Source organism: Kosakonia sp. N21 (assembly GCF_050587465.1).
Classification (GTDB): Bacteria; Pseudomonadota; Gammaproteobacteria; order Enterobacterales; family Enterobacteriaceae.
Map to the genome: position 1 here is coordinate 399,692 of NZ_JBOBHR010000004.1, position 115,343 is coordinate 515,034.

97 protein-coding genes and 3 pseudogenes (2 of these 100 running past the window's edge) are annotated in these 115,343 nt (G+C 55.1%); 59 read left to right on the plus strand and 41 right to left on the minus strand.

Annotation, left to right across the window (positions count from 1 at the left end; translation table 11 throughout):
• A protein-coding gene (gene nifJ / locus ACQ3G7_RS12140; RefSeq protein ID WP_430889970.1) for a pyruvate:ferredoxin (flavodoxin) oxidoreductase crosses the window boundary here: on the minus strand, positions 1-1,452 show its start. 2,073 nt of this gene lie to the left of the window's left edge; the window shows 1,452 of its 3,525 coding nt (coding positions 1-1,452); the start codon lies at positions 1,450-1,452; its stop codon lies off the left edge, out of view.
• 296 nt (positions 1,453-1,748) lie between these two features.
• Between nifJ and ACQ3G7_RS12145 the strand changes: the two genes are divergently transcribed.
• Positions 1,749-2,018: a putative hemolysin gene (locus tag ACQ3G7_RS12145; RefSeq protein WP_061496120.1), complete on the plus strand. Its 270-nt coding sequence runs from the start codon at positions 1,749-1,751 to the stop codon at positions 2,016-2,018.
• Here ACQ3G7_RS12145 and hslJ read toward each other — a convergent pair.
• From hslJ to ACQ3G7_RS12160, 3 genes are all read right to left on the minus strand, one after another.
• On the minus strand, positions 2,015-2,434 hold the full coding sequence (gene hslJ, locus ACQ3G7_RS12150) for a heat shock protein HslJ (RefSeq protein ID WP_430889971.1): 420 nt from the start codon (positions 2,432-2,434) through the stop codon (positions 2,015-2,017). The genes ACQ3G7_RS12145 and hslJ overlap by 4 nt on opposite strands.
• Before the next feature lie 109 nt (positions 2,435-2,543).
• Complete coding sequence (locus tag ACQ3G7_RS12155) at positions 2,544-3,533, minus strand: 2-hydroxyacid dehydrogenase (protein ID WP_061496118.1); 990 nt, start codon at positions 3,531-3,533, stop codon at positions 2,544-2,546.
• 136 nt (positions 3,534-3,669) lie between these two features.
• Complete coding sequence (locus tag ACQ3G7_RS12160; RefSeq protein WP_263100721.1) at positions 3,670-3,855, minus strand: hypothetical protein; 186 nt, start codon at positions 3,853-3,855, stop codon at positions 3,670-3,672.
• Positions 3,856-4,026: 171 nt separating this feature from the next.
• Between ACQ3G7_RS12160 and ACQ3G7_RS12165 the strand changes: the two genes are divergently transcribed.
• The 3 genes from ACQ3G7_RS12165 to ACQ3G7_RS12175 are packed head-to-tail and all read left to right on the plus strand — an operon-like array spanning position 4,027 to position 7,197.
• Positions 4,027-6,663 carry a YdbH family protein gene (locus ACQ3G7_RS12165; RefSeq protein ID WP_430889972.1) on the plus strand — a complete coding sequence of 879 codons (2,637 nt, stop codon included), beginning with the start codon at positions 4,027-4,029 and terminating at the stop codon, positions 6,661-6,663.
• Positions 6,660-6,851, plus strand: coding sequence for a YnbE family lipoprotein (locus ACQ3G7_RS12170; RefSeq protein WP_263100723.1), 192 nt, complete (start codon positions 6,660-6,662; stop codon positions 6,849-6,851). Before ACQ3G7_RS12165 ends, ACQ3G7_RS12170 begins: the two co-directional genes overlap by 4 nt.
• Before the next feature lie 7 nt (positions 6,852-6,858).
• Positions 6,859-7,197: a YdbL family probable chaperone protein gene (locus ACQ3G7_RS12175; RefSeq protein ID WP_263100893.1), complete on the plus strand. Its 339-nt coding sequence runs from the start codon at positions 6,859-6,861 to the stop codon at positions 7,195-7,197.
• Here ACQ3G7_RS12175 and ACQ3G7_RS12180 read toward each other — a convergent pair.
• Positions 7,157-8,071: a LysR family transcriptional regulator gene (locus ACQ3G7_RS12180; RefSeq protein WP_430889973.1), complete on the minus strand. Its 915-nt coding sequence runs from the start codon at positions 8,069-8,071 to the stop codon at positions 7,157-7,159. The genes ACQ3G7_RS12175 and ACQ3G7_RS12180 overlap by 41 nt on opposite strands.
• Before the next feature lie 260 nt (positions 8,072-8,331).
• Here ACQ3G7_RS12180 and ACQ3G7_RS12185 point away from each other — a divergent pair, with 260 nt between their 5' ends.
• Complete coding sequence (locus ACQ3G7_RS12185) at positions 8,332-8,808, plus strand: MarR family winged helix-turn-helix transcriptional regulator (protein ID WP_430889974.1); 477 nt, start codon at positions 8,332-8,334, stop codon at positions 8,806-8,808.
• Positions 8,809-8,820: 12 nt separating this feature from the next.
• On the opposite strand, the gene azoR is transcribed toward ACQ3G7_RS12185, so the two are convergent.
• Positions 8,821-9,426 carry an FMN-dependent NADH-azoreductase gene (gene azoR, locus ACQ3G7_RS12190; RefSeq protein WP_430889975.1) on the minus strand — a complete coding sequence of 202 codons (606 nt, stop codon included), beginning with the start codon at positions 9,424-9,426 and terminating at the stop codon, positions 8,821-8,823.
• Positions 9,427-9,626: 200 nt separating this feature from the next.
• On the opposite strand from azoR, the gene hrpA reads away from it, so the two are divergent.
• Positions 9,627-13,529 (plus strand): ATP-dependent RNA helicase HrpA, encoded by a 3,903-nt coding sequence (hrpA, locus tag ACQ3G7_RS12195; RefSeq protein ID WP_430890136.1) that lies wholly within the window; start codon positions 9,627-9,629, stop codon positions 13,527-13,529.
• A gap of 58 nt (positions 13,530-13,587) precedes the next feature.
• On the opposite strand, the gene ACQ3G7_RS12200 is transcribed toward hrpA, so the two are convergent.
• Genes ACQ3G7_RS12200 through ACQ3G7_RS12215 form a run of 4 tightly spaced genes read right to left on the minus strand, consistent with a single transcriptional unit; the run spans position 13,588 to position 18,406 of the window.
• Positions 13,588-14,247, minus strand: a complete 660-nt coding sequence (locus tag ACQ3G7_RS12200; RefSeq protein ID WP_430889976.1) for an O-methyltransferase — start codon at positions 14,245-14,247, stop codon at positions 13,588-13,590.
• A 25-nt stretch (positions 14,248-14,272) separates the two neighbouring features.
• The gene (locus ACQ3G7_RS12205; protein WP_430889977.1) at positions 14,273-15,649 is read right to left on the minus strand and encodes an efflux transporter outer membrane subunit; all 1,377 of its coding nucleotides are present in this window, start codon (positions 15,647-15,649) and stop codon (positions 14,273-14,275) included.
• On the minus strand, positions 15,646-16,728 hold the full coding sequence (locus ACQ3G7_RS12210) for an HlyD family secretion protein (protein ID WP_430889978.1): 1,083 nt from the start codon (positions 16,726-16,728) through the stop codon (positions 15,646-15,648). The genes ACQ3G7_RS12205 and ACQ3G7_RS12210 overlap by 4 nt, the downstream gene beginning before the upstream one ends.
• A 25-nt stretch (positions 16,729-16,753) precedes the next feature.
• Positions 16,754-18,406 (minus strand): MFS transporter, encoded by a 1,653-nt coding sequence (locus tag ACQ3G7_RS12215; protein WP_430889979.1) that lies wholly within the window; start codon positions 18,404-18,406, stop codon positions 16,754-16,756.
• A gap of 180 nt (positions 18,407-18,586) precedes the next feature.
• On the opposite strand from ACQ3G7_RS12215, the gene ACQ3G7_RS12220 reads away from it, so the two are divergent.
• The 3 genes from ACQ3G7_RS12220 (at position 18,587) to aldA (ending at position 21,693) form a co-directional block, all read left to right on the plus strand.
• Entirely contained in the window at positions 18,587-19,066 is a 480-nt protein-coding gene (locus tag ACQ3G7_RS12220) for a GNAT family N-acetyltransferase (RefSeq protein ID WP_430889980.1), read from the plus strand.
• 189 nt (positions 19,067-19,255) lie between these two features.
• Entirely contained in the window at positions 19,256-20,053 is a 798-nt protein-coding gene (locus ACQ3G7_RS12225) for a YdcF family protein (protein WP_430889981.1), read from the plus strand.
• A 200-nt stretch (positions 20,054-20,253) separates the two neighbouring features.
• A complete protein-coding gene (gene aldA, locus ACQ3G7_RS12230) occupies positions 20,254-21,693 on the plus strand; it encodes an aldehyde dehydrogenase (RefSeq protein WP_430889982.1) in 1,440 nt (479 codons plus the stop codon).
• A 34-nt stretch (positions 21,694-21,727) separates the two neighbouring features.
• Here the strand turns inward: aldA and ACQ3G7_RS12235 are convergent, their stop codons facing one another.
• Both ACQ3G7_RS12235 and gap read right to left on the minus strand, forming a co-directional pair.
• Positions 21,728-22,654, minus strand: coding sequence for an alpha/beta hydrolase (locus ACQ3G7_RS12235; RefSeq protein WP_430889983.1), 927 nt, complete (start codon positions 22,652-22,654; stop codon positions 21,728-21,730).
• Positions 22,655-22,773: 119 nt separating this feature from the next.
• The gene (gap, locus tag ACQ3G7_RS12240; RefSeq protein WP_430889984.1) at positions 22,774-23,775 is read right to left on the minus strand and encodes a type I glyceraldehyde-3-phosphate dehydrogenase; all 1,002 of its coding nucleotides are present in this window, start codon (positions 23,773-23,775) and stop codon (positions 22,774-22,776) included.
• A 197-nt stretch (positions 23,776-23,972) separates the two neighbouring features.
• Here gap and cybB point away from each other — a divergent pair, with 197 nt between their 5' ends.
• Complete coding sequence (gene cybB, locus ACQ3G7_RS12245; RefSeq protein WP_430889985.1) at positions 23,973-24,503, plus strand: cytochrome b561; 531 nt, start codon at positions 23,973-23,975, stop codon at positions 24,501-24,503.
• 210 nt (positions 24,504-24,713) lie between these two features.
• On the plus strand, positions 24,714-26,039 hold the full coding sequence (locus tag ACQ3G7_RS12250; RefSeq protein ID WP_430889986.1) for an MFS transporter: 1,326 nt from the start codon (positions 24,714-24,716) through the stop codon (positions 26,037-26,039).
• Between the two features lie 171 nt (positions 26,040-26,210).
• Here ACQ3G7_RS12250 and ACQ3G7_RS12255 read toward each other — a convergent pair whose 3' ends face one another.
• A complete protein-coding gene (locus ACQ3G7_RS12255; RefSeq protein WP_263100738.1) occupies positions 26,211-26,552 on the minus strand; it encodes an anti-adapter protein iraM in 342 nt (113 codons plus the stop codon).
• 556 nt (positions 26,553-27,108) lie between these two features.
• Between ACQ3G7_RS12255 and ACQ3G7_RS12260 the strand changes: the two genes are divergently transcribed.
• From ACQ3G7_RS12260 to ACQ3G7_RS12275, 4 genes are all read left to right on the plus strand, one after another.
• Entirely contained in the window at positions 27,109-31,614 is a 4,506-nt protein-coding gene (locus tag ACQ3G7_RS12260; protein ID WP_430889987.1) for a PAS domain S-box protein, read from the plus strand.
• On the plus strand, positions 31,595-32,542 hold the full coding sequence (locus tag ACQ3G7_RS12265; protein ID WP_430889988.1) for a diguanylate cyclase domain-containing protein: 948 nt from the start codon (positions 31,595-31,597) through the stop codon (positions 32,540-32,542). The genes ACQ3G7_RS12260 and ACQ3G7_RS12265 overlap by 20 nt, the downstream gene beginning before the upstream one ends.
• A gap of 57 nt (positions 32,543-32,599) precedes the next feature.
• Complete coding sequence (locus tag ACQ3G7_RS12270) at positions 32,600-32,860, plus strand: hypothetical protein (protein WP_430889989.1); 261 nt, start codon at positions 32,600-32,602, stop codon at positions 32,858-32,860.
• 284 nt (positions 32,861-33,144) lie between these two features.
• Positions 33,145-33,603, plus strand: a complete 459-nt coding sequence (locus ACQ3G7_RS12275) for a hypothetical protein (protein WP_430889990.1) — start codon at positions 33,145-33,147, stop codon at positions 33,601-33,603.
• Positions 33,604-33,784: 181 nt separating this feature from the next.
• Here the strand turns inward: ACQ3G7_RS12275 and ACQ3G7_RS12280 are convergent, their stop codons facing one another.
• The 4 genes and pseudogenes from ACQ3G7_RS12280 to ACQ3G7_RS12295 all read right to left on the minus strand — a co-directional run.
• Complete coding sequence (locus ACQ3G7_RS12280; protein WP_430889991.1) at positions 33,785-34,222, minus strand: DUF3828 domain-containing protein; 438 nt, start codon at positions 34,220-34,222, stop codon at positions 33,785-33,787.
• A gap of 1 nt (position 34,223) precedes the next feature.
• Complete coding sequence (locus tag ACQ3G7_RS12285) at positions 34,224-34,583, minus strand: CHAP domain-containing protein (protein ID WP_430889992.1); 360 nt, start codon at positions 34,581-34,583, stop codon at positions 34,224-34,226.
• Between the two features lie 428 nt (positions 34,584-35,011).
• The gene (locus ACQ3G7_RS12290) at positions 35,012-35,473 is read right to left on the minus strand and encodes a DUF3828 domain-containing protein (protein WP_430889993.1); all 462 of its coding nucleotides are present in this window, start codon (positions 35,471-35,473) and stop codon (positions 35,012-35,014) included.
• A pseudogene (locus ACQ3G7_RS12295) lies at positions 35,470-35,643 on the minus strand (hypothetical protein); the annotation flags it as partial. The gene ACQ3G7_RS12290 and the pseudogene ACQ3G7_RS12295, both read right to left, overlap by 4 nt.
• 158 nt (positions 35,644-35,801) lie before the next feature.
• Here ACQ3G7_RS12295 and ACQ3G7_RS12300 point away from each other — a divergent pair.
• From ACQ3G7_RS12300 to ACQ3G7_RS12310, 3 genes are all read left to right on the plus strand, one after another.
• Complete coding sequence (locus ACQ3G7_RS12300) at positions 35,802-36,077, plus strand: metal/formaldehyde-sensitive transcriptional repressor (protein ID WP_061496064.1); 276 nt, start codon at positions 35,802-35,804, stop codon at positions 36,075-36,077.
• Between the two features lie 32 nt (positions 36,078-36,109).
• Positions 36,110-37,228: an S-(hydroxymethyl)glutathione dehydrogenase/class III alcohol dehydrogenase gene (locus ACQ3G7_RS12305; protein ID WP_430889994.1), complete on the plus strand. Its 1,119-nt coding sequence runs from the start codon at positions 36,110-36,112 to the stop codon at positions 37,226-37,228.
• A gap of 154 nt (positions 37,229-37,382) precedes the next feature.
• On the plus strand, positions 37,383-39,074 hold the full coding sequence (locus tag ACQ3G7_RS12310; protein WP_430889995.1) for a methyl-accepting chemotaxis protein: 1,692 nt from the start codon (positions 37,383-37,385) through the stop codon (positions 39,072-39,074).
• 148 nt (positions 39,075-39,222) lie between these two features.
• On the opposite strand, the gene ACQ3G7_RS12315 is transcribed toward ACQ3G7_RS12310, so the two are convergent.
• From ACQ3G7_RS12315 to ACQ3G7_RS12330, 4 genes are all read right to left on the minus strand, one after another.
• Entirely contained in the window at positions 39,223-39,903 is a 681-nt protein-coding gene (locus ACQ3G7_RS12315) for a DUF2076 domain-containing protein (RefSeq protein WP_430889996.1), read from the minus strand.
• Positions 39,904-40,046: 143 nt separating this feature from the next.
• Entirely contained in the window at positions 40,047-42,428 is a 2,382-nt protein-coding gene (locus ACQ3G7_RS12320; protein WP_430889997.1) for a glucose/quinate/shikimate family membrane-bound PQQ-dependent dehydrogenase, read from the minus strand.
• Between the two features lie 256 nt (positions 42,429-42,684).
• Complete coding sequence (locus tag ACQ3G7_RS12325; RefSeq protein ID WP_430889998.1) at positions 42,685-44,982, minus strand: FdhF/YdeP family oxidoreductase; 2,298 nt, start codon at positions 44,980-44,982, stop codon at positions 42,685-42,687.
• A 139-nt stretch (positions 44,983-45,121) separates the two neighbouring features.
• Positions 45,122-46,045 carry a LysR substrate-binding domain-containing protein gene (locus ACQ3G7_RS12330; protein WP_430889999.1) on the minus strand — a complete coding sequence of 308 codons (924 nt, stop codon included), beginning with the start codon at positions 46,043-46,045 and terminating at the stop codon, positions 45,122-45,124.
• A 300-nt stretch (positions 46,046-46,345) separates the two neighbouring features.
• Here ACQ3G7_RS12330 and hglS point away from each other — a divergent pair, with 300 nt between their 5' ends.
• Together hglS and ACQ3G7_RS12340 are read left to right on the plus strand one after the other, a co-directional pair.
• Positions 46,346-47,689, plus strand: coding sequence for a 2-oxoadipate dioxygenase/decarboxylase HglS (hglS, locus tag ACQ3G7_RS12335; RefSeq protein WP_430890000.1), 1,344 nt, complete (start codon positions 46,346-46,348; stop codon positions 47,687-47,689).
• Between the two features lie 42 nt (positions 47,690-47,731).
• A complete protein-coding gene (locus ACQ3G7_RS12340) occupies positions 47,732-49,246 on the plus strand; it encodes a carboxylesterase/lipase family protein (protein WP_430890001.1) in 1,515 nt (504 codons plus the stop codon).
• Here the strand turns inward: ACQ3G7_RS12340 and ACQ3G7_RS12345 are convergent.
• Positions 49,233-50,084, minus strand: a complete 852-nt coding sequence (locus ACQ3G7_RS12345) for a LysR substrate-binding domain-containing protein (RefSeq protein ID WP_430890002.1) — start codon at positions 50,082-50,084, stop codon at positions 49,233-49,235. The genes ACQ3G7_RS12340 and ACQ3G7_RS12345 overlap by 14 nt on opposite strands.
• Before the next feature lie 112 nt (positions 50,085-50,196).
• Here ACQ3G7_RS12345 and ACQ3G7_RS12350 point away from each other — a divergent pair, with 112 nt between their 5' ends.
• The 4 genes from ACQ3G7_RS12350 (at position 50,197) to rimL (ending at position 54,679) form a co-directional block, all read left to right on the plus strand.
• On the plus strand, positions 50,197-51,366 hold the full coding sequence (locus ACQ3G7_RS12350) for a pyridoxal phosphate-dependent aminotransferase (RefSeq protein WP_430890003.1): 1,170 nt from the start codon (positions 50,197-50,199) through the stop codon (positions 51,364-51,366).
• 13 nt (positions 51,367-51,379) lie between these two features.
• Entirely contained in the window at positions 51,380-52,159 is a 780-nt protein-coding gene (locus tag ACQ3G7_RS12355) for an ABC transporter substrate-binding protein (protein ID WP_430890004.1), read from the plus strand.
• Between the two features lie 271 nt (positions 52,160-52,430).
• The gene (locus tag ACQ3G7_RS12360; protein WP_430890005.1) at positions 52,431-54,086 is read left to right on the plus strand and encodes a glucan biosynthesis protein D; all 1,656 of its coding nucleotides are present in this window, start codon (positions 52,431-52,433) and stop codon (positions 54,084-54,086) included.
• A gap of 47 nt (positions 54,087-54,133) precedes the next feature.
• A complete protein-coding gene (rimL, locus tag ACQ3G7_RS12365; protein WP_430890006.1) occupies positions 54,134-54,679 on the plus strand; it encodes a 50S ribosomal protein L7/L12-serine acetyltransferase in 546 nt (181 codons plus the stop codon).
• Here the strand turns inward: rimL and ydcK are convergent.
• Complete coding sequence (ydcK, locus tag ACQ3G7_RS12370) at positions 54,671-55,651, minus strand: YdcK family protein (RefSeq protein WP_430890007.1); 981 nt, start codon at positions 55,649-55,651, stop codon at positions 54,671-54,673. The genes rimL and ydcK overlap by 9 nt on opposite strands.
• 114 nt (positions 55,652-55,765) lie before the next feature.
• On the opposite strand from ydcK, the gene tehB reads away from it, so the two are divergent.
• The 3 genes from tehB (at position 55,766) to ACQ3G7_RS12385 (ending at position 59,108) form a co-directional block, all read left to right on the plus strand.
• Positions 55,766-56,362 carry a tellurite resistance methyltransferase TehB gene (gene tehB / locus ACQ3G7_RS12375; RefSeq protein ID WP_430890008.1) on the plus strand — a complete coding sequence of 199 codons (597 nt, stop codon included), beginning with the start codon at positions 55,766-55,768 and terminating at the stop codon, positions 56,360-56,362.
• A 142-nt stretch (positions 56,363-56,504) separates the two neighbouring features.
• Positions 56,505-58,034 carry a DUF1593 domain-containing protein gene (locus tag ACQ3G7_RS12380; protein ID WP_430890009.1) on the plus strand — a complete coding sequence of 510 codons (1,530 nt, stop codon included), beginning with the start codon at positions 56,505-56,507 and terminating at the stop codon, positions 58,032-58,034.
• 57 nt (positions 58,035-58,091) lie between these two features.
• The gene (locus ACQ3G7_RS12385) at positions 58,092-59,108 is read left to right on the plus strand and encodes a NagC family transcriptional regulator (RefSeq protein ID WP_430890010.1); all 1,017 of its coding nucleotides are present in this window, start codon (positions 58,092-58,094) and stop codon (positions 59,106-59,108) included.
• Between the two features lies 1 nt (position 59,109).
• On the opposite strand, the gene pepT is transcribed toward ACQ3G7_RS12385, so the two are convergent.
• A complete protein-coding gene (pepT, locus tag ACQ3G7_RS12390; protein WP_430890011.1) occupies positions 59,110-60,339 on the minus strand; it encodes a peptidase T in 1,230 nt (409 codons plus the stop codon).
• A 106-nt stretch (positions 60,340-60,445) separates the two neighbouring features.
• On the opposite strand from pepT, the gene ACQ3G7_RS12395 reads away from it, so the two are divergent.
• Together ACQ3G7_RS12395 and ACQ3G7_RS12400 are read left to right on the plus strand one after the other, a co-directional pair.
• Complete coding sequence (locus ACQ3G7_RS12395) at positions 60,446-62,041, plus strand: ABC transporter substrate-binding protein (RefSeq protein WP_430890012.1); 1,596 nt, start codon at positions 60,446-60,448, stop codon at positions 62,039-62,041.
• A gap of 101 nt (positions 62,042-62,142) precedes the next feature.
• The gene (locus ACQ3G7_RS12400) at positions 62,143-62,811 is read left to right on the plus strand and encodes a DUF3313 domain-containing protein (RefSeq protein ID WP_430890013.1); all 669 of its coding nucleotides are present in this window, start codon (positions 62,143-62,145) and stop codon (positions 62,809-62,811) included.
• On the opposite strand, the gene ACQ3G7_RS12405 is transcribed toward ACQ3G7_RS12400, so the two are convergent.
• Positions 62,798-63,712, minus strand: a complete 915-nt coding sequence (locus ACQ3G7_RS12405) for a DMT family transporter (RefSeq protein WP_430890014.1) — start codon at positions 63,710-63,712, stop codon at positions 62,798-62,800. The genes ACQ3G7_RS12400 and ACQ3G7_RS12405 overlap by 14 nt on opposite strands.
• 173 nt (positions 63,713-63,885) lie before the next feature.
• Between ACQ3G7_RS12405 and ACQ3G7_RS12410 the strand changes: the two genes are divergently transcribed.
• Positions 63,886-64,761 carry a helix-turn-helix domain-containing protein gene (locus ACQ3G7_RS12410; protein WP_430890015.1) on the plus strand — a complete coding sequence of 292 codons (876 nt, stop codon included), beginning with the start codon at positions 63,886-63,888 and terminating at the stop codon, positions 64,759-64,761.
• Here ACQ3G7_RS12410 and ACQ3G7_RS12415 read toward each other — a convergent pair.
• Positions 64,738-65,922, minus strand: a complete 1,185-nt coding sequence (locus ACQ3G7_RS12415) for a benzoate/H(+) symporter BenE family transporter (protein ID WP_430890016.1) — start codon at positions 65,920-65,922, stop codon at positions 64,738-64,740. The genes ACQ3G7_RS12410 and ACQ3G7_RS12415 overlap by 24 nt on opposite strands.
• Before the next feature lie 76 nt (positions 65,923-65,998).
• Here ACQ3G7_RS12415 and ACQ3G7_RS12420 point away from each other — a divergent pair, with 76 nt between their 5' ends.
• A complete protein-coding gene (locus ACQ3G7_RS12420) occupies positions 65,999-66,571 on the plus strand; it encodes a helix-turn-helix domain-containing protein (protein ID WP_430890017.1) in 573 nt (190 codons plus the stop codon).
• Between the two features lie 251 nt (positions 66,572-66,822).
• The gene (locus tag ACQ3G7_RS12425; protein ID WP_430890137.1) at positions 66,823-68,781 is read left to right on the plus strand and encodes a peptidase U32 family protein; all 1,959 of its coding nucleotides are present in this window, start codon (positions 66,823-66,825) and stop codon (positions 68,779-68,781) included.
• A gap of 30 nt (positions 68,782-68,811) precedes the next feature.
• On the opposite strand, the gene ACQ3G7_RS12430 is transcribed toward ACQ3G7_RS12425, so the two are convergent.
• The 5 genes and pseudogenes from ACQ3G7_RS12430 to ACQ3G7_RS12450 form a co-directional block, all read right to left on the minus strand.
• Positions 68,812-69,021: a hypothetical protein gene (locus ACQ3G7_RS12430; protein ID WP_430890018.1), complete on the minus strand. Its 210-nt coding sequence runs from the start codon at positions 69,019-69,021 to the stop codon at positions 68,812-68,814.
• A gap of 149 nt (positions 69,022-69,170) precedes the next feature.
• Complete coding sequence (locus tag ACQ3G7_RS12435) at positions 69,171-69,506, minus strand: hypothetical protein (RefSeq protein WP_430890019.1); 336 nt, start codon at positions 69,504-69,506, stop codon at positions 69,171-69,173.
• A gap of 165 nt (positions 69,507-69,671) precedes the next feature.
• Complete coding sequence (locus ACQ3G7_RS12440; protein ID WP_263100776.1) at positions 69,672-69,800, minus strand: DUF2474 domain-containing protein; 129 nt, start codon at positions 69,798-69,800, stop codon at positions 69,672-69,674.
• On the minus strand, positions 69,800-70,810 hold the full coding sequence (gene cydB / locus ACQ3G7_RS12445; protein WP_430890020.1) for a cytochrome d ubiquinol oxidase subunit II: 1,011 nt from the start codon (positions 70,808-70,810) through the stop codon (positions 69,800-69,802). Before cydB ends, ACQ3G7_RS12440 begins: the two co-directional genes overlap by 1 nt.
• A 23-nt stretch (positions 70,811-70,833) precedes the next feature.
• Positions 70,834-72,147 (minus strand): annotated as a pseudogene (locus tag ACQ3G7_RS12450) (cytochrome ubiquinol oxidase subunit I); the annotation flags it as partial.
• A 276-nt stretch (positions 72,148-72,423) separates the two neighbouring features.
• On the opposite strand from ACQ3G7_RS12450, the gene ACQ3G7_RS12455 reads away from it, so the two are divergent.
• From ACQ3G7_RS12455 to ACQ3G7_RS12495, 9 genes are all read left to right on the plus strand, one after another.
• Entirely contained in the window at positions 72,424-74,133 is a 1,710-nt protein-coding gene (locus ACQ3G7_RS12455; protein WP_430890021.1) for an AAA family ATPase, read from the plus strand.
• Positions 74,099-75,052 carry an HNH endonuclease gene (locus tag ACQ3G7_RS12460; protein WP_430890022.1) on the plus strand — a complete coding sequence of 318 codons (954 nt, stop codon included), beginning with the start codon at positions 74,099-74,101 and terminating at the stop codon, positions 75,050-75,052. Before ACQ3G7_RS12455 ends, ACQ3G7_RS12460 begins: the two co-directional genes overlap by 35 nt.
• Before the next feature lie 84 nt (positions 75,053-75,136).
• On the plus strand, positions 75,137-76,543 hold the full coding sequence (locus ACQ3G7_RS12465; protein ID WP_430890023.1) for an aminotransferase-like domain-containing protein: 1,407 nt from the start codon (positions 75,137-75,139) through the stop codon (positions 76,541-76,543).
• 347 nt (positions 76,544-76,890) lie between these two features.
• Positions 76,891-78,033: a putative ABC transporter substrate-binding protein YdcS gene (ydcS, locus tag ACQ3G7_RS12470; protein ID WP_430890024.1), complete on the plus strand. Its 1,143-nt coding sequence runs from the start codon at positions 76,891-76,893 to the stop codon at positions 78,031-78,033.
• A 17-nt stretch (positions 78,034-78,050) separates the two neighbouring features.
• Entirely contained in the window at positions 78,051-79,064 is a 1,014-nt protein-coding gene (locus ACQ3G7_RS12475; RefSeq protein WP_430890025.1) for an ABC transporter ATP-binding protein, read from the plus strand.
• Between the two features lies 1 nt (position 79,065).
• Positions 79,066-80,001 (plus strand): ABC transporter permease, encoded by a 936-nt coding sequence (locus ACQ3G7_RS12480; RefSeq protein ID WP_263100783.1) that lies wholly within the window; start codon positions 79,066-79,068, stop codon positions 79,999-80,001.
• Positions 79,991-80,785 (plus strand): ABC transporter permease, encoded by a 795-nt coding sequence (locus tag ACQ3G7_RS12485; protein ID WP_263100784.1) that lies wholly within the window; start codon positions 79,991-79,993, stop codon positions 80,783-80,785. Before ACQ3G7_RS12480 ends, ACQ3G7_RS12485 begins: the two co-directional genes overlap by 11 nt.
• Before the next feature lie 25 nt (positions 80,786-80,810).
• Positions 80,811-82,235, plus strand: coding sequence for an aminobutyraldehyde dehydrogenase (gene patD, locus ACQ3G7_RS12490; RefSeq protein WP_430890026.1), 1,425 nt, complete (start codon positions 80,811-80,813; stop codon positions 82,233-82,235).
• 272 nt (positions 82,236-82,507) lie between these two features.
• Positions 82,508-82,729 carry a hypothetical protein gene (locus ACQ3G7_RS12495; protein WP_430890027.1) on the plus strand — a complete coding sequence of 74 codons (222 nt, stop codon included), beginning with the start codon at positions 82,508-82,510 and terminating at the stop codon, positions 82,727-82,729.
• A gap of 47 nt (positions 82,730-82,776) precedes the next feature.
• Here the strand turns inward: ACQ3G7_RS12495 and ACQ3G7_RS12500 are convergent, their stop codons facing one another.
• Entirely contained in the window at positions 82,777-83,214 is a 438-nt protein-coding gene (locus ACQ3G7_RS12500; RefSeq protein WP_430890028.1) for an ECs1072 family phage-associated protein, read from the minus strand.
• Between the two features lie 263 nt (positions 83,215-83,477).
• Between ACQ3G7_RS12500 and ACQ3G7_RS12505 the strand changes: the two genes are divergently transcribed.
• From ACQ3G7_RS12505 to ACQ3G7_RS12520, 4 genes are all read left to right on the plus strand, one after another.
• The gene (locus ACQ3G7_RS12505) at positions 83,478-83,771 is read left to right on the plus strand and encodes a hypothetical protein (RefSeq protein WP_430890029.1); all 294 of its coding nucleotides are present in this window, start codon (positions 83,478-83,480) and stop codon (positions 83,769-83,771) included.
• Positions 83,772-83,945: 174 nt separating this feature from the next.
• Positions 83,946-84,119 carry a GhoT/OrtT family toxin gene (locus tag ACQ3G7_RS12510; RefSeq protein ID WP_071890708.1) on the plus strand — a complete coding sequence of 58 codons (174 nt, stop codon included), beginning with the start codon at positions 83,946-83,948 and terminating at the stop codon, positions 84,117-84,119.
• Positions 84,120-84,205: 86 nt separating this feature from the next.
• Positions 84,206-84,379: a GhoT/OrtT family toxin gene (locus ACQ3G7_RS12515; RefSeq protein ID WP_430890030.1), complete on the plus strand. Its 174-nt coding sequence runs from the start codon at positions 84,206-84,208 to the stop codon at positions 84,377-84,379.
• A gap of 61 nt (positions 84,380-84,440) precedes the next feature.
• Positions 84,441-85,202: an alpha/beta fold hydrolase gene (locus tag ACQ3G7_RS12520; RefSeq protein ID WP_430890031.1), complete on the plus strand. Its 762-nt coding sequence runs from the start codon at positions 84,441-84,443 to the stop codon at positions 85,200-85,202.
• Between the two features lie 36 nt (positions 85,203-85,238).
• On the opposite strand, the gene ACQ3G7_RS12525 is transcribed toward ACQ3G7_RS12520, so the two are convergent.
• Genes ACQ3G7_RS12525 through ACQ3G7_RS12535 form a run of 3 tightly spaced genes read right to left on the minus strand, consistent with a single transcriptional unit; the run spans position 85,239 to position 91,766 of the window.
• Positions 85,239-87,413, minus strand: a complete 2,175-nt coding sequence (locus ACQ3G7_RS12525; protein WP_430890032.1) for a virulence factor SrfC family protein — start codon at positions 87,411-87,413, stop codon at positions 85,239-85,241.
• Positions 87,410-90,388 carry a virulence factor SrfB gene (locus ACQ3G7_RS12530; protein ID WP_430890033.1) on the minus strand — a complete coding sequence of 993 codons (2,979 nt, stop codon included), beginning with the start codon at positions 90,386-90,388 and terminating at the stop codon, positions 87,410-87,412. Before ACQ3G7_RS12530 ends, ACQ3G7_RS12525 begins: the two co-directional genes overlap by 4 nt.
• A gap of 4 nt (positions 90,389-90,392) precedes the next feature.
• Complete coding sequence (locus ACQ3G7_RS12535; RefSeq protein ID WP_430890034.1) at positions 90,393-91,766, minus strand: SrfA family protein; 1,374 nt, start codon at positions 91,764-91,766, stop codon at positions 90,393-90,395.
• 279 nt (positions 91,767-92,045) lie between these two features.
• Between ACQ3G7_RS12535 and ACQ3G7_RS12540 the strand changes: the two genes are divergently transcribed.
• Positions 92,046-93,644 (plus strand): ABC transporter substrate-binding protein, encoded by a 1,599-nt coding sequence (locus ACQ3G7_RS12540; protein ID WP_430890035.1) that lies wholly within the window; start codon positions 92,046-92,048, stop codon positions 93,642-93,644.
• 10 nt (positions 93,645-93,654) lie between these two features.
• Complete coding sequence (locus tag ACQ3G7_RS12545; RefSeq protein WP_430890036.1) at positions 93,655-93,888, plus strand: YdcY family protein; 234 nt, start codon at positions 93,655-93,657, stop codon at positions 93,886-93,888.
• Here the strand turns inward: ACQ3G7_RS12545 and ACQ3G7_RS12550 are convergent, their stop codons facing one another.
• Positions 93,889-94,338 carry a DMT family transporter gene (locus ACQ3G7_RS12550; protein ID WP_430890037.1) on the minus strand — a complete coding sequence of 150 codons (450 nt, stop codon included), beginning with the start codon at positions 94,336-94,338 and terminating at the stop codon, positions 93,889-93,891.
• On the minus strand, positions 94,335-94,853 hold the full coding sequence (locus tag ACQ3G7_RS12555; protein ID WP_430890038.1) for a GNAT family N-acetyltransferase: 519 nt from the start codon (positions 94,851-94,853) through the stop codon (positions 94,335-94,337). The genes ACQ3G7_RS12550 and ACQ3G7_RS12555 overlap by 4 nt, the downstream gene beginning before the upstream one ends.
• 37 nt (positions 94,854-94,890) lie before the next feature.
• Here ACQ3G7_RS12555 and ACQ3G7_RS12560 point away from each other — a divergent pair, with 37 nt between their 5' ends.
• The 4 genes from ACQ3G7_RS12560 (at position 94,891) to ACQ3G7_RS12575 (ending at position 99,610) form a co-directional block, all read left to right on the plus strand.
• Positions 94,891-95,466: a helix-turn-helix domain-containing protein gene (locus ACQ3G7_RS12560; RefSeq protein WP_263100798.1), complete on the plus strand. Its 576-nt coding sequence runs from the start codon at positions 94,891-94,893 to the stop codon at positions 95,464-95,466.
• A gap of 67 nt (positions 95,467-95,533) precedes the next feature.
• Positions 95,534-96,571, plus strand: coding sequence for an NADPH-dependent curcumin/dihydrocurcumin reductase (gene curA / locus ACQ3G7_RS12565; RefSeq protein WP_430890039.1), 1,038 nt, complete (start codon positions 95,534-95,536; stop codon positions 96,569-96,571).
• A 254-nt stretch (positions 96,572-96,825) separates the two neighbouring features.
• A complete protein-coding gene (locus tag ACQ3G7_RS12570) occupies positions 96,826-97,482 on the plus strand; it encodes a GntR family transcriptional regulator (RefSeq protein ID WP_263100800.1) in 657 nt (218 codons plus the stop codon).
• Between the two features lie 193 nt (positions 97,483-97,675).
• Complete coding sequence (locus ACQ3G7_RS12575) at positions 97,676-99,610, plus strand: methyl-accepting chemotaxis protein (protein WP_430890040.1); 1,935 nt, start codon at positions 97,676-97,678, stop codon at positions 99,608-99,610.
• 83 nt (positions 99,611-99,693) lie between these two features.
• Here the strand turns inward: ACQ3G7_RS12575 and ACQ3G7_RS12580 are convergent, their stop codons facing one another.
• Positions 99,694-100,695 (minus strand): S1/P1 nuclease, encoded by a 1,002-nt coding sequence (locus ACQ3G7_RS12580; RefSeq protein ID WP_430890041.1) that lies wholly within the window; start codon positions 100,693-100,695, stop codon positions 99,694-99,696.
• Between the two features lie 311 nt (positions 100,696-101,006).
• A complete protein-coding gene (gene pqqU / locus ACQ3G7_RS12585) occupies positions 101,007-103,115 on the minus strand; it encodes a TonB-dependent receptor PqqU (RefSeq protein WP_430890042.1) in 2,109 nt (702 codons plus the stop codon).
• A gap of 252 nt (positions 103,116-103,367) precedes the next feature.
• Between pqqU and yncE the strand changes: the two genes are divergently transcribed.
• Positions 103,368-104,429: a 7-bladed beta-propeller protein YncE gene (gene yncE / locus ACQ3G7_RS12590; RefSeq protein WP_430890043.1), complete on the plus strand. Its 1,062-nt coding sequence runs from the start codon at positions 103,368-103,370 to the stop codon at positions 104,427-104,429.
• Between the two features lie 120 nt (positions 104,430-104,549).
• Here yncE and ansP read toward each other — a convergent pair whose 3' ends face one another.
• On the minus strand, positions 104,550-106,046 hold the full coding sequence (gene ansP / locus ACQ3G7_RS12595) for an L-asparagine permease (RefSeq protein ID WP_263100804.1): 1,497 nt from the start codon (positions 106,044-106,046) through the stop codon (positions 104,550-104,552).
• Positions 106,047-106,507: 461 nt separating this feature from the next.
• Between ansP and ACQ3G7_RS12600 the strand changes: the two genes are divergently transcribed.
• The 7 genes and pseudogenes from ACQ3G7_RS12600 (at position 106,508) to ACQ3G7_RS12630 (ending at position 114,094) form a co-directional block, all read left to right on the plus strand.
• A complete protein-coding gene (locus ACQ3G7_RS12600; RefSeq protein WP_430890044.1) occupies positions 106,508-107,524 on the plus strand; it encodes an MsnO8 family LLM class oxidoreductase in 1,017 nt (338 codons plus the stop codon).
• Complete coding sequence (locus tag ACQ3G7_RS12605) at positions 107,521-108,642, plus strand: amidohydrolase (RefSeq protein ID WP_430890045.1); 1,122 nt, start codon at positions 107,521-107,523, stop codon at positions 108,640-108,642. Before ACQ3G7_RS12600 ends, ACQ3G7_RS12605 begins: the two co-directional genes overlap by 4 nt.
• A gap of 64 nt (positions 108,643-108,706) precedes the next feature.
• Positions 108,707-110,972: pseudogene (locus ACQ3G7_RS12610) on the plus strand (NtaA/DmoA family FMN-dependent monooxygenase).
• Between the two features lie 10 nt (positions 110,973-110,982).
• Positions 110,983-111,492: a GNAT family N-acetyltransferase gene (locus ACQ3G7_RS12615; protein WP_430890046.1), complete on the plus strand. Its 510-nt coding sequence runs from the start codon at positions 110,983-110,985 to the stop codon at positions 111,490-111,492.
• A gap of 9 nt (positions 111,493-111,501) precedes the next feature.
• The gene (locus ACQ3G7_RS12620) at positions 111,502-112,431 is read left to right on the plus strand and encodes an amino acid ABC transporter permease (RefSeq protein WP_430890047.1); all 930 of its coding nucleotides are present in this window, start codon (positions 111,502-111,504) and stop codon (positions 112,429-112,431) included.
• The gene (locus ACQ3G7_RS12625; protein ID WP_430890048.1) at positions 112,415-113,188 is read left to right on the plus strand and encodes an amino acid ABC transporter ATP-binding protein; all 774 of its coding nucleotides are present in this window, start codon (positions 112,415-112,417) and stop codon (positions 113,186-113,188) included. Before ACQ3G7_RS12620 ends, ACQ3G7_RS12625 begins: the two co-directional genes overlap by 17 nt.
• Positions 113,189-113,197: 9 nt before the next feature.
• Positions 113,198-114,094, plus strand: coding sequence for a transporter substrate-binding domain-containing protein (locus tag ACQ3G7_RS12630; RefSeq protein ID WP_430890049.1), 897 nt, complete (start codon positions 113,198-113,200; stop codon positions 114,092-114,094).
• Between the two features lie 76 nt (positions 114,095-114,170).
• Here the strand turns inward: ACQ3G7_RS12630 and ACQ3G7_RS12635 are convergent, their stop codons facing one another.
• Positions 114,171-115,343: the 3' portion of an MFS transporter gene (locus tag ACQ3G7_RS12635; RefSeq protein ID WP_430890050.1), read on the minus strand. 138 nt of this gene lie beyond the right edge of the window; only the last 1,173 of its 1,311 coding nucleotides appear in the window; the start codon falls outside the window, past its right edge; it ends in the stop codon at positions 114,171-114,173.

Below are 115,343 nucleotides of genomic sequence, written 5' to 3' on the forward strand. Positions count from 1 at the left end.
CGCCTGCGACACCAGGTATGCGGAATTGATGGGTTGCTCGCTAACGCGCAAATGCGAGACCGTCAGTCCGCCCGCCTTTTTCGAATCGTAGACAAAGTAACCCTGGGCGTACCACGGTGTGGCGTTGCCAATAATTTTAATATTGTTTTTGGTGGCCGAGACGCTGCCATCGCTACCCAATCCGTAAAACAGGGCTTCCAGTTTGGCGTGTGAGGGAAGGGTGTTCTCCGGTAGCGGCAGCGACAGGTTCGTCACGTCATCATAAATACCGACGGTGAAGCGGGCTTTGGGTTTCGCAGCGCGCAGTTCGTTGAACACGGCCAGCACGCAGTCCGGGCCAAACTCTTTCGACGACAGACCATAGCGGCCGCCAATCACGCGCGGCAGCATTTCGCGCTCGCCATTATTAAAGGCTTCCGCCAGCGCGGTCATCACGTCGAGGTACAGCGGCTCCGCCTGGGCACCGGGTTCTTTGGTGCGATCGAGCACGGCAATGGTACGCGCGCTTTCCGGCAGGACAGAGAGCAAATGCGCGGCGCTGAACGGGCGATACAGGCGCACTTTCAGTACGCCGACTTTTTCGCCGCGCGTCAGCAGTTCATCCACCACTTCTTCGCAGGTGCCAATGGCGGAACCCATCAGCACCATCACGCGATCGGCCTGCGGATGGCCGTAATATTCAAACGGCTGGTACTGGCGGCCTGTTGCGGCGGCGAAATCGTTCATCGCCTGTTCCACATGCTCATAAACCGCGTTGTACCATGGGTTGGTGGCTTCCCGGGACTGGAAGTACGTGTCCGGGTTTGCCGATGTCCCGCGGATCACCGGATGCTCCGGGTTCAGCGCCCGGGCGCGGTGCGCATCGATTTCCTGCTGCGGCAGCAAACTGCGTATCGTGTCATCCGCCAGCGGCATGATTTTGTTGATTTCGTGTGAAGTACGGAAACCATCAAAGAAATGAATAAAAGGGACGCGGCTTTTGAGCGTCGCCATGTGCGATATCAGCGCGAAATCCTGCGCTTCTTGTACGCTACTTGCCGCGAGCATGGCGCAGCCGGTCTGGCGTACGGCCATGACATCCGAATGATCGCCAAAAATAGACAATGCATGTGTAGCGACGGTGCGGGCGGCGACATGCAACACAAACGGCGTCAGTTGCCCGGCCAGTTTGTACAATGTAGGGATCATCAGCAGTAAACCCTGCGATGACGTAAACGAGGTGGAGAGCGCACCGGTCTGCAATGCCCCGTGCACTGCGGCAATAGCGCCCGCTTCAGACTGCATCTCCACAACACGGGGCGTGTCGCCCCAGACGTTTTTCAGACCGTTACCCGCCCAGGCATCTGCCTGTTCAGCCATGGTTGAGCTGGGGGTAATCGGGTAGATGGCGATAACTTCACTGGTGCGAAACGCAACGGAGGCGACCGCGCCATTACCGTCAATCGTGATCATAGACGATCCTTACATTGCTAAAATAAAAGGGACGCGTATAACAGCGACGAGTCCTGTAATTATCCCTCTATTTTAGCAAACCGCCCGCCGCGCAATTTTCGCTTTTGTGTCCTCAGACATAACTCTAATCAATGAATTGTTCTATTTACCGACGCTGCGGTATGAATAAATCGCAAAAAATGTAATCAGGTCGCATAAATACGCATTTCAGCTCTCGACGTATTGCGCTGCGCTGCCTATCATGCATGGGTTTCGCGTTAATAAGAGCCAATTCCATTTGGGCAAGGGGAAGAGAAATGCGTGCTGCGTTTTGGGTAGGATGTGCCGCGTTATTATTGTCGGCGTGCAGTAGTAATGAACCTGTTCAGCAAGCCACCGCCGCGCATGTTGCGCCGGGACTTAAAGCCGCGATGTCGAGCGGTGGGCAGGCGAACTGCGCAATGGTTGGCGGTGCATTATCTGCGGCGCGTCAGCTCGACGGCACAATGGTTGGCATGTGCGCATTACCCAATGGCAAACGCTGTAGCGAACAGGCGCTTGCCACCGGGAGCTGCGGCAGCTACTAAGCTTTGTTCGCGCGCTTGTAGACCAACGACTGACTGGCGGTTGCCAGCGTCAGTTGATTGTTGGTGATATCCACCTGCACACCGTTGCTGAGAAGCGTATTAATGGTGTGATCCAGTTCGTTGCGTTGCGGCTCCGCACACAACATCATGGTCATACCCATATGCTTGACGGTCAGCTCGCCGCCGGAGAGTTTCCCCTGGCCGGTAAAGCCGTTGCACATTTTGCCGGAAACGCGCAAATCCTGATCAAAACTGATTTCCGGCAGTTGCCCGGTTAACTGCACCGGTTGGCCGTTAACGGATTCCAGTACAAAACGCTGGTTCGCCAGTTGCTCCGGCTTCAGGGTATCGCTGCGTGAACTGACGCAGCCAGAAAGTACTGCGCTCAGCGCCAGTAAGGCCATAATTTTTTTCATCTCGTCCTCTAAGGGCTTTTCCATCAAAACGCGGCAGTGTATCAGGCCGCGTTGATGTGTCATCGGGGGATTTTCTTAAAGCCGCCCCCCGCAGTGAGGGGAACGGCAATCAGACCAGCGCGTTCGGGCAGGTTTCGCCGTCACGTAACTGGCGCAGGTTTTCCAGCGTCGTTTCGGAGATGCTGATCAGCGCTTCGGCGGTAAGGAACGCCTGATGACCGGTAAACAGCACGTTATGACACGCTGACAGGCGGCGGAAGACGTCGTCCTGAATCACATCATTAGACTTATCTTCAAAGAACAGATCGCGCTCATTTTCATACACGTCCATTCCCAGCGCGCCGATTTTTTGCGTTTTCAGCGCATCAATCGCCGCCTGCGAGTCAATCAAGCCGCCGCGGCTGGTGTTGATGATCATCACGCCGTCTTTCATCTGGGCAAAAGCGGCGCGGTTAAGCAGATGGAAGTTTTCCGGCGTCAGCGGGCAGTGCAGGGAGATCACGTCAGCCTGGGAGAACAGGGTTTCCAGGTCGACATATTCGACGCCAAGCTCCAGCGCGGCTTCGCTCGGGTACGGATCAAACGCCAGCAGGCGCATACCAAACCCTTTCAGAATGCGTAATGCGGCAACGCCGATCTTGCCGGTGCCGATCACGCCAGCGGTTTTGCCATACATGGTAAAACCGGTCAGCCCTTCAAGAGAGAAGTTGGCATCGCGTGTGCGCTGATAGGCACGGTGGATACGGCGGTTTAGCGCCATCATCATGCCGATCGCATGTTCTGCAACCGCTTCCGGCGAGTAGGCGGGAACACGCACCACCCGGAGGCCCAGTTCTTTGGCTGCCTCTAAATCGACATTATTAAAACCGGCGCAGCGCAGAGCGATAAACTTCACGCCGTGTTTTTTCAACTCCTCCAACACCGGGCGGCTACCGTCATCGTTAACGAAAATACAGACGCCATCGCTGCCGTTGGCCGTTTTCGCCGTTCGTTCAGTTAACAGAAAGTCGAAAAATTCAAGCTCGTAGCCATAATCTTTGTTAACATGCTGCAAATACTTTTTATCGTATTGCTTTGTGCTATATACCGCGAGTTTCATAAGACTTTCTCCAGTGGTTTTCTCCCCATATTATCACGCTTTAAAATTATTATGTAAACATTCAAATTTTATTGATAATCATGGGTATGGTTAATGTATGCCTGGATTCAGTATAACGGCTGAACCGGGGTCATCCTTAACGGAGATGTCTGAGTGAACTGCGTGCACCCCAACAGATGAAAAATGCGATAAACACGCTGATAAGCCAGGGAATTTTCGAACCGTGGAAGTACTGTTCACCGACATAGCTGCCCAGACTGAAACAGGTAAAAACCGTGGCTCCGGCAAACCAGCCGCGGATCAGTGACGCTTTGGTAAACATAATCAACATCCATAAATAAATGAAACTTCGGCACTATCTGCTTGCGCTACTGAAAATGCAACAGCCAGACTATGATTAAAGCAGACCGCTGCTTCAAAGGCCTGGCCAGACGTGCCACAATAACGGGCAAAATCGGCTAAATCACAGACAACATCAGGATATTCCCTGCCCATGAAGGGTAAATACAAAGCCGCCATCGCACTGGTTTTATTGTTCATTCTACTGCCGTTAACGCTGCTGCTGACCCTTGCATACTGGGTGCCGACGCTTGCCGGCATCTGGCTGCCAGCAGGGACGCGCATCGCGATGGAAGCCAGCCCGCGACTGACCCGTCACGCCCTGAAAATCCCCGATTTGCGCTATCTGGTTGGTGACTGCCAGCTTGCACATGTGCAAAACGCCGAGCTTACGCGCCCCAGTCGCTGGCAACTCCGTGTCGCCTCGCTGGACATTGACAGCGCCTGTCTGAACGCACTCCCGCCATCTGCATCGTCTTCCGCACCGCGCACGCTCGCGCAGTGGCAATCGATGCTGCCTTACACCTGGCTGTCCGTTGACCGCGTAACGCTGAGTCCGTGGCAGGCATGGCAAGGTAAGCTACAGCTCGCGCTGACGCCCGCGACCCAGACGCTGAGCTACACCGGAGAGCGGGTGGAGGTCAGCGCGCACTTGCGTGGTCAGGCACTGACGGTGAAACGGCTGGCAGTGCGCTTGTTTGACGATCAGCCCCCGGTAACACTCGGCGGCGAGTTTACGCTGCCTGAGATCCCACAGGGCGTGCCGGTCAACGGGCATATACAGAGCACGTTAACGTTGCCGCAGCAGCCAGGGCTGGTGGATACCGATCTGGAGTGGCGGAATAATGAAGGGCAACTGGTGGTGATGGCGCGCGACAGCGGCGATCCGCTGCTGGATCTGCCCTGGCAATTGACCCGCCAGCAACTCACCATCAGCGATGGGCGATGGAGCTGGCCCTATCAAGGGTTCCCGCTCAGCGGTCGCGTCGGTCTGAAGATCGAAAACTGGCAACAGGGGCTGGAGAATGCCCTGTTCAGCGGCAGACTGAACGTGCTGACGCAGGGGGATGCGGGCAAAGGCAACGCGGTGCTGACCATCGGGCCGGGTCGCTTAAGCATGGACAACAGCGAAATGCCGTTGCAATTAACCGGGGAAGCCAAGCAGGGCGATCTGGTGTTTTATGCGGTACTGCCCGCCCGGTTGAGCGGCGCGCTTGACGATCCACAACTGGCGTTCACCCCGGGCGCACTGCTGCGCTCGCGCGGGCGCGTCATTGACTCACTGAATATTGATGAAGTGCGCTGGCCGCTGGCGGGCGTAAAGCTGACACAGCGGGGCATCGACGGGCGTTTACAGGCCATTTTGCACGCTCACGAAAATGCGATGGGCGACTTCCGGTTGCATCTGGATGGACAAGCGCGGGATTTCTTGCCGGATGACGGTCTCTGGCGCTGGCGCTACTGGGGGGACGGGCATTTCACGCCAATGAATGCGCGCTGGGACGTTACCGGGCGCGGCGAGTGGAAGGATAACGCCATTACCCTGACCGATCTGTCGACCGGTTTTGATCAGTTGCAATATGGCGCCATGCGCATGACCACGCCAAGACTGGCGCTGGACGCGCCTGTCCGCTGGATCCGTGATGCCGAAAACCCACAATTCAATGGCGCACTGACGCTGGATGCCGGGCAAACCACCTTTAGCGGTGGCAGCGTGTTACCGCCTTCAACGCTGAAGTTCCGCGTTGAGGGTACCGAGCCGACGCTGTTCCAGTTCAAAGGCGATCTGCGTGCCGACACCATCGGTCCGGTACAGGTTAACGGGCGCTGGGATGGAGAACGTCTGCGCGGGCAGGCATGGTGGCCTCGTCAGTCATTAACGGTATTTCAACCGTTGATCCCCCCGGACTGGAAAATGAAATTGCTCGATGGCGCTTTGAATGCGCAGGTGGCGTTCTCCGCGGCGGCCGGTCAGGGATTTGCTGCGGGCGGTCATGGCGTACTGAAAAGCGGCAGTGTATGGACACCGGATAACCAGATACGCGGCGTCGATTTTGTGTTGCCATTTCGCTATCGCGACGCGACCTGGCAATTAGGAACACGCCGCCCGGTGTCGCTGCGTATCGGCGAAATTGTTAACCAGGTGACGGCGAAAAATTTCACTGCGGATTTACAGGGCGCCTGGCCGTGGAGCGAAGAAAACCCGCTGATCTTAAGTGACGTGAGCGTCGATGCTCTCGGTGGCAAAATCACCATGCAGCAGTTGCGGATGCCGCAGCACGATCCGGCGCTGTTGCGTCTTAACCATATCTCCTCCAGTGAACTGATAAGCGCGGTGAATCCGAAACAGTTTGCCCTCTCCGGGCCGTTCGACGGCGCGCTGCCGTTGTGGCTTGATAATCCGCAGTGGATTATCAAAGATGGCTGGCTGCATAATCCCGGTCCGATGACGCTGCGTATTGATAAAGACACGGCGGATGCGGTGGTCAATGACAATATGACTGCGGGCGCGGCCATTAACTGGCTGCGTTATATGGAAATTTCCCGGTCGTGGACCAGGATAAATCTGGATAATCTGGGCGTGTTAACCATGCAGGCCGCCATCAGCGGCACCAGTTTTGTCGAAGGCAAGAGCAGTACGGTAAATTTGAACTATACCCATGAAGAGAACGTCTTCACCTTATGGCGTAGTTTACGTTTTGGCGACAATTTGCAGTCATGGCTTGAGCAAAATGCGGTGCTGCCTGAAGCCCGCTGTGCGAAGGGCGAAGCGTGTGAGGAAAGAAAATGAAAACCCTGATAGCCGTGCCGGGCGTCCTGCTGGTGATGCTGCTTTCCGGCTGTACGCCGCGCATAGAAGTGGCGGCGCCGAAAGAGCCGATCACCATCAATATGAATGTGAAGATCGAACATGAAATCCACATCAAAGTGGATAAAGACGTTGAAACCCTGCTGAAATCACGCAGCGATCTGTTCTGAGGCCATGATGAAAAAAAGAGTCGTAATGGCATTGCTGGCGATGAGCTTGCTCAGCACAACCGCACAGGCGCTGACCCTCGATGAAGCCCGCGCACAGGGGCGGGTGGGTGAAACGCTTACCGGCTACGTGGCGGCCATCAGCAAAGATAAAGAGACGCTGGCGCTGGTCGACCGGATTAACAAAGCGCGTACGGAAAGCTACCAGCAACTGGCGGATAGCAACAACATTCCGGTAGATGATGTGGCAAAAATGGCCGGGCAGAAACTGGTTGAACGTGCCAAACCCGGCGACTATGTCCAGGGCATTAACGGTAAATGGCTGAAGAAGTCGCCAGCGAAGGATTGACCTCATCCTCCAGGTGCTGACGCAACCAGGTCAGCGCCCGCTCGGCCCGGTGCGTTAACGGCCACTCGGCGCGGTGCACCAACCAGAGGGTATCGACCACATTCACGCTACCGCTGCTGACCTGCAATAAGTGCTGACGGGGGAAGGCGAGCCTGGCGTAGCGGGGCAGTACGGTAAAGCCGAGCCCGCGAGACACCGGTTCGGGGATAAGCCCGATATGATTGATAAAACCGCTGACCGGCAATGACTGAATGCCCGGGTTGCCAGGAAAACAACGGCTCAGCAGGCGCGTTGCCATCGCGTTACCATCCGGGTGGTTGATAAACCCCAGCGATTGCAGATCCTGCCAGCAGGACAAAACAAAACCGGCGGGCAGCAGCAGTTCCAGCGGCTCTTCGGTAAATTTATGCGCCATCAAACGCGCGTCATCCGGTTTCTGCGTCACCAGACCTATTTCGAAGCGGTTATTCAGCAACGCCGCAATCACATCCACATCGGGCGCGAAACTGTGGCGAATGGTCAATTCCGGTTGCGTTTGTTGCAGCGCAAGCAGCAACGGGTAAATGCGTAGGCCAATGCTGCCGGGAGTGATGAGGCTAATTTCTCCGCCTTCGTTCACTTTATCATTCAGTCGGTGCTGCAAGCGCTTGTTTGCCTGTTCCAGTTCAAGACAATACTCCCGCAACGCCTGACCTTCAGGCGTCAGTTCTAACGGGCGCTTCGCCCGCAAAATCAACGTGCCGGTCTGCTGTTCCAACTGGCGTAAATGCTGGCTCACTGCTGCCTGAGTAATACCCAGCATATCGGCCGCGCGGGTGAAGGAGCCTGCCTGTATCAACGCCGAAAAGGAACGTAAAAGATGCGGATTGAACATAATGAAACTTTATAGAAATGATAAGTGAACGGCTATTTTCATTATAATTAGCCGGGTATAGGCTTGTCCACACGGCGATCGCTATCCCTGCGGGTGTGAATGCTCAAGTAAACGTGGTGAATCCCCCTCTGCGGCGGGGCGCTTTTGATCGGTCAGGACATTGCTGCGCAAGCTATGCGATCAAACATAGCTTACCGGGAGGCACCCGGCGCCACTTCTCCTCTTTGCTGTGCTCAAACGTTTTTGCTCAGGATGAACGTATGGACAACCACGCGTGCTTATCGCGGGCGCATTTGCTCTATTTAGCTTCCCATAACCTGCAACTCCTGATCGAACAGAAAATCAAAGCGCACAACATCGGATTTAACAGCTGGTTGATCCTGGTGTGCATCCACAACGAAGCGGAAAAACTGACGCAGCGACAACTGGCGCAGCGCCTGGGATTAAAAGATCCCAGTGTGGGGGAGTTAGTAAAACACCTGATGAAGTTGAAGTTTCTGGCCCGCGCGATTGATACTCACGATCGGCGAAAATATGCGATAAAAATCACTGAGCAGGGGATCGTCATCTGCAACGAGATACACGCTATGCTGGCACCGCTGTTTAGCCATGTGTTCGATTTGCCAGCCGCGGAGTTGCAGCAGTTTGATGCCATACTGGAAAACATTCGTGCGGTGACGAAAGCGTCGACTGCACAGGAAGGGGATGTCGGAGAGATCCCTCCCACCGGGTGGTGAGAGGGAGAAATATCAGGCGGTGACCAGGCTGTCGATCGCGGCTTTCGCATCGTTCTGCGCTTTGGTCGCCACTTCCGGACCGTAAGCGATGCCTTCGGCGAAGACAAAGTTCACGTCGGTGATGCCGATAAAGCCAAGGAACAGTTTCAGGTACGGCGCGACCAGGTCAGACGGGGTATCTTTGTGAATGCCGCCGCGGCTGGAGACCACCACCACGCGTTTGCCTTTCACCAGACCTTCCGGACCCTGTTCGGTGTAGCGGAATGTCACGCCAGCACGTGCAACCAGGTCAAAATAGTTTTTCAACTGCGTCGGGATGTTGAAGTTATACATCGGCGCGTTGATAACGATCACGTCATGAGCTTGCAGTTCAGCGATCAGCTCGTCGGACAGCGCCAGCGCTTCCTGCTGACGCGGAGTCAGCGGCGCATCGCTCGGGCGCAGCGCGCCAACCAGTTCGCCATCCAGCACCGGGATTGGGTTCGCGGCCAGGTCGCGAACGGTAATCTGATCGGCAGCGTGTTTTTCGCGCCACTGTTCAACGAAATAATCTGCCAACTGACCTGACTGTGAGTACCCTGCCAGAATACTGGATTTGAGAACTAATACTTTGCTCATTGGGTGTTTCCTTTGTTGTATTGATGTGGGTTGCCCCGTTTCTTCGTGACACTGTATGCACAATTCGCCAGCGTGAATAGCGCAATATATCGATTCCTATATTCAAATTTCTTGAACAAGAAAAGGTGCGTCGCGATGTGGTATTCTATCGCGACTAAAAATTAAAGATGTTTACCGGCAGTGCTCTGCCCAATAACGCCATGACAGAACAAAATAAAGTAACGATTACCGATCTCCACCATCAACTCGATACGCTGATGCTGCGCGACAAGCAGCGCTTCGCCCGTCGGCTCCAGGGCAGTAAGAAAGTTAAAAATCCTGAATCTCAACAAGCGCTGTTTCGCGAGATAGCCCAGGAGATGGCTGAGGCGGCAGGGAAAGTCCTGCTGCGCGAAGCGGCGCGCCCGGCTATCGACTATCCGGACAATTTACCGGTCAGCCAGAAGAAACAGACCATCCTTGAGGCGGTGCGTGACCACCAGGTGGTGATTGTCGCCGGGGAAACCGGTTCCGGTAAAACCACGCAGTTGCCGAAAATTTGTATGGAGTTGGGGCGTGGTATTAAGGGCCTGATTGGCCATACGCAACCGCGCCGTCTGGCGGCGCGCACCGTCGCAAATCGTATTGCCGAAGAGCTGAAAACCGAACCGGGCGGTTGCATCGGCTATAAAGTCCGCTTTAGCGATCACGTCAGCGATAACACCATGGTCAAGCTGATGACGGACGGGATTCTGCTGGCGGAAATCCAGCAGGATCGCCTGCTAATGCAGTACGACACCATCATTATCGATGAAGCGCACGAACGTAGCCTGAATATCGACTTCCTGCTGGGTTACCTGCGTGAACTGTTGCCACGCCGCCCCGATCTGAAAGTTATCATCACGTCGGCAACCATCGATCCGGAGCGCTTTTCACGCCATTTCAATAATGCGCCCATCATTGAAGTGTCCGGTCGCACCTATCCGGTCGAAGTGCGTTATCGCCCGATTGTCGAAGAAGCGGACGACACGGAACGCGATCAGTTACAGGCGATTTTTGACGCGGTTGATGAATTGGGGCGTGAAAGCGCGGGCGACATTCTGATTTTCATGAGCGGTGAGCGTGAAATCCGCGATACCGCCGATGCACTCAGTAAGCGTGATTTGCGCCATACCGAGATCCTCCCGCTCTACGCGCGGTTGTCCAACAGCGAACAGAACCGGGTCTTCCAGCCGCACAGCGGTCGACGCATTGTGCTGGCGACCAACGTGGCGGAAACATCGCTCACCGTGCCGGGGATTAAATATGTGATCGATCCCGGAACGGCGCGTATCAGCCGTTACAGCTACCGCACCAAAGTGCAGCGCCTGCCCATCGAGCCGGTGTCGCAGGCCTCTGCCAATCAGCGTAAAGGCCGTTGCGGTCGTGTATCGGAAGGGATCTGTATTCGCCTCTATTCCGAAGACGATTTCCTGTCGCGCCCGGCGTTCACCGACCCGGAAATTCTGCGCACCAACCTGGCTTCAGTCATTTTACAGATGACCGCGCTGGGGCTGGGCGACATCGCCGCGTTCCCGTTTGTGGAAGCGCCGGACAAACGCAATATCCAGGACGGGGTTCGCCTGCTGGAAGAGCTGGGTGCCATTACCACAGATGAGCAGCAAGTGGCCTATAAACTGACGCCGATGGGGCGTCAGTTGTCGCAGTTGCCGGTGGATCCGCGGCTGGCGCGCATGGTGCTGGAGGCGCAAAAACACGGTTGCGTGCGCGAGGCCATGATCATTACCTCTGCGCTGTCGATTCAGGATCCGCGTGAGCGTCCGCTGGACAAAAAGCAGGCATCGGATGAGAAACACCAGCGCTTCCACGATAAAGAGTCCGATTTCCTCGCGTTTGTGAATTTGTGGAACTATCTCGGCGAGCAGCAAAAAGCGCTCTCCTCGAATCAGTTCCGCCGCCAGTGCCGGGTTGATTACCTTAACTACCTGCGCGTGCGCGAATGGCAGGATATCTATACCCAACTGCGCCAGGTGGTGAAAGAGCTGGGAATACCGGTGAACAGCGAACCGGCGGAGTACCGTGAAATCCATATCGCCTTGTTGACCGGTTTGCTGTCGCACATTGGTATGAAAGATGCCGACAAGCAGGAGTTCACCGGTGCGCGTAATGCGCGTTTTTCTATCTTCCCCGGCTCCGGATTATTTAAAAAACCGCCAAAATGGACGATGGTCGCCGAGCTGGTGGAAACCAGCCGTCTGTGGGGGCGCATTGCCGCGCGTATCGACCCTGAGTGGGTTGAACCGCTGGCGCAGCATTTGATCAAGCGCTCCTACAGTGAACCGCACTGGGAACGGGCGCAGGGCGCGGTGATGGCCACAGAGAAAGTGACGGTCTACGGTTTGCCCATTGTCGCTGCGCGCAAGGTTAACTACAGCCAGATCGATGCGGCGCTGTGCCGCGAGTTGTTCATCCGCCACGCGCTGGTTGAAGGCGACTGGCAAACCCGCCATGCGTTCTTCCGCGACAACCTGAAACTGCGAGCAGAAGTGGAAGAGCTGGAGCACAAATCCCGCCGCCGCGACATTCTGGTGGACGACGAAACGCTGTTTGAGTTTTACGATCAGCGCATCAGCCATGAGGTAATTTCCGCCCGTCATTTTGACAGTTGGTGGAAAAAGGCCAGCCGCGAGACGCCGGACCTGCTCAACTTTGAGAAGAGCATGCTGATCAAAGAGGGGGCGGAGAGCGTCAGCAAGCTGGATTACCCCAACTTCTGGCATCAGGGTAACCTGAAACTGCGCCTCAGCTACCAGTTTGAACCGGGTACGGACGCCGACGGCGTGACGGTGCATATTCCCTTGCCGCTGCTTAACCAGGTGGAAGAGAGCGGGTTTGAATGGCAGATCCCCGGTTTGCGTCGTGAACTGGTGATTGCCCTGATCAAATCGTTACCGAAGCCGACGCGACGCAATTTTGTCCCGGCGCCAAACTACGCCGAGGCGTTTCTGGGGCGGGTCACACCGCTGGAACTGCCGTTGCTGGATGCGCTGGAACGTGAACTGCGCCGTATGACCGGTGTGACCATTGATCGCGACGACTGGCACTGGGATCAGGTGCCTGAGCACCTGAAAATCGCATTCCGCGTGGTGGATGACAAAAACAAAAAGCTGCTTGAAGGGCGTTCGCTGGCTGAACTGAAAGAGAGCCTGAAAGGCAAAGTGCAGGAGACGCTCTCCGCCGTTGCCGATGACGGCATCGAACAGAGCGGGTTACATATCTGGAGTTTTGGCACGCTGGCGGAAAGCTACGAGCAGAAGCGCGGCAACTATAAGGTCAAAGCCTGGCCCGCACTGGTGGATGAACGCGACAGTGTGGCGATCAAGCTGTTTGATAACCCGCAGGAGCAGCAACAGGCGATGTGGCGCGGTATCCGCCGTTTGCTGCTGCTGAACATTCCTTCGCCGATTAAGTACCTGCACGAAAAACTGCCTAACAAAGCCAAACTGGGGCTCTACTTTAACCCGTACGGCAAAGTGCTGGATCTGATTGATGACTGTATCTCCTGCGGCGTGGATAAGCTGATTGACGACGCGGGCGGCCCGGTGTGGACGGAGGAGAACTTCGCTGCGCTGCATGAGAAGGTTCGTGCAGAGCTGAATGACACGGTGGTGGAGATAGCCAAACAGGTCGAGCAGATCCTGACGACGGTCTTTAACATCAATAAGCGGCTGAAAGGGCGCGTGGACATGACCATGGCGCTGGGGCTGTCCGACATCAAAGCGCAGATGAGCGGTCTGGTATACCGCGGATTTGTCACCGGGAATGGTTTCCGCCGCCTGGGCGATACGCTGCGTTATTTGCAGGCGATTGAGAAACGGCTGGAGAAACTGGCGATTGATCCGCACCGCGATCGCGCGCAGATGCTGAAAGTCGAACAGACGCAGCAGGCATGGCAGCAGTGGCTGAATAAGCTCCCGCCAGCGCGTCGCGAAGAGGAGGACGTCAAAGCGATCCGTTGGATGATCGAAGAGCTGCGCGTCAGCTACTTTGCGCAGCAACTCGGTACGCCGTACCCCATCTCCGATAAGCGTATTTTGCAGGCGATGGAGCAAATCAGCGGGTAACTGCTCTCTGCTTTTCCTGGCCGGATACGGGTGTCTGCCGCTATCCGGCATTGTCCTTTCAGGCGTTTACCCACGCCAGGGTAAAGCCATCCCAGCCTTTGACGCCCACCGTTTGCATGGCGGTGGCCGTCAGCCGCGGCTCTGCGCCCATCATCTCGATAAAGGTACGTACGCCCTGTACGCTGGCATCGGTGGTCATCGGGTTGGTGACTTCACCGTTGCGCACCACATTATCGCCAATAATCAGCGTACCCGGGCGCGCATAGTGCAGCGCCCATTTCAGGTAATTCGGGTTATTGGGTTTATCCGCATCGATAAACACCAGATCGAATGGCGGGCGGTCGCCGAGATTTTCCAGCGTGTGCAATGCCGGGCCTTCCGCGACGGTGACCCGGTCTGCCACACCGGCAAAATGCAGGTTTTCCCGTGCGATGGCGGCATGTAACGGATCGGCTTCCAGCGTTAACAGTTCGCCGCCAACGGGCAATTCTCGCGCCATCCACAACGTGCTGTAACCGCCCAGCGTGCCAATTTCCAGGATGCGTTTTGCCCGCACCATGCGCACAAACAACGCCAGTAGCTGCCCCTGCACAGGAGAAACATCGATGCCGGGGAGCCCGGCGCGCTGGTTGTTCGCCAGCACCTGCGCCAGAACCTCATCTTCAGCAATCAACTGTTTTTCTAAGTACTCATCAACCATGGACCACTTTTGCTGCATAGCATTACCTCTGGTGTTTGATCACTTAATGTAGCCCGGACCACCCTCCGCCCAGCGCGCGGTAGAGATCCACCTGCGCCAGCAACAGATTATTTTTCACCTGCACGGCGTTAAGCTGGGTGGAAAACAGCGTACGCTGCGCGTCCAGTACATCCAGATAGGAGGAATAACCGTTGCGATAACGGTTTTGTGCAATCCGCAGTGTCTCCTGCGCGACCTGCTCCTGCCCGGTCAGCTCACCCAGTTGCTCGCCAAGACGGGTGATGGCATCCAGGCTGTCGTTCACCTCTTTGAACGCGCTGCGCACGGTTTTTTCATAGGCGTAAAGCGCCTGATTCCGCTGGGACATCGACACATCCACCTGCGCATTTAACGCCTGCCGGTTAAGCAATGGCGCCAGAATACTGCCGCCCAGACTCCATAACCGCAGTGGGTTATCGAGCAGACCGGGCAGCGTATCGTCCTGCATACTGCCGGACGCGGTCAGATTGATCGAGGGCAGTAATTTCGCCTGCGATGACGCCAGCGTTGCATCGGCGGCAACCAACTGGCGCTGTGCCTGGACGATGTCCGGTCGTCGGTTCAGCAAGGTTGACGGTAGCTGCGAAGGCAGGGTGAGCGGGGTGAGTCCGGCAAACGCGCTGCGTGTAATCGCCGCTGGATTACGGCCCAACAGCAGGCTCAGCGCGTTTTCTTGCTGATGGATTTGATGCTGTAGCACCGGCACCTGCGCCCGCGTTGCCCGCAGTTCTGAATCGGATTGCATCAACTCCAGTCGTGAAGTATAGCCTGTTTCATACTGGCGACGGGCGAGCAGCAAGGCTTCTTCCCGGGCTTTTAGCGTCGCGCGGGTGACGCGGAGTTGTTCATCCAGCGACAGTAAGGTCAGATAACCCGTTGCCACGTTTGTGGCGACCGTCAGATCCGCCGCTGCCGCCGCCGCTTTTTGTGCTTCCAGCGACGCATCCGCTGCGCGCGCCGCGCTGCGATTCGCCCCCCACAGATCCACCGTGTAATTGGCGGTCAGGTTGCCTTTATACACCGTACTGTGGACAGGTAACCCCGTGGCGGCAGACTGCGAACGGGCGCGCGTCGCGGAAAGCCCTGCATCCAGCTCCGGGAACAGCGCGCTGTCGGCCGCATAAACCCGCGCCTGATACTCGTTAACCCGTTCGCGGGCAATCAACACATCGCTGTTATAGCGCAGCGCCTGATCGACGAACTGATTAAGCTGATTGTCGTGAAACTGACGCCACCAGACGCGGTCTGTTTTGCTGAGCGGGCCAGCGTCGCTGCGCCATGCCGCAGGAATGTGCAGCGTCGGCTGCGCCTGTTCGACCTGTGCGGACTGGCAGCCGCTAAGCGTCACGGTCAGCGCAACAAGGGCGCTGCGCAGCTTCATTTCTGCGTCTCCTGGGTATCAATATGCACCTGTACCGACATGCCCGGGCGCAGGCGCGCCAACGTCTCTGGTTTTGCGTCAACGGCAATGCGTACCGGAATGCGCTGGGTGATCTTGACGAAATTGCCGGTGGCGTTGTCCGGGCTGACCGCGCTGAATTCGACGCCGGTTGCCGGAGAGATGCTTTCCACGTGCCCCTGCCAGGTCTCGTCATCCAGCGCATCGACGGTGAAATGCACGGGCTGACCGATCTGTACGTTCGCCAACTGTGTCTCTTTCAGATTGGCAATCACCCAGCGCTGCGCCGGAACCAACGACGTTAAATGCGTCCCCGCGCTGACATAAGCGCCTAAACGGACACTGATCTGCCCGAGTTGCCCGTCACGCGGGGCAACAATGCGCGTGTTTTGCAAATCTATTTGCGCCAGCTCCAGCGCCGCATTGGCATTTTCGACGTCTGCCTGCAATGAGGCGCGGTTAATAATGGTGGTTTGCAAATCCTGGCGGGACATCTCCAGCGTCGCCTGCGCCTGAGCGATAGTGGCGGTGTTTTGTGCGGCGGTCGCCAGCGCCGCATCGCGTTCGCGAATCGACAGCGAACCGTCTGCCGTGAGCTCTTTCACGCGTTTCAGGTCCGCCTGCGATTTTAAATCCTGCGCTTTCGCGCTGGCTAACGCCGCTTCATTCCGTGCGATCACCGCCTGGGCACTTTTGCGTTGCTGGAGATTATTTTCCAGCGCCGCGGTTTTCATCGCCAGCGTCGCCTGCGCCTGGTGCACGCGCTGGCGGTAGATGCGATCATCGATCTGCATAATCAGATCGCCTTTTTTCACCCCGGCAAAATCCTGAACCGGGACTTCCGTGATATAGCCGTTTACCTGTGGGCTGATAAAGGTGGTCTGCCCGCGCACATAGGCGTTATCCGTAAACTGTGAATGGCGGGTAAAAGGGGGCAGTTGCCATGCGTAGAGGATCACCAGTACGCCGACCAGGCCTATCGCGGCGGCGGCAAAAATGGAGACCACGCGCAAATTACTGCGGGTATTTGCCTGCGCTTTGGCGGCATCCTGCTGACTCATAAACACTCCGGGAATAATAACGACATTATTTGGTTCCTGTTGCCCGTCTCAGTGCCAGACGGGCCGTTATACGCAGGCGCAACAAGCGCCACAAAATCCAGATCAGCGTGGCAGCGGCCACCGAAGCCGTTAACAGATAAGTATCGTTGTACGCGAGGATATTCGCTTCCAGCGTTGAGACGTTTTGCAACTGCGTTACCGCCTGCGTACTTAACAGCGTGCTATCGCCGATCATGCTCTGGTAAAGCTGGCTGTAGAGTTGCAGCCGCTCATTGACGACCGGGTTTAATGTGGTGAGCTGATCCGCCAGTAAGCTGGAGTGATATTTTTCCCGCCAGGTTTGAAAGGTGCCTAAAATCGCCGAGCCCAGCAGACCGCCGATATTCTGGCTCATACCGAACAGCACCGAGAAGCTGACCAGATTGCGCGGCTCCGCAACAACGCCGCCAATGCCTGCCAGCATGGCCGGGGCAATAAAAAACGCACTGGCGAAGCCGAGCAAAAACTGGCTGATCAAAAGCTGATCGGGGCGCGTCAGGCTGGTGGACTGGCTGTCCATCAGCGAGGCGATGATCATCAGCGCCAGTGAGGTGACAATCGGCCAGGCCAGACGCTGCGGTTTGATGGTTAAGCAACTGGCGACAATACCGCAAACGATCCCGGCGAGAATCGACCAGGCAAGGTGAGTCATTTGATCGTTTTGCAAACCGACATACTGCAACCAGCCAAAAACACCGGTGTTCTGTTCCGCCAAAACAATACGGATCAGCAGCATAATCAGGCCGAGGCGAACAATACTGCCGCTGGAAAGCCAGCGGGTATTGAGCAAGGGGTTGCTGCGGTTATGTTCGAACACCATAGCGCAGACGATCAGGACAACGGCCCCGGCGAGCGACCAGCCAATCCACGGCGCTTCAAACCACCAGTCCAGACGCCCCAGCGACAGCACTGCGCAGAGGAGTGCGATACCCGGCGCCAGCAGGAAAAAAGTAATAAAGTCTTTCTTCTCAAACACTTTTCTGCGGTCGCCTGGCGGCAGTTTCAGCGCGATCACGCAACCGAGTGAAATCAGCGCCAGCCCCAGTTCAAAAAAGTAGAGGCCGCGCCACTCGTCGAGTTGCAACAGTTCGGTGGAGAAGAGACGCGCGACCGGGATCGCCAGTGTGGAACCGGTGATGCCGATAGTCAGCGCTTTTAACCGGTGTTTCGCGGGCCAGGCCTGGATCTGGTAATAGATGCCTAATGAGCTGAGCGCCGCCGCCACCATGCCATGTGCGGCGCGAACAATCAGCGCAGAACTCAGATCGTTAACGAACAGATGGAAAAACGTCACCAGTACGTACAGCACCAGAAACCCTTCGGTAAAGGCGCGCAACCCGTACTGCTGGCGGAACTTTACCAACAGCAGGTTAATGGAGACGTTGGTCATGACGTACACGGCGGGTAACCATGCAATCTCGGTAGACCAGGCGGCAAAGGTGCCTTGCAGGTTTTGCAGGTTCGCCGTAACCATGGCATTGCCCAGTGCGCCGGTCATGCAGACCAGCAGGCCCACAATGCCGTAGGCGATACGCCGTGGCGTACTGTGAAACGGTGTGGAGGGCGAACCCAGCAGCACCGGTTTTTCATGGGGCGCCCATTCACGCGGTGCGTACGGATCGCGTTTCGGTAAACGCATCAGGTCTCCTCAACCTTGCGTAACAGCAATAGATGTTGTCAGTGTAAATAGTTAGGACGCTAATGATTCTACGTGCGCTGGTAAACAGAATGCAAGTGCATAAGAACATGATAGATTACGCACAGTAAGCAATCTGCTTAAGTGATAAGAAATAAGCTCACATAAGGTGACAGTGTCACAATGAACCGTATCACTATTACTGTAACGACACCTTCCGACCCGGCGTGCCTGCAACTGCAGGATGCGCTTTCCGACACGCTTCAGGCGCTGACCGGCAGTAGCGGCAGGGCATCTTTTGATCTCCAGGCGTGGGGGGAAAATGACTTTTTTCTGCTGGCGCAAGACGAAAACCAGCACGCTGTAGGTTGTGTGGCGGTGCGTAGCGTGTCCGACACGGTTGGCGAAATAAAGCGCATGTATGCCCGACCGGGTACGCGCGGGGTTGGCGCACAACTGCTGCATGCGCTGGAAGCCAAAGCGCTGGCGCAGGGATATTGCAGCCTGTGGCTGGAAACCCGCAGAATTAATCAACGGGCGCTCGACTTTTATCTGCGTAATGGTTACCGCATTCGCGAAAATTACGGGCGTTATGTCGGTAATCCGCAAGCCGTCTGCTTTGAAAAAACGCTGGTGCCGCCAGCCGAAGCGGACGGCAAGTAAATCACACAGGGATGTTCGAACAATCAGATAGCCCCAACGGCAACCTCGGTGATTGGGGTTGTTTGTGCTTATTTTAATTTTGTTACAGAAACTTACGTGAACGACCACGAACAGGATTCGGAGTGATCCGCTATTCAGCTCGCGCCAGCGCGTTAGGCTGTAAAAAGATTTGCGAAGGAGGTTTAGCTCATGTTGACAACGTTTCCCGCTTTGCCTGAACAGACGCTGGCGGCTGCCAATGCGTTGGGCGCGTGGCTGGCGCAGAATGATTTTGTCGGCAAACCGACGCCGGTGCGGGCGGATGTGGTGATCCTCGCGGGCAACGCCGTGATTCCAACCATCGATGCCGCCTGTGCACTGGCGGCGGCGCAGGGGACACCACTGCTCATCAGCGGCGGCATTGGTCACTCAACGACGTTTCTCTATTCCGCCATTGCCCGCCACCCACGCTATAACGTACTGCGTACGACCGGGCGCAGCGAGGCGGCGATTCTTGCGGACATCGCCCGGCAGTTTTGGCAACTGGATAACAAACAGATCCTGGTGGAAGAAAAATCCGCCAACTGTGGTGAAAACGCGCGGTTCAGCGTGGATATGCTGATCAGCCGGGGGATGACGCCGAAGACGGCGATGGTGGTGCAAGATCCGACCATGCAGCGTCGCACCATGGCGACTTTTGCCCGCGTCAGCCAGCAGTGCGCCGACGCGCCACACTGGCTGAGCTGGCCCGGTTTTACACCGCTGCTGGTCAACACGGCTGACGGTCTGACTTTCCAGCCGCACCAGAGAGGCTTATGGTCGGTGGAACGTTATCTGTCCCTGATTCTCGGTGAAGTTCCGCGTCTGCGTGATGATGCTAATGGCTACGGGCCAACCGGGCGTGATTTCCTGGTGCATGTTGATTTTCCTCAACATATTGAAGATGCATGGCAGGTTCTGTTGGCCGATCGTACGCTGGCTGATACCTTATCGAACCGTTCGCTCTAAGCCTGATGCCCGTTTGCGCAGCCCTTGTCGCAAACGGGCATTCCCGTCCTTGCTAATGTAATTTTTTTGTTTCTTTTTCGTTGTTCTTTTATGAGTTCTCTCACAAAAGTCCGCTTCCTGTCTGGGAAATGCCGTGTACGGATATAGATTTTTAACAGCGAGTTCACTTGTTAAAAACAATGTCATTACAGGAGCGAGTCATGACAGCACCGGTACAACACCCTATGTTTATCGATGGTCAATTTGTAAGCTGGCAGGGCGACAAATGGCTGGATGTCGTTAACCCGGCGACGGAAGAGATCCTGGCGCGCATTCCCGATGGCAGGGCGGAAGACGCCCGCAGGGCGATAGACGCGGCTGAACGCGCACAGCCCGCCTGGGAAGCGCTTCCCGCCATCGAACGTGCAGGCTGGTTGCGCAAGATTGCCGCCGGCATTCGCGAAAAAGTCAGTGAAATCAGCGCGCTTATCGTTGCGGAAGGCGGAAAAATTCAGCAACTTGCGGAAGTGGAAGTCTCATTCACCGCCGATTACATCGACTATATGGCCGAGTGGGCGCGGCGCTACGAAGGTGAGATCCTGCAAAGCGATCGTCCTGGTGAGAATATCTTTGTTTTCAAACGCCCGCTGGGCGTCACGACCGGCATTCTGCCGTGGAACTTCCCGTTCTTTCTGATTGCCCGCAAAATGGCCCCCGCACTGATCACCGGCAATACCATCGTCATTAAACCCAGCGAATTCACGCCGAATAACGCTATTGCCTTCGCGAAAATCGTTCACGATGTCGGGCTGCCGAAAGGCGTTTTTAACCTGGTGCTTGGCCGCGGGGAAACCGTCGGCCAGGAGCTGGCGGGCAACCCGAAAGTGGCGATGGTCAGTATGACCGGCAGTGTCGGGGCGGGTGAGAAGATCATGGCTGCGGCGGCGAAAAACATCACCAAAGTGTGCCTGGAACTGGGCGGTAAAGCCCCGGCGATTGTGATGGATGATGCCGACCTGGAACTGGCGGTCAAAGCCATTGTCGATTCCCGCGTTATTAATAGCGGACAAGTGTGTAACTGCGCCGAGCGTGTTTATGTCCAGCGCGGCATTTATGACCGCTTTGTCAATCGCCTTGGCGAAGCCATGAAGGCCGTGCAGTTTGGCGACCCGTCTCAGCGCAACGACATTGCGATGGGGCCGCTTATCAACGCGGCTGCGCTGGAACGCGTGGAACAGAAAGTGGCGCGCGCGGTGTCCGAAGGCGCGCGGGTTGCGCTCGGCGGCAAACCTGTCGTCGGGAAAGGCTATTTCTACCCGCCAACGCTGCTGCTGGATGTGCGCCAGGAGATGGCGATCATGCACGAAGAGACATTTGGCCCGGTGCTGCCGGTCGTGGCGTTTAACACGCTGGATGAAGCACTGGCGATGGCCAATGACAGTGATTATGGTCTGACATCATCGGTCTATACCCGGGATCTCAATACGGCAATGAAAGCGGTGCGCGGGCTGAAATTCGGGGAGACCTATATCAACCGCGAAAACTTCGAAGCGATGCAAGGCTTCCATGCCGGCTGGCGCAAGTCCGGGATCGGCGGAGCGGACGGCCGCCACGGCCTGAACGAATACCTGCAAACCCAGATGGTCTATCTGCAATCCTGATAAACGCCGCCCCTGACGCGTGCGGGGGCGCGTTTCACACTTTGGTAGCGATCCACCCCATCATCAGCTCTGGCCAAATGGCGACCGGCAACCCCAGCGCGTCGCGAATACCGAAACCGTGCGCACCCTGTTCGAACAGGTGCATCTCCACCGGCACGCCGAGGCGGCGCAGGGCGGTAAACATCACCACACTGTTTTCCACTTTCACCGCGGGATCATCAACCGCATGCAGTAAAAACGTCGGCGGTGTGTTTTCATCCGCCATTTGTTCTGCGGAGTAGTGACGGATTTGATCGGCCGTTGGCGTCTCGCCGATAAGTTGCTGGCGGGACTGCGGGTGATCAATCGCCTCTTGCATGGTGATCACCGGGTAGACCAGTGCCATAAACGCCGGGCGGGCGCTTTGCTGATCAATCGCGTCAAGCGGTGTGTAAACGGATTCGTTATAACGCGTGCCCAGGCTTGCGGCGGCGTGGCCCCCGGCAGAAAACCCCATCACGCCAATGCGCTCAGGATCAATATGCCAGGTGCTGGCATTGGCGCGAAGCGTGCGCATGGCTCGCTGGACATCCGCCAACGGCGCATCGGCGCCTTCCGCGTGCCCGTCTCCCGGCAGGCGATACGTCATCACAAACAGGGTATAGCCTTTGGCGTTAAAACAGGATGCCAGTGCGCTGCCTTCTTTATCCAGCACCACCCGGCGGTAGGAGCCGCCTGGCGTCACCAGAATTCCCACGCCATTCGGGTTTTGTGGGGCATAAACGGTGATCTCCGGGGCGCGTACGCCGGTCACTGAACGATCAAATCGGGACGGGCCGGTGTGATGTTCTTCCAGTTGAAAACGCACCGTACTTACCTGCGCGCCGGGGGCTTCTCCCTGCGGCCAGACGGGGAAGGTATTGGCATGCTGAACGGCGACATCCATCAGCGTTAGCAGATCTTCCCGACTCATATTTCTCACACCTGTGCTCCTTTTACATCGCATCTGCTGTATAGCATAGGCGGATTGTGAGCGGGTTGGGGGACGGCGAGATCAAAGAGAAGCCGGGTAGCGGTAAACTTACCCGGCGGTGTTGCGGATCAAAGCGTACGGTATTTTTCCAGTACCCGCACAAGCTGGGTAACGAAGCCGTATTCGTTATCGTACCAGGAGACGGTTTTCACCAGTTGCAGGTCGCCCACTTCGGTAATTTCCGTCTGCGTGGCGTCAAAAACCGAACCGAAATGGCTGCCAATCACATCGGACGACACGATCTCTTCATCGGTGTAGCCAAATGATTCGTTACCGGCAGTGGCGTTTTTCAGCGCGGCGTGGATCTCATCCACGGTCACTTTCTTCTCAAGTACCGACACCAGCTCTGTGACCGAGCCGGTTTTCACCGGGACGCGCTGAGCATGGCCTTTCAGTTTGCCACTGAGCGCCGGGATCACCAGCCCAATCGCTTTGGCCGCGCCGGTAGTGTGCGGAATAATATTTTCCGCCGCCGCCCGCGATGCGCGCAAATCTTTGCCGCGTGGCCCATCAACCAGCGCCTGTGTACCGGTATAGGCGTGAATAGTGGTCATGGTGCCGGCTTTAATGCCGAAATTGTCATGCAGGGCTTTTGCCATTGGCGCCAGGCAGTTAGTGGTGCAGGAGGCGACGGAAATAATGGTGTCCTGAGCGTTGATCGTGTCGTCGTTGACGTTATAGACCACGGTTTTCATGTCGCCTGCCGGGGCCGAAATCAGCACTTTTTGGGCGCCAGCATCGAGGTGTGCTTGTGATTTTTCGGCGGAGGTATAGAAGCCGGTACATTCAACAATGATCTCTGCGCCCGCGCTACGCCACGGAATATGTTGCGCCTCTTTTTCGGCGTAAACGGTGATGGTTTTGCCGTTGACGATCAGCGCATCTTCGCTGAAGTCCACGCTCCAGTTAAACGGACCGTAATTGGAGTCATGCTTTAACAGATAGGCGAGCACTTTCGGTGAGGTCAGATCGTTGATCGCGACCACCTCTGCGCTGCTGTTGGTTTCCAGCAGGCGACGTAAAACCAGACGACCGATACGACCAAACCCATTGATGCCAATTTTACTCATGATTTTCTCCCTCAGGATTGAATGAATCACAGCATTGCACTCGTCCAGTGATAGCCTGGGGAGGGGGTTTGGGCAACTGAATCACATTCATGTAATGATAAGTGATTGAAAATTGATACAGTAAAGTTAATGAATTTTTAAGAAAAGCCCGGTATGTTGAACGCCGATCCGTTCTCCGTTCGTTGTGGGGTGTCGTTATGCGTAGCAACTATTCCGGCTTACAAATCGCTATTCACTGGCTGGTATTTCTGCTGGTGGTGGCCGCTTATTGCGCCATGGAGTTTCGCGGTTTTGCGCCGCGCAGTTATCGCCCGGTGTTTAATATGGTGCATGTCTCCTGCGGCATCTCTATTCTGGTATTGATGGTTGCGCGGCTGCTGGTGCGGCTGAAAAAACCGGCACCGCCAATTGTGCCAAAACCGTCCGGGATGATGACCGGACTGGCGCACCTTGGCCATCTGGTGATTTATCTGCTGTTTATCGCCTTACCGGTGATTGGCCTGCTGATGATGTACAACCGCGGGGGGCCGTGGATGGCGTTCGGTTTAGCAATGCCGTATGCGGCTGAAGCCAATTTCGATCTGGTGGATACGCTAAAAGAGCTCCATGAATTGCTGGCGAATCTGGGCTATTTTGTAATTGGCCTGCACGCGGCGGCTGCGCTGGCGCACCATTACATTTTTAAAGACAACACGCTGCTGCGAATGATGCCGAAAAAACAGGCGTAACGCGTCGCGGCACGACAAACCCGATCTCTGAGCCCCGTGATACTGCGGGGCTTTTTATTTTCCCGACGGCAAAAATGTGATCCTCTCTGGTTTTTACGGCGGAAAAGCCGGGGGGAATCACATTTTACGCCATCTGTGCTGTGCTGAATTCGTACAAGCGGTGTAGATAGTATATCTATTATAGAAACACTATCGTGAGTGGAGGGGGATATGACACAGCCAGTACAGGAGTCTCTCGATCGGATGGCGTCGCAGGAACAGGCCTCCGGTAGCCGTAAATTGCGTAAAGTGCTGCTTGCCACCGGCATTGGTCATTTTGTTGAGTGGTTCGACTTCGGTTTGTACGGCACGCTGGCCGCGATTATCGGTCTGCAATTCTTTCAGGCGGGTAACCCGAGTGTGGCGTTGCTCTCTTCCTTTGCGGTCTTTGGCGCCGGTTTTGTGATGCGCCCGCTGGGCGGGCTGTTCTTCGGGTCTCTGGGCGATCGCAAAGGGCGGCAAAAAGTGCTGGCGACCGTGATTCTGCTTACCTCCGGCGCAACGTTCGTAATGGGGTTATTGCCAACGTATCATCAGATTGGCATCACGGCGACGGTGCTGCTGGTGATCACCCGTCTGGTTCAGGGGTTTGCTGCCGGTGGCGAAAGTTCGGGGGCGACAACCTACCTGGCGGAATACGCTCCGATGGCGCGCCGCGGCTATTTTACCTGCTGGATCGATAACTTCGGTTTTATGGCCTTTGTTGCCGGTTCTGGGTTGGTGTTTCTGCTGACCGCAACGCTGGGTGAAAGCATCATGAATGACTGGGGCTGGCGCATTCCCTTTTTGATCGCCGGGCCGCTGGGCTGGGTTGGGCTCTATTTACGAAAACACCTCGAAGATTCGCCGGAATTTATTGATGCCATGAAAAACGGGCAAACGGAGAGCGCGCCGCTGCGCAAAGCCGTTACCACGGCATGGGCGGCATTGCTGTTTTGCGTCGGTTTTGTGGTCATCAAGGCGGTCGGTCACTGGACGCTGCAAACCTTTATGCCGAGTTATCTCTCCACCGAGTTGCACTTCTCCAGACTGAACGCCTACGCCATTACCACCATCGGGCTGTTTTCCGTTGCGGTACTGGTGCCGTTTATGGGCTATCTGTCGGATAAATACGGGCGTAAGCCGCTGATGCTGACCGGCTGCGCCGGGTTCATTTTGCTGAGTTACCCGGCGATGATGGTGATGGCGAACGGCGATGTGCTCTCGGCGGTGCTGGCAATGGTGATGCTGGGCGCTTTTATTGCGGCGTTTGACGGCGCTTGCACAGCGGCGATGGCCGAACTGTTCCCGACCAGCATTCGCTATGGCGGGCTGTCGATTGCCTATAACTTTGCGGTGGCGTTTTTTGGCGGCATCACGCCGTGGTTCTCCGTGTGGCTGATCACCCGCACGGGCGACAAATTCTCACCCGCCTACTATGTGATGGGCGCGGCATTGATCACCTTCCTGACGGTCCTGCGCGCGCGTGAAACCGCCGGTAAACCGCTCAAACGCTAACCTGAATGCCAGCCCGGTGGGGGATTACCGGGCTATAACACACAGCGTGGGATTATGCGTCGCCGGTAATGCCATGCCGGTGTATAACCGCTGATATATCTGTTCGTAAGTATCCATCTTATTGCGCTATTTAATGGAAACGGAGTTGATAAATATACGCGCAATATTAACTCAGGAAATCATTTTTATTCCGTAAGGGCAGAGTTCAAATAAACATTGCTGTTGTTGGTCACAATTTCTTAAAGAAATATTATCATTGCCCGGGCAGTTGCAACTGTTTCTTATCGTTCGCCAGACAGAAGGAAAAAAGGGCATAGTATGGACAATGTTAAAGTTTTGCGGTTTCCCATCGACAATAACGCCTCGGGTATCTGTTTGTAACTTGTTGTTTGGCCGTAAGAAATACCCACCCTTGTACCATATAATAACAGACAGCTCCGGCGTATTTCGCGCCAGCGCAAAGGCCGTGCCGGTGGTGGGGGATACCAACATATCCGTAATATTCCAGTGCATAAATCCTCCTTGTTCTGAACATATTTCCTGTGAGAAAAATCCTAACAAATAAGAAGGAGTACGCCTATGGGTAATAACTATATTTAATATCTCTGTGTAAAACATAAAGAAATTTTCAAAAGTTTACTGAGCGATTTTTTATATCAATCGGTGTCGGGTTCAGGCTCGTCAACCTGACCAGGGAAACGTCTTACCATTTTGAGTGCTTTGGTGGGGGGAGGTAGGGTGCGACTAAAGGTTTGAAAAATTACTGGCAATCCAAAGAGTGTTGCTATTATTAATTTTGTTACCACTCACAAAACCCCAAAAAGGCTGGTGCTACAGTCCGTTCCGTACACGGTCAGTTTTTTATGTAGAGCGCTGAAACAACTAATTAGTTTTCGATGAAATAGCGCTTAAGTAAAATCTGAAGCGATGAGAATGGTTGCGGCATGGCAGCAGAAGGGTTGTTCGGTTCTGGCGATAAATGATTTAAGTAATGGTAAACGACGTTAACGTTACCATCGGTATTTCTAGTGTGCAAAGACTCACCAGAGAATATATTCCGGGACACGGTATGCAGCCATCGGGAAATAACTATCAGATTCAAGAAAAGCTCCGCCCGCAACTGGCAACGATAATCACCCTGGTGGCAGGGTTGCTGCTTACGCTGGTGGCTGTTGTTGTGGTTCACCGACTGAATGAACAGCATATCCGGCAGGCCGTTATCAAAAATGCAGAGCCGCAATTCAACGAGCTGATAGAAAGAGTCAACCGATACCGGTATGGCCTTTACGAAGCCCGCACGGCAGTACTCAGCAGCGGTGGCCGCGAAGTAACAGATCAGGGTTTTGTTGGTTTTGCCCAATCGCTGAATCTGAGTAAAGACTTCCCGGGGGCAAGAGGCTTTGGGTTTATTCGCCGGGTACCTCACCAGAAACTGGCTGATTATCTTGCTGAAGAACGCGTAGAAGGCCGCCCCGATTTTCGGATCTCCTACATCGGGCTGAACCAGCACGAACACTACATTATTGAATATATGGAGCCTGCTGCCGTCAGCAGTAACGCCAATATCATTGGCCTGGATATTGCGTCGGAATATATGCGCAAGCTGGCGGCGGATAACGCCATGCTGAGCGGCGACGCCGTTATCACCTCACCCTTGACCCTGAAATATTCTTCCCCCCAGGAGCCGGATGCTTTCTTTATTCTGCTGCCCATTTATGACGGGGCAAAAACGCCTGCCACTGCCATGGAAAAAATGCAACTCGGCTTCGGCTGGGCTTTTGCGCCATTGAATGTGCATGAAATTCTCGCGGGCTCCGGCATCCGTAATGACCAGCTCATTTTGTCGCTGCAGGATGCGACCAATCCGCAGGACGTTGAGGAGTTCTACCGCAACAGCAGTGAGCAGGGACTCTATCCCTACAGCAAAGATATTCCGGTTCTGGGCAGGATCTGGCGTTTTACATTGACCGTTACACCCGCCTGGGTCGCCGGGCTTAACCTGGTTTCCCCGGTGTGGATCGCGCTACTGGGCGGCGGTATGGCGGTGATCCTCGCCATGCTGGTCAATATTGCCGTCTCGCGCAATGCCGATCGTAAACGGCTGCTCATTGAGCAAAACAAACTTACGCTGATTGTGGAAAGCTCTGTTGATGCGATTATCGGGAAGGACACCACCGGAACGGTGATCAGCTGGAATAAGGGAGCCGAACGCATGTTTGGCTATACCCGCCAGGAAGCCATCGGGCAGAAGATGGTGGACTTGATCATCCCCGCGCGGCTGAAAGAGGAAGAGAACCAGATCCTGCAACGGGTGATGTCCGGGCAGGCTATCGAAAGTCTGGAGACGGTGCGCCATCGCAAAGATGGCTCAGAGCTGACTGTCGCCACAACTATCGCGCCGATCTGTTCTGTGGACGGTAAAGTCATTGGTGCATCGAAAAGTGTGCGCGACATTTCACTGCAGAAGGAAGCCGAGCAGCGCATCCGCGACCTTAATCTCCATCTGGAGCAGCAGGTCAGGCAGCGTACGGAAGAGCTGGCCACCGTCAACGCGATGCTCAGCACGGTGTTATCCGCCACCTATGAATTTATGATCATCGCCACCGATCTGGATGGCACCATCCGTCTGTTTAACCGTGGCGCGGAGCGGATGCTGGGTTACCGCGAGGCGGATCTGGTGGGGAAAGCCACGCCGGAAATGCTGCATGTGCCGGAAGAAACCCTCGCGCGGGGTAAACAACTCAGCGAGCAATATAATGAAGACATTCAAGGGTTTGATGTCTTTATTTACCATGCGCGCAATGGTCGCCCGGAACATTTTGAGTGGACCTATCAGCACAAGGATGGCACGCGTTTCCCTGTCAATCTGGTGGTCACGGCGATGCGCGATGCCAACGGCGCAATTATTGGTTATCTCGGTATTGCGGCGGATATTACGCAACAGCGCCAGGCCCAGCAGGCGCTGGAGGCCGCGCGCGATCAGTTATTGTCGACCACGCAAACCCTGCTGATTGCTTCGAAAACGGCGGAGCTGGGCATCTGGAGCTGGAATATCGCCACCGATGCGCTGGAGTGGAACGACAAGATGTATGAGCTCTATGACCTGCCGCCTTCGCTGGCGGAAACCGGGCTGACGTTCCAGCACTGGGTTTCGCGTATCCATCCGGAAGATGTCGACATTGCGGTCAATGACCTGCGCCGTTCCATCGTCACGCATGATGAGTATCTTCCGACATTTCGCATTCTGCGCAGTGATAACTCGCAGCACTTTATTCAGGCTGCCGCCAACATTGAATACGACAGCAACGGCCAGCCGATTCGCGTCACCGGGATAAATCAGGACATTACCGAAGATCGCTTACTGAAATTGCATTTGATTGAAGCCAAAGAACAGGCCGATGCGGCGAATGCCGCGAAATCCCTGTTCCTTGCCAATATGAGTCATGAAATCCGTACGCCGATGAATGCCGTGTTAGGAATGCTGCAACTGCTGCTGAAAACCGGGCTCACGCAAAAACAGCATGATTTCGCCTTCAAGGCGCATGTCGCTGCAACGTCGCTCCTCAGCTTGCTGAATGATGTCCTGGATTACTCAAAAATTGATGCCGGTAAACTGGAACTGGATCTGAATCCGCTGGATCTGCACAGTCTGATGCAGCAACTGGCAATCATTCTTTCCGGTAATTTGCGTAACAAATCTGTGGAGTTGTTGTTCGATCTCGATAATTCACTGCCGCCGAACATCATTGGCGATGCACAGCGGTTGCAGCAAATCCTGATCAACCTGGTCAGTAATGCGATTAAATTTACCGAGAAAGGGGAAGTGGTTGTACAAACCCGCCTGCTGGCGCTATCTGAGCAAAGCGTTGATGTGCGCATCAGCGTGTCGGACACCGGCATTGGCATCAGCGGAGCGCAGCAGAAACGGATATTTGACGTGTTTACGCAGGCCGAAACCTCGACTTCACGGCGCTATGGCGGCACCGGGCTGGGGCTCGTCATTAGCCGTCGTCTGGTTGAGCAAATGGGCGGTGTACTCACCGTAGACAGTGAGCTGGGGCGTGGCAGTACCTTTGCCTTTGAACTGCATTTCCCGCGTGATACCCGTGTGAGCTGGCAACCTCTGCACGTTAGCGGCGACACGCCGCGCGTACTGGTGGTGGATGATAACCTGATTGCCAGAACGCTGATTGAGGACACGCTGCGCGCAATGCATGTTCAGGTCGACAGCACGCCCAGCGCTGCCGAGGCGATTCGAAAAGTGAAAGCCGCCTCCGATGCCGGTACGCCTTACGATACCGTGCTGCTGGACTGGATCATGCCGGAGATGGACGGCATTGTGCTGGCGGAACATATTCGCCATGACATGCAATTGCCGCACAGACCGTCACTGATTTTACTTAGTGCTGCGCACCATGAAGATCTGCCGGATACCGGCGCGCACTCACCGCTGGATAAAGTCCTGTCGAAACCCATTACCCCTCAGCAATTGCTGGAAGCGATAAGTACCGCCTCTGCCGGCGATAAATCACACACGAGCTCTGACCCGGTCGCGAGTCGTATGCTGGCCGGTTTGTCTTTGCTGGTGGTGGAGGATAACGCGTTTAACCAGACGGTGGTCAGAGAGCTGCTGCTTAACGAAGGGGCGCACGTGACGATTGCTTCCGGGGGGGAAGAGGGGGTCAATACGGTGATCCAGAGTCAACAGAGCTTCGATATGGTGCTGATGGATCTGCAAATGCCGGACATCGATGGCTTTGAGGCCACCCGCAGGATACGCGCCAATCCGGCTTTTGCAACGCTGCCGATTGTGGCGATGACGGCGAACGTGAGCGAATCAGATAAACAGAATTGCCTGGCCGCTGGCATGAACGGGCATATCAGTAAGCCGCTGGTGTTCCAGGATGTGATTGCTGTGATCCTGCAAATCAGCGGGCGACAGGCCCACGTCGTCGAGGCTCCCGCCGATACAAAACCACCGTCGGATCAACTGTTACAGCGTTTTGGCGGAAACCTGATCATTTATCAAAAATTACTGCGCGCATTTATGCCATCGTTTTCGGAGCTGGTGAACGCCTTACGAGAGGCGCGTCGCAAGGAAGACTGGCCTGCCGCGATGATGGCGCTGCACACGCTGAAGGGAACCACCGGCTCTGTCGGGCTGGATAATCTCTATCACTATATTGTTAACAGCGAGTCTGCATTAAAAACCGCCAGTGAGCAGGATAAAGCCCGACAACTGGATGAGGTACTGGCGAAGATTGAGGCCCTGGCGCAGGAAGAGCATCGCAACATCAGTGAGTTATTGGCGAGCATGGCGCCGACCCCGGATGTATCGGAGCCTGCTCAGATTGAACTCGGTGGGCTGATAGATGAACTGGCGCAGAGTCTTAACAGCAGCAATATGAAGGCTGTCGATCAGGCCGAACAACTCGCCTGGCAACTGAGTCAGAACCCGGCATGGCAGCCATTCGCAGAGGCGCTTGTTCAGGCCACCGAAAATCTCGACTTTAACAGGGCGAAGCAGGTGCTGGAGCAGATTAAGGAGGTGCGGGATGTGGAAAAAAATGCTTGAGGAGCTAAACCAGCAAGGCATTAAACCTCGTGTGCTGATCGTGGATGACCAGCCTATCAACATTCGCCTGTTAAACGACGTCTTTACCGAACAGTTTGATGTGCTGATGGCGACAAACGGTGAGAAGGCGCTGGAGCTGGCAAAAGAGCAGCAACCCGATCTGATCCTGCTGGATATTATTATGCCGGTGATGGACGGTTACGAAGTCTGCCGTCGCCTGAAGGCCGATCCCCTGACTGAGTTTATCCCGGTGATTTTTGTGACCGCAGAGACCGAAGCCGACGTTGAAGCGTATGGCTTCGAAATTGGCGCCGTGGATTTTATCTCTAAACCAATTAACCCGGCGGTGGTGCAGGCCAGAGCCATTACCCATCTGACGCTCAAGCTGTATATGGACAATATGCGCAATATTGCCTGGCTTGATGGTCTGACGGGCTTGCTCAATCGCCGCCGGTTCGATGAGTTGCTCACCAAAAACTGGCTGCTCTGCCGCCGGGAACAGCGCCCCATTGCGCTGCTGATGATGGATGTCGATTTTTTCAAACGCTATAACGATCATTACGGGCATCTGGCCGGGGATGACTGCCTGCGAACCATTGCGTCCACACTCAAAGCCACGCTTCACCGCCCGGCTGATTTGGCATTTCGCTATGGTGGCGAGGAGTTTGCCTGCCTGCTGCCGTTCACGGATGAAAATGGCGCGATCTTCTGCGCAAACGCCATACTGGAGGCGTTAAAAGCGCTGGAACTGCCTCATGCCACGTCTGATATTGGCCCGTTTGTCACCCTGAGCATCGGTATTGCATGGACTGTCCCCACACAAGCCGGTAGCTGGACCCAATTGTTGCACGACGCCGACACGGCGCTTTATCAAAGCAAATCCGCCGGGCGTAACCGGGTATCGAGCGTACATACAACGGATGGGTGACCTGCTGAAAGGCGCAGACAGCACCACCCAATGATAACGATGGAATAAGAGACAAAAATGAATAAATACGTTTTTTATGCAAATGATATCGCGATTAACGTTTACGCCAGGGACAGCGTGACGCCTGAAATTAAAAGCAAACTGAAAGCCGACGGGTTTTATAAACTGCCTTTTGACACCACGGCGGAAAATGAATCCGTCGCGACGGATAAGATGATCGCGCACTTTAAGGAAAACCTGATCGCTCTTGAGGAGTTCGCAAAGGATTACGCCATATCGTCGACGGTGTTTGCCACGATTTATGCGTTGTCCTCGTAAAAAGGCATATTTATGTTTAGAACGGAAAATAGCGGGTGGCTACTGATCGTATGATTCAACGAAAGAGAAAATCGCCGCTGAGGCTACGGAGAACCGTGCGTTTTCGGAGAATGGGGTGAATATCGGGAGAGTATGAGTGCCAGGAGCGGAAGTAACCAATTGCGCCGAATGGCAATGGCTAATAGCGGTTCAGAACAGAAAAATGGCAGACTAAACAGGCACAAGGATGTCATCGACACTAAAGTTGCTCATGATGAGCATGGAAACCAATTAGGGAATAGTCAATGGCTCGTCGACGTGAACTTCAAGGTATAGCTAACGCTCTTACAGGGAGCTTTGTTAGCCGAAATAACGACTTTAAAGGATACTGGTCTATTGGTCAGTTAAAATCATTAGCTATCAATAACGGTCTCACATCAATAACGTTTTCTCTTAGCACTCTTAAGATCAGTACCGTCTGTGATCTGCTCAGTTTTATTACGCATTACTACGCAGGTATGCTCGAAAGCTTACTGATTAAACAGCAAGTACCTGAACTCTGGGTAAAAGAGGCTAACATTACGATCGACTTTAACGCTGATGCCGAGCATATCCAGTTGCATGAACGCTCAACCTCTGGGGAGCTTTTCCAGTGCAGTTGTCAGATAATAGATGATAACTTCCGTAACTACTCTTCGGTCATTTATGGTATATGTACGCCTCATTCCGCTACGAAAGAGTTAAAATCGACGCGGAAATCATAATATTAACTTCCACTCCTCGCTGCCTGTGGCGTATTACAGATGGCTGCTATGTGCAAAGAGCAATCAGGTGTCACCGGCGGTATACGAAACCCAATATTAGTAATGGCTCGAAAGTGTTTGATTATCCGTGGCGATTTAATAGCCAGAACGATCAAATAACGTGCTGGCTATAGATCTGTCATTACTCAGGCATAATATCGAGGTTTGTTACTGATTGAATTTTCCATGCTCCAGATTCCTTAATCATACAATCCACAACAACGTGTTTTTTGGCTTTGCCAAAGGCGACATAGACATTTGTACATACCGGGTCATAGTCGGATTGAATGACATTCACATTATCTGGCCAGTCGTTGTCATAATCCTGGGCACGTAAAAAAAAGTCTGAGCCATAATCTTCTTCACTGTCGACATTGGGGTGGCGCAGTTTCTTTAGTGTATCTGTAGCGACATATTTGTCTATTTCGTGACCATCCGTAATCGGGTATTTGCTTTGGCTGATTTGCTTTATATACCATTTATTAAATATCAATGCCTGATGACGGGCTTGATCGACCGGATACGAATCCGCCAACACAGATGAAGAAACTAATAGCAAAACGAGGCTTAAGGCTTTCATATTAATCATGCCTGTAGATTTTAAAGGAAGGATGACGCCTTCTGTATGCGATTCCTGGGTACATTCCATGGAGTTGAACAAAATCACTGATCCAAACTTTTCCATCAAAAATGCAGGTATGTCCTGCGGAGCTTTCCGGGATAGCCTGAATAACGGCTACATCCCCAAGCTGCGGGTCGCCATATACTTCGTGGAATCCTGATAACTGAAGGCTTTCACCGAGATCTTTTGCATAGTGTGCACGGACAGAATGTATACCACCCGCTTCTATAGCGAGCCTGACATAGGTTGCGCATAAATGATGTGTGCCAGCAAACGCATGCTTACGGGCATACTCAATTGCTGCATTTTTATCCCACATTAATTAATCCCTTAATACAATTACCTGTTAAATAAGCAATACATTCTTATCCTGTAAGGATCGACTTCATGTCGGATTATTCTTAAATATTTCATTGCTGCAGATACTTTGGAGCATAGGATATGACTGCCTGAACTGATCTTCTCTCTGTAACCTAACGCACAAGGGGATGTAAACATCACAGAACCAGTCCAGCCATTTTTATGTCTTCCTGCAATCAGGCTATGCCAACTTCCGGTCCTCGCCCAAAGCGGGCCAGATGACCATTCTCTCTGTCTGTGCAGAGGATAAATATGCAGCAAAAAAGTTGTCGAGAAGACTTTTCAGGACATCCGGGAATCTGCCGATGACGAGTTCTATCAGTAAAACCATGAACAGTAATAAAGTCCGCGCCGGCACGGACTTTATTAACCGAATCATGTAAGAACTCAATAGAGCTTCTGCTCAATATGGTTCCCGGCATCAATTACCCGCGAGATTTTCCATTCTCCATCTTCCTTACGGGTCCAGACCTGTAAATGCTTCAATTTATTGTCCTGTATGCCCAACCAGACATCCAGCTTCATACTGTCACCATCACGATAAGCAGGGGATACTTTCATACGCGGTATCCATGCAGGATCATAATCCTGAACATAGATAAAATAATCCGCCTCAAGCAATTCCTGCTCAGGCATTTCATAAATAGCGGCCATACGTGCCAGTAACTTTTTTGAAACCCACTGATGCATTTTATCCATTTTGATAATGTCATCTGATGGTGTCTTATCATATTCATGTAAATAGAATGAGTAAAAATCAGTCACACTTTTCTGAATATCCGTCTCAGTATTTGCGCTGGCAAAAGGAATATAAATAGCCAGTAACAAGGTAAGCAGGTAACGCATCATTTTTTCCTGTCAATAACATAGGGCGGACGAAATTGCCGGTACGTAACTCCCGGATACATATCCCGTTGTTTGAAATCAGAATACCATGTTTTACCCTCAAACATCGTCATATGGCCGATTCCGTTCCCGCCTTTGTAAGGCTGAATAATCGCAACATCACCTTTCTCTGGCGTTGCTGACTGTGGCAATGCAAGGCGCAGAAGTGTAAGCCCTTATGAGGTCACCGATAAAGACCTGGTGACATTCAACAATACCCACATAAAACCTGACGTTTACAGCAAAACCATCCTTCCTGTAGTATACCCCCCTATAGTATGCAGGAGGTTTTATGCCACATTCACCTGAAGATAAAAAACGGGCGCTGACGCGTGTGCGTCGTATCCGAGGGCAGGTTGATGCACTGGAACGCGCGCTGGAAAGCGGCGAGCCTTGCATCGCGATTTTGCAACAAATCGCCGCCATTCGCGGCGCAGCCAACGGCCTGATGGGCGAAATGGTTGAAATTCACCTCAAAGATGAACTGGTCGCTGGCGACACCACTGCCGATCAACGGGCAGTGCGCATGGCGGAAGTCGGTCATCTTTTGCGCTCTTATCTAAAATAAGCATCAAGGTACTCACAAAAAGGAACAGACTTATGAAATCACGTGCAGCTGTAGCGTTCGGACCGGGTCAACCGCTGAAAATCGTTGAAATCGATGTTGCACCGCCGAAAAAGGGCGAAGTGCTGGTGCGTATTACCCATACCGGCGTCTGCCACACGGATGCATTTACCCTCTCTGGCGACGATCCGGAAGGCGTATTCCCGGCAGTGTTGGGCCATGAAGGTGGTGGTATCGTTGTGGAAATTGGTGAAGGGGTCACCAGCCTGAAACCGGGCGATCATGTTATTCCGCTCTACACGGCGGAATGCGGCGAGTGTAAGTTCTGTAAATCCGGCAAAACTAACCTCTGTCAGGCCGTACGTGCGACCCAGGGCAAAGGCCTGATGCCGGATGGCACGACCCGTTTCTCTTATAACGGCAAGCCGATTTTCCACTATATGGGCACCAGCACCTTTAGCGAATACACCGTTTGCGCGGAGATCTCGCTGGCGAAAGTCAACGAACACGCGCCGCTGGATAAAGTCTGCCTGCTCGGTTGCGGCGTAACCACCGGTATCGGCGCAGTGCACAACACGGCGAAAGTGAAAGAGGGCGACACCGTAGCGATTTTTGGCCTCGGCGGTATCGGTCTGGCGGCGATCCAGGGCGCAGTGCAGGCGAAAGCCGGGCGCATTCTGGCTATCGATACCAACCCGGATAAGTTCCCGCTGGCGAAAGAGATGGGTGCCACCGACTTTATCAACCCCAAAGAGCACGCGCGTCCGATTCAGGATGTGATCGTGGAAATGACCGACGGCGGCGTGGACTTTAGCTTTGAGTGTATTGGTAACGTCAACGTGATGCGTTCGGCGCTGGAGTGCTGCCATAAAGGCTGGGGCGAAAGCGTGATTATTGGCGTTGCGGGCGCCGGTCAGGAGATCAGCACCCGTCCATTCCAGTTGGTAACAGGCCGCGTATGGCGTGGCTCCGCTTTCGGCGGTGTGAAAGGCCGTAGCCAGTTGCCGGGCATGGTGGAAGACGCGATGGCGGGCAAAATTCGCCTCGATCCGTTTATCACACACCGCATGCCGCTGGAACAGATCAACGACGCGTTTGATCTGATGCACGAAGGGAAATCCATCCGCACCGTTATCCATTTCGGCGATAACTGATCCCGCCTCACGCCAGTGGTGAAACCGCTGGCGTCATCAATCTCCAAATCTGTGACCGCTGTATCGCTTTTCGCCATAAGAATAATCCAATTATTGCCGATGCCTATATATCATTCCTGTTGTACGTATCAGATCAATATGAGAGTCGATAGCCATGGATAACAAAGCAGCAATGCAAAAAACACAAGGCATTGGTTTTATGCACAATATTCGCCTGGTTCCCCTGTTTTCAGCCATTCTTAGCGGCATCTTAGTGCTGTTTGCATTAAGTTCCGGTCTGGCGGGCTATTTCCTGATGCAAGCCGATCGCGACCAGCAGGATGTGACGCAGGAAATTCAGGTACGCATGGGATTATCTAACAGTTCTAACAATTTACGCATCGCACGTCTCAACCTGATCCACGCAGGTGCGGCCAGCCGCATCGCCGAAATGGATGATATGAAAAAAAACGTGGCTGACGCAGAAAAGCGTATTAAACAGTCGCAGGATGGTTTTAAACAGTATATGGAACGTTCGGTAAAAACCCCGGCGGACCAGGCGCTGGATGATGACCTGACCACCCGGTTTAATGCCTACATCGCGGGCATGCAACCGATGCTGAAATATGCCAAAAACGGCATGTTCGAAGCCATTATTAACCACGAAAGTGAACAAGCTCGCGTGCTGGACAACACCTATAACGAGGTGTTGCTGAAAGCTATTCAAATTCGTACTGAACGTGCACAGCATTTAACTGAAGAAGCGCACAGCCGCACACAGCTTGGTCTGATGTTTATGGCGGCGGCGTTTGCTTTTGCGCTGGTGCTGACCGTGATCACCTTCACCGTTCTGCGTCGCGTGGTCATTAACCCGCTGCAACGTGCTGCGCAGCGCATCGCGCGTATTGCCTCCGGCGATTTGACCGTCGCGGACGAAGCTGCCGGTCGCAGCGAAATCGGTCGTCTCAGCAGTGACCTGCAGGCAATGCAGCATTCACTGGTGACGACCGTCTCCACGGTTCGCCAGGGCGCTGAAGAGATCTATCGTGGTACCAGCGAAATCTCCGCCGGTAATACCGATCTTTCCTCCCGTACCGAACAGCAGGCGGCGGCAATTGAAGAGACGGCAGCCAGCATGGAGCAACTGACCGCAACGGTGAAACAGAACGCCGACAACGCCCACCATGCCAGCAGCCTGGCGCGCGATGCCTCCGGCAAAGCGACCAAAGGCGGGCAGATTGTTTCTGGCGTCGTGCAGACCATGGGCAATATCACCTCCAGCTCCCGTAAAATCTCTGAAATCACCGCAGTGATTAACAGTATCGCTTTCCAGACCAATATCCTGGCGCTGAACGCCGCCGTGGAAGCCGCACGTGCGGGTGAGCAGGGGCGTGGGTTCGCCGTGGTAGCGAGTGAAGTGCGTACGCTGGCCAGCCGCAGTGCGCAGGCCGCCAAAGAGATCGAAGCGCTGATCAGCGACTCCGTTAGCCTGATTGAACAAGGCTCGGGTGAAGTGGTGGCCGCAGGCGAAACCATGGGTGAAATCGTCACGGCGGTCAAACGCGTGACCGATATCATGCTGGAGATTGCCGCCGCTTCTGACGAACAGAGCAAAGGCATTACGCAGGTCAGCCAGGCGATCACTGAAATGGATAATGTGACGCAACAGAACTCCTCCCTGGTGGAAGAGGCTTCTGCTGCTGCTGCATCGCTGGAAGAGCAGGCCGCGCGCCTGACTGAAGCGGTGGGGGCATTCCGTCTGAGTGGTGCAGCGCCGCAGCGTAGTGCATCATCGTCGTCAACGCCGAAAGCGTTTAAATCGCAGCGTCCTGCGCTGGCGAACGGCGATAACTGGGAAACGTTCTGATTGCCTGACCCGAAACATGAAAGAGGCCGCAAGGCCTCTTTTTTTTCGTCGAATCATTCAGGCAAACACCGACGGTTTCCGGCTCCGGAAAGAAAAATGCCACCGGGCATTACTGCCAGTGGCATTTTATCCTCAACGACACGGATGATTAAATAAAGCTGTCATCATCGTTGCTGTAGTCGTTGTCATCGAAATCATCATCCTGATAGTTGTCGTTATCCGTTTGGTACGGATCGTTACTGTCGAGGAAACGCGTGTCGGAAACATCGTTAAAACGGTCGTTCTGTCCTGCATCAAAAGGCGTACCGCCTGTGGCCGTCGCGGGCTCTTCAATGATGTTGACGATCTCTTCCGGACGGGATTGATGGAACATACTGGTCAGCATCTCGGCAAGCACCACGCCGCCCGCAACGCCCGCTGCCGTTTGCAATGCGCCCGCCATAAAACCGCCGCCGCGTGGCGTGGAAGCCGCCGGGCGCGCATAGTCAGGCGCGGGTTGCGGCGGTGGGGTCCAGTTATTTTCCGGTTGTGCGCTCTGGCTCTTACCGCCGCCGAACAACCCGCCGAGGAAGCTACCACCCGTTGATGACGCTTTGCTTTTTTGCGCTGCCAGCTCGCTTTCCAGCTCCTGAACTCTGGCTTGCAGACGTTTCAACGCCGCTTCCTGAATCAAAATGGATTGCGCCATATAGTAGGGCGCTGCAGGCTGCTGCTTAACAAACTCCGCAATTTGCCGATCTGCGTCAGCATCCCGTTGGCTGTTCTGCTGCTCAGTCTGTTTCAGGCGCTGAAAAAGGCCGTTGATAAGCTGCTGTTCTTCATATTGCATGGCAATAACCTTCCGGTCGCTGTGATGGATATGATTGAGTTTATCAGTGCCACGAATACGTGTCTGGCGAGTGAAATGTTTGTTTAAGATTGGTTGCAGCGATGACGTAAAAAAGGCCCGAACCGTCGGGCCTTTTACACCCTTTACGACTTATCGGGTAACGCATAGGCAATGATGTAATCACCGCGATCCGGCGACTGTCGCGCACCGCCCGCATTGATAATCACATATTGCTTGCCGCTCTTCGGCGATATATAGGTCATCGGGCCGGACTGGCTGCCCACCGGCAGACGGTCTTTCCAGATCTCTTTCCCGGTGGCGGTATCAAACGCGCGCAGGTAGAAATCTTGCGTACCGGCAAAGAATAGCAGGCCGGATTGCGTGGAGAGCGATGCGCCCAGCGTTGGCATCCCGATGGGGATCGGCATATGCATGCGGATGCCTAACGGCCCGGTATCCTGCACGGTGCCAACCGGCACCTGCCACACCAACTTGCCGGTGGAGAGATCCACTGCCGACATCGTACCGAATGGCGGTTTCTGGCACGGAATACCCAATGGCGACAGGAAACGTTCGCGCATTGCGCCAAACGGCGTACCGTCCATTGGCACAATCCCCATCTCGATGCCGCTGGCGTTTTTCGCCACATTGGCGCGCGGCACCATGTAGTTCGCCAGTCCCAGACGCATGTCGTTCACAAACATCAGATGATTGTTCGGATCGACCGACACGCTGCCCCAGTTCATCCCACCCAGCGAGCCAGGGAATTGCAGGGCGCGATCGAGCCCCGGCGGCGTGTAAACGCCCTGATGGCGCATGGCTTTAAACGCAATGCGGCACATCAGCAGGTCAATCGGGGTTGCGCCCCACATGTCGGACTCTTTCAGGGTCTGGTTACCAATCATTGGCATCCCCACAGAGTACGGCTGCGTAGGAGAGTAGCGTTCCCCCTGCACATGGCCTGCCGGAACCGGGCGCTCTTCCACTTTTGCTACCGGCTCACCCGTTTCGCGGTTGAGCATAAAGATCATGCCCTGTTTGCTGGTCTGCACCAGCACCGGGGTGGTATGGCCTTTACCGTCCGGCAGATCGTAAAGCAGCGGCTGCGAAGGCAGGTCGAAGTCCCACAGATCATGGTGCGTGGTCTGGTAGTGCCAGCGCACTTTGCCGGTGGTCGCATCAACAGCAACCACCGATGAGCTGTATTTATCGTCCAGCGCCGTACGTTCGCCAGCCCAGAAATCCGGTGTGGCGTTGCCGGTCGGCAGATAGATAAGGTTCAGTTTGGCGTCATAAGACATCGCCGACCAGACGTTCGGCGTACCGCGCGTATAGGTCTGGCCCTCCGGCGGTAAACCGGTTATGTCCGGGTTGCCCGGATCCCACGCCCACGCCAGTTTCCCGGTGTGCACGTCATAGGCGCGTACCACGCCCGGAGGTTCGCCGGTGGAGAAGTTATCCGCCACGCGACCGCCGACCACCACCACATTTCCGGCCACCAGTGGTGTGGAGGTTTGCTGGTAGTAACCCGGTTTGATGTCACCCATGCCAACGCTGAGATCGACAATGCCATGCTCGCCAAAGTCATCACAGGCGCGGCCATTGTCGGCGTTAATGGCGATCAGGCGCGCATCGGTGGTTGGCAGGAACAGACGGCGAGGGCAGGCGGCGGGTGCATTGTTCTGTGCCGGGGAAGCCAGCGCACCGCTATCTTCGTAGTAGCCCAGACCCCGGCAACGCTGCCAGTTTGGTGCGGTGGCTTTTGCGTCGTAACGCCATTTTTCCTTGCCGGAGTCGACATCCAGCGCCAGCACTTTGCTGTACGGAGTACAGACATACAGCGTGTCACCAATTTGCAGCGGGGTGTTCTGATCTTCCGCCCCGGAGCCGTTGCTTTGCGGAATATCGCCGGTATGCGCAACCCATGCCACCTGCAACTGGTTGATGTTCTGCTTGTTGATCTGATCCAGCGCCGCGAAGCGATCGCCGTGGGTGGTATTGCCCCAGTGTTTCCAGTCCTGCTGCGCGGTGGCTTGCGTAACCGGTTTGACCGGAACCTGCTCCGTTGATGCCACCACGTTCCAGGTCTTAAACATCCCGCCCGCGCTCACCAGCAGCAGAATTGCCAGTACGCCCGCCAGGCTGAACGATGATTTACGCAGCGGTGTTGCGCTGTGTTGCGCCCGCATCAGCGGCCACAGAAGAGCGGCGAGGAATGCCAGCACGCCAAAGGTGAACAGGCGCGAAAACAGCGGCCAGAATGACCAGCCGGCGTCGTTAATCGCCCAGATAATGGAGACGATAAACGCCAGGGCATATAACACGATGCCGCTGCCGCGGTTTTTAATGATCAATCCTGCGGCGATAAGCATCACGATGCCCATCACCAGAAAGTAAAGACTGCCGCCGACGGCGACCAGCTTGTAACCGAGGATGCCGATAGCCAGACCGATAACCATCATCAGTATGACCAGTAACCACTTCAGGATACTGACGATCCCGCGTGGCGTGCTGCCAGATGCCATGACGTTCTCCTTAAAACACACCCGTCCTTCAGCCGTCGGGGTTAACCCATGCGAACCAAATGGATAATTCTCAAATGGGTATTGTTCTGAATGAAAGTGTAATTACCTTCTTTTTCGTAATGTGAAGCACAAATATGGATGCGTATGAACCATATGGTGAATCACAGGTATGATAAAACTGTTAAATTGTTTTACGCAAATGTTAAGAACTAAGATCGCATTAATTGAGAACGCCCGCAGAACGCGGGCGTGAAGGTCAGGCAATTCGCAGGGTATCGCGGGGCTGTGCCGGGGTTATGACAACCGGAATAGATTTGGACGTCGGGGTGCCGGTACCGTCGCCAAAACGGGTCAGAGGAACCAGTGGGTTCGTTTCCGGGTAGTAAGCCGCCAGATTCCCGCGCGGGATGTTATAGGCAACGAGGCGGAAATCTTCTACCCGGCGCACAATCCCGTCAGTGGAGCGGGTTTCGATATTTACCCGATCGCCGTCCGCTAACCCCAGCGACTGAATGTCGTCCGGGTGCATAAACAGCACATCGCGCTGTCCGTAAACGCCACGGTAGCGATCATCAAGACCATAAATAGTGGTGTTGTACTGATCGTGAGAGCGCAGGGTTTGCAGAATAAATGGCGCGTCCGTTTCCGGGCAAACCGACTGCGGCAGCGGTGCGGCGCTGAATTCCGCTTTACCGGAGGGCGTGTTAAAGCGCAGATCGGCTGCGGCGTTCCCCAGCCAGAACCCGCCAGGCTCTTCGCAGCGGGCGTTGAAGTCCTGAAAACCAGGCAGCGTGGCGGCAATGTGATCGCGGATCAGGTTGTAATCGTCTGCCAGCGCCAGCCAGTCCAGCTTGTCTGTACCGAGAGTGGCGTGCGCGATCCCGGCGACAATGGCCGTTTCAGAGCGCTGTGTTGCCGCCAGCGGTTTACCGATCCCTTCCGAGGCATGCACCATGCTGAACGAGTCCTCCACCGTCACAAACTGGCGGCCCGTTGCTTGCCTATCCTCTTCGGTGCGCCCCAGCGTTGGCAGGATCAACGACTGTTTGCCTGGCATCAGGTGGCTGCGGTTCAATTTGGTGCTGATGTACACCGTCAGCCCGCAGCGGCGCAGTGCTTCGCAGGTGAGCGGCGTGTCCGGCGCGGCGGCGGCAAGGTTACCGCCTAAGGCGATCAACACTTTCACCTCGTCACGCAGCATCGCCTGAATGGCATCCACCGTGTGGTGGCCGTGCGCGCGCGGGGGCTCAAAATTGAAATGGCGGGCGAGGCTGTCCAGCAGTGCTGCCGGGGGCTTCTCATCAATGCCCATCGTGCGGTTGCCCTGCACATTACTGTGGCCGCGTACCGGGCAGAGTCCCGCGCCAGGTTTACCCAGATGACCGCCCAGCAGTTGCAGGTTGGTGATTTCACGCACCGTGTCCAGCGAGTGTTTATGCTGGGTAATGCCCATTGCCCAGGTGCAGATCACCTTTTCGGCCTGCTGCCAGACGGCCGCGGCATCGCGCAGTTGTTGTTGGTCTAAACCGGATTGCTGTTCAATGGTGCGCCAGTCGGTGGCGTCGATTTGCGCAAACCATGCCTCAATACCCTGGGTGTGCTGTGCAATAAAGGCGTCGTCGAAGATCTCCGGTTCACCGGCCGCAAGGCGCTGGCGCTGAGTCTCCAGCAACGCTTTGGCGATCCCGCGTACGGCGGCCATATCACCGCCCAGATTCGGCTGGTAGTAAGAGGAGCTGATCACGCCTGCCATCGGGGTCACTACTTCCAGCGGTTTTTGCGGGTCGGCAAAACGCTCGAGGCCGCGTTCACGCAGGGTATTAAAGGTGACGATCCGTGCGCCGCGATCGGCGGCATGGCGCAGGCTGTGCAGCATGCGCGGGTGGTTGGTTCCGGGGTTTTGCCCGAACACAAAAATGGCGTCCGCTTTGTCAAAGTCGGCCAGATGAATCGTGCCTTTACCGACGCCAATGCTGCGTTTTAACCCCGCGCCGCTTGCTTCGTGGCACATATTTGAACAGTCAGGAAAGTTATTGGTGCCGACCATACGGCCAAATAACTGGTAAAGATACGACGCTTCGTTACTGGCGCGACCGGAGGTGTACAGCTCCATCTGGTCCGGGTTATCCATCGCCCGAATATGCTCAGCAATCATCGTCAGGGCATCATCCCAACTCACCGGCTCATAGTGATCGGTTTGAGGGTTGTAACGCAGCGGTTCGGTCAGTCGCCCCTGGTACTCAAGGAAGTAATCACTTTGACGGGTGAGGGCGCTCGCGCTGTGTTGCGCAAAGAAGGCGGCGTCAATCTGCCGACGGGTGGCTTCCCAGGTCACGGCCTTGGCGCCGTTTTCACAAAAACTGAAGGTGCTTTTATTGTCATCGCCCCAGGCGCAGCCAGGGCAGTCAAAGCCGCGGGCTTTATTCATGCGCAGCAGGTTGCGCATATTTTTGAGGGCATTTTTGCTGTCAATAACGAAGCGTGTGGTTGCTTCAAGCGAACCCAGACCACCGGCAGCAGCGTGGTAAGGTTTGATAGCCGTTTTGAATTTCATCTGTTCTTCCGGAGACGGATTGTTACAGCGTTAGTCTAATTTGCGTAACAACAACCCTTAATCAACAACTCCTTTTATCACACAAGTAACGTAATGTTTACCTTTTGCGCAACAAGAAGCACAGATCGCCATGCCAGGATTACCCCGGCATGATTTTCCGAATGGCGCTAATCAGCGTATGGGCTGCCGGGGGAAGCGGCGTATCGACACGCGTGATAATGCCGATCGGATCGCCCACGCCCGGTGGCGCAATGGGCAGCGCCACCAGGGTACCGACACGCAGATCGTCTTTTACTGCACCGGAGGGCACAAACCAGACATAGTCATGATCGACCGTCAACTGGCGCGAAAGTGACGCCGAAAGCGTCTCAATACAGCCAGATGGCAACCGGCAGTTTTGACTGCTGAGCAGATCTTCCGCGTTTTGTCGCGGTACCGTGCCTTCCGGCAAGACCACGACTGGCCATTCAAGCACGCGGCTGAGCGTCACGGTGGTTTGCAACAACGGGTGACGAGGGCGCACCACCAGTTTCAGCGACTCCAGAAACAGCAGTTCATAATTCAGCCCGGTCATCAGTTCCGGATCGGACATGCGCCCAATGCCGAGATCCAGTTCGCCGGACTTCAACCCGGCCAGCAGCATCGGGTTATTGGCGGTGGCGACCTGAATGGTGAGGTCCGGTTGCTGTTTATGTAGCTGACCAATCACACCGGGCAAAATGCCCAGTGCGGCGGTCGGTAACGCGCCGATGCGGATCACATCGGTTTTTTGCTCATATTTGTAGTTCAGTGATTGCCCGGCGATATTCACCGCGTCCAGTACGCGGACCGCATGGGTGAGAAACTGCTCGCCCACCACCGTCAGTTGCGCCCCCATGCGTCCCCGTTCAAATAGCCGTTTCCCGGTCAGTTGTTCCAGTTCGTTAAGGGTTTTCGACAGTGCAGGTTGGCTCAGGTTAAGGGTTTCAGCCGCGCGCCCCAGCGTTCCCTGTTGAGCGACGGCAACGAAAGTATGTAAATGGCGCAGACGTATGCGCTGTGAAAACAGGCCGTTTTTTTCCATAAGATGATGTTAAAAACTGAGCGGAGCCGGTGACAAGTAAGTTTGTTTAATTTTGATAACTTGATAGCAAACTATTATTAACATTTAATCTCTTTGAGTTACAAACGGATTTTCTCCGCAATGTGACGTAACCAGCAGGTTGGTGTGGTTTTGTCCGAATTGTTTTTCATAAGCGGAGGTTATGCACCGGGGGCGCAAAGCGTGCGCGTTTTCAGCCACGATCACACTTTGTAAATTTCCCGACACGGTGGCGAAAGGCCTTTCTACACTCCAGAGAGAGACCTCTGGAGGACGAATAATATGACGTACAGCATCACGGCTGATGATATTCGCGAACAATTTTCACAGGCCATGTCAGCAATGTATCAGCAGGAGGTTCCACAGTACGGCACATTGCAGGAACTGGTTGCCGATGTGAACCTGGCTGTGCTGGAGCACAACCCCCGTTTACACGAACAACTGGCCAATGCCGATGAGCTGTCCCGACTGAATGTTGAGCGTCACGGTGCGATCCGTGTGGGCACAGCGCAGGAGCTTTCCATGCTGCGGCGGATGTTTGCCATCATGGGCATGTATCCGGTCAGCTATTACGATCTCTCGCAGGCGGGCGTGCCGGTGCATTCCACGGCGTTTCGCCCGGTTGACGACGCGGCGCTGGCGCGCAATCCGTTTCGCATTTTTACCTCGCTGCTGCGTCTGGAGCTGATTGAAGACCCGGCGTTGCGCAATAAAGCTGCCACCATTCTGGCAAAGCGCGACATTTTTACCCCGGCCTGTCGGCAACTGATTGAACTGCATGAGTTGAATGGCGGGTTTACCCCGCAACAGGCGCAGGCATTTGTGCAGGAAGCGCTGGAAACCTTCCGCTGGCATCGCCACGCCACCGTGGATGAGCAAACCTACCTGGCGTTGCACCGCGAACATCGGTTGATTGCCGATGTGGTCTGTTTTCCCGGTTGCCATATTAACCACTTAACCCCGCGTACGCTGGATATCGACCGCGTACAGGCGCTGATGCCGGAATACGGTATTGAACCGAAGATCCTTATCGAAGGGCCACCGCGGCGTGATGTGCCGATCCTGCTGCGCCAGACCAGTTTTAAAGCGCTGGATGAACCGGTGCTGTTCAGCGGCGAGCACCAGGGAACGCATACCGCGCGTTTTGGTGAAATCGAACAGCGCGGTGTGGCGCTGACGGAAAAAGGCCGGGCGCTGTATGACCAGTTATTACTGCAAGCCGGAACGGGGAAAGACAACCTGACGCACCAGCTTCATTTACAAGAGGTGTTTAAAGCGTTTCCGGATAGCGAAATGTTGCTGCGCAAGCAAGAACTGGCATGGTTTCGCTATCGCCTGACGCCGACCGGCGAAGCCCATCGCAAGGCGATCCGTCCCGGAGATGATCCGCAGCCGCTGATCGAGCGCGGGTGGGTGGTCGCCCAGCCGATCACGTATGAGGATTTTCTGCCGGTGAGCGCCGCCGGGATCTTCCAGTCTAATCTGGGAAATGAAACGCAAGCGCGCAACCACGGCAACGCCAGTCAGACGCAGTTTGAGGACGCCCTGGGGTGCCCGGTGCTTGATGAGTTCACGCTCTACCGCGAGGCTTCCGAACGGAGCAAACGACGTTGCGGACTTCTGTAAAACAGGTACTCTGCCAGAAATCAGTTCTTTCTGGATGTTGTTATGGAAAATCCTTCAGCCCCACTGGCCCAGACCCGTCAGGGCCTGGTGATGGGGTGCAGTGAAAACGCCTGTCATGTCTGGCGCGGTATTCCCTTTGCCGCACCGCCTGTCGACGCCCTGCGCTGGCGTGCGCCGCAACCTGTTGAACCCTGGCAGGGGGTGCGCCTGGCGGACCGTTTTTCTGCCGCCAGCTGGCAGAACAGTGAATACTGCCAGCAGATTGGCGGCGGCGATCCGGGGCAGTTCTCTGAAGATTGCCTCTATCTGAATGTCTGGTCTCCCGCCCGCCGCGACAAACGGTTGCCGGTCATGGTCTGGCTGCATGGCGGTGGTTTTACTATCGGTTCCGGCGGGCTGCCGCCTTACGACGGTCAGCAACTGGCCGCGCGCGGTGTGGTGCTGGTCACCGTCAACTACCGGTTGGGGCATCTTGGCTTTTTCGCGCATCCGGCGCTGGAGCAGGAGCAAGCGCCGGACGCGCGCATCTGCAACTTCGGTCTGCTCGATCAAATTGCCGCGCTGCGATGGGTCCAGGAGAACATTGCGGCCTTTGGCGGTGATGCCAGCAATGTCACGCTGTTTGGCGAATCCGCCGGGGGGCGTAGCGTCATGGCGCTTATGGCCTCGCCGCTGGCGGAAGGGCTGTTTCACAAAGGCATCATTCAGAGTAGCTATACACTGCCGGATACGCCGCGAGCGAGTGCGCTGGCAAAAGGCGAGGCGATCGCCGCCCATTTCGGGCTGGAAAATGCCAGCGCGGAACAGTTGCGGGCAATCCCGGCACAGGCGTTCTGGCCGCTGGTGGCCCCGCTGAAAATTGCCCCGGCGCCCATCGCGGGGGATGCCGTCTTACCGGACTCTACCCTGGAGGTCTTCTTTGCCGGTCGCCAGCACCCGCTGCCGGTGATTATCGGTTCCAACAGTGACGAAGCCAGCGTGATGGCGGAGTTTGGCGTTGATCTTGCCGGGCAAATCGAGAAGATGCGTCGCGAACAACGGCTTGGTCTTGGGCTGATCCGTTTACTCTATCCGGGCGTGAGAGGCGATGCCGAACTCGGCAGGCAGGTGTGCCGCGATATGGCGTTTACCACGCTGGGCCTGGTGGTGATGCAAGCGCAGCAGCGGGTCAGACAGCCATGCTGGCGTTACTGGTTTGATTATGTTGCTGAAGCCGCACACGATACCTATGCCAATGGCGCGTGGCATGGCAATGAAGTGCCGTATGTCTTCGATAATTTGCACTTGTCAGAGCCATCGTGCACCTATGTGAACGATCGCGACAATGCGTTTGCCGCACAGATCGCTGACTACTGGGCGCAGTTTGCGCACGTCGCCAGCCATAAGACGGAGGTATTACAGGGGCCGGTTCGCTGGCTGGCCTGCGTGCGCGGACGCGACCGTTTGTTACGCATTGGATTGAATAAACATGCAGGATTTCGCCTGGTTAATCGCTTTATGCGCGCCCGTTTGAGCTTCTTTCGCCGGGTGATGCGCCACCACGTTAAGCTGGATTGATCCCCAACAACCCCTGTCGGAAGGCCGCCAGCCCGGCGGCTTTATTGTGTGATTCGCGCAGCACCAGCCGGTAACTGGCTCCGGTCTTTACACTGCGGGCAAACGGGCGCAGCAGCCGCCCGGCGCGAATATCTTCCTCGACCAGCGTTTCGTCGGCAATGGCCACGCCAAGCCCCTGAATGGCGGCGGTGATCGCCAGATCCATGGTGTCGAAGTGTTGATTTTTTCTCATGGCGGGCTGAAACAGCTGTTGCTTCGCCAGCCACAATGACCAGTCGGTTTTGTCCCGTGTCGGGTGCAGCAGCGTCGCTTTTTCCAGTGCATCATGATGTGAATAGTCCGCGCTCATAACCGGGGTCAGCGCCTCTTCAAACAGCAGATCGCCCGCGCTCAATTGCGTCCCGAATACGATGGCGGCGTCATAAGGTTCTGTTTTGAAGTTAATGGTGTGATCGGTGGTGGTGGTCAGCGCGATCTGCAATTCCGGATAACGGTGTTCCAGCTGCACCAGGCGCGGTACCAGCCAGCGCATGGCGCAGGTGGGGGACTTCAGCCGCACCACCGTTTGTTGGGCCCGCGCCTGATCGGCCGCCATTAGCAGATGATCAAACGCGCTGCGCAACTCCGGTAATAGCGCGCTGCCCTGTGGCGACAGGTGCAGCCCGCGGGCATGGCGCTCAAACAGCGGAAAGCCAAACCAGGCTTCCAGCGTGGCGATTTTGCGGCTGACTGCGCCTTGCGTCAGGCAGAGCTCTTTGGCGGCATGGGTCAGATTCAGATGGCGTGCGGTGACCAGAAACGCGTCAATGGCGTTGAGCGGCAGGGTACGGTGCGACATGGCGGCTCCAGCTATGCAATTTAGTCATGGCTATTATGACAACAATTCGCTTGTCGGCTCAATGCTGTTTTGGTTTGAATGGTTATGCACTTTTAATGAGAAAGGATTAAGCATGACTTTGCGTACCCCGGTGAAATTTCGTTCCAAATTACCCGATGTCGGCACCACCATTTTTACCGTGATTGGCCAGCTTTCCGCGCAGCATAATGCCATTAACCTTTCTCAGGGCGCGCCCAACTTCCCGTGCGATCCGCAACTGGTGGCCGGTGTTACCCGTGCGATGGAGGATAGCCATAACCAGTATGCGCCGATGACCGGCTTGCGCCCGCTGAAAGCACGTATCGCGCAGAAGATAAATGACCTGTACCACACTGACTATGATGTCGATAACGAAATCCTGATCACCGCCAGCGCAAGCGAAGGGCTCTACTCCGCCATCAGTGGGCTGGTGCACCCTGGCGATGAGGTTATCTATTTTGAACCGTCGTTTGATAGCTATGCGCCGATTGTCCGTTTGCAGGGGGCAACACCGGTGGCGATTAAACTGACAGTGCCGGATTTTGCCGTCAACTGGGATGAGGTGCGCGCCGCCATCACGCCGCGTACCCGGATGATCATCATCAACACCCCGCACAATCCCAGCGGGCAGGTGTTCTCCCGCGCGGACCTGGAGCAACTGGCTGCGATCACCCGCAATACGGATATCGTGATCCTCTCCGACGAAGTGTATGAGCACGTTGTCTTTGACGGTGAACCGCATCATGGCATGGCAACGCACCCGCAACTGGCGGAGCGTAGCGTGATTATCTCCTCGTTCGGTAAAACCTACCATGTGACCGGCTGGCGCGTAGGGTACTGCGTTGCGCCTGCTGAACTGATGGAGGAGATCTGTAAAGTGCATCAGTTTCTGATGTTCTCTGCCGACACGCCGATGCAATATGCCTTTGCCGATCATATGCGCGACCCACAAAGCTGGTTATCGCTGTCGGCCTTTTACCAACGCAAACGCGACCTGCTGCAAACGCTGCTGGCGGAGTCGCCATTCCGGTTATTGCCCAGCGCAGGATCATTTTTTATGCTGGCGGATTACAGCCATTTCAGCGAAGAGAGCGACAGCGAAATGGTGAAACGACTGATTACCGATTGCGGCGTCGCCACGATCCCGTTGTCGGCTTTTTACACTGATGGTACTGATAACAAGTTGATTCGCCTCTCTTTTGCGAAAGATGAAGCGACGTTAAGGGCAGGTGCGCAGGCCCTGTGCCGTGTTAAACCACGCTAAAGGAGCGTTAATCATGAAATTAAAAGCACTCTGTCTGGGCATGGGGTTGCTCTGCTCACTCTCTTCGTTTGCCGCCACTGAACTGCGTTATGGCGTGGAAGCGGAATATCCGCCGTTCGAAAGCCGCAATGCGGCCGGCGAGCTCGAAGGGTTTGATATCGAACTGGGGAATGCGATCTGCAAAGCCGCGCAATTGAAATGTAGCTGGGTGGAAACGTCGTTTGACGCGTTGATCCCGGGGCTGGTGGCGAAGAAGTTTGATGCCATCAACTCGGCAATGAATATCACCGACCAGCGTAAAAAGAGCATCGACTTTACTCAGCCTATCTATCGTATTCCATCGCAACTGGTCGGCAAGAGCGGCGCCGGAATGGAAGCCACCGCTGAAGGTCTGAAAGGCAAAACCATTGGCGTGTTGCAGGGTTCCATTCAGGAAACTTACGCCAAAGAACACTGGGAAAAACACGGTGTCACGGTGGTGTCTTACAAAGATCAGAATATGGCGTGGGGTGACTTGCTGAACGGCCGCATCGACGCCACGCTGGTGATGTCCGCAGCCGGTCAGGCTGGTTTTCTGAGCAAACCGCAGGGCAAAGGGTTTGGCTTTATTGGCAAACCGGTCTCGGACGACACGATCCTCGGTAGCGGTATTGGCTATGGGTTGCGCCAAGGCGATGAGGCCACCAAAAAACAACTCGACGCCGCGATTGATAAAGTGCGTGCCGACGGCACCATCAAAACGCTGGCAGCAAAATACTTCCCGGGCATTGACGTCAGCGTCAGCGCACAATAACGCCTCACGATTCTGGCCCCTGCCATTTGATGTCCGGCAGGGGCTTTTTTTATTCCGCCGCATTTACCCGCCATTATCCTTATCTTTACGTTGTTTTCGGGCTGATCCGATCGACAGGAAATATTTCACGGTTTGCGCAGATAATCAGCGCCCAACAATTGGATTCTCAATGAATTTTGTCTAGAGTGTGCGTTCATCAACAATCGCTTTTGCCGCTGTTTCGCGACACCGCGAAATGTCCATTTACGACCAGAAGGACGTGTTACCAGGCATGAACCGCAGACGATTTATTCAGGCATCCATGGCGCTCGCAGCAACGTACGGTACGACCGGCGTGGCTTCACTTTTCTCCCGCGCGGCATTCGCGGCAGACTCCGATATCGCCGATGGCCAAAGCCGTCGTTTTGATTTCTCCGTGTTGCAGTCCATGGCGCACGATCTGTCGGCGCAACCGTGGGGTGGCGCGCCGAAAGCGCTGCCGAATACGCTGGCAACGCTCACGCCGCAGGCTTACAACAGCATCCAGTACGATGCGAAGCACTCGCTGTGGAATAACATCGACGGTCGCCAGCTTGATGTGCAGTTCTTCCATGTCGGCATGGGGTTCCGCCGCCGCGTACGCATGTTCTCGCTGGATCAGCAAAGCCATCAGGCGCGCGAAATCCACTTCCGTCCGGAGCTGTTTAACTACCACGATGCCGGCGTGGACACCAAACAACTGGAAGGGCAAAGCGATCTCGGCTTCGCCGGTTTTCGCGCATTCAAAGCGCCGGAACTGGCGCGCCGCGATATTGTCTCCTTCCTTGGCGCCAGCTATTTCCGCGCGGTAGACAGCACCTTCCAGTACGGGCTTTCCGCGCGCGGCGTGGCGATTGATACCTTTACCGATACGCCGGAAGAGTTCCCGGACTTTACCGCCTTCTGGTTTGAAACCGCAAAACCGTCGGATACCTCATTCACCGTCTATGCGCTGCTCGACAGCCCGAGCATTACCGGCGCGTTTAAATTCACCATCCACTGTGAAGCCAGCCAGGTGATCATGGATGTGGAAAACCGCCTGTTTGCCCGTAAAGAGATCAAGCAACTGGGCATTTCGCCAATGACCAGTATGTTTAGCTGCGGCAATAACGAGCGCCGCGTGTGCGACACCATTCACCCGCAAATCCACGACTCCGATCGCCTGGCAATGTGGCGCGGTAACGGTGAGTGGATTTGCCGCCCGCTGAACAACCCGCAGAAACTGCAGTTCAACGCATTCCAGGATAACAACCCGAAAGGCTTTGGCCTGCTGCAACTGGACCGGGATTTTTCCCACTATCAGGATGTGATGGGTTGGTACAACAAGCGTCCGAGCCTGTGGGTAGAGCCGCGTAACAAGTGGGGCAAAGGATCCGTCTGCCTGATGGAGATCCCGACCACCGGTGAAACGCTGGATAACATTGTCTGCTTCTGGCAGCCGGAAAAACCAGTGAAAGCAGGGGACGAATTCACCTTTGAATATCGTCTTTACTGGAGTGCGATGCCGCCGGTGCGTTCACCGCTTGCGCGCGTGTACGCCACCCGCACCGGCATGGGCGGTTTCCCGGAAGGCTGGGCGCCAGGGGAACACTATCCGGATAAATGGGCGCGTCGTTTCGCCATTGATTTCGTGGGCGGGGACCTGAAAGCCGCCGCGCCAAAAGGGATTGAACCGGTGATCACCCTGTCTAACGGTGAAGCGAAACAGGTGGAAATCCTCTATGTTGAGCCGTTCGACGGTTACCGCATTCTGTTTGACTGGTATCCGACCAACGATTCCACCGACCCGGTTGAAATGCGTCTGTTCCTGCGCTGTCAGGGCGACGCCATCAGCGAAACCTGGCTGTATCAGTATTTCCCGCCCGCGCCGGATAAACGTAATTACGTTGACGACAGAGTGATGCGCTAAGCTTAAATTCTCCCCCGTAAGGGGGAGAATGCGTTGGGGAGATCGAAATGGAAGATGCCCGGATTACCGTAAACGAACGCATCACCCTGCATGCGGTGAATGACCGTTTTGTTGACGATCTCTACCAGTTGGTGGTGAAAAACCGCGACTGGCTTCAGCAGTTTCTCGACTGGCCGCAGCATGTGCATTCAGTGGAAGACACCCGAAAAACCGTGCAAAGCAACGTGATCCTGCATCAGCGCGGTTACGCCAAAATGTTTATGATCCTTTGCGAGGAGAAACTGGTGGGGGTGCTGGCGTTCAACGCCATTGAACCGTTAAATAAGACGGCCTACATCGGATACTGGATGGATGAAAATGCCTGCGGGCAGGGTATTTTGTCGCAATCGATGCAGGCGATGATCGACTTTTACGCCCGCCGCGGCACGGTTCGCCGCTTTGTCATCAAATGCCGCGTGGCAAACAGGGCCAGCAACCAGGTGGCCAGCCGCAATGGTTTCACGCTGGAAGGCTGCCTGAAGCAGGCGGAATTTCTGAACGGTCACTATGATGATCAACACATCTGGGCGCGTATCGTCGACGGGTTACAGTAAACCCACCAACGGCGTGCGGGTGATCACTTGCCCGTCATTGATGACTTTCGGCCCGCGCAGTAAAATGCGCTCCCCATCTCGCGCGTCTACCACGGCGTTATCGGTAATTTCAATCTGATGCTCGATCAGCACATCTCCCTGAATGCGCGCATGTCCCTGAATCACCACTTTTTCATCCAGTTGGATCGGCCCGCCGCGCAGCCAGGCATGACCGCCGACCAGCACATGGTGCTTCAGGATGCAGTTTCCTTCCACCACGGCGTGTTCCGCCACCTGCGAGCCGTAGCGCAACGTGGGGATCTCATCGTCCTGCGTTCCGGCCACAATACGGGCATTACCGTAGACTTTGGCGCAATCACAAACCCAGACATCATTCAGTTCGTTGCCGTCGAGCAGGGCAAAATCGAACACTTCTGCCCGGTGTTCAACAAACGCGTAATTGGCGATGGCATCGCCGTAGATTTGCGCCTGGTGTACCACACGGGAGTGGCTGACCGTTGCACGATCGTAGATTTGCAATAGCTGCTCGTTATCCGGCGTGAGCCCGCGTGCGGCAATAATGTCGCAACCGCTGAGAATACGCGCATCGCCGCGCAGATGGCACACACCGCGCACCGTTGAGGATTGTACGGTGACGTTGTCACTTAATTCGGCGCCGTGGCTGATTTCACAGCCATCCACCCAGGCATTACCGTGGATTTTCACCTCATGGCAGATCACGCACGGCTGGGTAATGCGCGCGTTATCCCGCACGGTACTGCCATAAAACACCATGCTGTTTTCATCGTAAATCCAGCAATTTCCTTGCTGATCGAGTACATTTTCGCTATCGACCCAGCCACCGGCAGTGCCTGCGGTGACATCGTTAAAATCGCGCACGGCAATCAGCTGGCGCAGCGCGACCGTTTTTTTCTCGCCGCCCATCTGGTAACTCAACACCCGTTGCTCATCACTGAGTCGATACTTATTCATGTTACAGTTCTCCCATCAGCCTGAGTTAACCGTAGCAAATTTTACGACGCTGGCGATCCGGCGACGAAAACAATAAAATGCATTTAAAATACATGTTAAGGATTGAGGACCATAATGACGACCCGCACCGACACCTGGTTTACTGAAAAATACAACATGACCCCGACGCACTCTGAAGTGCTGAACGCCATGAACTACATTGCGCCGGGTAAAGCGCTGGATCTCGGCTGTGGCAATGGTCGCAACAGTCTGTATCTGGCGAACAAAGGCTTCGACGTTACCGCGTGGGATAAAAATCCCAACAGCCTGAGCAATCTGCAAAGCATCCGCGAAGCGGAAGGGCTGGACAATCTGCACGTGGCGGCGGCCGATCTGAACAACCTGAGTTTTGACGGCGAGTACGACTTTATTCTCTCGACAGTGGTGCTGATGTTCCTGGAAGCGAAGACCATTCCGGGGTTGATCGCCAATATGCAGCGCTGCACCAAACCGGGTGGCTATAACCTGATTGTGGCGGCGATGGATACGGCGGATTTTCCCTGCACGGTCGGTTTCCCGTTTGCTTTTAAAGAAGGGGAGCTGAGCAATTATTACGCAGGCTGGGAACAGCTGAAATACAATGAAGACGTCGGTGAACTTCACCGCACCGACGCGAACGGAAACCGCATCAAACTGCGCTTTGCCACGATACTGGCGCGCAAACCGGCGTAACGCGACTCCCGTGCGGGCGGCTCTGCCCGCATAACCAATTTTTTATCTGCATCACACATTTCGTTTTTCTCTTTTTACTTTGTTTCCTTGGTTAACTATGTTGATGCGATTCCGCTATGGCATAAAAAGGAGACGTAACGTGGTGAACAACATAACAAAAAGTATCTTACTGGCGATGAGTGGCGTCGTGGCGCTGTATGCACCACTGGCGGTCAGTGCGGCGACAGGTATTCCTGAAATGGCGGCAAAAGTACTGCCGTATCAGGAAAAACCGCGCGTCTTTGTGCTGACGGATATTGGCAACGAGCCAGATGATCAAATGTCGCTGACCCGCTTTTTACTCTATTCCAATGAGATGAACGTCGAAGGGTTGGTGGCGACCACCTCGACCTGGCAGCGGGAAAAAGTGCATACCGACATGATCGATCTGGTCGTCGGTCATTACGGCGAAGTGCAGCCAAATTTACTGAAACACGCGGCGGGGTTCCCGTCGGTGAAACAGCTTGAAGCGGTGGTCGCTCCGGGGCTTGCGAGCTACGGCATGGCTGCGACCGGAGAGGGCAAAAATACCGCCGGTTCTGACCTGCTGGTCAAGGCCATTGAAAAAAGCACCGATGCCAGCCATCCGCTGTTTATCAACCTGTGGGGCGGTGCGAACACGCTGGCCCAGGCGTTGAAAGATCTGTCAAAAAAACAGCCTGCTGAGAAGGTTCAGCAGCTGACGCGCAACCTGGTGGTCTACTCCATTTCCGATCAGGATGACGCCGGTTTCTGGATCCGCGAGCACTATCCGGAGATCACCTACATTGTCGATCCCTCCAGCCAGAACGCGGAAGATTATGCCCGTGCGGCCTGGACCGGCATCAGCGGCGATAAATATTACCGTAATGCGCCCGGCGCGGATTTCACCACGGTTTCTCAGCACTGGCTGGATGAAAACATCCGCAGCAAAGGGCCAATGGGCAAGGGTTACCTGAAATATCTGTTTATCATGGAAGGCGACACGCCAGCCTTTCTTGGGCTGATCCGCAATGGGCTGAACAGTGAACGCAACCCGGGTTGGGGAGGCTGGGGCGGTCGCTACATTGTGCGCCAGCCGCAAAATGAAACACACCCCATCTGGACCAGCGGCGGGGACTTCTATCCGGGCAACCCGAACTCTGCCGACACCGTGACGGGCGTTGATGGCAAGCGCTATACCTCGAATCAGGCGACAATCTGGCGCTGGCGCGAAGCCTTCCAGCATGATTTCGCCGCCCGCATGGAGTGGGGCATTAAAGACTTTGCCGCCGCGAACCACAACCCGCAGGTGGTGGTGAATGGACAGCCCGGACAGCAGGTGATTACCCTGAGCGCGAAAGTGGGCGACGTGCTGAAACTGGATGCCTCCGGCAGTAAAGATCCGGACGGCGATAAGCTGCACTATCAGTGGTTCCTGTACCCGGAAGCCGGTGCCGCCAGCTCGAAAGCCATTGCACCGGAAGATGTGCAGGGCCGCCGTGGCGAAGACAATCTGACCGCACCTGCGGTGTTAACGCTACAGGATGGCAAAAATCCGCGTGTGGAAGTCAACGCGCAGCGTGCCGGGACCGAACACCTGATTCTGGCGGTCACCGATAATGGTAAACCGGCGTTAACGTCTTACCGTCGCATCATTGTTTCCGTAAAATAACTGAGGTATTAAGTTATGCCGGGTGGTATGTGACCACCCGGTACGGAGGCGCAACGCGTGGATTACAAACAACAGATCCTGAAAATCCTGCACAGTGAAATGGAGTCACGGGCGGAAATGACCCGTCGGCTGGGAGTAACCAAAGCCTATATCACCAAACTGACCTCGCAACTGCTGGATGCGCAGCTTATCGAAGAGCGGGAAATCAAAGACGTGACCTTTGGCCGCCCGCAGCAACTGCTGGCTGTCAAAAGTGGGCAGGCGTTCAGCATCAATATTATGCTGCGCAAAGGCAGTTTTCAGGGCACGCTAAATGATTACAACACCGTCATTGCCCCGCTCAGTGTTCACCATTGCGCGCTACCAGAACAGATGACGCCGGATGAGCTGGTCAGCGAGCTGGCGCAGGGGATTGCCGCATTATGTCAGGCCGCGTGCATTCCGCTACAGCGAGTCACTGTGCTGAGCGTGGCGTTACAGGGGGGGATTGAGCATTTCACCGGTGTGGTGCGCTATTGCCCCTTATTTAGCGACAGTAATGTCAACCTGATGGCGCTGATTGAGCAGCGTACCGGCATCACCACCCGCATCTACAACATTGCGCATTGCACGAATTATCTGCTGGCAAAACGCTGGCCGGGGCAATCCTGGGTGGCCTTTATGCCTGGGTTCGGCAGTCTTGGTTATGGTTACTGCACGAACGGCGTACCGGGGCTGGGCGAAAATGGTTTTTACCCGGAAATCGTCCATCTGCCTTATGACGGCGGTATTGAACCGGCGTTCAACGTAATTGAAGCGAATAAAGCCGCTACCGTGCTGAGCACCGCGCAGGCGCTCTATTTCGCTATCTGCTGTACGGCACCGATCCACAATATCCGGCTGGTCATTGCGACCGGGGAGTTATTTGAAGATTACGGTGATGACGTGCTGCCGCTGGCGCAACAGATGTTAATGGATAACCCCAACCAGCATATCCGCGAGATCCACATTCGCCATGATAAGGTCGGTCATCACTATGGTGTGAAAGGGCTGGTGCAGCTCAGCTCGGACACCCTGACTGAGCTGCTGGTGTAAATCAGCGCGCGGCCAGCAGGCAGAGCTGCAATGCCACACGGTAAGCGTCTTCAAACGCGCTCAGGGGTAAAAACTCAAAACGGGAATGGAAATTATGCGCACCGGTAAAGAAGTTCGGTGTTAGCAGACCTTTTGCCGACAGTGCCGCGCCATCCGTACCGCCGCGCATCGGCGTGGGTTTGGGCGTGATACCCAGCGATTCCATGGCCTGAAACAGCAAATCAATCGCCCGGCGATCCTCGCCAATGGCATTACTGATATTGCTGTAGGTGTCACTGATGCTGTATTCCACTTTTGCCGTCGGGTATTGCGCAGCGATTACTGCAGCCACATCGCCAATCTGCTGTTTGCGGCGGGCAAAATTGTCGCTATCGAAATCCCGGATGTTGGCGTTCAGCGTGGCGTGCCCTTGTACCGCATCAATGGCGTTAAACCAGATATACCCTTCGCGGCCTTCGGTATGCTCCGGTGTTTGCTGGCGATCAAAATGGCTGATGTAGTCCATGGCCATCAGTAGCGGGTTGACCAGCACGCCTTTTGCCGACATCGGGTGGGCGGTCACGCCGGTAAAGCGGATCTGCGCGCTGGCGGCATTGAAGTTTTCATAGACGATTTCACCGCGTTCGCAGCAGTCGATAGTCCAGGCAAAATCCACATCAAAGCGTTTCAGATCCAGCGCTTTTGCCCCGCGCAAACCGACTTCTTCATCCGGCACAAACGCCACCACGATATCGCCATGCTGATGCGCAGCGGTGAGGTTCTCCAGCAGCGTCATCACAACCGTTACGGCGGATTTATTGTCTGCGCCGAGCACGCTGGTGCCGTCACTAAAAATAATGTCTTCGCCAGGATAGGCGAGGATTTCCGGATGCTCGCTTACACGTAGCCAGATCTCTTTCGACGGATTCAGACAGAGGTCTTCACCCTCAAAACGCAGGATTTGTGGATGAATATGCGGTGATAAACCGACATCTACGGTATCAATGTGGGTGATAAAACCAATGCGCGGCGCGCCAGGAACCGTGCCTTTTTTCACCGCCGTCACGGTGGCATGATCGTCAAGGACAACCTCATCCAGCCCAAGGGAGATCAGCTCATTCGCCAGTTCACGCGCCATATCAAACTGCCCGACAGTGGTCGGTAAGGTGGTGGCGGCAGGATCGCTCTGGCTGGTGATGGAGAGATAACGAAAGAAGCGTTGCGTTAATTGGCTGGTAAGCGACGACGGCATAGTGATTCCTTCTTTATTTGTAATATCAGGTGTTTGCACATTCGCTTTAATGTTATTTATGAGAGGGCAAACAACAAGCATTTACAATAAAACAACAGGAAAAACTATGATTAGCAAACCGACAACACTTGCTCTGGTGTTGGCCGCGCTGACAGTGAGTTCTACTGTGGCGGCAAAAACACTGGTGTATTGTTCAGAAGGTTCACCGGAAAACTTCAACCCGCAACTCTATACCTCCGGCACCAGCGTCGATGCCAGCGCCGTGCCCATCTATAACCGACTGGTGGACTTCAAAGTCGGTACTACCGAGTTGCAACCGAGTCTGGCAGAGCGCTGGGAGGTCAGTGAAGAGGGCAAAGTCTATACCTTTCACTTGCGCAAAGGGGTGAAGTTTCAAAGCAATAAATATTTCACGCCAACGCGGGATTTTAACGCGGACGATGTCATCTTCTCATTTATGCGCCAGAAAGATCCGCACAACCCGTATCACACTGTTTCTAACGGCACTTACTCCAACTTCGAAAGTCTGGAATTCGGCAGCCTGATCACCGCCATCGATAAAGTCGACGACAATACGGTGCGTTTTACTCTTGCGCACCCGGAAGCGCCGTTTGTTGCCGATCTGGGCTGGTATTTCGCCTCGATTCTGTCGGCGGAATATGCCGACGCGATGCTGAAAGCCGGTACGCCGGAGCGGGTAGATATGGATCCGATTGGCACCGGGCCGTTCCGCCTGGCGCAGTACCAGAAAGATTCGCGCATTTTGTTCACCGCGTTTGATGACTACTGGCAGGGTAAAGCGAAAATCGATCGGCTGGTTTTCAGTATCACCCCGGATGCCTCCGTACGTGTGGCAAAACTGGAAAAGAATGAATGTCAGGTGATGCCTTTCCCGAACCCGGCGGATCTGCCGCGGTTGAAAGAGAACAGTGCTATCACGCTGATGAGCAAAGCCGGGCTGAACACGGGTTTTCTTGCGTTCAATACGCAAAAAGCGCCGCTGGATAACGTGAAAGTACGCCAGGCGCTGGCCATGGCGATCAACAAACCAGCCATTATTCAGGCGGTGTTTCAGGGCACGGGCACCGCGGCGAAAAACCTGCTGCCGCCCGGCGTCTGGAGCGCGGACAGCACGTTAAAAGATTACGACTACGATCCGGAGAAAGCCAAAGCGTTGCTGAAAGAGGCGGGCGTCGCGCCAGGAACCACCATCGATCTGTGGGCGATGCCGGTACAACGGCCCTACAACCCGAATGCCAAACGCATGGCCGAGATGATCCAGGCGGACTGGGCAAAAGTGGGGGTCCAGGCGAAAATCGTCACTTACGAATGGGGTGAATACCTGAAACGGGTGAAGGGCGGTGAACATCAGGCGGCCTTAATGGGCTGGACCACCGCAACCGGCGATCCGGATAACTTCTTCGGCCCGTTATTTACCTGCACCTCCGCCAACGGCGGCTCGAACTCGGCAAAATGGTGCTATCAGCCGTTTGATAAGCTCATCGCGGAAGCCAAAGCCACGACCGATCATGATAAGCGCGTCGCGCTGTATAAACAGGCGCAGCAGATGATGCACGATCAGATGCCAGCGGTAATGATTGCCCATTCGACGATTTTTGAACCGGTACGCAAAGAGGTGCAGGGTTATGAAATCGATCCGTTTGGCAAACACATTTTCTGGCAGGTCGATCTGAAAAAATAAACCGCCGCCGCCTGGTCTGGCCGGGCGGCCTTTTCCCTCCGGCGTAGTGCCCCTTCGTTTGCTATAACTTAATGGCAATTCCGCACTCAAGGGACATTCTTATGCGTACTCATGCGTTAGTTAGCGTTGCCGTTATTACCGGCCTGCTGGCGTTGTCAGGCTGCGCGTCAAAAGTGACTCAACCGGAAAAGTATTCCGGTTTTTTAAAAGACTACTCCGGGTTACAGGAAACAACCTCGGCGACCGGGAAACCGGTGCTGCGCTGGGTCGCGCCGGGTTTTGATCCGGCGAAATATGACTCGATTGTCTACCATCCGGTAACGTACTACCCGGTGGCCAAACCGACCAACCAGATCAATCAACAGGTACTGGATGGCGTGCTCAATTACACCAACACAAAATTGAAAGCCGCGGCTGCGGCGCGAAAACCGCTGGTGACCTCGCCGGGCCAGCATAGCCTGATCTTCCGCGGTGCGATAACCGGCGTGGACGCCAGCAAACAAGGGTTGCAGTTCTATGAAGTGGTGCCGGTGGCGATGGTGGTCGCAGGCACACAGATGGCGACAGGCCATCGCACCATGAATACGCATCTCTATTTTGAAGGTGAACTGATAGACGCGCAAACGAACGCCCCGGTGCTGAAAGTGGTGCGTAAAGGGGAGGGGAAAGATCTCAGCAATGAAAATGCGCCGGTCACCGTCGATGCCCTGAAACAGGTCATTGATGGTATGGCGACCGACGCCACTATGTTTGATATCAACAAACGTTAGCTTTTCGCCGCTGCAGACGCCCGCTCAGCCAGCTTTCCGGGCGGGCAAACATCACCAGATTGCCGGTCAGGATCAGCAGCAACCCGGCAATGCCATTGATATGCCAGACATAGCCTTCATAGAAAGTCGAAATGGTCAGCGCAACCAGCGGGAACAGCAGCGTACTGTAGGCGGCTTTGCCGGGGCCGATTCTGCCGACCAGCGTAAAGTAGGCGCCAAAGGCGACAACCGAACCGAACAACGCCAGATAGACCAGCGCGCCCAGGTAGCTGGCCGTCCACTGCGGGGTAAAATCATCGCCGCGCAGCAGGCCAATCATCCCCATGATCAGCGTCCCGTACAGCATGGCCCAGCTATTGGTGGTCATGGTTTGCAGCCCTTTGCGCTGATGGCGCAGGCTTATCATATTGCCAAACGAAAAACCCAGCGTGCCCAGCGCCGACAGGCCAATGCCCATCAATAGTGTACTGTTCCAGCCGCTGGCAACCAGGTCCTGCCAGAACAGCGTCACAATGCCTGTTAACCCCAGCAGGGCGGCGGCAAAAAAGCGCGCCGGGGGCTTCTGACCAAAAAACAGGAAACTGTTCACCGCGTTAAACAGTACTGCCATCGAGAAGATCACTGACTCGAGCCCGGTGTTAATCCACGCAGCGGCCGTGTAAAAACACCAGAAGTTAAAGCCAAACACGCAGCAACCCTGCAGCAGGCAAAACAGGTGATCGCGCAGCGGCAGGGCGCGCAGTTTGCCGCGAACCGCCAGTATCAGCAACATGGCAGCGGTGGCCAGCGCGAAGCGCCAGAAAATCGACACCGGCGCGGGCACCGGACCCTGCTGTAAAAAAATCGCAATCCAGGTGGTTCCCCAAATCACCACCACCAGGCCATAAAGCAATGCGTTCATGTTGATTCCCAATCGATAAAACGAACGCTGAGTGTGGCAAGAAAGGGAGGTGCTGGCTTGCACGGGCTTGCCGTTGACTTGCATATTCTTGCGCTTTTGTTTGCACAATGCTGGTATCCGGTGCCCGCTATTTATAGACTGACTACCTGGTTACTATTAGATAATTTCTGCGAATGTCTGACCATTACGACGCTTTTGAAAACCTGCGTAAACACAACGCCGTGCTGCACAACTCGGTGTCGCTGCACTCCGGGATCCAACTGGCGGCGTGGTCAAATAAACGCGATAACATCACGCAATATTGCGATCACCATACCCTCAGCTTGTATATCGCCGACGGTTACGAGAGCTACCACAAAACCGCGTACGGCTGGAAAAATGGCGGTGGGCCGGACAGGTTTTGCCTGATGCCGAAAGAGAGCGAATCGGTGTGGGATATTCGCGACGATCTTTCCTTTGTGCATCTCTACTGTACCGATGAGCATTTGCGCGAAGTCGGTGAGCGCGTGTGGGATCGCAGCCCGGCGTCCTTCACGCTGGATGAAAAAACCTTTGCCCAGGATCCGCGTATCACCACGCTTTATCGCCAGTTTCTGCTGGATTGCGACTGGCAACAAAACGCCAACCAGTTAACGCTGAGCACCGCCTCAACGCTGCTCCTGACGCACCTGGTGCAGCATTACAGCAACGTGCAGTGGCAATTGCCGACGGTCACGGGCGGCTTAGCGCCGGTCGCGCTGCGCACGGTGCTGGAGTATATCGATGCACACCTGTCGGAGCCGTTGCTGCTGTCGGATCTGGCGGCACAGGCCGCTCTTAGCGAATATCATTTTGCGCGTATGTTCCGCCAGTCGATGGGGGTTGCGCCGCACCAGTTTGTGATGCAACGCCGGATGATGCGCGCCAAGACACTGTTGACCAGTAGCGACCAGCCGTTGACCACCATTGCGCTGGCCTGTGGGTTTAACTCCGCCAGTCACTTTAGTAACCAGTTTAAAGCGGCGACGGGTTTCACGCCCTCGCAATTACGTGCGGCGCGCCAGCGTTAATACGCCGTAGCACAGTCCCCCGATCACTAATCCCCAGAAAGCCGAACTGATCCCTAGCAATGTGATGCCGCTGGCGGTCACCAGGAAGGTGACAATGGCAGCATCACGATCGGTCTCTTTCGCCAGCGCCTGTTGCAGGCTACCGCTGATGGTCCCCAGTAACGCCAGCCCGGCCAGCGTCTGGATCCAGCTTAGCGGCAATGCGGCCAGTACGGCGGTAATCGCACCGCCAAAAATACCTGCCAGCAAATAGAAAACCCCGGCGGCAGCGGCGGCCAGCCAGCGTTTACCCGCATCCGGGTGGGCATCCGGACTTTGACAAATTGCGGCGGTAATGGCGGCAATGCAAATGGAATAGACCCCGAACGGCGACAGCAGCAGCGCCAGCGCACCGGTAAAAATGATCAATGGCGACACCGGAACACGGTAACCGGCGGCCTGCATGGTGGCGAAACCGGGGGCATTCTGCGATGCCATGGTTGCCAGAAAAAACGGAATACCGATGCTTACCAGCGTGGTCCCGTTGAACGCGGGCGCGGTAAACGTTGGTGTGACGGTGGCAAGGGAAATACTCTGCGTGACAACGTCACCACTGACGAGCGCCACCAGTACGCCAACCAGTAATGTTGCAACAATGGCATAGCGTGGCGCGAGGGCTTTACAGACAAGCCAGGCCAGTAGCATACTGCCGCACAATGCAAAATGGCCCCCCAGATTGTTAAATGCCTGTAGGCCAAAACGGAGTAAAATCCCCGCCAGCATGGCTGCCGCCAGCGTATGAGGAATGACCTTCATCAGCCTGGCGAATAACCCGGTCACACCGCACAACACGATTAGCCCATTGGCGAAGATAAACACGCCAACGGCTTCGTTCAGGGAAACACCCTGCAAACTGGTGGCGAGGAGCGCCGCGCCGGGCGTTGACCAGGCGGTCAGCACCGGTACGCGGTACCACAGTGTTAACGCCAGCGTACTGACGCCCATGCCCAGGCCAAGTGCGGTCATCCAGCCGGCAATCTGCCCGGGTGTGGCCCCGGCGGCAGACGCAGCCTGCCAGATAATGGCGGCAGAGCTGGCATAGCCCACCAGGACGGCAACGAAACCCGCCAGCACGCTGGTAAAGGGGATGGATGTGTTAACGGGCAGAGTGGCGAGGCGCATAAGTTTTCCTTGTGCGTTATAGCATCCGAATAATTTATCATCGAGCGCTATAGCGCACAAGTCATCAGGAGGAGTCATGGATCTCACGCTTTATCTGGCCGCAACGCTAAAAAATTTACGCCAGGACCGCGGCTGGAGCCTTTCCCGCTTAGCGGAAGAAACGGGCGTGTCAAAAGCGATGCTGGGGCAGATTGAGCGCAGCGAATCCAGCCCGACGGTGTCGACGTTGTGGAAGATCGCCACCGGCCTCAATGTGCCGTTCTCGACCTTTATTGCCCCGCCGGAAGGGGAAACGCCGCTGGCGTACGATCCCGATAGCCAGGCGATGGTGATCACCCCCATTTTCCCGTGGGATGAACACCTGCATTTCGACATGTTCTCGATTACCCTGGCGCCGGGCGCGTTAAGCGAGTCCACCCCGCACGAGAAAGGGGTGATTGAGCATGTGGTTGTCCTTAGCGGCGCGCTGGATATGTGCATTAACGGGCAGTGGAAGACATTAACCGCCGGCAGCGGCGTACGTTTTGCCGGGGATGAGGCGCACGCCTACCGCAACAGCACATTGCAGACGGCGCACTTTCAGTCGCTGATCCACTATCCAAAAGAAAAAGCCGCAAGCAAGCCTGCGGCAAATAACGACGACGATTAACAATCAGACGACCCAAAATAATTCAGGGGGCAGGAAGCCGGTAACGCACCTGCAACCTGAACTATCACGGGTACACAACGTGACGAGGAATGTCCGAGTCACCACTTTACCGTTCAGCAAAACGCAGCGGAAATAGCAATTTCGACATTGCATTGCCAGCGTGCGCAAATTCCCCCGGTCGCAGGTGGTGAAACGGCCCGCTTGTGACTACAATAGCCGCCATTTTGCACATAATGGATAACGACGATTGTATGCGCCTGCACCCCCATCACCTTGAACTGTTAAGCCCGGCCCGCGATGCCGCTATCGCCCGCGAGGCGATCCTTCACGGCGCGGACGCTGTCTACATTGGCGGCCCCGGCTTTGGCGCGCGCCATAACGCCGGAAACAGCCTGCGCGACATTGCCGAACTGGTACCGTTTGCGCATCGCTACGGTGCAAAAGTCTTTATTACGCTGAATACCATTCTTCATGATGATGAGCTGGAACCTGCGCAGAAATTGATTGGCGACCTGTATCAGGCGGGCGTTGATGCGCTGATCGTGCAGGACATGGGCGTGCTGGAGCTGGATATTCCGCCCATCGAGCTGCATGCCAGCACCCAGTGCGACATTCGCAGCGTCGAGAAAGCCAAATTTCTCTCCGATGTCGGCTTCAGCCAGATCGTGCTGGCGCGCGAACTGAACCTTGAGCAAATCCGCGCCATTCACAGCGCAACGGACGCCACCATTGAGTTCTTTATTCACGGTGCGTTGTGCGTGGCCTATTCCGGGCAGTGCAACATTTCTCATGCGCAAACCGGGCGCAGCGCCAACCGCGGCGACTGCTCACAGGCGTGCCGTTTGCCTTATACCCTGAAAGATGATCAGGGGCGCGTGGTGGCATATGAAAAACACCTGTTGTCGATGAAAGATAACGACCAGACCGCCAACCTGGCGGCGCTGATCGACGCGGGCGTACGCTCCTTCAAAATTGAAGGGCGCTACAAAGATATGAGCTACGTGAAAAACATCACTGCGCATTACCGCCAGATGCTCGATGCGATCATTGCCGATCGCGGTGACCTGGCGCGGGCATCCGCCGGGCGTACCGAGCACTTCTTTATTCCGTCGACTGACAAAACCTTCCATCGCGGCAGCACGGACTACTTCGTTAATGCGCGTAAAGGCGACATCGGCGCATTTGATTCGCCGAAGTTTATCGGTCTGCCGGTGGGTGAAGTGCTGAAAGTGGGCAAAGATCACCTCGATGTGAACGTGACCGAGCCGCTGGCAAATGGCGATGGCCTGAATGTGCTGGTGAAACGCGAAGTGGTCGGCTTTCGCGTCAATGTGGCCGAAAAGACGGGGGATAACCGCTACCGCGTCTTCCCGAATGAAATGCCGGATCTGCTGAAAACCCTGCGTCCGCACCATCCGCTGAACCGCAACCTCGATCACAACTGGCAGCAGGCGCTACTCAAAACCTCCAGCGAGCGGCGTATTGGCGTCGATATTGAACTGGGCGGCTGGCAGGAACAACTGGTTCTGACGCTGACCAGTGAAGACGGCGTCAGCGTAACGCATACGCTGGAGGGGCAGTTCGACGAAGCCAATAATGCAGAAAAAGCGCTGGAAAACCTGAAAGAGGGCCTGAGCAAGCTGGGGCAAACCCGCTATTACGCGCAAACGGTAGCGGTCAACCTGCCTGGCGCGTTGTTTGTGCCTAACAGTCTGCTCAATCAACTGCGCCGTGAAACGGTGGAGATGCTGGAAGAGGCGCGCCTGGCGAGTTACCAGCGCGGTAGCCGTAAACCCGTGGCGACGCCCGCGCCGGTTTACCCGGAAACCCACCTCTCTTTCCTGGCGAACGTTTACAACCACAAGGCGCGTGAGTTCTATCATCGCTACGGCGTACAGTTGATCGACGCCGCCTTTGAAGCCCACGAAGAGAAGGGCGATGTACCGGTGATGATCACTAAGCATTGCCTGCGTTTTGCCTTTAACCTGTGCCCGAAACAGGCGAAAGGGAACATCAAGAGCTGGCGCGCGACGCCAATGCAGTTGATCCACGGTGATGAAGTGCTGACGCTGAAATTTGACTGTCGTCCGTGCGAAATGCACGTGGTGGGCAAGATTAAGAATCACATTCTGAAAATGCCGCTCTCCGGCAGTGTGGTGGCGTCGATAAGCCCTGATGAGTTGCTAAAAACACTACCGAAAAACCGCTAAAAAAAAGGGTGGCTCAGCCACCCGTTTTTCTTAACGCTGGTCTTCCGACATTGGCGGTTTCTTATCGTCACGCTTTGGCGGCTTCGCTGGTTTATGTTTCGGCGGCAGCGGTTTTTTCTCTGCTTTGTGGTGTTGCTGGCCGTGGGCGTTTTCCGGCGGCAGCGGTTCGTGGTCGGCGGCAAACACCATTGAAGAGAAGCTCACCGCCAGAATGGCGGACACCAGTGCAATCTTTTTCATACGACTTCCTTTCTCACTCTGTATTGAGTCGCCGTGGATTTGACGCCCAAAAAGTGAAGGGATTATGGAGTTATCTCTCTTCGGGAGTATTCCTGGCGGTGCGGCGGCCTGGCCAATCCTGCAACGGGAAAGAATAACGTGAGGGGTGTTTATGGATTGGCGTATTCGAGGATTTCCTCACCCATCAGCGTGCAATCGTTAAGGAAGATAAATCGCATCCGGTATTTACCTTTATAAATAGTCCCCCAGACTTGCAGCACATCGAAATAGTGTGATTTGTTTTCCGGGTTCTGAATTTTTGCCAACGGCGTGACGTTATGATCAATGTCAGCCCTGTCATCGTTATCCCGATAAAATGCCAGCAGTTTTTTGGCTTCAGATAATGCCTGCGCTTTGCAGGTCAGGTCAGATTTCCTCTCCGCAGCTAAAGAGGGAAAAGAGAGCGTAAATAATAAAAACGGAACGATCGTGGCGGTTATTTTCATATTGCCCCATGCCTTCACCACTGACATGTTTCTGAGGCCATTATTTCCCCACAAAATGTCCCATGGTGTATTTCATCATCAGATCAACTGAAAACATGCTACCGGGCGACAGCGCCAGGGGAAAGGCAGAGTGTGCCATTTACCGCGACACACTCTGCACACAAGTCAGTGGGATTTAAACCCTGCCGCCGTCATCAGCAGGCGAAACACCATACTGACCGCCGCCAGTGCCAGCACACTGCCGCCCCAAATCAACACCAGCCAGCATATGCGGCTCAGAAGTGAGTGTTTCATCAATGATACCCCTCACCAGGCTGCACTTTGCCGCGGAACACGTAATAACTCCAGAAGGTATAGACCAGAATAATCGGGATAATCAGCAGCGCGCCAACCAGCATAAAACCCTGGCTCTGCGGCGGTGCTGCTGCCTGCCAGAAGGTGATATCCGGCGGGATAATATGTGGCCAGATGCTGATGCCAAGGCCGCTAAAACCGAGGAAGACCAGCCCCAGTGTTTGTACAAAGGGTAACGCGTGGGCGTGCGTGTGATTCAGACTGCGCCACAGCCAGGCGCTAAGGCCGATCACCAATAGCGGTACGGGCGCAAAGAAAAACAGATTCGGCAGACTGAACCAGCGGGCAGCAATAGCCGGTTGTGCCAGCGGCGTCCACAGACTGATGACAGCGATAACAGCCAACAGAGCCAGCAGTAAACCCTTGGATGCACAACGCATTTTTTTCTGTAACGGGCCGTCGCTTTTCATCACCAGCCAGCTAGCGCCCAGCAGGGCATAGGCGATCACCAGACCCACACCGCAAAACAGAGTGAATGGCGTTAACCAGTCTAACGCGCCGCCGCTGTAACTGCGCCCGGTGACGGAAAAGCCATTAATCACTGCACCCACCACCACGCCCTGGGCAAAGGTAGCCAGCAGTGAGCCGGACAAAAAGGCTTTATCCCAGAACGGACGATGCGCAGGTGTGGCTTTAAAACGGAATTCAAACGCCACACCGCGGAAAATCAGCCCCAGCAGCATCAGCGTGAGCGGAATGGTCAGCGCATCCACTATCACCGCATAGGCCAGCGGAAACGCACCGAACAACCCCGCGCCGCCCAGCACCAGCCAGGTCTCATTGCCGTCCCAGACCGGCGCAACGCTGTTGACCATCACATCCCGTTCACCGGCATCGCGCGTCAGCGGAAACAGAATGCCAATCCCGAGATCAAAACCGTCCATCACGATATACATCAAGGTGGCGAAGACAATAATGACAAACCAGATTAACGACAGATCGATACCCATTAGTGACTCTCCTCTTGCCACGCCTGCGGGCCGTGGGTGATCAGGCGCACCATATAGCTGTAGCCGACGCCAAAAACCGAGCAATAGACAATAAAAAACGCCAGCAGGCTGATGCTCATGTGCATATCACCGTGTGCGGAAACCGCATCCGCCGTACGCAACAAACCGGTCACTACCCACGGTTGTCTACCGACTTCGGTGGTCACCCACCCGGCGAGGATGGCGATCAAGCCAGCAGGCCCCATCCACAAGGCAAAATGCAAAAACGGGCGCGACTGGTACAGACGCTGTTTGTAGCGCAACCACAACGCGCCAACGCCCAGCGCGATCATCAATACGCCCAGCCCGACCATCACGCGGAATGACCAGAACACCAGCGGCGCGTAAGGGCGGTCTTCTTTGGCAAACTCTTTCAGCGCCGGAACCTGTTTATCCAGACTGTGGGTGAGGATCACGCTGCCCAGCGCCGGGATCGCCAGCGCATAACGTGTGCGTTCCTGCGCCATATCCGGCAAACCAAACAGCAGCAGCGGGGTGGCTTCACCGGGCGGGTTCTCCCAGTGGCCTTCGATGGCGGCGATTTTTGCCGGTTGGTGTTCCAGCGTATTCAGCCCGTGCATATCGCCGACCATCGCCTGAATCGGGGCGACGATCAGCGCCATCCACATCGCCATGGAGAACATTTTGCGCATGGCGGGGGTGTCGTTGCCGCGCAGTAAATGCCAGGCGGCGGACGCGCCGACAAACAGTGCGCTACTGAGAAACGCGGCAATGGTCATATGCAGCAGACGGTACGGGAACGAGGGGTTAAAGATCACCTTCAGCCAGTCGACCGGCACAACCTGGCCGTTTTCAATCACAAACCCTTGCGGTGTATGCATCCAACTGTTGGACGCGAGGATCCAGAAGGTAGACATTAGCGTGCCGAGCGCCACCATGCAGGTAGCAAAGTAGTGAAGACCCGGACCGACTTTGTTCCAGCCAAACAGCATTACGCCCAGAAAACCCGCTTCCAGGAAAAACGCCGTCAGCACCTCGTAAGTGAGCAGTGGCCCGGTAATGCTGCCGGCAAACTGGGAAAAACCGCTCCAGTTGGTGCCAAACTGGTACGCCATCACCAGCCCGGAAACCACGCCCATCCCGAAGTTAACGGCAAAGATTTTCGACCAGAAGTGATAGAGCGTGCGCCAGTCCGGGTTGCGGGTTTTCAGCCACAACCCTTCAAGCACCGCAAGAAAGCTGGCGAGACCGATGGTGATCGCCGGGAAAATGATGTGAAAAGAAACCGTGAAGGCGAACTGTATTCTCGCCAGGTGAAACGCGTCTAAACCAAACATGCACAACCCCAAATCAAACGTTGTGGTGATTATGTTAATGAGCGCGAACCTGAACTTGCAGAAACAGATTGTGGAAATTTTTCCATAACAGTTGCTCTGACAATGTCACTTAGTGGTATCTGATATAGTCTCACTGTGTCAGTGCCAATAAGGGTAGGGTGTGTGGCGTGGTAGCAAAAGTGTCTCTATGTTAGATTTATTCTCTTCTAAGATTTTACCTGGTTATGAATGGATCATAACCGTTAAGCCTGACTTCTCACCGGAAGGAGATGGACGTTGAAGGTTTATTTTTTTAACTCACTCGCGATTGACGGGCCAGAGGGTTTGTATTTGGTACCGGATAATATCGTCACTAACCACAGCGCACAGTGGAATGATTTCGGCTTTGAGATGATGTTTGCGGTTTATTATCACCGTAGCAACAATACAGAATATATTGGTATGGCGCGATTTTTATGTCGCAGCCGGATGAATACCGCTGATTATTTTACTGAGCACGGCGAGGTTGTGCGTTCAGGGTTGTATGATATATCCAGGTTTATGCGCATCGATAATATCGTCTCGTTAGGCAATGAGATTGATTACTATAAAATGCTGAATTTTCTGCATATTGAGTATCAACAGGATCCACTCGAACTAATGAAAAATCTGTGCGATGCCAGCTATTACTCACTGTTCGAGGGTGAAACACGGTTTAAGAACTGGAATGGTTTTAGAAATGCCTTCCTGCGCAATAAAACGACAGCGAAAACGTTGTTAAATAAAGGAGTAGCGATCTCCGCCCCCGACGCAATCAAATTAGCCTATAAAGAACTCACTATTGAATCTCTGGATCTACCGGAAACTTTTGAACCTGTAGAATTTTCTTTTAGCCGCAGACGAGTAGGGGAACCGATCGACAATATTAATATTATCATCGGCAAGAACGGGCTTGGTAAAACGCTGGTGCTGAAAGAAATTATTAATAGCATAACCGGCATTTCAGTGCGAAAAGCCAATGACGGGAAATTTCTGAAGTTGGTTGTCGCGGCCTTTAGTCCTTTTGAAAATTTCCCTCATCGCGAACAAATTATTAAAGAGATTGAAACACAAGAGCTCTACCAAATCATTTCTGAGGAAGAAGAAGCCCGGCGTATAAAAATGCTCGACGCGTATACCTATATCGGTTTTCGCAACCCGCAACGGGTATTTGATACCGAGTGGCCAAAAGAGCAGTCGGTGATTGCGCTGCAAAAAATTCTCGAGCATGAAAAAGTCTCGGCAAAACTCAAAGAGACCTCCCGGTTTACGCTGCTGACGCAAACTCTTCGCCGGGCGCTCTCCTTTGATCATATTGCGTTAACCGACAAAAATGGGGTTCAGATCATCGTTGATCCGAACGATGATATCGACTTTGACGCTATCAACCTAAAAGCGGGATTGTCTTTTATTGGCAATGGCGACGAAAAAGCCATGAGCTCAGGCCAGCTTATGTACGCCTATATGATACCACCGCTTATCGCCCACATTGAGGATGAGAGCCTGGTGCTGATTGATGAGCCGGAGCTTTACCTGCACCCGGAACTGGAAATTGGCCTGATCAAAATGCTGAAAACCCTGCTGCGTGAAACGCGTTCCTATGCAGTGATTGCCACCCACTCAGCGCTGATGGTGCGAGAGATACATAAAAACCGCGTCACCATTTTGCAGGAAGGAAACGCGTCACAGCATTCGACACGCGTGATGCAACCGCAAAGCGAAACCTTTGCCGCGTCTATTGAGCAGATCATTGGCGAAGCATTTAACGATTACTTCAGCAGCAAACCGTTTGAAGAAGAGATCGATGCGCAAATCAAGAAATATGACACTGCTGAAGAGGCGATAAAAATGTTGTTCCCGAAATTGGGTTCAGACGGGCAACAATATCTTTTCAGCAAGCTGGATAATTCACATTATACGTTGGGGGACAGGGATGAAAGCACTGAGCCAAATGCGGATCCCGAATGATGACAGTTGGTTAGCGCTGGCGCTGGATTGTGACAAAGACAAAGTCCCACAGCTGCGTGCTATTTCTCCACGTTTACGTGCTCATTACCCACAGTATGACAATATTATTGAAGGGTATGCAGTCAGGCCAGCGAACAGTATTTTTAAACATGGCGAGAATTTTGGCCCTGAAAAAGAGGTATTAAATCATTTTTACAATTCAGCACCCGCAAACCTGGGTGCTGAGCTATCGCACCGTCGTAATAATAATGAGCTGTCTGAATGTCCTTATTGTGGCTACCCGGAAACACCAAACACGCTGGATCATTTTATCCCTGAAAGTGACTGGCCTGAGTTTTCCATTTATCCCGATAACTTAGTTCCGCAATGCATATATTGTGCGCGAATTAAAAGCAAACGCTATTACTCAGACGATGAAAATCGATGCCTTTTTATTCATCCCTTTTACTCCGCTCTCCTTGAGGGAACACGCTTTGACATTCAACTCTCGCTAATGAGTATTAAACCGGATACGGTCACGGTAATATGTGATCCGACATTCACTGTTCCCCCTGACACGTCGGAAGAAAATCGCAAACGCATTAAATTGCATATCGATAGTTTACGTATTGCAGAGCGTATCCGGGAATATTGTCAGCAAGAGCATAACAACCTCAAAAATTTTATTGAGAAAGGCAATCAGACCCATCACCCGGTCAATGTGGACGGCTACTGCCGGGCCAAACGCTACAGCGCGCTGGTGGCGGTGGGGATGACCGATCGCATTAATGAACCTGATTATCCGCACTGGGCTTCAGCCTATTACGTGGCATTAATTCGCAATACCGCGGTGATGGATTACTACCAGAGCCTGGTGGTCACTCCGCCTGCGGCAGCGGTAGCCCCGGTTGCCAGAGCGGCCGCAAACGTGCCGCTGTAGAGGATTGTTTGCAACATAATTATAACAGGAGATGTTTTTTGTCGTAATATTCATAACTGATATGAAAAGGAACGCTCCCGTTATATGAAAAAATACCAGCGCCTGGCGCAGCAAATCAGTGAACAGATTGAACTGGGCATCTGGCGGCCGGGAGAGAAACTGCCGTCGCTGCGCGAGCAGGTCACCAGCAGCGGGCTGAGTTTTATGACCGTCGGCCATGCGTACCAGTTGCTGGAAAGCCAGGGGCGGGTGATTGCCCGCCCGCAATCCGGGTATTTCGTTGCGCCAGCGCCGGGCACGCCTCGCGCGCCGGAGACCAAAGTGACCCGCGATGAAGCGGTGGACATCAATACCTATATTTTTGACGTGTTGCAGGCAAGCTGCGATGCGTCCGTGTTGCCGTTCGGCTCCGCCTTCCCGGACCCCAAACTGTTCCCGATGCCGCAACTCAACCGCTCGCTGGCGAAAGTGAGCAAAAGCGCGGCCGCCATGAGCGTGATAGAGAACCTGCCGCCGGGCAACAGTCAGCTCCGTCATGCTATCGCCCGGCGTTATGCCCGCCAGGGAATCAACGTCTCGCCGGATGAAATCGTGATCACCGCCGGGGCGCTGGAGGCGCTGAATCTCAGCTTGCAGGCGGTCACGGAGCCGGGAGACTGGGTGATTATTGAAAGCCCGTGCTTTTATGGCGCATTACAGGCGCTGGAACGCCTGAAACTGAAAGCGCTGTCGGTGCCAACGGATGTGAAGGAGGGCATCGATCTGGATGCGCTGGCGCAGGCGCTGACGGAGTACCCGGTCAAGGCCTGCTGGCTGATGACCAACAGCCAGAACCCGTTGGGTTTTACCCTCAGCGCGGAAAAAAAAGCGCGACTGGTCGCACTGCTGGCGGCGCATAACGTCACGCTGATTGAAGATGATGTCTACAGCGAACTCTATTACGGCCGTGAGCAACCGTTGCCCGCCAAAGCGTGGGATAAACAGGAGATGACGCTGCACTGTTCCTCGTTTTCCAAGTGCCTGGTGGCGGGGTTTCGCGTGGGCTGGGTCGCCGCAGGTCGCCATGCGAGGCGCATTCAGCAACTGCAACTGATGAGCACCTTATCCACCAGTTCTCCGTTGCAACTGGCACTGGTGGACTATCTCTCTACCCACCATTACGACGCCCATCTGCGCCGCCTGCGCAGGCTGCTTGCAGAGCGTAAACACCTGGCCTGGCAGGCGTTACTGCGCCATTTACCGCCAGAGGTGAAAATTTACCGTAACGAGAGCGGCTATTTTTTATGGCTGGAACTGCCCGCCGGTCTGGATGCGGGCGTGCTGAGCCAGCGCGCACTGGCGCACCATATCAGCATTGCGCCGGGCAAAATGTTTTCGACCACGGATAACTGGCGATCGTTTTTCCGCTTTAATTGCGCCTGGTCGTGGAGCGATAAAGAAGAACGCGCGGTCATTCGTCTGGGGGAATTAATCCGCGACATGTTGAAATAAACGTCGGCAGGTTGTTCTTATTTTCTGAAGATCCCATTCTCATTTTAAAAATAGCGACGGGGTAAACAGAGGTTACGCCGTCATTATTTTCTGCGCTTTCGTTGTGCGTATTCATAGGAAATGTGAATAGCAACACAGATTAACGTGCCATCGCTAACCCCTTGTCTATACTCCAAAAGACGGCTCCCTACCATTTTCATAATTAACGTAATGCGGAGTCAGTCACATCCTGGCGAAATTTCTGATGGGCGACATTCAGCCTGTCAGGCCGCCGACTATTTTTAGTAAGGGAGATATATTTACGGCAAGGCTGCCGCTCATTTTTCATTGCGACAGGAGTAAAACCGATGAGCAAGAAATTTGCCCGCAGCAGCCTGTGTGCGCTGGGTATCACTGTGATGACAGCACACGCAGCCGTGCCAACGGAAGTGGGACCCGGAGAAGGGCGACTGGATATTATTGCCTGGCCGGGGTATATCGAGCGCGGCCAGACGGATAAGCAGTATGACTGGGTCAGCCAGTTTGAAAGCGACACGGGCTGCGCGGTGAACGTGAAAACCGCCGCCACCTCCGATGAGATGGTCAGCCTGATGGCGAAAGGCGGGTATGACCTGGTCACCGCCTCCGGCGATGCCTCGTTACGATTGATTATGGGCAAGCGTGTGCAGCCGATTAACACGGCGCTTATCCCGAACTGGAATACCCTCGATCCGAAGCTGGTGAAAGGCCAGTGGTTCAATGTGGAGGGCAAGGTTTACGGCACGCCCTATCAGTGGGGCCCGAACTTGCTGATGTACAACACCAAAACCTTCCCGACACCGCCCGATAGCTGGTCTGTGGTGTTTGTGCAGCAAAATCTCCCCGACGGTAAAAGTAACAAAGGGCGCGTACAGGCTTACGATGGCCCCATTTACATTGCCGATGCGGCACTGTTCCTGAAAGCCACGCAACCGCAGCTCGGCATCAGCGATCCCTACCAACTCACAGAAGCGCAGTACCAGGCGGTATTGAAAGTGCTGCGCGACCAGCATCTGTTGATCCACCGTTACTGGCATGACACCACCGTGCAAATGAGCGACTTCAAAAATGAAGGCGTCGTGGCCTCCAGCGCCTGGCCGTATCAGGCCAATGCCCTGAAAGGCGAGAACCAGCCTGTCGCCACCGTGTTCCCGAAAGAAGGGGTAACCGGCTGGGCCGACACCACCATGCTGCACGCACAGGCGAAACATCCAAACTGCGCCTACAAGTGGATGAACTGGTCGCTAACGCCAAAAGTCCAGGGGGATGTGGCGGCCTGGTTTGGTTCACTGCCGGTGGTGCCACAAGGGTGTAAAGCCAGTGCCTTGCTGGGCGAAAACGGCTGTGAAACGAACGGCTACAGCTTCTTCGACAAAATCGCCTTCTGGAAAACGCCGGTGGCTGAAGGCGGTAAATATGTGCCTTATAGCCGCTGGACGCAGGATTACATCGCCATTATGGGCGGCCGCTAATCTGCCGGGAGCGACGCATGACTGATGCAGTAGAGTTTCAGGATGTCTCCCGCCTGTATGGCGACATTCGGGCGGTGGACGGCGTGAGCATTGCCGTCCGCGATGGGGAGTTTTTCTCGATGCTGGGGCCATCCGGCTCCGGCAAAACCACCTGCCTGCGGCTGATTGCCGGTTTTGAGCAACTGAGCGGCGGGGCGATCCGCATTTTTGGGCGCGAAGCCAGCGAACTGCCGCCGTGGGAGCGGGATGTGAACACCGTTTTCCAGGATTACGCGCTGTTTCCGCATATGTCGATCCTCGACAATGTTGCCTACGGATTGATGGTCAAAGGGATGGAGAAAAAACAGCGCCACGCCCGCGCCCATGAGGCGCTGGATAAGGTGGCGCTCGGCTTTGCGCACGCTCGCAAACCTTCGCAACTCTCCGGCGGACAGCGCCAGCGTGTGGCCATTGCCCGTGCGCTGGTGAACGAACCCCGGGTCTTACTGCTGGATGAACCGCTGGGCGCACTGGATCTCAAGCTGCGCGAGCAGATGCAACTGGAGCTGAAAAAGCTACAGCAGGATCTGGGTATCACCTTTATTTTCGTGACCCACGATCAGGGGGAAGCGCTATCGATGTCTGACCGGGTGGCGGTGTTCAATAATGGCAAAATTGAACAGATAGACACGCCGCGCGAACTCTATCTGCGCCCGCGCACGGCGTTTGTCGCCAGCTTTGTCGGCACCTCGAATGTGTTTGATGCGGCACTGGCGGGGAAACTGTGCGGCATGCAGGGCGCATACTCTCTGCGCCCGGAGCATATTCGACTGAACGCGCCGGGTGATATCGAAGTCGACGCAATCGTGCAGGCGGTGCAATACCAGGGGGCGTCAACCCGCTTTGAACTGGCGCTGAACGACGGCGTCAGACTGCTGGTCAGCCAGGCCAATCTCTCCGATGCGTTATTACCGGAGACGCTGGCACCGGGGAAAGCGGTGCGGGCTGCGTGGTCGCGGGACGCGATGGTGCCACTACAGGGAGCGGGGTGAGATGGAGATGAGCGTCACCGGCAGGTCGCCGCACCGCGCCAGCCTTAGCGGACTATTCTGGCGTAAACCGCTACTCGGGTTGTTGCTGTTACTCCTTGGCCCCCTGATGTGGTTTGGCATTGTTTACCTTGGTTCGCTACTGACCCTGCTGTGGCAAGGTTTTTACACCTTTGACGATTTTACGATGTCGGTCACGCCGGACCTCACACTGGCGAACCTGCTGGCGCTGTTTAATCCGGCCAATTACGACATCATTGTGCGCACACTGATGATGGCGGTTTCGGTTACCGTGGCGAGCGCAATTCTCGCTTTCCCGATGGCGTGGTATATGGCGCGCTACAGTCGCGGAAAGTGGAAAGCTTTTTTCTATATTGCGGTGATGTTGCCGATGTGGGCGAGCTATATCGTAAAAGCCTACGCCTGGACACTGTTGCTGGCAAAAGATGGCGTCGCTCAGTGGTTTTTAAACCACCTTGGGCTGGAGCCGGTACTGGCGGGGCTGCTTTCGCTGCCTGCGATTGGCGGCAATACGCTTTCTACATCTGGTCTTGGGCGGTTTCTGGTGTTCGTCTATATCTGGCTGCCGTTTATGATCCTGCCGATTCAGGCTGCGCTGGAGCGTCTGCCGCCGTCGCTGTTGCAGGCGTCGGCGGACCTGGGCGCGCATCCCCATCAGACCTTTCGTTATGTGGTGTTGCCGCTGGCGATCCCCGGCGTGGCAGCCGGGTCGATATTTACCTTCTCGCTGACGCTGGGGGATTTTATCGTCCCGCAACTGGTGGGGCCGCCGGGCTACTTTATTGGCAACATGGTCTATTCCCAACAGGGGGCGATAGGCAATATGCCGATGGCCGCCGCATTTACGCTGGTGCCGATCGTGTTAATTGCTGTCTATCTGGCGTTTGTCAAACGCCTGGGAGCCTTTGATGCACTCTGACCGCGCACCGTTTTTGCTCAAAGTCGCCACCTGGGGCGGCGTTATCTTTCTCCATTTCCCGCTTTTGATTATCGCCATCTATGCTTTCAATACGGAGGATGCGGCATTCAGTTTCCCGCCGCAGGGCTTTACGCTGCGCTGGTTCGGCGTAGCAGCGGCGCGGGGCGATATCCTTGATGCAGTGACACTGTCACTGCAAATTGCCGCACTGGCGACGGGTATCGCATTGATTCTTGGCACACTTGCTGCAATGGCGTTATGGCGCAGTGACTTTTTTGGTAAGAGCGCCATCTCGCTATTGCTGCTGTTGCCCATTGCGCTGCCGGGCATCATTACCGGCCTGGCGCTGTTAACCGCGTTTAAAACGGTCAACCTCGAACCCGGCTTTTTCACCATTGTGGTGGGGCATGCGACCTTTTGCGTGGTGGTGGTGTTTAACAACGTCATCGCCCGTTTCCGGCGCACCTCCTGGAGCCTGGTGGAGGCGTCAATGGATTTAGGCGCGAATGCCTGGCAAACCTTTCGTTATGTGGTGCTGCCGAATCTCGGTTCGGCGCTGCTGGCGGGGGGAATGCTGGCGTTTGCGCTGTCGTTTGACGAAATCATCGTCACGACCTTTACCGCGGGCCACGAGCGCACCTTGCCGCTGTGGTTGCTTAACCAGCTTGGCCGCCCGCGCGATGTGCCGGTCACAAATGTGGTTGCGCTGCTGGTGATGCTGGTCACCACCGTGCCTATTCTCGGCGCCTGGTGGCTAACCCGTGATGCGGAAACCGGCAAATAACTGACAACGCTGAAAGGACAGAACTATGCAACATCAATTGTTTATCAATGGCGAACTGGTTAACGGCGAAGGCGAGAAACAGGCTGTCTACAACCCGGCCACCGGCGAGGTGTTGCTGGAGATCGCGGAAGCCTCGCCAGCCCAGGTCGATGCGGCGGTGCAGGCGGCAGACCGCGCTTTTGCCAGTTGGGGGCAAACCACGCCAAAAGCGCGGGCGGAGTGCCTGCTGCAACTGGCGCAGGTAATTGAAGATAATGCCGATACCTTTGCCCGCCTTGAATCCCTCAACTGCGGTAAACCCTTTCATTGCGTGCTGAACGATGAACTGCCCGCCGTGGTGGATGTGTTCCGCTTCTTTGCGGGCGCAGCACGCTGCCTGAACGGGTTAGCGGCAGGCGAATACCTGGAAGGGCACACGTCGATGATCCGTCGCGATCCGATTGGCGTTGTCGCGTCGATTGCGCCGTGGAACTACCCGCTGATGATGGCAGCGTGGAAGCTGGCTCCGGCGCTGGCGGCCGGTAACTGTGTGGTGATCAAACCGTCGGAAATTACCCCGTTAACCGCACTGAAACTGGCTGAACTGGCAAAAGATATTTTCCCGGCGGGGGTACTGAACGTCCTGTTTGGCCGGGGGAAAACCGTTGGCGATCCGCTAACCGGCCACGAAAAAGTGCGCATGGTGTCGCTGACGGGATCTATCGCGACCGGTGAACACATCATCGGGCACACTGCGTCATCCATTAAGCGCACGCACATGGAGCTGGGCGGCAAAGCGCCGGTCATTGTGTTTGATGATGCCGATCTGGATGCCGTGGTGGAAGGTGTGCGTACGTTCGGTTTTTACAACGCCGGTCAGGATTGCACTGCGGCGTGCCGTATCTACGCGCAGAAAGGCATTTACGCGGCACTGGTGGAAAAACTGGGTGCAGCGGTCGCCAGCCTGAAAATGGGCGTACCGGAGGAGGCCACAACGGAGCTGGGGCCACTTAGCTCCGCAGCACACCTTGCCCGGGTGAGCAAAGCCGTGGATGACGCCAGGGCTCTGAGCCATATCCGCGTCATTACCGGCGGCAATAAAGGCGAGGGTGCAGGCTACTATTACCAGCCGACGCTGCTGGCGGGCGCAAAGCAGGAAGACGCCATTGTGCAACGCGAAGTGTTTGGGCCAGTGGTCAGCATGACCGAGTTCGACAGCGAAGAGCAGGTACTGGGCTGGGCGAATGACTCGCAGTATGGCCTGGCGTCTTCAGTGTGGACGAAAGATGTCGGACGGGCGCACCGTCTGAGCGCGCGGCTGCAATATGGCTGCACCTGGGTCAATACGCATTTTATGCTGGTGAGTGAAATGCCGCACGGTGGGCAGAAACTCTCCGGTTATGGCAAAGATATGTCGCTGTATGGTCTGGAAGACTATACCGTGGTGCGTCACGTGATGATCAAGCATTAACAGAATTACCGGCAGCCAGGGAAGGCTGGCCAAATCCTTATCTTTTTGAGGTATATCTCATAGTCTATTTTCGTGCTGTTATTATGTGCAAGAAACTGGTTTAATCATCATCAGCCACCAGCGGAATGGCAAAATATAAGCTTTTAAATAATACCGCACTCAGACATCTTCGTTGCCCTGTCACATTAATGTCATTAACGCGACAACTCGCAGTCATTGCTGCCTTCGATAATGTCTGGCTTTTAAAAAAATCAGGCAGGGGAAATATACCTATGAGTAAAATAGTGGTCGTGCTCGGTCCGGGCGGGACGTCTGAGTTTCTGACGGTTGCAGACGGCGAAACCTCTATTCCGTGGGCGCTGGAAGGGCTCAATGGCGGTGCGACAAGCGGTGCCATGCCTATCGAAACCTATTATTGTGAAGGTGAAGAGTTTTATTTTGCACGCATCGAGAATATGTTGCATAGCGAAGTGATGTCAGCGCCGCTCAATTAAAAATAAAGGGCTCATCAGAGCCCTTGTTATTATAATAATTCGCATGCTTATCTTTTCAAAAACACTTCATTTTCGCGAGGGGCCCAGTCCTTCTCCGAAAAATCATAGGTTGGCAGTGGCTCGTCTTTGATGCCCTGGGAACGTAACACGGCGCGAACTTCCGTTGGTAAGTTTTCATCGCGGAATAATTCAGCCAGCACAAACATGACGTCGAGAAAAGAGAGCTGCTTTATTTCAAAGGGTTTCCAGCCGGTGCGTTTGTGAATCAAATGATACAATGCTTCTTCACCAGCGAGCGGCACGAAACTGCTGGCATATTTTTCCCGATGGCGCGCGAGTAGCGATTCAAGAATAAATATCTGCGCAGTACGCTGGCGGGCTGCATGCGCCCGTGGACTGTCAGTGGTCACATCGTTGTACGTTATGTCATTGTTTTCACGTACCCGAACTTCTATGGCTTGCCACAGATCGTCGTATTTCTGCATAACCTTACCTTGTTTTCCTGAAGTATGACTTGCTGGTAGACAATAACAGAGTTACGCGATCGTCGCCAAACTCCAGCGGGCTATTCTACAGCGTCACTGATATTTTAATTTGCCCTTAAGTTAAATTAGCCCACCACCCGCAATGCCTCTGTTTTTTTAAATCATGTCGCCGTAAAAACCCGCAAAATAATTTGCGTTTAATCAATGCTTATTCATTATATGAATAATAATGTGAAGACTCATACCTTCTCCGGATACGAATAATGAACAGGAATGCAGTGTTGTGCGGGGTGATCGCGGCCGTGAGTTTGCTGATGGCATCGGAAGGGTTGTCAAAAACACAAGCGCTTTCCGACGCGCAGGTTAAAAAAGAGATTATCGCCGAATCGATTGCCGACTACCCTGGCCCTTGCGCGTGCCCTTATAACCAGGCGCGTAATGGCAGTGCGTGCGGCAAACGCAGCGCATGGAGCAAAGCGGGGGGTTATTCCCCCATTTGCTATGCCGACGAAGTGACGAAAGAGATGATTAAAACATGGCGCGAACGCCAGCGGTGATCCGTTCGTTACGGGTAAGTCGGGTGAACAGGTCATCCGGCTTTTTTATACCTCTCAGAAGGTTAGATCAAAATACGCAGTATCCTGGCTTTACGCGTAAGTAATTAAACTTGATATACATCAACAAAAAGAGCATATTGCGCACGTTTTGTTACTTTCTGGTTAATGTTTGCTATGTCGCTCTATCAAAAAATGTTGGTTTTTTACGGTGTTATGGCGCTGATTTGCGCATTCATTACCTGGTTTCTTTCCCACGATCGCAAACGCATTCGTCTGCTGAGCGCTTTTTTAGTGGGCTCCACCTGGCCAATGAGTTTCCCGGTGGCGTTATTGTTTTCTCTCTTCTGAGTAAAGCGTGACGCTGAAAACACAAAAATCTTAAAAAAAGTGCAACATATGCCGCGGATGTTTTACCTAAGGACAGGAGACAGACGTTGGAATTATATACAAAGCTACTTATTTTTTACGGTGTTATGGCGGTCGTGTCCGGTTTAATAACGTACTTCCTTGCTAGCGATACCCGCAAAATTCGTCTTCTTAGCGCCTTTTTAGTGGGCGCAACCTGGCCCATGAGCCTGCCTGTCGCCTTGCTTATCTCATTGCTTTAAGTTGACTCGCCATTTGAATGATGCTGTATATAATTACAGTATCACGACGAAGGAGAGACAAATGAACAGTTTTTATTCGCACCAGGCACAAGGGTGGGTTCGCTGGCAGGATCTGCCAGGTCACGGCGATCCGGTGGTTTTTATACATGGACTTGGCTGCGCATCCTCTTATGAATACCCGCGCGTGGTGAGCGATCCGGCGTTCGGCGGCAGGCGCGCGATCCTCATCGATCTGCCAGGCAGCGGTTACAGCGAACGACCGGCGAGTTTTTCCTACCGGACCAGCGAACAGGCGAAGGTCATTGTGGAACTCCTTGAACATTTGCAAATCGACGCATGCTGGCTGTACGGCCACAGCATGGGCGGCAGCATTGCCATTGAAGTGGCGGCGATGATCCCACAACGCATTAACGCGCTGGCAGTTTCCGAGCCCAATTTTCATGCCGGCGGCGGGGCGTTCAGCCGGGTGATTGCCGCTGAAGAGGAAGCCGAATTTGTCACCTGCGGCTACGCCACGTTATTAGGTCAGGAGAAAACGCCGTGGGCAGGCAGCCTGCAAAGTAACGCGTCCTGGGCGGTGTGGCGCGGCGCGAAAAGTCTGGTTGACGGTATTGAACCGTCCTGGATGGCACTGTTTAGCCGCTTTTCCCGGCCAAAAACGCTGATTTTTGGTGAGTTATCGCTGCCGGATAACGATGCCCAACAGGTGTTGGATCAAGGTATAGCGGTGCGGATCATTCCGCAGGCGGGGCACTCCATGTCGTGGGAACAGCCGGCTGCGCTGGCAGGTGCGCTGAGCGCCTTTATTGCTGAACATGCGTAAAACACCCCGGCGCACCTGCATGGCCAGGGTGTTTTTTTAAGGCAGTAAGGTTTTGAGTTTTTTACGCGCGGCGGCAGAGACATCCAGCGGGTGGCTGTAGCCAATGTTTTCTGTCGCGCGGTGATAAAGGGCAACCAGCCAGTCGTAAACATAGCGTGTCGCCGCATGCACCGGCTGCTCGCTGAGTTTGGTTAAGCGGGCATCATTCACGCTTACCGCACCGCTGGCAAAAATGGTACTGCCTTTTTGTACGCGGCTGGCCGGGCGTTTGTCTTCCGGCACATCGGCATAGCCCAGCCAGGCGACAAAGTTTCCTATCGCGGCGTACAACTGTGCGGCGCAGGCGGTATCGCGCTGCATCACTTTTTGCAGTTGCTCCGGCAGGTTAAGGCGATAGCTACTGATAATGACCGTCTCCGCCATGTGCCGCAGAGCAGCAGGGGAAATACCAAGGCGTGCAGCGTTGTCGTCGTTACGGCTCCACTGGCGAACATGATTCACCCACAGCGCATGCGCCTGCTGCCCAACATCTTTCGCGATCGGTTGTTGCTCCGTGTTTTCAGCGGACTCGGCAAACAGGTCGATAGACTCATTAAACAGGCCGCTGACTTTCTCTTCGCGGGGCTGCTGAACTTTCCACAGCGTATCGAACTGCTGCATATCCGGCAGTAAGCCTTCAAGCAACTCACCGTGACGTGACGCCTGGCCTTGCAGTTCACGTACCACCGATTCCGCACGCGCACGCTGCACCGTGACTTCTCTGACCGGTGCAGCGGCCCAGCTTTGCAGCAGATCGCGCAGCGTTTGTTGATGGCGTTCGGTCAGCGCTTTCAACCGGTTCTGGCGCAGACCCGGTGCGGTTGCTTGCGCCAGCCATTCCAGCAGGCGTTGCAGACTGCTGGCATCCAGTGCCTGCAATGTGCCCCAGTGCTGACCCGGTTTGCCAATTAATTGCTGAACGGCTTCGTCGAGGTTTTGTGCCTGGGTAAAACGGGCGTCCTGCGGCGTAATGGCCCAGACCAGACCCGGTAAGGCGGCTTCCTGGCCGGACTGCGTCTCTTTTACCCAGTTCAGCAGCGCACGTGCTGTTGCGCCTGTCGCCGCGCGTTCTGCGGTGGCATTACAGATCATCAGCACATCCGGTTGCAGGCGCTGGCGATAATTATCCAGCAGCCAGCGGCATTTACTGCGCCACAGCGGTTGCCCCTCCTGTAAACCCGGGGTCGGGATATCGAGAATATCCACCGAGGGCAGCACGCTGTTTTCCACCGGCAGCACCAGTTCACGGGTGATCAGGGCAAGGGTTGCCAGCGGCACGCTCACCGCGTTTTGCAACTGGTCGTTAGACCAGGGGTGCACCACCACTTCGTCCTGAATCTCTTCAGAGCCGTGTTCCGCTGGGGTAAGAAAACCGTCCGTCGGCAGGGCAAAATTATCCACCAGTACGCTGAGCGGGGCGGCCAGTTCGCTGGCATTGCCGGTCTGATGCAGCGTATGGGCCAGCGACAACCACTGTTGCGTCAGCTCTTGCTGTTCACCCCACAGCAGCGACCAGGCGCTGGCGCGGGCGGTGAGATCCAGCGACGGCAGCAGAGAAGCGAACTGATGCCATAACGCATCGTCCATTTGTTGCAATGATGACGGCACCACCGAACGCCAGAAACGGGCAATCGCACCGATCTCCAGCGCCGAAATACCGGGAACCGCATTGGGCTGACGCAGGGTGCGCCATTTGGCGACCCGATCTTCAATAACGGATTTGTCCACGGCGCGCAGTTCCGGCTGCTGGCGGGCATGGGCGATAAACACCTGCACCAGTTCGGCTTCGCTAAGAATGCGCAGACGCAGCGGGAAACTGTCATCCATTCCGCTTGCGCGCGGGCTAAAACGCAGCGCCATGCTGGTCAGCCCGTGTCCCGGATTGATATGGGTGAAGTAGTCCAGCGTTTTGTCGCCAGGGCGCACATTCAGCCGCCCGTTACCGCTGCCGCACAGGGCATTGAGCAAATGGGCTTTCGCCGCTTGTGAATGACCATACAGCCCGACGGTGCAAGGGGCATCCACCGCCTCTTTTAAGGCTGATTCTTCAGCAGCGGCAGTGGTCAGGCGCGCCAGCAGCGCGTCGGCGTCGTCGTCCAGCAACGGCGATAGCAGGCGGTTTTCGTTGATCCATGCCGTCAATGCCTGGGTGGTCTTTGCGCTTGCACTCATTTCAGGTACACACTCCCGCTGTCGATCCAGTAATGGCTTCCGCTATGGCGGCGGTCGGCCAGCGTATTCAGTTTAAAAGTTAACGCATCGGCGGCCACGGGCGTGCCGTCCTGCAACCAGGCTTCGCTGAGAGTGAAGGATTCCGGCCCGTGATGTTTGTTACCACCGCTGAATTTCAGACGCACGTTCAGGACACCGTCTCCGGCAATGGCTTTCGCCAGCTCCTGGGAGTTAATGCTCAGCGTATAAAGCGGGGTGGCCGGCCAGCGGGCGTTTGCCAGTTGGCGGAACCCCAACGTCACATTTCCGCGTAGCGGGAAGTGTAAACGCGCGTCCAGCTTCGCGCCCGGCTTGTCTAAATCAATATCGTGATACCAGATATTCTCGTCGCGCAGGGTGTTGACCACGTTATCCAGCACCCCGAGATAGCGCACGGTAGAGTAGGCGCCAATGTCCGCTGCTTTAAAGTTAAAACGCGGCAGACGCAAATCCAGCGCCAGGCTACAGAGCATCGCGCCAACGGCTGCGGTGGATTTCGGGTTGCCGATTTTGCCTTGCTGGCTGAACGGATACCACTCATGCACGCGGTATTTATCCAGCCATACCATCCGGTTGACCGGCACCGGTTGTAAGTGGCGGATCAGCGCTTGTACCCCAGGCAGACAGCCAGGACGGCCGGTAATGAGCAGCACGTCGCAGCAATAATGACTGATGGCTTCACACACCGCGTGGAGTGGCGCGGTAAGGGTGAATTGCCCGGCCAGCATGGCATCCTGTAACTCTTTGAAATTCACCTGTAACGGAACATCCAGCACATCAAATTCAGCAGAGCCGGCGGGCAGCGCATGATCAATGGCCTGTTTCAGGTAGTTCATCACGTTGCGGGTTGGCTGTTGGCTGAGCAACTCGCCAAAGGTGGCGTGCAACCCGGCCAGCGGATCGTTAATGTCGCTCTCTTCCCAGGCGGCAAGAATGGCGTGGCCGACAGGCATAAAGAGTTGCAGCGTGGTTTGCTGGCGCAATACCGCCTGGGTATCAATGCGCCCGGAATCGCCAAACAGGGTCGCCATAATCGCGGCGGCATCGGTGATCCCGGCTTTTTGCATCTGTGTTTGCAGTGCGGGCAGAACGCAACGCTGAATAACGTCCAGCAGAATGTCGTCCCCGGCCACTTTAAAACCTTCGCGGAACAGCAGCTTCGGTGTGATTTTTACGTTGCTGCCGGTTCCGTCATCCAGTTGATAATGGGTGATCGCCATATCCGTGGTGCCGCCGCCGATGTCCACTGAGGCAACGCGCAGCGAACGGCCAGGTGTTACATCCGGCGCGTCGGTGCGATCCGGGCGGGCGGTGGAGGCAAAGAACGTTTCGGTTTGCCCGGCAAAACGGGAGATGGCTTCGTTGTACAGCCACACCAGTTGCCCGCAACTGGCTTCATCCCACTCCATTTGAATATGCGGCACCGGAACAACGCTTTTTTCCTGCTGTTTACGGTTAGCGAAATCTTCATCCTGCGGGTGCCAGCCCATGGCTTTCCAGACCAGCGCGATAGCTTCAAACATCCGGCGGCGGAAAATTTCCCGCTCCTGTTTTGGCATTGCTGAGGGCAGGGTCAGAATGATGGTGCGCAACTGGCGCGGCGAGGCCGGGAAACCAAGACGCAAGCGCGTGGCAACGCTGTTGATCTGCCCGAGCGCTTGCGCCAGCAGTTCACACAGCATGTGGGTCATCAGCGTGCTGCGGCTGTATTGCGGTGAAAAGACCGGCAGGCGCTCATCCAGCGGCAGGCTGTACAGCGGCTGGCCTTCGTCATTCATCAGGTTCATCAGCGGGAATGCGGTCGCCAGCGGTTCACGCTGGGTTTTGCTGTTCATCTGGCTAAAGCGCCAGTCCTGCAAAACCGGGGTTTCGTCCCACAAATAGCGGCGCGGGCTGGAGATCCCGCTGTTGCCTTCGGTGCCCAGACGTTGCATCGCCAGTTTGCGGGCTTCATCGCCCACGCGCACGATAGAGGGCCAGATAAACGCATCTTCACGCCCGCTTTCGACGGAAAAATGTTGCTTACCGAAGCGGGCTTCAGAGAACTCAAGACGGCTGGTGAACAGCGGCTCATTGAGGAACTGCGGTTCGCTCAGGGAGCGCACCTGCAGTTCGGCAGTCTGACGCAGACCATCGTTAGCATCACCATGATCTTCGATGATCACGCCACAGGTATGGGTGTTGCCGACATCCAGAATCAAATCCACCGGAATCGCCGGGGTGCTCAACGTATGGGTGACAATCTTCACTTCCGGCACCTGCAACTGCGTACCGAGCAGGGTCATCAGGTTCAGCCAGTGCGCCTGGTACTCAAAACCGCGCAGCGCCTGGTTGATGTCGCGCTCGCTACGGTTTTCATTTTGCGTGGCCTGCTGAAAAGCTTCACGCAGCCAGCCGTCGACCCAGGTTTGATCGAGAAAATCCGCCACTTCGTCATCGCGCCAGGCAAGAGAGAAGCGGGTGCCGTTAAGAATATCGTTTTCCAGCGGCGCAAGGCTGCCGGGGGAGAGATCGTTAATCTGGCTGTCGAGCGCCAGCGCCACGCGGTGCGTATTGCCTGCGCTGTCCGGCTCGCTCAGTTTGCGGATCTGCACGCGCGCCCAGTTATCCGGGCCTTCAACAAAGGTGCGCGGTGGGTTGAAGCGTAAAAAAGGAATCGGTAGCCAGACGCCGTCCAGCAGCGCCAGCGAATACTGCAACGCGTGGGTGCTTTCCGGTTTCACCACTTCCGGTTGACCGCCGTCGCGACCGGGCAGGGTAAAGCGCCCGTTCAGCAGGTCGAAATCCAGACGCAGCAGCGGGCCGTTGGCGGTTTTACGAACGAACCGGCCGCTGTTCGCCGGATCTTGCGGCGTCAGGCCGAAATCAAGAAATTGCACGCCGCTGTTGGCAATCAGCGTCACGCTCTGTTTGTAGTCGCAAAGATTAACCAGCATAAACTCAGTCACCTGTTTTTCTGAACGTCACCGGAACGGTGGTTTTGGCGTCAAAACGCGCGTTACATTCCGCGACGTCATTGGTGCTTGCTTTACAGGAAATGTCCGGCATCGGGTAGCGGGATCCGTCACTGCAACGTGCGTTGCCGCGGCTCTTAATCATCAGTTCACCGGTGTCGTGCAGACCGGAGTAAAGATCCGCGCGGCAAGTAATGTTCTTACCGTGAACAATGCGCGCCGTGCCTTTATTGTTCTGGATCTGGAAACGTACGGCAGGGGCTTTGCCGGTTTCCGGATCTTTAACGTCCAGCGCCACGCGCCAGTTGCCGTTAAGGAAGCGCGTAGAGCCAATTTTCACCTGCAGGGCGTCCATCACCAGCGCATCTTTTGGAATGGCGTTGATCACCACCGGCTCTTTCTCTTCGCGCGGTTCCGGCGCTTTCTCTTCCGCACGCACTTCCGCCTGGTGCAGCGGCAGACTTGCCGCCAGCATCGGTGCAGCCTGTATCGGTTTTGGCGCAATCGCCACCGGGGCGGGCTGCGGCATGGCAGGCTCTGGCGCAGGAGCTTGCGTCGTTTGTTGATTGAGGATTAACGGCGCAGCAACGGCAATAGCGACAGCCGCCACAACCGGCAATGCCCACAGACCATAACGACGGCGTTTCTTCGCTGCCGGGGCAGGTGCTGGCTCCGGGGCAGGAGATGGAGATGGAACGGGGTCCGGGGCCACAGCCGGCGCAACGTTTTGCACAGGCGGCGCGGGTGCGGGCTGGGGTTTGATTTCCGGCGCAGGCGTCAACAGCGGTTCATCCGCATGGCTGAATGTCACGGCGACCGCAGGCTCTTCCTCTTCAGGTTCAGGTTCCGGCGGCAGAATAATGACCGGCTCTTCCTCTTCCTGTTGGCGCAAACATTCGAGCACATCCTCACGGGCGCTCTCGTTCAGGTTGACGAACCCCCAGAAGGTGATGACCGGTTTGCCATCGACCAGGAAAACATGGTTTTCGCCGGGAAACTGTAATGCCTTTTCCAGCAGAGAGCCAAATAACTGCTGCGCCGTTTTTGGCGATTGCATGCATTTGCGGCTCAGCGCGGCGGCGCTATCCAGCGTGCTTTCGAGGTAGCGCAGTGCTTTAAAACGCGCGTCTTCATCGGCGGCTTTCCACGAGACCGAACGCCCATCAACGGGCGAGTACCAGTCAACGCGATCGCCTTCATCATTAACCTGGGGAATCGCCAGGCAGTCTACCAGCGCCTGCTGCTTACGCAGACGGAGTGCTTCACGAATTTGCAATGCCGAATCAAATACGGCCTGACCGCCGCCGCCAACGGCCTGGAAATCATCCAGATCACCGCTGCGCAAGAGAGTTTTTGCCACGTTTTCATCCCATAGACTTCTTCACGCGTCTACTCTACGCAATGCCATAGCAAGTAAACGGCAGAAGAAAGCTCAAAACCATTGAATTCTCGACGCATTGATACCGTCGAATCGACTTGACGGCACGGAAAACACTTAACATAAATTTTAATGTTAATCATGGTGGATATTTCAGCGAAATCAACTGCTTTAGAATAATCTGAGTATGAATCGTTATTTGCCAGTTTTCCGGCGCTGTGCTGTGATTACGGCTCCATATAAAAAAGAAGGTTCCTGATCATGTCTACAGGGAAAACGCTGCTCGCGCTCGCGCTGAGCACACTGTTACCGGCAAGCGCTGCATGGGCAGCGGCAAATGATACCCTCATCTACTGCTCTGAAGCGTCGCCAGAGTCCTTTAACCCACAGATTGCCAGCTCCGGCCCGACGTTTGTTGCCAGCTCGCAGGTGCTCTACAACCGTCTGGTTAACTTCGATCCGGTAAAAAATACGCCGATTCCGTCGCTGGCCACCGCGTGGAAAGTCTCCGACGATGGCAAAACCTGGACGTTTACGCTGCGTCAGGGCGTGAAATTCAACAGCAACAAATACTTCAAACCTACGCGTGATTTTAATGCCGACGACGTGATTTTCTCCGTCCTGCGTCAAAAAGATGCGCAACATCCTTATCATAATGTTTCGCATGGTAATTACGAATACTTCACCGATGTCGGCCTTGATAAGCTGATCAAAGAAGTGAAAAAAATCGACGACTACCACGTACAGTTTGTGCTCAATGAACCGAATGCCGCGTTTCTTGCGGATTGGGGGATGGATTTTGCCTCCATTCTCTCTGCGGAGTACGCCGATGCGATGCTGAAAAAAGGCACGCCGGAAAACGTCGATACCTGGCCTATTGGCACCGGCCCGTATGCATTGCAACAATATAAAGCCGATGCGCAAATCCGTTATATCGCCAACCCGAATTACTGGGATGGCCCGGTGCCAACCAAACACCTGATCTTCGCCATTACGCCGGATGTACAGACGCGGCTGGCGAAGCTGCAAACCAACGAGTGCCAGATTATTCCCGCACCTTCGCCAGTGCAGTTTGATCAAATCAAAAATAACAAAGACCTGACCCTGCACACGGTCGATGCGCTGAATGTCGGGTATCTGGCGTTCAATACAGAGAAAAAACCGTTCGATAATGTGCTGGTGCGCCAGGCGCTGAACTACGCAACCGACAAGCAAGCGATTGTGAACGCCGTCTTCCTGGGTTCCGGCAGCGTGGCGAAGTCGCCTTTGCCGCCCAATATGCTCGGCTTTAATAAAGAGCTGAAGGACTACGCCTACGATCCGGAAAAAGCCAAAGCGCTGCTCAAACAGGCCGGCCTGGATAAGGGCTTTGAAACCACGCTGTGGTCAATGCCGGTACAGCGTCCGTACAACCCGAACTCGCGCCGTATTGCGGAGATGATCCAGGCGGACTGGGCGAAAGTGGGTGTGAAAGCGAAAATTGTCTCTTACGAGTGGGGCGAATACCTTTCGGGGATGCGCAAAGGCGAACACGACACGGCGCTGTTTGGCTGGATGTCGGACAACGGCGATCCGGATAACTTTGCTGATGTACTGCTCGGTTGCAATAGCATAAAAACTGGTTCCAATGCCGCGCGCTGGTGCGACAAAGGGTATGATGATCTCGTACAGAAAGCGAAGGTGGTGGCCGATCCGGCGTCGCGCGCCAAACTGTACAGTCAGGCGCAGGAGATTTTCTACCAGCAAGCGCCGTGGATCGCGCTGGCGAACGGTAAAACGTTCTATGCCACCCGCAGTAACGTGACCGGTTACAGCGTGAGCCTGATGGGCAGTGATTTTTCGAAAGCAAAACTGAATTAAAGGAGAGGGTATGTCACACCTGGACGAGGTTGTTGCCCGCGTTGATGCGGCCATTGAGCAGAGTGTTATTGCCGTCATGAACGAACTGTTGATTGAATTAAGCGATGACGCCGCGCTGAGTCGTGAAGAACGTTATGCTCAGCAACAGCGTCTGCGCCAGGCCATTGCTCACCATGGTCGCCAGCATAAAGAAGATATGGACGCGCGACGGGAACAGCTGACCAAAGGTGGCGCGATCCTGTGATCAGAACTGGCGTCTGGCAACCAGCCAGGCGCCAATCACCAGCAGTACAGCGCCACACACCGGGCCGATTAGCGCCCGCACGGGGATCCCCTGACTTCTGACAACATCCATCACCAGCCCGCCAATAAGCTGGCTCGCCACTAACACTGCAATGGTGGTGGCTGCGCCGACATACTGATAGCCGCTGATACTGGCAAAAACAAAAAACGACCCCAGCAGACCCGGAATTAACGTCCACCATTTCACGCTGGCATAGAGTTCCTGAAAACCGGAAAGGCCATGTTTAATCAGCAGGATACTGACAAACAGCACAATGCCCACCAGCGAATTCAGCAGCATGGCGATAAGGATCGTCGACGCTGACTGCGTGATGCGCACCATCAAGGTGTTTTGCACCACCAGGCCAATACCAGCTGCAATCAAAAAGGTGAGCGTCAGTGTCTGATTCATGGGAGCGCATCCGGGTCGGTGCGGTTATCCAGTTGCAACTGCATAAACGTCAGATCCAGCCAGCGGCCAAACTTGGTGCCGACCTGCGGCATTTGCCCGGTAGTGACAAAACCCAGTTTACTGTGCAGATGAATGGAGCTGTGGTTTTGTGCCTCAATGCCCGCCACCATCACATGTTTACCGAGGCGTTTGGCTTCTTCGATTAACCGTTCCATTAATGCCAGACCCAGGCCTTTGCCCTGATGCTCCGGATGAACATAGACCGAGTGTTCAACGGTGTAGCGAAACCCGTCGAAGGCGCGCCAGTCGCCAAATGATGCGTAACCGGTAATCACACCGTTCTCTTCGCTAACCAGCACCGGGTAGCCGAGCAGCGCACGCGCTTCAAACCAGGCGATACGGTTTTCGACATCGACGGTCTGGTCATTCCAGATCGCCGCCGTATTGACCACGGCGTGGTTATAAATCCCGGCGATTGCAGCGCAGTCCTCTTTGCCAGCATAACGAATAGTCATGGTTGAACCTCTTCTTTGTACACTATAGTATTACGATATGAATACTATCTCAGACAACATAAATCAACGGATCAGTGCACGAATTCGTGTCGAACGCGAATCCCGCGGCTGGTCGCTCAGTGAACTGGCGGAGCGCGCCGGGGTATCCAGGGCGATGATCCACAAAATCGAGCGTGCAGAAAGCAGCCCAACGGCGGCGCTGTTGGCGCGGCTTTCCGGTGCGTTTGGCATCAGCATGTCGACGCTGATTGCACGTGCAGAAATGCAGGAAGGGAAACTGCTGCGCTATGCCGATCAACCGGTCTGGCGGGATCCGCAAAGCCACTATCTGCGCCGCCACGTCTCGCCAAGAAGCGATCTGCCTATCGATCTCGTGCACATTGAACTGCCTGCGGGCAGCAACATCCCGATGCCAGCGTCATCGTATGCGCTGGCGCGCCAGTTGATCTGGTTACAGGAAGGCGAGCTGGTTTTTCAGGAAGGGGATACGCGCCACGAAATGAAAGCCGGGGATTGTCTGGAGCTGGGGCCGCCAAATGATTGCCGGTTCATCAACGAAAGTGATGCGCCGTGCCATTATCTGGTTGTGCGACTTAACCATTCCAGCTCGTAATGGAAACGCACTTCGCGCTGTCAGCGACTAGTATCAATAGTTAGTCTGACAAGCAGAGGAGTGCAGAATGAATCAACAATCTCACCGTAACCGCCGCTGGGTGCTGGCGTCACGCCCGCACGGCGCGCCGAACGCGGACAATTTCCGTCTGGAAGAAGACAGCATTGCTACCCCTGGCGAAGGCCAGGTGTTGCTGCGTACGGTTTACTTGTCCTTAGATCCTTATATGCGCGGGCGCATGAGCGATACGCCTTCCTACACACCGCCGGTACAAATAAATGAAGTGATGTGCGGCGGCACGGTAAGCCGGGTGGTGTCGTCGCTGCACCCGGACTTTGCCGAAGGGGACTGGGTGTTGGGCTACAGCGGCTGGCAGGACTATGACATTTCCGGTGGTGAAGGGTTGGTGAACCTGGGGGCAAACCCGCAGCACCCTTCGTGGGCACTGGGTGTGCTCGGTATGCCGGGTTTTACCGCCTATATGGGACTGCTGGATATTGGTCAACCGAAAGCCGGAGAAACGCTGGTCGTTGCTGCCGCTACCGGACCGGTCGGCGCGACCGTTGGCCAAATCGGTAAACTGAAAGGTTGCCGTGTAGTGGGTGTTGCCGGGGGCAGTGAAAAATGTCGCCACGCTGTGGATGTGCTGGGTTTTGATCGCTGTCTCGATCACCATGCGCCCGATTTTGCCGAACAACTTAAAACCGCCTGCCCGCAAGGCATCGATATTTATTTTGAAAACGTCGGTGGAAAAGTATTCGATGCCGTGCTGCCGTTATTAAATACCGCGGCGAGAATTCCGCTTTGTGGGCTGGTGAGTGGTTATAACTCAACCGAACTTCCCGCCGGGCCCGATCGTATTCCGTTATTAATGGCCACGCTGCTGAAAAAAAGAATTCGGTTGCAAGGGTTTATTATTAACCAGGATTATGGTCACCGCCTTAACGAATTTCAGCAAGAAATGGGGCAGTGGGTGAGTGAAGGAAAAATCCATTATCGCGAACATCTGACTGAAGGGCTGGAGCACGCGCCGGACGCCTTCTTCGGCCTGCTGGAAGGGAAAAACTTTGGCAAAGCGGTGGTCAAAATAGGCGCAGAAAGCTAAGCAAACGATGGCGGTAAAAAACCGCCATCATAAATTGTGCAAAATTTTAAAAAACGTCTTTAATTATACAAGCATAAGGAACTGATGACCTTGTGAAGGCGGTTCCTGGTGGTTGTGCATAATAAATAACATTTGTTCTACTTTTAAGCGACAATCCAATACCAGGCATGTGTTTATATAATATATTCTTTGCGAAAAGATCACGGACACGCTACCAGGCTGATAATAGATAAGAATTTATACAGGATGCAAACATGCTTGATTTGGAAAAAGCGCAGCGGACCAGCCTCACTATGCAAGTCGAAGCCAGTCTGAAAGGTGCGCTTATTATTGGCGCCCTTAAACCTGGCGCACGTCTCATTACGAAAGAAATAGCAGATCAACTTGGCACCAGTATTACACCGGTGCGCGAAGCATTGTTGCGGCTGGTCTCCGCAGGTGCATTGCATGCGACTCCCGCCCAGGCGTTCCTTGTTCCGGAAGTCACCCTTGAGCGTTACAACGAAATCAATTTGATACGGAAAAACCTGGAAGGGATGGCCGCGCGTTCCGCCAGCCAGAATATGACCAAAGATAAAATAAGGGAGTTGCGTATTCTGGCGGACTCCTTTCATGAAGCGTTAAAAAGTGGCAACACCGAACAGACGCTACAGGCCAACCGCGCATTTCGCTTTAGTGTTTATCAACAAGCGGGAATGCCAACATTAACCGCGCTTATTGAACAATTATGGGTCCGTATTGGTCCCTGCTTTAATTATCTTTATCCGTCTTCGGCTGATTTATCACGCGGGCATGATTACAGTGACCTGCTTGCCGCCCTCGAAGAGGGGGACGGTTTTGCCAGCGAGCGCGCGCTATGGCGAGCCATAGATGAGGGCGCAACCATTATCAACAAACAGTTTCATCGCTGAGTGATAATTGATAAAACCAATGATTTAAAGCCAAATATACATGCTCCCCGGTGAAAATTTGCGTAAGGGGAGCATCTGCGTCACGTTTTTCACTGATAAGACCAGCTTAAGGCTGAAATCCTTGCATATCGTGCCGATAACAAATGTTGGCGCAGTTAGGCGCTAACATTTGGTGTTTAGCAAGGAGTCCGGAATGTCATTTAGCCAACGGTTGAGCAATATAAAAATCAGCAGAAAGCTGTCAGTGGGGTTTGGTCTGGTGTTATTTCTGGTTGCCATCGCCACCATCCTCAGTGTGTTGCGCTTTAAAGAAATACGCGACGTCTACGAAAAAACAAACCTGATGTATAACATCAACATTGAAGTATTTCAGGCGAAGATAAACCGCCTGAAATACTTTTATGGTGATGATAAATCGGGAGAGGTAATGTCGAACTATGTCCGCCACGCTTCCGAGTTAACCGCCAGCGCAGACGCAATGTCCTGGTCTGCGTCTGAAAGGCAGATCATCAACGATGTGGCGGGCCACCTTAATACATTCCAGAGCAGCATTGGCGAGATGCAGAAAGCCACTGGCGACCTCCGCACGGTGCGCGACGCGCTGGACAAACTCACTGCAAGCGATCTCTCTGCACGTTACACCGCGCTTATCCATACTCCGCTTGCCGATACCAGCCTGATGACGCAGGTTTACGAACAGCTGTTCGCCATCAGTACCGTACGCGATGCGGCACTGGTGGTGCGTTATAGCCCGAGCAAAGAGTCCCGCGACGCGCTGGATGCACGTTTTAACCAGACGCAGAAAAGCGTACAGGCGCTGGCGAGTCAATTGCCGGCCGACCTGAAGTCACCGCTGCAATCCCTGTGGGATGACACGGTGAAATACCGCGATCTGAGCGTGAACTACTTTACCGCCTGGCAGGCGCTGAAAGTGGCGGAAGATAAAGTCAAAGTTGGCGGTGACAACAGCAGCGCTTCGCTCAAGCAGATCATTACGCTGGTTAAAGCCCATAACGATGAGCTGGCGTACACGTCCAGCACCATTGCGGCGATCATCGGTGTGATTGCGATTCTGATTGGCGTGATCGTCTCCTGGTGGGTTATCCGTCAAATCACCCGTCCGATTGACCGTAACCTGGCGCTGGCGGAACGTATTGCCAGCGGCGACCTCAGTTCACATATTCAGGCGCAGAGCAAAGATGAGCTGGGGCAATTAACCGGTGCCATGGGGCGGATGAACGACACCCTGCGCGACATGATCCATGAAGTGCGCAACAGCGTAAGTCAGGTGTCGCGCGCGGCAACGGAAATCGCCGAAGGCAACACCGATCTCTCTTCCCGTACTGAGCAGCAGGCTGCCGCCGTGGTGGAAACCGCCGCCAGCATGGAAGAACTGACCGCCACGGTGAAAAACAACGCCGATAACGCCCGTAACGCCAGCAGCCTGGCGGCACAGGCGTCGAAAACCGCCAGCGAAGGCGGCAGCGTGATGCGTGAAGTGGTGAATACCATGGGCGATATTCACAGCAGCTCGAACAAAATTGCCGATATTACTGCGGTGATTAACAGCATTGCTTTCCAGACCAACATTCTGGCCCTGAACGCCGCGGTGGAAGCGGCCCGTGCAGGTGAACAAGGCCGTGGATTTGCGGTGGTGGCCAGCGAAGTACGCAGCCTCTCTCAGCGCAGTTCGCAGGCGGCGAAAGATATCGAACAGCTGATTAGCGAATCCGTCTCCCGTATTAACATCGGCAGCGAACTGGTGGCGAAAGCCGGGGAAACCATGGATCAGGTAGTGCAGTCCGTGACCCGGGTGAATGACATTATGGGTGAAATCTCTTCCGCCTCCGAAGAACAAAGCCGCGGTATCGAACAGATTGCCCGCGCAGTCGGCGAACTGGACAGCACCACGCAACAGAACGCGTCGCTGGTCAGCGAATCCTCATCCGCCGCAGGTTCGCTGGAAGAGCAGGCGCGCTTGCTGGAAGAGTTGGTCGCCACGTTCCGCCTTGAGCAGGGCGGCGCGAAACCCGTTTCCACAGGGAAACCGACGATCAAGCCGAACCTGAAAGCAAAAACGGAACCCCGTGAAACCGCCGCCAGCGAAGAGGGCTGGACGACCTTCTAAACACGTGATAAGTCAGTAAAGTAAAGCCCGGACGCCATGCTGCCGGGCTTTTCATTTTTGCTGACAGGCAAAATAACCGTGTATCAGTTATCTGGCCAGAGGGCTTTCAGAAGCCAGGCCAGATGAGCGCCACCTTTCTCAAGCTGCGTTGCCTGAAGTGCTTCCCGCTGTGCGGTGTAATCGGGCTGATGACCTACCGGCCAACTCCCCCCCGTTTTCTTACCGAACACAACGTTCCGGAACGCGGTACGGCCGTTAACGAGCGTATCGCTGGCCCACTGTGCAGGCCAGTCGGAGAGATCGCCCGCGGGCGCGGAGATAGCGGTCGCACCGGGCAGTAACGCTTTCCATCCCTCTTTTTCCGTGTAGCGTTTCGGCGGCATATCCCACAGGGCGTGAAGCGAGGTATTGCTATCGATCAGATCGTTGCCTCCGCGTGTATCCGTGCCTTGCGTATGGTCGTTATGATCGGGGTCTATGGGTTGCCCCTGGTCATTAAGATAAATGGCCGCAACGTGCAGCGGCTGTGTTTCATCCCCCACGAAATGCACCAGCAGTTGCAGCGCCTCTTTTTTATCCGCAATGTTAAACGGTGCAGGGGCTGCGCCACCCTGTAACACGCGGATTGCGGCGTTGATGGCCTGCACCACATCATAATCTGAGGTGCCATACTCACCTTGCTGATAGGCGTCCCGTTGGATAGCAACATCGGTGAAATGGTAATATCCATGGCAGTTTTTAACCGTTTTCCCGGCGGTGCATTGATCCCAATTGCGCTTTACATAATCCACCAGTGGGGTGCGATCTTTAAAAATATCGCACTCGGCATATTTGCCATCTTCCTGATAGTAAAAGCTACCGTTGTTGTCGTTTCGCCTCACCGATTTCACGCAATCGGCCCACACGGAGACGGTTTTTAACGTCACGCCATCGCCCAGTATATCGCGGACGTGTCGCTCAGCATTCGAACCTGCAATTAACGTATCAGCGATTTCACCAATGATTTGATGTCCCTGATAATTCCACGCCAGAGATGTACTTGTATAAAAAGACAACGCAACACAAAGACATTTTGACACGTTCATAACAACCCCTTTTCTAAATTGGCTTGCTTAATGTGACGCTTTGCTGTGCAACGATGACGGGACTGCGGAGGTGTGTTGACGACGAACGCCATCCTGACGTTAATCAGGCGACGAAAACGTCATCTTCAGACCAGAATGAATGCCGAAGCGGCATAACAAATGATAGCAAGAGATGTGTTTTTATCCGCTGGCGCGCCCGGCAAGGAGAACGAAAAGCGGGGAAGGATACGTTTGTAGCACTCGTTGATTTAAGAGGGCAGTGTAAGCGTTAAGAGATCACCCGCCCATCGACGGGTGACCCGATTCCCGCATTACTCGAACTGATAAGCCACTGACAAGCCAACACCGTAATTGCGGCCTGGAGCCGGTTCGTAATAACGTCCGTTCGACTCGTTAACGATCACCGAACCGACATATTCGCGGTCAAACAGGTTGTCGATACGCCCGAAGATATCCATCATCCAGTTGCCATAGCTAAATTTGTAGCCGGTATTCACGCCCGCCACGGTATAAGACGGCGCTTTGGCGGTGTTTTCATCATCCGCCATTATATCGCTCATATACCGTACGTCCGCACCGGCGTACCAGCCTTGATCCGGGATCCACCCCAGCGATGCAAAGCCCATATTCCGGGCGATACCCGGCATACGATGACCGTTACAGTCGGCGTCGTTGCACACCTCGCTACGGTAGGTGGCATCCAGATAGGTCCACGCCACTTTTGCCCGCCAGTTTCCGGCAAACTGCTGATCCAGCGACAGCTCAGCGCCCTGGCGACGGGTTTTCCCGGCGTTTTTATAGGTCGTGCGACCTCCGCTGCTGGTATCGGTGACGATCTCGTTATCCGTATCGGTACGGAACAGCGAAGCCGTCAGTAAACCGTTTCCGATACGGGTTTTACTGCCGATTTCTACCGTATCGTTGGTCGAGGGTTTCAGCGCAAAGTTCAGTCCGCTTTGGCCATCGGAACGGTAGGAGAGTTCATTAATGGTCGGTGTTTCAAACCCACGTCCGGCGGCGACATACACATTCCAGGCATCGGTAACGGCATATTTCAGCGACCCTGCCGGGAGCCATTTATGGTAATTCGCCTCGCCGCTGTCATCGCCGTTCTGCGCGGTAATGTAGTGATCGTTGGAGTCAAACCACACGGAGCTGTACCGTACACCGGCTTCTAACGACAGCTTTTCAGTTAACTGCCAGCCGGTTTGCAGATAGGGATCAACGTTCCACATCAGATTGCGCTCGTCGCGGCGCAGATTGCCTTCACGCCCGTAGACAGGCGTCGTGCCACTCATCACAAAGTTTTCATAGCCTTTGCGCTGTTCGGTCATGGTTTCGTAATTCAGCCCACCGGTAAACGTCACCGGGACGCCCAGCTCACCGCGATGCGTCCAGCGTGTATCAATGCCCTGATAGTGACGCGTCAGGTCGATCACGCCGCCGGCATGCTGCGCATTCAGCTGTGGCGCCCGGGGAATCGACTGATATTGCGTGGTTTCACGCTCTCCGGCATACATCATCACGCTCAGGTCATCCTGTGTGCTGAGCTGGCGCTCATAGCGTAAACCCGCCTGGGTTTGTTTAATGGTTTTGCGCGTGTCGTACTGTTCGGCGCGGGGAGACTGGCGCGGATTATTCCGCCACTCGGATTGGGTTAAGCCTCCCGCATCGTTGGCGTTGATATCCACGCTGTTAAAAATCAGGCTCAGTTTGCTGGCATCATCAAGGCGTACGCCCAGTTTGGCATTCGCCAGATTTTTACGCGCACCGCTACGGTCGCGATAACCGTTCGTAACAAAACGGGTGCTGGAGACGGTGTAATCCACATCCCCGGCATGGGTGCCATCACCCATCGCGCCGGTGGCTTTCAACCCATAGCGCCAGCTGGCGTCGCTACCGTAATAACTGCTGGCTTCAATCGTCGTCGGTTCATGCCCGGTTTGCGTGGTGACATTCATCACCCCGCCAGAAGCGTTACCGTAAAGGGCAGAGAACGGACCGCGCAGCACATCAATACTTTCCACGCTGTTGAGGTCAATATTCGATGTCTGCCCCTGGCCATCCGGCATGGTGGCGGGGATGCCGTCAACATACAGGCGGATACCGCGCACGCCATAGGTTGAGCGTGAACCAAACCCGCGAATCGACAATTGCAGATCCTGCGCATAGTTCTGGCGGTTCTGCACCTGCAAACCGGGGACGCTGCCCAGCGACTCAGACAAATTGACCCGGGGCGTGGCCTGGCGGATGTCATCTCCCTGAACAACGCTCACAGCGGCGGGTGTATCCAGCTCAGAAACGGTGTGGGGTGTGGCGCTGACAATCAGGGTTTGCTCATCGGCAAAAGCCGAAGCGGGCACCACAGCCGGGAGCAGCAAGACCGGCAAAGTGAGCCTGGTGGCGGAAATTATATTCATGGCGGAACCGGGTTATAAAACGAACCAAATGGAACATACGGCAATATGTTAAATCGTATGTAAATTATTTGAAAACATTAAGCGCACATTACGTTAATTGCGAGTGCAGCAACGCGGCTTACTGACAATTTATCGCTCCACATTACTGTCATTAATGATTACTATTCTCACTTATAACGATAAGCGAGGCTTCGGCATCGCGCACGGGAAGCGTGTGAAAAATAACAATCTTGTTAATCAAAGGGAGTCGTCATGTCTTTACGTCATTTATGCTCGCCGCGCCTGCGGAATTCTCTGGTCCTCGGCTCACTGCTGCTGGCGGCGTCATTCACTACACAGGCAGCCGAAGAGATGCTGCGCAAAGCGGTCGGTAAAGGCGCTTATGAAATGGCTTTCAGCCAGCAGGAAAATGCACTCTGGCTGGCAACCGCGCAAAGCCGCAAAACGGATAAAGGCGGGGTGGTGTACCGCCTTGATCCGGCGACGCTGGCGATCACACAATCCATTCACAGCGATCTGAAACCGTTTGGCGCGACGATCAACACCCGCACGCAAACCCTGTGGTTCGGCAATACCACCAACGGTTCTGTGACAGCCGTTGACGCCAAAACCGGCGAAGTGAAAGGGCGCGTCGTGCTCGACGCTCGTAAGCGTTCAGAAACCGTAAAACCGCTCAGCCCGCGTGAACTGGCGGTCGATGAAACCACCAACACGGTGTATATCACCGGGGTCGGGAAAGAGAGTGCCATCTGGGTCGTGGATGGCGACACGCTGAAACTGAAAACCACCATTACGCAGACCGGGACCTACAGCACCGGGCTGGCGGTCGACGCGGCGGCGAAACGTCTCTATACCACCAACGGCGATGGCGAACTGATCACCGTCGATACCGGCAAAAACAGCATTATCGATCGTAAAAAACTGCAAGATGATGGCAAAGAGCACTTCTATCTGAACCTGAGCCTCGATACCGCAGGGCACCGTGCCTTTGTGACCGATTCCAAAGCAGCGGAAGTGCTGGTGGTGGACACCCGCAACGGCAAGGTGCTGGAGAAAGTGGCTGCGCCGGAATCACTGGCAGTGCTGTTTAACCCGGCACGTAACGAAGTCTACGTGACCCACCGCGAAGCCGGGAAAGTCAGCGTTATCGACGGCAAAACCTACAAGGTCGTCAAAACCTTCGACACGCCGACTCACCCTAATAGTCTGGCGCTCTCAGCGGACGGAAAAACCCTGTTTGTCAGTGTGAAACAGGCCTCCAGCCGTGAAAAAGAAGCCACCGAGCCGGATGATGTGATCCGCATTGCGCTGTAATCGCACCATCGCTTAAGCTCCCTACGGGGAGCTTTTTTATGGCTGACGGAAGTGTGAAGCGTGGTGTTTGCGCATAAAAAAAGCCTGCGCGGGCGCAGGCTTGTTCACGAAAAGGAACGGTTACGAGCGTGACGGTTCTTCAACCAGCGGCGCTTTGGTTTCTTCGCTCGGCGCAACCGGCGCAGTGCTGTGGATAGCCTGTACGCGTTTGCGTACGCCAAACCAGCCAGCAACCAGCAGAACCGCGATCAGCGGGATAGAGCCGATGGTGTAAGTCCCATTCGGGTAGTCAAACGCCATCAGTACCAATACGCTGAACAGGAACAGCAGGGTCAGCCATGACGTGAACGGCGCGCCCGGCATCTTGAAGCTCACATCCGCCGCTTTACCTTCTTTGATGGCTTTACGCAGACGCATCTGGCAAACCACGATAAACGCCCACGATGCGATAATGCCCAGCGATGCGACGTTCAGCACGATTTCAAACACCTGCGACGGCACCAGATAGTTCAGGAACACCCCAACAACATACACGCAAATAGTGACCAGAATCCCGGCGTAAGGCACGTGATGACGGCTCATTTTCGCCATGAATTTCGGTGCGGAACCGCCCATCGACATCGAGCGCAGGATACGACCCGTAGAGTAGAGACCCGAGTTCAGGCTGGAGAGCGCCGCGGTCAGCACCACCATGTTCATGATGTCGCCGATATACGGCACGCCCAGTTTGGAGAAGAAGGTCACAAACGGGCTCTGACCTGCCTGATAAGCGTTCCATGGCAGCAGCAGTACCAGCAGCACCACAGAACCAACGTAGAACAGGCCGATACGCCAGATCACGCTGTTAATGGCTTTCGGCACCATATTCTGCGGATCTTTACATTCGCCCGCCGCGGTGCCGACCAGTTCAATGGAGGCAAAGGCGAAGACCACGCCCTGTACCAGTACCAGCGCAGGCAGCAGACCGTGCGGGAAGAAACCGCCATTGTCGGTAATCAAATGGAAGCCAGTTGTGCCGCCGTCCAGCGGTTTACCGGTGCCGAGGAAAATCGTACCGACAACCAGGAACACCACAATCGCCAGCACTTTGATCAGCGCAAACCAGAACTCCATTTCGGCGAACCATTTCACGCCGATCATGTTCATGGTACCGACGATCGCCAGCGCGCCAAGGGCAAATACCCATTGCGGGACATCGCCAAATGCGCCCCAGTAGTGCATATACAGCGCCACGGCGGTGATATCCACGATACCGGTCATGGCCCAGTTCACGAAGTACATCCAGCCGGCAACAAACGCGGCTTTTTCACCCAGGAATTCGCGGGCATACGAGACAAAACTGCCGCTGGAAGGGCGGTGCAACACCAGTTCGCCCAGTGCGCGTAGAATAAAGAAAGAGAAGATACCGCAGACCAGATAGACGATAGCCAGTGACGGCCCCGCCATCTGCAGTCGGGCGCCTGCGCCCAGGAATAAACCGGTACCGATTGCGCCGCCAATGGCGATCATTTGTACCTGGCGGTTACCCATAGCCCGGCTGTAGCCCTCTTCGTGAGAGTTAAGCCAGCGTCGTTTTGCCGCGTGATGATCGGCAGCGTGGTTGTGATCTTTTTTCATTGTTTACCTGTTCACCTGTCTGAACCTTGCTGAGTTCCTCAACCTTCGGGATGGCTAACCAAACGATTGCCCCGTCGGGTAAACGCCCTGTCTTTCCAGTCATTCTGCGTATGGATAAGACAAAACATGGCGCAGCATCGTAACCGCAATCGATTAACGACGCAAAACATACCCACCAGAAAGGCGGCGACTATTAGTGGAAATTGTGAGGTCACCGGTGTCAGGTAGCGGAACTGATTCATAATGGCGAAAAATGCAACAGAAATAACCGTGAGCAGCAAAACGAATTTTAACAAATCAGAACAGTCGCCTTCTTTGATCCATAAGCATTAACAATGACTGCAGCGCGCGCATGTACTTACTTTGCAAATTTTTTGCTTATTTAATGTAAATTAATTGTTTCACAGCAAATTCAGCGCGTCCTAATAATAAAAGCCTCTTTTCTAACGTGAGTGCGCTGCATGTCTTATCGTCTGAGTCTGCTGGATAAAAGCCCCATTGCGGAACATGAAACCGCACAGGACGCCCTGAATCGCACGCTGCAACTGGCCCAGCTTGCGGAGAAATGGGGCTATCACCGTTTCTGGATAGCCGAACATCACAACACCGCGCAACTGGCCAGCCCGTCCCCGGAGCTGGTTATCGCCTGGATCCTCGGTCAGACCCGGCGTATTCGCGTCGGCTCCGGCGGTGTGATGCTGCAACACTACAGCCCGTACAAAGTCGCGGAAAACTTTAATCTGCTGGCAACCCTCGCGCCGGGGCGGGTCGATCTCGGCGTCGGCAAAGCGCCGGGCGGATTACCGCTCTCCACCCGCGCATTGCAGCAGGGCGTGCACAACGACGAAAAGGGCAGCTTTGCCGATCAACTGGCGCAACTGGACAACTGGCTCTCGCTGGCGAAAGACGACAGCGCCGAAGAGACGGTGCTGCCCACGCCATTGCCTGCGCAGCGTGCTGAGGGTTTCCTGCTCGGCGCCAGCCTGGAGAGCGCCGAACTGGCAGCCCGGCTGAACTGGAACTTTGTTTTCGCGGCGCATCTGAATGGCGATAAAACGCTTCTTCGTGACGTTGTCACGCAATGGCAGCAACAAAGCCCGCGAGACACCCTCGTTGCCGTGCAGGTGATTGTCGCCACGACGCAGGCGCAGGCCGATGCGCTGGCGCAGCAAGTGGAAATCTGGGGCGTGGAGTTAGCCAACGGTCAACGGGTTAGCGTCGCCAGTGAAGCGCAGGGGCATGCGTTCGCACGTCAGGCAGGAAGTCCGGCAGTGCGTATTGCGCGCCGGGAACCTTCGCTGATTGCCGGCACGCCGCAAACGGTGCTGGCAGGACTGGATGCTCTGCATCAGCACTATGGCATCCATGAATTTATTATCGATACCCCTATTACTGAAGGGACGGCGCGGATCCGTTCATTGCAGTTGCTGGCGGAGGCTTTCGCTGATGCGCATACCACCCAGGAGGTGGCAGGATGAGTTTTGCCGGGCAACTGATCAACTGGCGGCGTGAGCTGCACCAACATCCTGAACTCTCATTACAGGAGTTCGAAACCACCCGCCGTATTCGCCACTGGCTGGAGAGCGCAGGATTACGTCTGCTTCCGCTGACGCTGCCGACCGGCGTGGTGGCAGAAGTGGGCAGCGGAGAAAAGGTGATCGCCCTGCGAGCGGATATCGACGCCTTGCCGATTGACGAAGCCGTCGATGTGCCTTTTGCGTCGCGTAACCCCGGCGTGATGCACGCCTGCGGGCATGACATTCACACCAGCGTGATGCTCGGCGCAGCACTGCTGCTGAAAGAGAAAGAGCCACAACTGGCCGGTCGCGTGCGCATTCTGTTTCAGCCTGCGGAAGAGAATTTCGGCGGTGCGAAACGGTTGATCCAGGCCGGTGCGCTGGATAAGGTGAACGCCATTTTCGGCATGCACAATCAGCCAGGATTGCCGGTGGGCACCTTTGCCACGCGCGGCGGGGCCTTTTACGCCAATGTGGATCGCTTTTCGCTGAAGGTCACCGGTAAAGGCGCGCATGCCGCGCGTCCACACGAAGGCAACGACGCGATCCTGCTGGCCAGCCAGTTGGTGGTGGCGCTGCAAAGTATCGCCAGTCGCAATATCAACACGCTGGACTCGGTGGTGCTGAGCGTCACCCGTATTCAGGGTGGTAACACCTGGAATGTGCTGCCGGAAGCGGTGGAACTGGAAGGGACGCTGCGAACTCACCAGATAGCCGTACGCGACCAGGTAAAACGCCGCGTTAATGAGATTGCCGCCGGACTGGCGCAGGCGTTCGATGCGGAGATTGCGGTCACCTGGTTTGAGGGACCCGCCGCGCTGGTAAACCATGAGCGATGGGCCACCTTTGCCCGCGATGTTGCCGACTGGCACGGGTATCGCACCGAAGAGGCCGACCTGCATATGGGCGGCGAAGACTTTGCGGTCTACTTACACCATATTCCCGGCGCGTTTGTCAGCATTGGCAGCAGCAGCGAATACGGCTTGCATCATCCGGCGTTTAATCCCGATGAGCAGTTAATTGAAGGCGCTGCGCGTTATTTCGCACTGCTGGCGGAAAAAGCCTTACTCCAACACTGATGTGAATGTCTTTATCCAGGGCTCCGGCCCCGGGTCACCTGTTGCCTGAAAAGGAGGATGGATTATGTCTACAGAACGACAACTGCGGCTTGGCACCATATTACATGGTGCATCAGGAAATATGTCCGCGTGGCGTCACCCGGCGGCAGTCGCGGACGCCAGTATTAATTTTGACTTTGTGCTGGAAACGGCGCGCATTGCCGAACAGGGTAAACTTGATTTTTTATTCGTCGCCGACGGCTTATATATTAATGAAAAATCGATCCCGCATTTTTTAAATCGTTTTGAACCCATCACCGTATTATCCGCACTGGCCAGCGTGACTCACCATCTGGGCCTGGTGGGCACGCTCTCCACGTCATATAGCGAACCGTTTACCGTTGCCCGACAGTTTGCCAGCCTCGATCACCTGAGCAAGGGGCGTGCGGGCTGGAACGTGGTGACCTCACCACTGGAAGGCTCCGCGAAGAACTTTTCCCGTGCGCAACATCCCGATCACGCTCTGCGGTATCGCATTGCCGATGAATATCTGGAAGTGGTGAAAGGGTTATGGAATTCATGGGAAGAGGACGCGTTTATTCGTAATAAAGACAGCGGGCAATTTTTTGATCCCGCGAAATTACATACGCTCAATCATCACGGCGATTTCTTTCAGGTTGCCGGACCATTAAATATTGGCCGTACGCCGCAAGGGCGACCGATTATTTTCCAGGCCGGGGCGTCAGACGATGGCAAAAAACTGGCGGCGCATCACGCCGACGCCATTTTTACCCATCAGGAGACCCTGGAAGAGGCGAAAGCATTTTATCGCGATGTGAAAACGCAACTGGAACAGTATGGCCGCCGCCACGATGAGCTGCATATTTTCCAGGGTGTCAGCGTGATCGTCGGTGACAGCGAAGAGGATGCGGAACAGCAGTATCAAACCACGGCGGCGCTGGTCTCCATCAACGATGCGCTTAACTATCTGGGACGTTATTTTGAGCATCATGACTTCAGCCAGTACCCGCTCGATGCGCCTTTCCCGGATATTGGCGATTTAGGGCAAAACAGTTTTCGCAGCACCACTGATGAGATCAAACGCAACGCCCGCGAGCGCCAGTTGACGCTGCGCCAGGTGGCACTGGAAAGCGCATCGCCGCGCCCGCGCTTTTCCGGTACGCCGCAGCAGGTCGCCGACGGCTTACAGCAGTGGTTTGAAAACTATGCCGCCGACGGTTTCATCATCCAGGGCGGGACGCCAGACACCTTCCCGCGTTTTGTCGACAAGGTCGTTCCCCTGTTGCAGGCGCGCGGTCTGTTTCGCACGCAATACCCCGGCACCACACTGCGTGAAAGCTTAGGTCTTCCGCTGCCGGTGAATCCCTTCTCACAACAATAAAAGATGAGTTAACGCTATGCAGAAAACATCGCTATTGCTGGCCATGATGCTGGCGCTTACGCCGCTGGCCTGGGCAAAGGACGTCAATATCAACGGCACGGGCGTCAGCCTGGAGGCCAATAAAACGCCGATCACGACGGCGAAAAATGCCGACGCCATTGCACAACTGCCCAAGGATTACCACTTTGTCACGCCGGGCAAACTGACCGTTGCCGTTGCGGCGTTGAACTCACCGCCGCTGACCGTGTTTGCCGATGACAACAAAACCCTGCTCGGCAGCGAGGTGGATATCGCCCGCCTGGTGGCGAGCAGTCTGGGACTGGAGTTGAATGTGGTACCGACCTCGTGGGAGGACTGGCCGCTGGGTGTGACCTCCGGCAAGTACGATGCGGCAATCAGCAATATTACCGTCACCAAAGAGCGCAAAGCGAAGTTCGATTTCGCCACCTATCGCAAAGATTCGCTTGGCTTCTACGTCAAATCCACCAGTGCAATCAAGCAGATTGAGCGCGCGGAAGAGATTGCCGGATTGCGCATTATTGTTGGCTCCGGCACCAATCAGGAGGCGATCCTGCTGGCGTGGAACGCTGAAAACCTGAAAAAAGGGCTGAAGCCGTTTACCCCGGTGTACACCAAAGATGATGCGGCCCAGACCCTCGCGCTGCAATCCGGTCGCGCCGACGCGTACTTTGGCCCGAACGTGATCGGTGCCTGGAAAGCGGCATTGACCGGCAACACCAGGCTGGTTGGCAGCGTGGACGGCGGCTGGCCGAAAGCGGCGCACATTGCGGTGACGCTGCGTAAAGGCAGTGGTCTGGTTGAACCCGTGCAAACCGCGCTCAATGGCGCTATCCAAAACGGGGATTACGACAAGGTGCTCAATCGCTGGGGCGAAGGGGTGGAGCGTATTCCGGCGTCGGAGATCAATCCGGCCGGACTGGGTGATTAAGGAGACGGCAATGCGTGAACGATTCCGCGACGTTTCGCCAGAAGCGCAGGAGCTACAACCCATTTTAACCGGGCTGTTTGGCGAATACGCCGCACGTTACGGCGACTACTTTTCCCGCAATGCGGAAGTGGAGCTGACCGAATGGTATTTAGCGCCACAGGGGCTGTTTATTGTGCTGGAGCGCAACGGCGAGATCATCGCCACCGGGGCTTACAAACCTTTTGATGCGCAGACGGCGGAAATCAAACGAATCTGGACCAAACCGACGCTGCGCAAGCAGGGGCTGGCGGCGCGCGTGGTACAGGAACTGGAGCGCCGGGCGCAACGTGCAGGTTACCGCCAGATTTACCTGACCACCGGCTTTCGCCAGCCGGAAGCGGTGCGTCTCTACCTGAGTCAGGGGTATCAGGCGCAATTTGACCTGAACCGCGATCCGGAAGAGTTCAGTCAGCCGCCGTTTGATGGTCGGCTGCGTTTTACCAAAGCGCTGCTGGCAGAAAAACTGAGTAAAACCGCCTGAGGAACGACCATGAAAAGTACAGAAACCGTGAAAGTGGTGCCTGCACGCTATCCGCTCCGCACCGTCGGCGCGTTTGTCGCCCTGTTTGTGCTGGCTGCCATTGTGCAATCGGTGGCCTTTAACCCGCGCTGGGAATGGGCAGTTTTCGCCCGCTGGTTTTTCGACCCGGTGATCCTCGAAGGGTTAGGGCAAACCCTGCTGTTAACCCTGCTGGGTACCGCGCTGAGCGTGGTGTTCGGCGGTCTGCTGGCGCTGGCCCGACTCTCCGCATCCTGGCTGTTAAGTAGCCTTGCGTGGGGCTATATCTGGCTGTTTCGCTCACTGCCGCTGATCGTGGTGTTGATCATTTTGTATAACTTCTCCTACCTCTACGACACGCTCTCGCTGGGCATTCCGTTTACCGGCATTGCGTGGGCGCGTTATGACACCATTAATGTGCTGGGACAATTTTCCACCGCAGTGGTCGGGCTAACGCTGGTGCAGAGTGCGTATACCGCCGAAATTATTCGCGGCGGTTTTCTCGGCGTCGACCACGGGCAGTATGAAGCCGCCGCTGCGCTGGGGCTGCCTGCCTGGCGGCGCACGCTGCGCATCATTTTACCGCAGGCGCTGCGCACCATTTTGCCGTCCGGCTTTAACGAAATCATCAGCCTCGCCAAAGGCACCGCGATGGTGTACGTGCTGGCGATGCCGGAACTGTTCTACACCATTCAGATGATCTACAACCGCACCCAGCAAGTGATCCCGCTGCTGATGGTTGGTGCCGTCTGGTATCTGGTGATCACCAGTGTCTTGTCTGCGATTCAGCACCTGGTGGAACGCTGGCTGGCCCGCAGCGAACGACGTTCGGCCATTAATCCGTCGCGCGTTCGCACTCCCTCTGTCGCCACGGCGCGCATAACGCAACCCCAGGAGCCTGTGCATGTCAACCTCTCTTAATGGTCATATCTCGATTACCGGCGTCAGCAAATACTTCGGTCGCCACAAAGCGCTGGATGAGGTTTCACTGGAGATCCCACCGGGGTCAGTGACGGTGATCCTTGGGCCATCCGGGTCGGGGAAGTCCACATTATTGCGCGCCATTAACCACCTGGAGCGCGTTGATGAAGGTTTTATCCGGATCGACGGCGACTACATTGGCTACCGCCTGCAAGGGGACAAGCTGTATGAACTGAAAGAGAAGGAGATCCTGCGCCAGCGCGTCAACGTCGGCTATGTGTTTCAGAACTTCAATTTGTTCCCGCATTTAACGGTGCTGGAAAACTTGATTGAAGCGCCCATCGCCCATAAAAAGCTGAGCCGCAAAGCCGCCATTGAACAGGCTTACGAACTGCTGGATGTGGTGGGGTTACGCCATAAAGCGGATGCCTGGTCGCGCCACCTTTCAGGTGGACAACAGCAACGTATCGCCATTGCCCGTGCGCTGTCATTGCGCCCGCGCGTGATGTTGTTTGACGAACCGACATCCGCGCTGGATCCGGAACTGGTAGGCGAAGTGCTGGATGTGATCAAAAAGCTGGCGCGCGCCGGGTCGACACTGGTGGTGGTCACGCATGAAGTCGGTTTTGCTCGTGAAGTTGCCGACCAGGTGGTGTTTATGGTTGATGGCAAAATTGTTGAGCAGGGCAGCAGCGACGAGGTGCTGAACCATCCACAACATCTGCGCACCCGGCAGTTTTTATCTCGGGTGTTGTAAGGAGCGACGATGAAACAAGGATTACTGGCGCTGCTGTTGATCACCACAGGCAGTTTCGCCGCCGGGCAGATTGATTTACAGGCCAATGAACAGCCGATAACGGTACAGCGAGATGAAGCCGCCATCGCCAAAATCCCGGCCAGTTACAGGTTTGTCGAACCCGGAACATTAACCGTGGCGATCTCTGCGCTTAATTCGCCGCCGCTGGCGCTGCTCGCCAGTGATAACCGCACACGTATTGGCAGCGATCCGGATATTGCCCGCTTGCTGGCGCAAAGCCTCGGCTTAAAACTCAAACTGGTGCCCACCGCCTGGGAAGACTGGCCGTTGGGCATCACTTCTGGTCGTTATGATGTGGCACTGGTGAATATTGCGGTCACAGAAGCGCGCAAACAGAAGTTTGACTTCGCCACCTATCGCGCCGATTCGCTGGCGTTCTCGGTGAAATCCTCCAGTGCTATCCCGGCCATTCGTTCGGCGCAGGATCTCTCCGGCCGCAAGGTGATTGTTGGGTCAGGTACCAATCAGGAGCGCATTCTGCTGCGCTGGAATGAGGAGAACCGCGCCGCCGGTCGGCCCCTGGCGCAGCCGATTTACCTGACGGACGACGCCTCCGGTACTCTCTATATTCAGTCCGGGCGCGCGGATGTGGTGTTTGGTCCACAGTCAGTGGCGGCGTACAAAGCAGCACTAAACGGTACCACCAAAGTGGTCGGTCTTGGGCCGAAAAAAGCCTGGGTCGCCACAACCACCAAAAAAGACAATGGGCTGGTTTACGCCTTGCAGGCCGCGCTGGATGGGGCCATTGTGCGGGGGGAATATCAACAGGTGCTGGCGCGTTGGGGAGAGCAGGGGGAAGGGGTCGAACGTTCGCTGGTCAACCCACCGGGGATCACGTACGACTAGCCGATAAAAAAAACGCTGTTCCGCCGGGAGTACAATGCGCGGAACAGCGTGGCGCAGGAGAACGCCAGGATCATACTCAGGCAGCGGAAGGCGTCAGGGTGATACGCTCCAGCGAGCCAACAATAAACAGATAAGAGAACAGGCCAATCAGCCCCATTGAGCCAACGTAGAGAATGGCGTAATCAAAGGAGTGGGTATTGGCGAGGATCACGCCAATCACCAGCGGGGTGATAATGCTCGCCAGGTTACCGCACATGTTGAACACGCCACCGGCAATCCCCAACACCTCTTTGGGTGACGTGTCGCTCAGCACGCACCAGCCGAGGTTGCCGAACCCTTTGGCAAAGAACGCCACGCTCATGGCGGCAATCACCACCACTTCCGAGCTGGTGTAGTTCGCCATCACAATCACGCAGGAGAGCAGCATGCCGCAAATCACCGGGAACTTACGCGCGGTCGTCAGGCTGTAGCCGCGTGTTAACAGCCAGTCGGAGAACACGCCACCCAGCAGCCCGCCAACAAAGCCTGCGATTGCCGGGATACTGGCGACGAAACCGACTTTCAGAATCGACATGCCTTTTGCCTGGTATAAATAGGTCGGAAACCAGGTAAGAAAAAACCAGGTGATGGAGGTGACGCAGAACTGACCAATATAAACGCCGATCATCATACGGTTAATACAGACGCTTTTAATCTGCGCCATGCTGATTTTGGCCGGGCCTTTTTTACTGCCTAATGTCGGTTCGCCGCCACCCTCGCGAATATAATCAATCTCATGTTGGTTAATCGCTTTATGGGATAGCGGGTCGCGCACTTTTACCAGCCAGAATATCCCCAACACCACGCCAATAGCGCCGATATAAAAGAACACATAATGCCAGCTCAGATTATGCAAAATAAGCGTCATTAACGGTGTGATAATACCCAGTGAAATATATTGCGCTGCCTGATAGACCGCCGTCACAAAACCGCGCTCTTTGTTCGGAAACCACTGCACGCTAAGACGGCTATTGGCCGGAAAGGCCGGGGCTTCAATCGCACCCATCATCAGGCGCAGCACCACCAGTACGATAAGCGGGCTGGCATAAAGATAAATCGTGCCCTGAAACATGGTCACTACCGACCAGCCGATTAATGCACAGCCATAAACCAGTCTGGAACCATATTTATCCAGCAGCCAGCCGCCGGGAATTTGCATAATCACGTAGGAAATACCAAAAACTGAAAAAGCGAGTCCTAATGCTTCCGG

Excerpts from the sequence above, each read along its gene's own strand:
- ACQ3G7_RS12330 (WP_430889999.1), bottom strand. The coding sequence starts at position 46,045 with ATGGAAAAAAACGGCCTGTTTTCACAGCGCATACGTCTGCGCCATTTA.
- ACQ3G7_RS12440 (WP_263100776.1), bottom strand. The coding sequence starts at position 69,800 with ATGAAACACTCACTTCTGAGCCGCATATGCTGGCTGGTGTTGATTTGG.
- ACQ3G7_RS12225 (WP_430889981.1), top strand. The coding sequence starts at position 19,256 with ATGTTGACAACGTTTCCCGCTTTGCCTGAACAGACGCTGGCGGCTGCC.
- ansP (WP_263100804.1), bottom strand. The coding sequence starts at position 106,046 with ATGAAAAAAGATCACAACCACGCTGCCGATCATCACGCGGCAAAACGA.
- ACQ3G7_RS12210 (WP_430889978.1), bottom strand. The coding sequence starts at position 16,728 with ATGAGTCAGCAGGATGCCGCCAAAGCGCAGGCAAATACCCGCAGTAAT.
- ACQ3G7_RS12220 (WP_430889980.1), top strand. The coding sequence starts at position 18,587 with ATGAACCGTATCACTATTACTGTAACGACACCTTCCGACCCGGCGTGC.
- ydcS (WP_430890024.1), top strand. The coding sequence starts at position 76,891 with ATGAGCAAGAAATTTGCCCGCAGCAGCCTGTGTGCGCTGGGTATCACT.
- ACQ3G7_RS12545 (WP_430890036.1), top strand. The coding sequence starts at position 93,655 with ATGTCACACCTGGACGAGGTTGTTGCCCGCGTTGATGCGGCCATTGAG.
- ACQ3G7_RS12620 (WP_430890047.1), top strand. The coding sequence starts at position 111,502 with ATGAAAAGTACAGAAACCGTGAAAGTGGTGCCTGCACGCTATCCGCTC.
- ACQ3G7_RS12520 (WP_430890031.1), top strand. The coding sequence starts at position 84,441 with ATGAACAGTTTTTATTCGCACCAGGCACAAGGGTGGGTTCGCTGGCAG.
- ACQ3G7_RS12415 (WP_430890016.1), bottom strand. The coding sequence starts at position 65,922 with ATGCGCCTCGCCACTCTGCCCGTTAACACATCCATCCCCTTTACCAGC.
- ACQ3G7_RS12630 (WP_430890049.1), top strand. The coding sequence starts at position 113,198 with ATGAAACAAGGATTACTGGCGCTGCTGTTGATCACCACAGGCAGTTTC.
- ACQ3G7_RS12475 (WP_430890025.1), top strand. The coding sequence starts at position 78,051 with ATGACTGATGCAGTAGAGTTTCAGGATGTCTCCCGCCTGTATGGCGAC.
- aldA (WP_430889982.1), top strand. The coding sequence starts at position 20,254 with ATGACAGCACCGGTACAACACCCTATGTTTATCGATGGTCAATTTGTA.
- ACQ3G7_RS12170 (WP_263100723.1), top strand. The coding sequence starts at position 6,660 with ATGAAAACCCTGATAGCCGTGCCGGGCGTCCTGCTGGTGATGCTGCTT.
- ACQ3G7_RS12600 (WP_430890044.1), top strand. The coding sequence starts at position 106,508 with ATGTCTTATCGTCTGAGTCTGCTGGATAAAAGCCCCATTGCGGAACAT.
- ACQ3G7_RS12615 (WP_430890046.1), top strand. The coding sequence starts at position 110,983 with ATGCGTGAACGATTCCGCGACGTTTCGCCAGAAGCGCAGGAGCTACAA.
- ACQ3G7_RS12500 (WP_430890028.1), bottom strand. The coding sequence starts at position 83,214 with ATGCAGAAATACGACGATCTGTGGCAAGCCATAGAAGTTCGGGTACGT.
- ACQ3G7_RS12580 (WP_430890041.1), bottom strand. The coding sequence starts at position 100,695 with ATGAACGTGTCAAAATGTCTTTGTGTTGCGTTGTCTTTTTATACAAGT.
- ACQ3G7_RS12425 (WP_430890137.1), top strand. The coding sequence starts at position 66,823 with ATGCGCCTGCACCCCCATCACCTTGAACTGTTAAGCCCGGCCCGCGAT.
- ACQ3G7_RS12575 (WP_430890040.1), top strand. The coding sequence starts at position 97,676 with ATGTCATTTAGCCAACGGTTGAGCAATATAAAAATCAGCAGAAAGCTG.
- ACQ3G7_RS12495 (WP_430890027.1), top strand. The coding sequence starts at position 82,508 with ATGAGTAAAATAGTGGTCGTGCTCGGTCCGGGCGGGACGTCTGAGTTT.
- ACQ3G7_RS12485 (WP_263100784.1), top strand. The coding sequence starts at position 79,991 with ATGCACTCTGACCGCGCACCGTTTTTGCTCAAAGTCGCCACCTGGGGC.
- hslJ (WP_430889971.1), bottom strand. The coding sequence starts at position 2,434 with ATGAAAAAAATTATGGCCTTACTGGCGCTGAGCGCAGTACTTTCTGGC.
- ACQ3G7_RS12155 (WP_061496118.1), bottom strand. The coding sequence starts at position 3,533 with ATGAAACTCGCGGTATATAGCACAAAGCAATACGATAAAAAGTATTTG.
- ACQ3G7_RS12145 (WP_061496120.1), top strand. The coding sequence starts at position 1,749 with ATGCGTGCTGCGTTTTGGGTAGGATGTGCCGCGTTATTATTGTCGGCG.
- ACQ3G7_RS12315 (WP_430889996.1), bottom strand. The coding sequence starts at position 39,903 with ATGCAATATGAAGAACAGCAGCTTATCAACGGCCTTTTTCAGCGCCTG.
- ACQ3G7_RS12340 (WP_430890001.1), top strand. The coding sequence starts at position 47,732 with ATGGAAAATCCTTCAGCCCCACTGGCCCAGACCCGTCAGGGCCTGGTG.
- ACQ3G7_RS12175 (WP_263100893.1), top strand. The coding sequence starts at position 6,859 with ATGAAAAAAAGAGTCGTAATGGCATTGCTGGCGATGAGCTTGCTCAGC.
- ACQ3G7_RS12530 (WP_430890033.1), bottom strand. The coding sequence starts at position 90,388 with ATGCTGGTTAATCTTTGCGACTACAAACAGAGCGTGACGCTGATTGCC.
- ACQ3G7_RS12325 (WP_430889998.1), bottom strand. The coding sequence starts at position 44,982 with ATGAAATTCAAAACGGCTATCAAACCTTACCACGCTGCTGCCGGTGGT.
- ACQ3G7_RS12625 (WP_430890048.1), top strand. The coding sequence starts at position 112,415 with ATGTCAACCTCTCTTAATGGTCATATCTCGATTACCGGCGTCAGCAAA.
- ACQ3G7_RS12290 (WP_430889993.1), bottom strand. The coding sequence starts at position 35,473 with ATGATGCGTTACCTGCTTACCTTGTTACTGGCTATTTATATTCCTTTT.
- ACQ3G7_RS12360 (WP_430890005.1), top strand. The coding sequence starts at position 52,431 with ATGAACCGCAGACGATTTATTCAGGCATCCATGGCGCTCGCAGCAACG.
- ACQ3G7_RS12605 (WP_430890045.1), top strand. The coding sequence starts at position 107,521 with ATGAGTTTTGCCGGGCAACTGATCAACTGGCGGCGTGAGCTGCACCAA.
- tehB (WP_430890008.1), top strand. The coding sequence starts at position 55,766 with ATGACGACCCGCACCGACACCTGGTTTACTGAAAAATACAACATGACC.
- pqqU (WP_430890042.1), bottom strand. The coding sequence starts at position 103,115 with ATGAATATAATTTCCGCCACCAGGCTCACTTTGCCGGTCTTGCTGCTC.
- curA (WP_430890039.1), top strand. The coding sequence starts at position 95,534 with ATGAATCAACAATCTCACCGTAACCGCCGCTGGGTGCTGGCGTCACGC.
- ACQ3G7_RS12270 (WP_430889989.1), top strand. The coding sequence starts at position 32,600 with ATGAATAAATACGTTTTTTATGCAAATGATATCGCGATTAACGTTTAC.
- ACQ3G7_RS12275 (WP_430889990.1), top strand. The coding sequence starts at position 33,145 with ATGGCTCGTCGACGTGAACTTCAAGGTATAGCTAACGCTCTTACAGGG.
- ACQ3G7_RS12350 (WP_430890003.1), top strand. The coding sequence starts at position 50,197 with ATGACTTTGCGTACCCCGGTGAAATTTCGTTCCAAATTACCCGATGTC.
- ACQ3G7_RS12465 (WP_430890023.1), top strand. The coding sequence starts at position 75,137 with ATGAAAAAATACCAGCGCCTGGCGCAGCAAATCAGTGAACAGATTGAA.
- ACQ3G7_RS12560 (WP_263100798.1), top strand. The coding sequence starts at position 94,891 with ATGAATACTATCTCAGACAACATAAATCAACGGATCAGTGCACGAATT.
- ACQ3G7_RS12250 (WP_430889986.1), top strand. The coding sequence starts at position 24,714 with ATGACACAGCCAGTACAGGAGTCTCTCGATCGGATGGCGTCGCAGGAA.
- ACQ3G7_RS12320 (WP_430889997.1), bottom strand. The coding sequence starts at position 42,428 with ATGGCATCTGGCAGCACGCCACGCGGGATCGTCAGTATCCTGAAGTGG.
- ACQ3G7_RS12300 (WP_061496064.1), top strand. The coding sequence starts at position 35,802 with ATGCCACATTCACCTGAAGATAAAAAACGGGCGCTGACGCGTGTGCGT.
- ACQ3G7_RS12395 (WP_430890012.1), top strand. The coding sequence starts at position 60,446 with ATGATTAGCAAACCGACAACACTTGCTCTGGTGTTGGCCGCGCTGACA.
- ACQ3G7_RS12410 (WP_430890015.1), top strand. The coding sequence starts at position 63,886 with ATGTCTGACCATTACGACGCTTTTGAAAACCTGCGTAAACACAACGCC.
- ydcK (WP_430890007.1), bottom strand. The coding sequence starts at position 55,651 with ATGAATAAGTATCGACTCAGTGATGAGCAACGGGTGTTGAGTTACCAG.
- ACQ3G7_RS12480 (WP_263100783.1), top strand. The coding sequence starts at position 79,066 with ATGGAGATGAGCGTCACCGGCAGGTCGCCGCACCGCGCCAGCCTTAGC.
- ACQ3G7_RS12540 (WP_430890035.1), top strand. The coding sequence starts at position 92,046 with ATGTCTACAGGGAAAACGCTGCTCGCGCTCGCGCTGAGCACACTGTTA.
- ACQ3G7_RS12570 (WP_263100800.1), top strand. The coding sequence starts at position 96,826 with ATGCTTGATTTGGAAAAAGCGCAGCGGACCAGCCTCACTATGCAAGTC.
- rimL (WP_430890006.1), top strand. The coding sequence starts at position 54,134 with ATGGAAGATGCCCGGATTACCGTAAACGAACGCATCACCCTGCATGCG.
- ACQ3G7_RS12435 (WP_430890019.1), bottom strand. The coding sequence starts at position 69,506 with ATGAAAATAACCGCCACGATCGTTCCGTTTTTATTATTTACGCTCTCT.
- cydB (WP_430890020.1), bottom strand. The coding sequence starts at position 70,810 with ATGGGTATCGATCTGTCGTTAATCTGGTTTGTCATTATTGTCTTCGCC.
- ACQ3G7_RS12505 (WP_430890029.1), top strand. The coding sequence starts at position 83,478 with ATGAACAGGAATGCAGTGTTGTGCGGGGTGATCGCGGCCGTGAGTTTG.
- azoR (WP_430889975.1), bottom strand. The coding sequence starts at position 9,426 with ATGAGCAAAGTATTAGTTCTCAAATCCAGTATTCTGGCAGGGTACTCA.
- ACQ3G7_RS12305 (WP_430889994.1), top strand. The coding sequence starts at position 36,110 with ATGAAATCACGTGCAGCTGTAGCGTTCGGACCGGGTCAACCGCTGAAA.
- ACQ3G7_RS12345 (WP_430890002.1), bottom strand. The coding sequence starts at position 50,084 with ATGTCGCACCGTACCCTGCCGCTCAACGCCATTGACGCGTTTCTGGTC.
- ACQ3G7_RS12215 (WP_430889979.1), bottom strand. The coding sequence starts at position 18,406 with ATGCGTTTACCGAAACGCGATCCGTACGCACCGCGTGAATGGGCGCCC.
- gap (WP_430889984.1), bottom strand. The coding sequence starts at position 23,775 with ATGAGTAAAATTGGCATCAATGGGTTTGGTCGTATCGGTCGTCTGGTT.
- ACQ3G7_RS12555 (WP_430890038.1), bottom strand. The coding sequence starts at position 94,853 with ATGACTATTCGTTATGCTGGCAAAGAGGACTGCGCTGCAATCGCCGGG.
- ACQ3G7_RS12420 (WP_430890017.1), top strand. The coding sequence starts at position 65,999 with ATGGATCTCACGCTTTATCTGGCCGCAACGCTAAAAAATTTACGCCAG.
- ACQ3G7_RS12525 (WP_430890032.1), bottom strand. The coding sequence starts at position 87,413 with ATGAGTGCAAGCGCAAAGACCACCCAGGCATTGACGGCATGGATCAAC.
- ACQ3G7_RS12255 (WP_263100738.1), bottom strand. The coding sequence starts at position 26,552 with ATGCACTGGAATATTACGGATATGTTGGTATCCCCCACCACCGGCACG.
- ACQ3G7_RS12185 (WP_430889974.1), top strand. The coding sequence starts at position 8,332 with ATGGACAACCACGCGTGCTTATCGCGGGCGCATTTGCTCTATTTAGCT.
- ACQ3G7_RS12310 (WP_430889995.1), top strand. The coding sequence starts at position 37,383 with ATGGATAACAAAGCAGCAATGCAAAAAACACAAGGCATTGGTTTTATG.
- ACQ3G7_RS12265 (WP_430889988.1), top strand. The coding sequence starts at position 31,595 with ATGTGGAAAAAAATGCTTGAGGAGCTAAACCAGCAAGGCATTAAACCT.
- ACQ3G7_RS12430 (WP_430890018.1), bottom strand. The coding sequence starts at position 69,021 with ATGAAAAAGATTGCACTGGTGTCCGCCATTCTGGCGGTGAGCTTCTCT.
- ACQ3G7_RS12355 (WP_430890004.1), top strand. The coding sequence starts at position 51,380 with ATGAAATTAAAAGCACTCTGTCTGGGCATGGGGTTGCTCTGCTCACTC.
- ACQ3G7_RS12260 (WP_430889987.1), top strand. The coding sequence starts at position 27,109 with ATGCAGCCATCGGGAAATAACTATCAGATTCAAGAAAAGCTCCGCCCG.
- ACQ3G7_RS12550 (WP_430890037.1), bottom strand. The coding sequence starts at position 94,338 with ATGAATCAGACACTGACGCTCACCTTTTTGATTGCAGCTGGTATTGGC.
- ACQ3G7_RS12405 (WP_430890014.1), bottom strand. The coding sequence starts at position 63,712 with ATGAACGCATTGCTTTATGGCCTGGTGGTGGTGATTTGGGGAACCACC.
- ACQ3G7_RS12200 (WP_430889976.1), bottom strand. The coding sequence starts at position 14,247 with ATGCAGCAAAAGTGGTCCATGGTTGATGAGTACTTAGAAAAACAGTTG.
- ACQ3G7_RS12285 (WP_430889992.1), bottom strand. The coding sequence starts at position 34,583 with ATGTGGGATAAAAATGCAGCAATTGAGTATGCCCGTAAGCATGCGTTT.
- hglS (WP_430890000.1), top strand. The coding sequence starts at position 46,346 with ATGACGTACAGCATCACGGCTGATGATATTCGCGAACAATTTTCACAG.
- patD (WP_430890026.1), top strand. The coding sequence starts at position 80,811 with ATGCAACATCAATTGTTTATCAATGGCGAACTGGTTAACGGCGAAGGC.
- ACQ3G7_RS12460 (WP_430890022.1), top strand. The coding sequence starts at position 74,099 with ATGAAAGCACTGAGCCAAATGCGGATCCCGAATGATGACAGTTGGTTA.
- ACQ3G7_RS12165 (WP_430889972.1), top strand. The coding sequence starts at position 4,027 with ATGAAGGGTAAATACAAAGCCGCCATCGCACTGGTTTTATTGTTCATT.
- hrpA (WP_430890136.1), top strand. The coding sequence starts at position 9,627 with ATGACAGAACAAAATAAAGTAACGATTACCGATCTCCACCATCAACTC.
- cybB (WP_430889985.1), top strand. The coding sequence starts at position 23,973 with ATGCGTAGCAACTATTCCGGCTTACAAATCGCTATTCACTGGCTGGTA.
- yncE (WP_430890043.1), top strand. The coding sequence starts at position 103,368 with ATGTCTTTACGTCATTTATGCTCGCCGCGCCTGCGGAATTCTCTGGTC.
- ACQ3G7_RS12280 (WP_430889991.1), bottom strand. The coding sequence starts at position 34,222 with ATGAAAGCCTTAAGCCTCGTTTTGCTATTAGTTTCTTCATCTGTGTTG.
- ACQ3G7_RS12400 (WP_430890013.1), top strand. The coding sequence starts at position 62,143 with ATGCGTACTCATGCGTTAGTTAGCGTTGCCGTTATTACCGGCCTGCTG.
- ACQ3G7_RS12180 (WP_430889973.1), bottom strand. The coding sequence starts at position 8,071 with ATGTTCAATCCGCATCTTTTACGTTCCTTTTCGGCGTTGATACAGGCA.
- pepT (WP_430890011.1), bottom strand. The coding sequence starts at position 60,339 with ATGCCGTCGTCGCTTACCAGCCAATTAACGCAACGCTTCTTTCGTTAT.
- ACQ3G7_RS12160 (WP_263100721.1), bottom strand. The coding sequence starts at position 3,855 with ATGTTTACCAAAGCGTCACTGATCCGCGGCTGGTTTGCCGGAGCCACG.
- ACQ3G7_RS12205 (WP_430889977.1), bottom strand. The coding sequence starts at position 15,649 with ATGAAGCTGCGCAGCGCCCTTGTTGCGCTGACCGTGACGCTTAGCGGC.
- ACQ3G7_RS12510 (WP_071890708.1), top strand. The coding sequence starts at position 83,946 with ATGTCGCTCTATCAAAAAATGTTGGTTTTTTACGGTGTTATGGCGCTG.